The 115,343-nt window shown below is 45.5% G+C and carries 99 protein-coding genes and 1 pseudogene; 28 read left to right on the forward strand and 72 right to left on the reverse strand.

Annotation, left to right across the window (positions count from 1 at the left end; all coding sequences use genetic code 11):
• Positions 1-1,605 precede the first annotated feature (1,605 nt).
• Positions 1,606-4,605, reverse strand: coding sequence for a TMAO reductase system sensor histidine kinase/response regulator TorS (torS, locus tag DVO77_RS09950; protein ID WP_119978246.1), 3,000 nt, complete (start codon positions 4,603-4,605; stop codon positions 1,606-1,608).
• 97 nt (positions 4,606-4,702) lie between these two features.
• On the opposite strand from torS, the gene torT reads away from it, so the two are divergent.
• Complete coding sequence (torT, locus tag DVO77_RS09955; protein WP_119978376.1) at positions 4,703-5,794, forward strand: TMAO reductase system periplasmic protein TorT; 1,092 nt, start codon at positions 4,703-4,705, stop codon at positions 5,792-5,794.
• Here the strand turns inward: torT and torR are convergent.
• The gene (torR, locus tag DVO77_RS09960) at positions 5,791-6,501 is read right to left on the reverse strand and encodes a two-component system response regulator TorR (protein ID WP_110458217.1); all 711 of its coding nucleotides are present in this window, start codon (positions 6,499-6,501) and stop codon (positions 5,791-5,793) included. The genes torT and torR overlap by 4 nt on opposite strands.
• A 331-nt stretch (positions 6,502-6,832) precedes the next feature.
• On the opposite strand from torR, the gene DVO77_RS09965 reads away from it, so the two are divergent.
• On the forward strand, positions 6,833-7,201 hold the full coding sequence (locus DVO77_RS09965; RefSeq protein ID WP_119978247.1) for a PilZ domain-containing protein: 369 nt from the start codon (positions 6,833-6,835) through the stop codon (positions 7,199-7,201).
• Positions 7,202-7,443: 242 nt separating this feature from the next.
• Positions 7,444-7,929, forward strand: a complete 486-nt coding sequence (locus DVO77_RS09970) for a mechanosensitive ion channel family protein (protein ID WP_110458219.1) — start codon at positions 7,444-7,446, stop codon at positions 7,927-7,929.
• A 259-nt stretch (positions 7,930-8,188) separates the two neighbouring features.
• On the opposite strand, the gene radA is transcribed toward DVO77_RS09970, so the two are convergent.
• A complete protein-coding gene (radA, locus tag DVO77_RS09975; RefSeq protein ID WP_110458220.1) occupies positions 8,189-9,562 on the reverse strand; it encodes a DNA repair protein RadA in 1,374 nt (457 codons plus the stop codon).
• 205 nt (positions 9,563-9,767) lie between these two features.
• On the opposite strand from radA, the gene DVO77_RS09980 reads away from it, so the two are divergent.
• Positions 9,768-12,170: a PilZ domain-containing protein gene (locus DVO77_RS09980; protein WP_119978248.1), complete on the forward strand. Its 2,403-nt coding sequence runs from the start codon at positions 9,768-9,770 to the stop codon at positions 12,168-12,170.
• Between the two features lie 23 nt (positions 12,171-12,193).
• Here DVO77_RS09980 and DVO77_RS09985 read toward each other — a convergent pair whose 3' ends face one another.
• Both DVO77_RS09985 and serB read right to left on the reverse strand, forming a co-directional pair.
• Positions 12,194-13,114, reverse strand: coding sequence for an alpha/beta fold hydrolase (locus DVO77_RS09985; RefSeq protein WP_119978249.1), 921 nt, complete (start codon positions 13,112-13,114; stop codon positions 12,194-12,196).
• A 274-nt stretch (positions 13,115-13,388) separates the two neighbouring features.
• Positions 13,389-14,378, reverse strand: a complete 990-nt coding sequence (gene serB / locus DVO77_RS09990) for a phosphoserine phosphatase SerB (protein ID WP_119978250.1) — start codon at positions 14,376-14,378, stop codon at positions 13,389-13,391.
• A gap of 42 nt (positions 14,379-14,420) precedes the next feature.
• Between serB and DVO77_RS09995 the strand changes: the two genes are divergently transcribed.
• Complete coding sequence (locus DVO77_RS09995; protein ID WP_239473313.1) at positions 14,421-15,212, forward strand: YtjB family periplasmic protein; 792 nt, start codon at positions 14,421-14,423, stop codon at positions 15,210-15,212.
• 173 nt (positions 15,213-15,385) lie between these two features.
• Here the strand turns inward: DVO77_RS09995 and deoD are convergent, their stop codons facing one another.
• The 9 genes from deoD to DVO77_RS10040 all read right to left on the reverse strand — a co-directional run bounded on the left by deoD (position 15,386) and on the right by DVO77_RS10040 (position 26,548).
• Complete coding sequence (gene deoD / locus DVO77_RS10000) at positions 15,386-16,096, reverse strand: purine-nucleoside phosphorylase (protein ID WP_110458224.1); 711 nt, start codon at positions 16,094-16,096, stop codon at positions 15,386-15,388.
• 95 nt (positions 16,097-16,191) lie between these two features.
• The gene (locus tag DVO77_RS10005; RefSeq protein ID WP_119978251.1) at positions 16,192-17,409 is read right to left on the reverse strand and encodes a phosphopentomutase; all 1,218 of its coding nucleotides are present in this window, start codon (positions 17,407-17,409) and stop codon (positions 16,192-16,194) included.
• 11 nt (positions 17,410-17,420) lie between these two features.
• Positions 17,421-18,752 carry a thymidine phosphorylase gene (gene deoA / locus DVO77_RS10010; RefSeq protein ID WP_110458226.1) on the reverse strand — a complete coding sequence of 444 codons (1,332 nt, stop codon included), beginning with the start codon at positions 18,750-18,752 and terminating at the stop codon, positions 17,421-17,423.
• Positions 18,753-18,929: 177 nt separating this feature from the next.
• Positions 18,930-19,703: a deoxyribose-phosphate aldolase gene (deoC, locus tag DVO77_RS10015; protein WP_110458227.1), complete on the reverse strand. Its 774-nt coding sequence runs from the start codon at positions 19,701-19,703 to the stop codon at positions 18,930-18,932.
• 458 nt (positions 19,704-20,161) lie between these two features.
• Positions 20,162-21,022: a nucleoside-specific channel-forming Tsx family protein gene (locus DVO77_RS10020; RefSeq protein WP_119978252.1), complete on the reverse strand. Its 861-nt coding sequence runs from the start codon at positions 21,020-21,022 to the stop codon at positions 20,162-20,164.
• Positions 21,023-21,399: 377 nt separating this feature from the next.
• Positions 21,400-22,659 (reverse strand): NupC/NupG family nucleoside CNT transporter, encoded by a 1,260-nt coding sequence (locus tag DVO77_RS10025; protein ID WP_119978253.1) that lies wholly within the window; start codon positions 22,657-22,659, stop codon positions 21,400-21,402.
• 178 nt (positions 22,660-22,837) lie between these two features.
• Entirely contained in the window at positions 22,838-23,659 is an 822-nt protein-coding gene (locus tag DVO77_RS10030) for a TatD family hydrolase (RefSeq protein ID WP_119978254.1), read from the reverse strand.
• Positions 23,660-24,057: 398 nt separating this feature from the next.
• Positions 24,058-25,644 (reverse strand): peptide chain release factor 3, encoded by a 1,587-nt coding sequence (gene prfC / locus DVO77_RS10035; RefSeq protein ID WP_119978255.1) that lies wholly within the window; start codon positions 25,642-25,644, stop codon positions 24,058-24,060.
• A 256-nt stretch (positions 25,645-25,900) separates the two neighbouring features.
• Positions 25,901-26,548 carry a LexA family protein gene (locus DVO77_RS10040; RefSeq protein WP_000854920.1) on the reverse strand — a complete coding sequence of 216 codons (648 nt, stop codon included), beginning with the start codon at positions 26,546-26,548 and terminating at the stop codon, positions 25,901-25,903.
• A 117-nt stretch (positions 26,549-26,665) separates the two neighbouring features.
• Between DVO77_RS10040 and DVO77_RS10045 the strand changes: the two genes are divergently transcribed.
• Genes DVO77_RS10045 through eexR form a run of 7 tightly spaced genes read left to right on the forward strand, consistent with a single transcriptional unit; the run spans position 26,666 to position 30,338 of the window.
• Entirely contained in the window at positions 26,666-26,917 is a 252-nt protein-coding gene (locus DVO77_RS10045; protein WP_000451746.1) for a helix-turn-helix domain-containing protein, read from the forward strand.
• Between the two features lie 55 nt (positions 26,918-26,972).
• Positions 26,973-27,842 (forward strand): hypothetical protein, encoded by an 870-nt coding sequence (locus tag DVO77_RS10050; RefSeq protein ID WP_119978256.1) that lies wholly within the window; start codon positions 26,973-26,975, stop codon positions 27,840-27,842.
• Positions 27,829-28,491 (forward strand): DUF6475 domain-containing protein, encoded by a 663-nt coding sequence (locus DVO77_RS10055; protein WP_119978257.1) that lies wholly within the window; start codon positions 27,829-27,831, stop codon positions 28,489-28,491. The genes DVO77_RS10050 and DVO77_RS10055 overlap by 14 nt, the downstream gene beginning before the upstream one ends.
• Positions 28,478-29,026, forward strand: coding sequence for a lytic transglycosylase domain-containing protein (locus tag DVO77_RS10060; protein WP_119978258.1), 549 nt, complete (start codon positions 28,478-28,480; stop codon positions 29,024-29,026). The genes DVO77_RS10055 and DVO77_RS10060 overlap by 14 nt, the downstream gene beginning before the upstream one ends.
• A complete protein-coding gene (locus DVO77_RS10065; RefSeq protein WP_000210563.1) occupies positions 29,023-29,322 on the forward strand; it encodes a flagellar transcriptional regulator FlhD in 300 nt (99 codons plus the stop codon). The genes DVO77_RS10060 and DVO77_RS10065 overlap by 4 nt, the downstream gene beginning before the upstream one ends.
• Entirely contained in the window at positions 29,319-29,852 is a 534-nt protein-coding gene (locus DVO77_RS10070) for a FlhC family transcriptional regulator (protein WP_000566755.1), read from the forward strand. The genes DVO77_RS10065 and DVO77_RS10070 overlap by 4 nt, the downstream gene beginning before the upstream one ends.
• Positions 29,853-29,906: 54 nt before the next feature.
• Positions 29,907-30,338: an entry exclusion protein EexR gene (gene eexR / locus DVO77_RS10075; RefSeq protein WP_119978259.1), complete on the forward strand. Its 432-nt coding sequence runs from the start codon at positions 29,907-29,909 to the stop codon at positions 30,336-30,338.
• 30 nt (positions 30,339-30,368) lie between these two features.
• Here the strand turns inward: eexR and DVO77_RS10080 are convergent, their stop codons facing one another.
• From DVO77_RS10080 to DVO77_RS10090, 3 genes are read right to left on the reverse strand one after another with little or no spacing between them, the layout of a single operon-like run.
• On the reverse strand, positions 30,369-33,938 hold the full coding sequence (locus DVO77_RS10080) for a conjugal transfer protein TraG N-terminal domain-containing protein (protein WP_119978260.1): 3,570 nt from the start codon (positions 33,936-33,938) through the stop codon (positions 30,369-30,371).
• A 3-nt stretch (positions 33,939-33,941) separates the two neighbouring features.
• Positions 33,942-35,330 carry a conjugal transfer protein TraH gene (locus DVO77_RS10085; RefSeq protein WP_119978261.1) on the reverse strand — a complete coding sequence of 463 codons (1,389 nt, stop codon included), beginning with the start codon at positions 35,328-35,330 and terminating at the stop codon, positions 33,942-33,944.
• Between the two features lie 2 nt (positions 35,331-35,332).
• On the reverse strand, positions 35,333-36,277 hold the full coding sequence (locus DVO77_RS10090) for a thioredoxin family protein (protein ID WP_067206255.1): 945 nt from the start codon (positions 36,275-36,277) through the stop codon (positions 35,333-35,335).
• A 733-nt stretch (positions 36,278-37,010) separates the two neighbouring features.
• Here DVO77_RS10090 and DVO77_RS10095 point away from each other — a divergent pair.
• On the forward strand, positions 37,011-40,817 hold the full coding sequence (locus tag DVO77_RS10095) for a response regulator (RefSeq protein ID WP_119978262.1): 3,807 nt from the start codon (positions 37,011-37,013) through the stop codon (positions 40,815-40,817).
• Positions 40,818-40,822: 5 nt separating this feature from the next.
• Positions 40,823-41,752, forward strand: a complete 930-nt coding sequence (locus tag DVO77_RS10100; RefSeq protein ID WP_119978263.1) for a diguanylate cyclase — start codon at positions 40,823-40,825, stop codon at positions 41,750-41,752.
• Positions 41,753-42,014: 262 nt separating this feature from the next.
• Here DVO77_RS10100 and DVO77_RS10105 read toward each other — a convergent pair whose 3' ends face one another.
• The 14 genes from DVO77_RS10105 to DVO77_RS10165 form a co-directional block, all read right to left on the reverse strand.
• On the reverse strand, positions 42,015-42,722 hold the full coding sequence (locus tag DVO77_RS10105; RefSeq protein ID WP_119978264.1) for a hypothetical protein: 708 nt from the start codon (positions 42,720-42,722) through the stop codon (positions 42,015-42,017).
• A gap of 89 nt (positions 42,723-42,811) precedes the next feature.
• On the reverse strand, positions 42,812-43,885 hold the full coding sequence (locus DVO77_RS10110) for a DUF7146 domain-containing protein (protein WP_119978265.1): 1,074 nt from the start codon (positions 43,883-43,885) through the stop codon (positions 42,812-42,814).
• A gap of 91 nt (positions 43,886-43,976) precedes the next feature.
• Positions 43,977-44,318, reverse strand: a complete 342-nt coding sequence (locus tag DVO77_RS10115; RefSeq protein ID WP_001014427.1) for a hypothetical protein — start codon at positions 44,316-44,318, stop codon at positions 43,977-43,979.
• On the reverse strand, positions 44,318-44,815 hold the full coding sequence (gene radC / locus DVO77_RS10120) for a RadC family protein (protein WP_119978266.1): 498 nt from the start codon (positions 44,813-44,815) through the stop codon (positions 44,318-44,320). Before radC ends, DVO77_RS10115 begins: the two co-directional genes overlap by 1 nt.
• Positions 44,816-44,898: 83 nt before the next feature.
• Positions 44,899-46,554 carry a VWA domain-containing protein gene (locus tag DVO77_RS10125; RefSeq protein WP_119978267.1) on the reverse strand — a complete coding sequence of 552 codons (1,656 nt, stop codon included), beginning with the start codon at positions 46,552-46,554 and terminating at the stop codon, positions 44,899-44,901.
• A 69-nt stretch (positions 46,555-46,623) separates the two neighbouring features.
• Entirely contained in the window at positions 46,624-47,064 is a 441-nt protein-coding gene (locus DVO77_RS10130) for a hypothetical protein (protein ID WP_024015929.1), read from the reverse strand.
• A 61-nt stretch (positions 47,065-47,125) separates the two neighbouring features.
• A complete protein-coding gene (locus DVO77_RS10135) occupies positions 47,126-48,079 on the reverse strand; it encodes a DUF3150 domain-containing protein (RefSeq protein ID WP_119978268.1) in 954 nt (317 codons plus the stop codon).
• 98 nt (positions 48,080-48,177) lie between these two features.
• Complete coding sequence (locus DVO77_RS10140) at positions 48,178-48,942, reverse strand: hypothetical protein (RefSeq protein ID WP_428842893.1); 765 nt, start codon at positions 48,940-48,942, stop codon at positions 48,178-48,180.
• A gap of 2 nt (positions 48,943-48,944) precedes the next feature.
• Positions 48,945-49,904 (reverse strand): AAA family ATPase, encoded by a 960-nt coding sequence (locus DVO77_RS10145; protein ID WP_055464781.1) that lies wholly within the window; start codon positions 49,902-49,904, stop codon positions 48,945-48,947.
• 209 nt (positions 49,905-50,113) lie between these two features.
• On the reverse strand, positions 50,114-51,130 hold the full coding sequence (locus tag DVO77_RS10150; RefSeq protein ID WP_067206279.1) for a YqaJ viral recombinase family nuclease: 1,017 nt from the start codon (positions 51,128-51,130) through the stop codon (positions 50,114-50,116).
• Between the two features lie 60 nt (positions 51,131-51,190).
• Positions 51,191-51,334 (reverse strand): hypothetical protein, encoded by a 144-nt coding sequence (locus DVO77_RS19025; protein ID WP_162924177.1) that lies wholly within the window; start codon positions 51,332-51,334, stop codon positions 51,191-51,193.
• Between the two features lie 82 nt (positions 51,335-51,416).
• Positions 51,417-52,235 carry a phage recombination protein Bet gene (bet, locus tag DVO77_RS10155; RefSeq protein WP_119978270.1) on the reverse strand — a complete coding sequence of 273 codons (819 nt, stop codon included), beginning with the start codon at positions 52,233-52,235 and terminating at the stop codon, positions 51,417-51,419.
• Positions 52,236-52,314: 79 nt separating this feature from the next.
• On the reverse strand, positions 52,315-52,734 hold the full coding sequence (locus DVO77_RS10160) for a single-stranded DNA-binding protein (RefSeq protein WP_045611047.1): 420 nt from the start codon (positions 52,732-52,734) through the stop codon (positions 52,315-52,317).
• A 15-nt stretch (positions 52,735-52,749) separates the two neighbouring features.
• The gene (locus DVO77_RS10165; RefSeq protein WP_119978271.1) at positions 52,750-53,076 is read right to left on the reverse strand and encodes a plasmid-related protein; all 327 of its coding nucleotides are present in this window, start codon (positions 53,074-53,076) and stop codon (positions 52,750-52,752) included.
• Positions 53,077-53,443: 367 nt separating this feature from the next.
• On the opposite strand from DVO77_RS10165, the gene DVO77_RS10170 reads away from it, so the two are divergent.
• The gene (locus DVO77_RS10170; RefSeq protein ID WP_119978272.1) at positions 53,444-54,046 is read left to right on the forward strand and encodes a hypothetical protein; all 603 of its coding nucleotides are present in this window, start codon (positions 53,444-53,446) and stop codon (positions 54,044-54,046) included.
• 240 nt (positions 54,047-54,286) lie between these two features.
• On the opposite strand, the gene DVO77_RS10175 is transcribed toward DVO77_RS10170, so the two are convergent.
• Positions 54,287-55,084 (reverse strand): AraC family transcriptional regulator, encoded by a 798-nt coding sequence (locus DVO77_RS10175; protein WP_119978273.1) that lies wholly within the window; start codon positions 55,082-55,084, stop codon positions 54,287-54,289.
• Positions 55,085-55,207: 123 nt separating this feature from the next.
• Here DVO77_RS10175 and DVO77_RS10180 point away from each other — a divergent pair, with 123 nt between their 5' ends.
• Positions 55,208-55,987, forward strand: coding sequence for an SLC13 family permease (locus DVO77_RS10180; RefSeq protein ID WP_119978274.1), 780 nt, complete (start codon positions 55,208-55,210; stop codon positions 55,985-55,987).
• A gap of 259 nt (positions 55,988-56,246) precedes the next feature.
• On the opposite strand, the pseudogene DVO77_RS10185 reads toward DVO77_RS10180, so the two are convergent.
• Positions 56,247-57,280: pseudogene (locus DVO77_RS10185) on the reverse strand (IS110 family RNA-guided transposase).
• 114 nt (positions 57,281-57,394) lie between these two features.
• Between DVO77_RS10185 and DVO77_RS19265 the strand changes: the two are divergent.
• Entirely contained in the window at positions 57,395-57,601 is a 207-nt protein-coding gene (locus tag DVO77_RS19265; RefSeq protein WP_249038151.1) for a hypothetical protein, read from the forward strand.
• Between the two features lie 500 nt (positions 57,602-58,101).
• Here DVO77_RS19265 and DVO77_RS10195 read toward each other — a convergent pair whose 3' ends face one another.
• A complete protein-coding gene (locus DVO77_RS10195; protein WP_119978275.1) occupies positions 58,102-58,575 on the reverse strand; it encodes a Dps family protein in 474 nt (157 codons plus the stop codon).
• A gap of 212 nt (positions 58,576-58,787) precedes the next feature.
• On the opposite strand from DVO77_RS10195, the gene DVO77_RS10200 reads away from it, so the two are divergent.
• The 5 genes from DVO77_RS10200 (at position 58,788) to tnpA (ending at position 62,962) form a co-directional block, all read left to right on the forward strand.
• Positions 58,788-59,768, forward strand: a complete 981-nt coding sequence (locus DVO77_RS10200; protein WP_119978276.1) for an SLAC1 anion channel family protein — start codon at positions 58,788-58,790, stop codon at positions 59,766-59,768.
• Between the two features lie 31 nt (positions 59,769-59,799).
• Positions 59,800-60,141, forward strand: a complete 342-nt coding sequence (locus DVO77_RS10205) for a carboxymuconolactone decarboxylase family protein (RefSeq protein ID WP_119978277.1) — start codon at positions 59,800-59,802, stop codon at positions 60,139-60,141.
• A gap of 263 nt (positions 60,142-60,404) precedes the next feature.
• Entirely contained in the window at positions 60,405-61,862 is a 1,458-nt protein-coding gene (locus DVO77_RS10210) for a catalase (RefSeq protein ID WP_119978278.1), read from the forward strand.
• An 18-nt stretch (positions 61,863-61,880) separates the two neighbouring features.
• Positions 61,881-62,429, forward strand: a complete 549-nt coding sequence (locus DVO77_RS10215) for an ankyrin repeat domain-containing protein (protein ID WP_162924178.1) — start codon at positions 61,881-61,883, stop codon at positions 62,427-62,429.
• A gap of 323 nt (positions 62,430-62,752) precedes the next feature.
• Positions 62,753-62,962 (forward strand): IS66 family insertion sequence element accessory protein TnpA, encoded by a 210-nt coding sequence (gene tnpA / locus DVO77_RS19420; protein WP_428842889.1) that lies wholly within the window; start codon positions 62,753-62,755, stop codon positions 62,960-62,962.
• 85 nt (positions 62,963-63,047) lie between these two features.
• Here tnpA and DVO77_RS10225 read toward each other — a convergent pair whose 3' ends face one another.
• The 21 genes from DVO77_RS10225 to traL form a co-directional block, all read right to left on the reverse strand.
• Positions 63,048-63,710, reverse strand: a complete 663-nt coding sequence (locus DVO77_RS10225) for a uracil-DNA glycosylase family protein (RefSeq protein ID WP_119978280.1) — start codon at positions 63,708-63,710, stop codon at positions 63,048-63,050.
• Between the two features lie 30 nt (positions 63,711-63,740).
• The gene (locus DVO77_RS10230) at positions 63,741-64,073 is read right to left on the reverse strand and encodes a hypothetical protein (RefSeq protein ID WP_119978377.1); all 333 of its coding nucleotides are present in this window, start codon (positions 64,071-64,073) and stop codon (positions 63,741-63,743) included.
• 230 nt (positions 64,074-64,303) lie between these two features.
• Complete coding sequence (traN, locus tag DVO77_RS10235) at positions 64,304-67,996, reverse strand: conjugal transfer protein TraN (protein WP_119978281.1); 3,693 nt, start codon at positions 67,994-67,996, stop codon at positions 64,304-64,306.
• Positions 67,997-67,998: 2 nt separating this feature from the next.
• Positions 67,999-68,979 (reverse strand): TraU family protein, encoded by a 981-nt coding sequence (locus DVO77_RS10240; protein WP_428842890.1) that lies wholly within the window; start codon positions 68,977-68,979, stop codon positions 67,999-68,001.
• Positions 68,980-69,010: 31 nt separating this feature from the next.
• Positions 69,011-70,024 (reverse strand): TrbC family F-type conjugative pilus assembly protein, encoded by a 1,014-nt coding sequence (locus tag DVO77_RS10245; RefSeq protein WP_428842891.1) that lies wholly within the window; start codon positions 70,022-70,024, stop codon positions 69,011-69,013.
• Between the two features lie 121 nt (positions 70,025-70,145).
• A complete protein-coding gene (locus tag DVO77_RS10250) occupies positions 70,146-70,658 on the reverse strand; it encodes a S26 family signal peptidase (RefSeq protein ID WP_209052597.1) in 513 nt (170 codons plus the stop codon).
• Complete coding sequence (locus DVO77_RS10255) at positions 70,642-70,989, reverse strand: hypothetical protein (RefSeq protein WP_001044650.1); 348 nt, start codon at positions 70,987-70,989, stop codon at positions 70,642-70,644. Before DVO77_RS10255 ends, DVO77_RS10250 begins: the two co-directional genes overlap by 17 nt.
• Positions 70,982-73,381: a type IV secretion system protein TraC gene (gene traC, locus DVO77_RS10260; protein WP_119978284.1), complete on the reverse strand. Its 2,400-nt coding sequence runs from the start codon at positions 73,379-73,381 to the stop codon at positions 70,982-70,984. The genes DVO77_RS10255 and traC overlap by 8 nt, the downstream gene beginning before the upstream one ends.
• Positions 73,381-74,073, reverse strand: a complete 693-nt coding sequence (locus DVO77_RS10265; protein WP_119978285.1) for a DsbC family protein — start codon at positions 74,071-74,073, stop codon at positions 73,381-73,383. The genes traC and DVO77_RS10265 overlap by 1 nt, the downstream gene beginning before the upstream one ends.
• A gap of 144 nt (positions 74,074-74,217) precedes the next feature.
• Entirely contained in the window at positions 74,218-75,663 is a 1,446-nt protein-coding gene (locus DVO77_RS10270; protein WP_119978286.1) for a sigma-54-dependent transcriptional regulator, read from the reverse strand.
• A 2-nt stretch (positions 75,664-75,665) separates the two neighbouring features.
• Positions 75,666-77,198, reverse strand: a complete 1,533-nt coding sequence (locus tag DVO77_RS10275; RefSeq protein ID WP_119978287.1) for a phospholipase D-like domain-containing protein — start codon at positions 77,196-77,198, stop codon at positions 75,666-75,668.
• Between the two features lie 12 nt (positions 77,199-77,210).
• Complete coding sequence (locus DVO77_RS10280; protein ID WP_119978288.1) at positions 77,211-78,320, reverse strand: hypothetical protein; 1,110 nt, start codon at positions 78,318-78,320, stop codon at positions 77,211-77,213.
• On the reverse strand, positions 78,317-81,046 hold the full coding sequence (locus DVO77_RS10285; protein WP_119978289.1) for a DEAD/DEAH box helicase family protein: 2,730 nt from the start codon (positions 81,044-81,046) through the stop codon (positions 78,317-78,319). Before DVO77_RS10285 ends, DVO77_RS10280 begins: the two co-directional genes overlap by 4 nt.
• Positions 81,047-81,625: 579 nt before the next feature.
• The gene (locus tag DVO77_RS10290; RefSeq protein WP_119978290.1) at positions 81,626-82,564 is read right to left on the reverse strand and encodes a nucleotidyl transferase AbiEii/AbiGii toxin family protein; all 939 of its coding nucleotides are present in this window, start codon (positions 82,562-82,564) and stop codon (positions 81,626-81,628) included.
• On the reverse strand, positions 82,557-83,348 hold the full coding sequence (locus DVO77_RS10295) for a type IV toxin-antitoxin system AbiEi family antitoxin (protein ID WP_028870246.1): 792 nt from the start codon (positions 83,346-83,348) through the stop codon (positions 82,557-82,559). The genes DVO77_RS10290 and DVO77_RS10295 overlap by 8 nt, the downstream gene beginning before the upstream one ends.
• A gap of 220 nt (positions 83,349-83,568) precedes the next feature.
• Positions 83,569-83,955 carry a TraA family conjugative transfer protein gene (gene traA, locus DVO77_RS10300; protein ID WP_000180225.1) on the reverse strand — a complete coding sequence of 129 codons (387 nt, stop codon included), beginning with the start codon at positions 83,953-83,955 and terminating at the stop codon, positions 83,569-83,571.
• Positions 83,952-84,524: a TraV family lipoprotein gene (locus tag DVO77_RS10305; RefSeq protein ID WP_162924179.1), complete on the reverse strand. Its 573-nt coding sequence runs from the start codon at positions 84,522-84,524 to the stop codon at positions 83,952-83,954. The genes traA and DVO77_RS10305 overlap by 4 nt, the downstream gene beginning before the upstream one ends.
• Positions 84,525-84,598: 74 nt before the next feature.
• The gene (locus DVO77_RS10310; protein WP_119978292.1) at positions 84,599-85,888 is read right to left on the reverse strand and encodes a TraB/VirB10 family protein; all 1,290 of its coding nucleotides are present in this window, start codon (positions 85,886-85,888) and stop codon (positions 84,599-84,601) included.
• A 2-nt stretch (positions 85,889-85,890) separates the two neighbouring features.
• The gene (locus DVO77_RS10315) at positions 85,891-86,787 is read right to left on the reverse strand and encodes a TraK domain-containing protein (protein WP_119978379.1); all 897 of its coding nucleotides are present in this window, start codon (positions 86,785-86,787) and stop codon (positions 85,891-85,893) included.
• A complete protein-coding gene (locus tag DVO77_RS10320; protein ID WP_119978293.1) occupies positions 86,771-87,397 on the reverse strand; it encodes a TraE/TraK family type IV conjugative transfer system protein in 627 nt (208 codons plus the stop codon). The genes DVO77_RS10315 and DVO77_RS10320 overlap by 17 nt, the downstream gene beginning before the upstream one ends.
• Positions 87,394-87,675, reverse strand: coding sequence for a type IV conjugative transfer system protein TraL (gene traL / locus DVO77_RS10325; RefSeq protein ID WP_119978294.1), 282 nt, complete (start codon positions 87,673-87,675; stop codon positions 87,394-87,396). The genes DVO77_RS10320 and traL overlap by 4 nt, the downstream gene beginning before the upstream one ends.
• 288 nt (positions 87,676-87,963) lie before the next feature.
• Here traL and DVO77_RS10335 point away from each other — a divergent pair, with 288 nt between their 5' ends.
• Positions 87,964-88,551, forward strand: a complete 588-nt coding sequence (locus DVO77_RS10335) for a plasmid-related protein (protein WP_119978296.1) — start codon at positions 87,964-87,966, stop codon at positions 88,549-88,551.
• 26 nt (positions 88,552-88,577) lie between these two features.
• On the opposite strand, the gene DVO77_RS10340 is transcribed toward DVO77_RS10335, so the two are convergent.
• The 16 genes from DVO77_RS10340 to DVO77_RS10415 all read right to left on the reverse strand — a co-directional run bounded on the left by DVO77_RS10340 (position 88,578) and on the right by DVO77_RS10415 (position 108,776).
• Positions 88,578-89,213 (reverse strand): IncC plasmid conjugative DNA transfer DtrJ family protein, encoded by a 636-nt coding sequence (locus DVO77_RS10340; protein WP_119978297.1) that lies wholly within the window; start codon positions 89,211-89,213, stop codon positions 88,578-88,580.
• Positions 89,200-89,760 carry a conjugative transfer protein gene (locus DVO77_RS10345; RefSeq protein WP_119978298.1) on the reverse strand — a complete coding sequence of 187 codons (561 nt, stop codon included), beginning with the start codon at positions 89,758-89,760 and terminating at the stop codon, positions 89,200-89,202. The genes DVO77_RS10340 and DVO77_RS10345 overlap by 14 nt, the downstream gene beginning before the upstream one ends.
• 9 nt (positions 89,761-89,769) lie before the next feature.
• Positions 89,770-91,590, reverse strand: a complete 1,821-nt coding sequence (traD, locus tag DVO77_RS10350; protein ID WP_065767335.1) for a conjugative transfer system coupling protein TraD — start codon at positions 91,588-91,590, stop codon at positions 89,770-89,772.
• A 48-nt stretch (positions 91,591-91,638) separates the two neighbouring features.
• On the reverse strand, positions 91,639-93,789 hold the full coding sequence (gene mobH / locus DVO77_RS10355) for a MobH family relaxase (protein WP_119978299.1): 2,151 nt from the start codon (positions 93,787-93,789) through the stop codon (positions 91,639-91,641).
• A 116-nt stretch (positions 93,790-93,905) separates the two neighbouring features.
• The gene (locus DVO77_RS10360) at positions 93,906-94,619 is read right to left on the reverse strand and encodes a hypothetical protein (protein ID WP_119978300.1); all 714 of its coding nucleotides are present in this window, start codon (positions 94,617-94,619) and stop codon (positions 93,906-93,908) included.
• The gene (locus DVO77_RS10365; RefSeq protein ID WP_119978301.1) at positions 94,620-95,810 is read right to left on the reverse strand and encodes a nucleotidyltransferase domain-containing protein; all 1,191 of its coding nucleotides are present in this window, start codon (positions 95,808-95,810) and stop codon (positions 94,620-94,622) included.
• Positions 95,803-96,957 carry an SAVED domain-containing protein gene (locus tag DVO77_RS10370; RefSeq protein WP_119978302.1) on the reverse strand — a complete coding sequence of 385 codons (1,155 nt, stop codon included), beginning with the start codon at positions 96,955-96,957 and terminating at the stop codon, positions 95,803-95,805. Before DVO77_RS10370 ends, DVO77_RS10365 begins: the two co-directional genes overlap by 8 nt.
• A gap of 9 nt (positions 96,958-96,966) precedes the next feature.
• Entirely contained in the window at positions 96,967-97,335 is a 369-nt protein-coding gene (locus DVO77_RS10375; RefSeq protein WP_011788464.1) for a metal-dependent hydrolase, read from the reverse strand.
• Positions 97,336-97,640: 305 nt separating this feature from the next.
• A complete protein-coding gene (locus DVO77_RS10380; protein WP_119978303.1) occupies positions 97,641-98,192 on the reverse strand; it encodes a MarR family transcriptional regulator in 552 nt (183 codons plus the stop codon).
• A 22-nt stretch (positions 98,193-98,214) separates the two neighbouring features.
• Positions 98,215-99,300: an ATP-binding protein gene (locus DVO77_RS10385; RefSeq protein ID WP_119978304.1), complete on the reverse strand. Its 1,086-nt coding sequence runs from the start codon at positions 99,298-99,300 to the stop codon at positions 98,215-98,217.
• A 195-nt stretch (positions 99,301-99,495) separates the two neighbouring features.
• Positions 99,496-102,726 carry a DEAD/DEAH box helicase family protein gene (locus DVO77_RS10390; RefSeq protein WP_119978305.1) on the reverse strand — a complete coding sequence of 1,077 codons (3,231 nt, stop codon included), beginning with the start codon at positions 102,724-102,726 and terminating at the stop codon, positions 99,496-99,498.
• On the reverse strand, positions 102,723-104,024 hold the full coding sequence (locus DVO77_RS10395; protein WP_119978306.1) for a restriction endonuclease subunit S: 1,302 nt from the start codon (positions 104,022-104,024) through the stop codon (positions 102,723-102,725). Before DVO77_RS10395 ends, DVO77_RS10390 begins: the two co-directional genes overlap by 4 nt.
• On the reverse strand, positions 104,021-106,099 hold the full coding sequence (locus DVO77_RS10400) for an HsdM family class I SAM-dependent methyltransferase (RefSeq protein WP_119978307.1): 2,079 nt from the start codon (positions 106,097-106,099) through the stop codon (positions 104,021-104,023). The genes DVO77_RS10395 and DVO77_RS10400 overlap by 4 nt, the downstream gene beginning before the upstream one ends.
• Before the next feature lie 8 nt (positions 106,100-106,107).
• Positions 106,108-107,040 carry a WYL domain-containing protein gene (locus DVO77_RS10405; protein ID WP_119978308.1) on the reverse strand — a complete coding sequence of 311 codons (933 nt, stop codon included), beginning with the start codon at positions 107,038-107,040 and terminating at the stop codon, positions 106,108-106,110.
• Between the two features lie 317 nt (positions 107,041-107,357).
• Positions 107,358-107,657, reverse strand: coding sequence for a hypothetical protein (locus tag DVO77_RS10410; RefSeq protein WP_007105025.1), 300 nt, complete (start codon positions 107,655-107,657; stop codon positions 107,358-107,360).
• A gap of 213 nt (positions 107,658-107,870) precedes the next feature.
• Positions 107,871-108,776 carry a 3'-5' exonuclease gene (locus DVO77_RS10415; protein ID WP_119978309.1) on the reverse strand — a complete coding sequence of 302 codons (906 nt, stop codon included), beginning with the start codon at positions 108,774-108,776 and terminating at the stop codon, positions 107,871-107,873.
• Between the two features lie 640 nt (positions 108,777-109,416).
• Here DVO77_RS10415 and umuD point away from each other — a divergent pair.
• Both umuD and umuC read left to right on the forward strand, forming a co-directional pair.
• Positions 109,417-109,866 carry a translesion error-prone DNA polymerase V autoproteolytic subunit gene (umuD, locus tag DVO77_RS10420; RefSeq protein WP_108479629.1) on the forward strand — a complete coding sequence of 150 codons (450 nt, stop codon included), beginning with the start codon at positions 109,417-109,419 and terminating at the stop codon, positions 109,864-109,866.
• 7 nt (positions 109,867-109,873) lie between these two features.
• A complete protein-coding gene (gene umuC, locus DVO77_RS10425; protein ID WP_119978310.1) occupies positions 109,874-111,142 on the forward strand; it encodes a translesion error-prone DNA polymerase V subunit UmuC in 1,269 nt (422 codons plus the stop codon).
• 10 nt (positions 111,143-111,152) lie between these two features.
• Here the strand turns inward: umuC and mobI are convergent, their stop codons facing one another.
• Positions 111,153-111,578, reverse strand: coding sequence for a conjugative transfer protein MobI(A/C) (gene mobI / locus DVO77_RS10430; protein WP_428842892.1), 426 nt, complete (start codon positions 111,576-111,578; stop codon positions 111,153-111,155).
• A 482-nt stretch (positions 111,579-112,060) separates the two neighbouring features.
• Between mobI and DVO77_RS10435 the strand changes: the two genes are divergently transcribed.
• Genes DVO77_RS10435 through DVO77_RS10445 form a run of 3 tightly spaced genes read left to right on the forward strand, consistent with a single transcriptional unit; the run spans position 112,061 to position 114,550 of the window.
• The gene (locus tag DVO77_RS10435) at positions 112,061-113,035 is read left to right on the forward strand and encodes a ParM/StbA family protein (RefSeq protein WP_025441391.1); all 975 of its coding nucleotides are present in this window, start codon (positions 112,061-112,063) and stop codon (positions 113,033-113,035) included.
• A gap of 2 nt (positions 113,036-113,037) precedes the next feature.
• Positions 113,038-113,307 carry a hypothetical protein gene (locus DVO77_RS10440; RefSeq protein ID WP_119978312.1) on the forward strand — a complete coding sequence of 90 codons (270 nt, stop codon included), beginning with the start codon at positions 113,038-113,040 and terminating at the stop codon, positions 113,305-113,307.
• Position 113,308: 1 nt separating this feature from the next.
• On the forward strand, positions 113,309-114,550 hold the full coding sequence (locus DVO77_RS10445; protein ID WP_028870222.1) for a tyrosine-type recombinase/integrase: 1,242 nt from the start codon (positions 113,309-113,311) through the stop codon (positions 114,548-114,550).
• The last annotated feature ends 793 nt before the right edge of the window (positions 114,551-115,343 follow it).

A 115,343-nucleotide genomic window follows, 5' to 3' on the forward strand; every position in this document is an offset into this window, starting at 1 on the left:
CAGGATAACCTCCTGCTTTCTTGTAAGTCTCTTCGTCAAAATATCACTTGTAAGTGTTTGTTGTAAATATGTTATTTAACAAAAAATACAGGTTAAACATGACAATTTAACAGATAAAAAAGATGCATAGGTGTTTACGAGGTCTGCATAGCACTTTTATATATATTACAAACTATTGATAATAATGAGTTAATGTTTAAAAGCTAGTATTATCGATGCGCCAATCAAACGATTTATGCATCTTTTTCATAGTAATTATCTTAACTTGAACTGTATATGATCCAGTTTTTTGATCGGTAGTGGATTACATCATGCGGGTGTAGCGATAAAAATTTCTAGGCCAGAAAATCTGCTCGTTACTGAACCCCGACAACGTGTTAACTCACTTTGGGGCAAAAGTACGTTAGCCTTTAATTCTGAGTTCACACCAAATACGGCTAAATCGAAGAGGCGATAGATATAAGTGTAAGCGCGGTTTTGGCCTTCGAAATCATGGATGATTTCGCAGAGCCCACACGGACGTGCTTGCGGTGAGCCAAAAGCGCGCTTGCACATAAGCTCACCGCAGGTGATAGATTGCCATGAAGGTTCACCTTCAAACACCCGTTCCAAAAAAGACTCCGCCAATCATTACCCAAACAAAGTAAAAAATGCCATACCTTCACTTCAAGGCCACCAAACTTTGGGGCAAAAGCTTCTTAGCCTTTAACTCACTAGTCGTATCAAATGAAGTCCAATCGAAGAAGCGTTAGAGATAGGTGTAAGCGCGGTTTTGGCCCTTGGCGGCATGGCCAAAAATGTTCCTTACATTTTTTGGCATTCCCTCCATCCATGGAGGTCAGATGCCGCCGTGGAGCGTATAGGGATATATTCACAGCGAGCCAAAAGAGCGCTTGCACCTAAAGCCTGCGGCAGGCTATTAATTGCCATTAAGGTGTGGCCTTCAAACACACTTAACAAATCAGATACGGCCAAATGCTACTAAAGTTAATCCCAAAAATGCCAAGCCTTCATTCCAAGGCCAGCACACTTTGGGGCAAAACTGTTAGCTTTCTACTCGCCACTCACACCAAATGCAGTCAAATCGAAGAGAGAAAATAACCCGGTGTAGATACAGCTGCGGACGTTGATGACAAGGATGCCATCGTCGAGCCTCCAAGGATGGCTCACAACGATATCCCTATCTAAAAGCCAGTTCGACAAAATATATCCATATACAAAAGCCAGTTCGACATCCTTGTCTCTCGTTCACGAGTATATGGCTGTCGCCAAGCTCACCCTGTCTCTCGTTCGTGGGCTCGAAGCTACGCTTCACTCACCGTGGAGCAGAAGTATCTACACATAAGCCTGCTGCAAGCAATTAACTACTTTGAAGATAAGATTTCAAACACACTTTCCAAAAAGATTTAGCCGAACGCTACTAAAGCTAATCCAAAAAATGCTAAAGATTCATTCCAAAATCTGCACACTTTGGGGCAGAAACGAGTTATACCTGAATGTCCGCTCGTGATCAGGAGCGAGCAAATCTAACACCCTACGACTATTAGATTTGATCGCGCTCGGCTGAGGAGTTTTGTCTGATGAAGTTCGAACCTATTCAGTTAATTACACCTCTTTATCTAACTCAGTAGTCATGGCTGCCAACGAGGCTGACCATAAGGCTTCGAGTTGTTGATACTGCTCACGACTCAAGGCTGCTCCAGCTGCCAGTTGCGTTTCGAGCCATTGACACTGCTTCATCAAGGCTAACATCCCCATACTCGCGCTACTGCCTTTTAACCCATGCAGCCATTTAGCAGCATCTTCGGGTAACGCGCTTAAACGAGCTAGCTGCTCGCGGCTCGAGGTTTGAAACAAGTTAAACATCTCGACTAGAGTGGCTTTGCCTATATATTGCCTATCTTCATCTAACTGGCGCTGATCGAGTAACTGGTAAGACAGTGTTGCATCTCTTGCTATTGCCATATTAGCTGTGTGTTCACCTGCTTGCTTGACTGGCTCATCTGGCGTTGTAGGGGCATCTTTGGCTGCAACCACACCGATCCAACTCATCAATGCTTGCATATTTAGCGGTTTGGCCAATACCACATCGAAACCGGCTTGCTGATAACTGACAACGTCCTCGCGTTGCAGCTGGGCGGTAAATGCCGCAAACTTAATCGGTGAGACTTTTCCCTCTCCCATCGGTTTTAATTGCCTAAGTAGCTCAAATCCCGACCCATCACCCAATTGAATATCGAGCATGATCGCATCGAATCCTCGTTCGTCAGCATAATAACAATTAAGCGCTTGTGCGCAGCTGGTCGCCAGCACGGCTTCATGCCCCAAATGAGCTAAAAAGCCTTGTGCTACCATGGCATTAACCTTGTTATCTTCAACCACTAGCACCCGTTGCTTCGATACTGTGTTGATGATTTCGCCACTGGCTTCTATCACCGCATTACAGGGAATTAACGGCACACTAAAACCAAACACACTGCCTTGCCCCTGCTCACTTTGCACCCATATGGTGTTGTGCTCACTCGCGGCATCTTCGCTTGCCTCTTGATTCATCACATCCACCAGCTCTTTACTGATGGCTAAGCCCAGCCCTGTGCCGCGCGAGCGACCTTGATTGGGCAAGTCACCATACACCTTAAACAGCTGCGCCTTATCCTCGTCACTGATACCAACTCCGGTATCGGCCACCTCAAAGTAGAGTCGCTGATCTTGTGCATATACTCGCAGGGTTATCCCGCCCTTGGGAGTAAACTTTATCGCATTACCCAATAAGTTGAGCAACACTTGGCGTAATTTAGGTCCATCAAGCAACACCCAGTCGGGCACATTGTCACTGACGAGCCTGAGCGATAAACCTGACAATCCGGCACCTGCTAACATAATGGCCACGATGTCGTCGAGCAGCGCGGGCAAGGCGACTGGGCGAGGCTCATTATTAAATTGTCCCTGCTCCAAACGTGAAAAATCTAAAATATCATTTAACACCGTTTGCAGCAGCGTGCCGCTGTATTGCGACAAGGCCAACATCTGTTTCTGCGCTGTGGGCAACGGCGATTGTCCCAGCAGGGTTAAAGTGCCTAATAACCCATTGAGCGGAGTGCGAATTTCATGACTCATCGTGGCTAAGAATAACGATTTAGCTTTACTGGCCTCCTCGGCAATAACCCTTGCCGCGCTGTGCCCCTTAGCCTCGGCGTCGAGCTGACGATTAGCCTCGGCAAGCTGTTGGGTTCTAGCTTGAATGGTTTTTTCCAGCGAGGCTTTATGCTGGATAAGCTCAGCTTGTAAATTCTGATTATGCCGCGTCTTTTGCTTAAACACTTCGATAGCCGATGCCATGGCGGTAAGCTCATCATCACCGTGTGGGTCTAATGCCACAGAGGTGTCACCGCGACTGAGGCGTGATAGCGCATGGGTCGCCTCATTTAAACGCAGTGCAATACCACGATAGATCACTCGATAGACCACTAGCAGCATTAAGATCAGCATCAATAGCCCCGTGCCCCATAATCCGGCTTTAGCCCAAAACAGTTGTTGTAAAAACTGCTGCCGCGCCTCGGTGGCTTTGGCTTGTTGCGCTTGCATGGCCTCATCTACCGAGCGATTTAACAGTGCCAGTTTTTCGGTTAAATTGAGTAGCTGCCGATTTTGCTGCGTTAATACCTGACCATAGCTTTGCTGCAACGCGAGCCCTTGGCTCACGCCGCGTAAAATGGCTAACTCTCTATCTAACTCGATGGCGCGTTCAGGATCACGTATCAAGCCCTTTAACAGCTCCAACGGCATCATATTTATTTGAGTCAATGACAACACCTGCGCCGAATCGGCCAATGTAGTAGGATCAACTTGATACACTTTACGCGTTGTGGGTACTAGATTGGACATGCTATTCAGCACTTTATTTAAACCTAGTTGCTGCTCGGGCGACTGCAGTAACTGCCCCACTAGAGCGATATGATGCACTAACGCTAAGGCACGGTTAAGTCGTTCTTGAATATCGAGATCATGCTCTATGATGGTGTCGAGCAGATGAGCCGTTTGTAACTCTCCAACAACTTGTGGATAGGCCAAGCTTAATTTAGCCAGTACGGCTGAGTCTACAATAGCCAGCTCTGCCTCGAGTAACTCAATGGCACGGCTGGCGGCGTCTGTTAATGCTTGTCCCTGCTCACTTAGTTTTTGAGCCAAAGTTAAACGCTCACCCACATGACGGCCTAATTGCGATAAATCACGTAAAATGTCGCCCGCGGCAAGCTCTAAACGGCGATCGTCTTCGACATTTAACGTTTTTAAACGTGCAATAGCTCCCAGTAAGTTACTGCCTTCTAATGATAATTTTCGACCTAAAAATGCTCGCTGCGCCTCCTCCTCAACCTGCTTTAGCCCTTGAGCATTATCCAGTAAGGCATTGGAGGACTGCATTAATTGCCGCGCAGCCTCGGAGGCTGGCAATGCCTCTTCATAGAGATATTGGTCTGCCTCTTTAACCCAATAAAGCGACACATTGCCTAGGGTGACGAGCAATAACAACAGCAGGCCTAGCAGACTAAACGCTACCATTAAACGGCCAACTAAGCTTTTACTTGATAACGATAACGCGCTCACTACACTCCTCAAACTGTTACACTACAATGAAGCAAGTTAAACTAAGATGCAGTTCCATGAGCTTACCCTTCTACTCTCTATCGATGAGCATCACTCTATGAGCCGCCTAAAAACGCCCTTACTCTACCTCATACTGACCTTGCCATGGTTAAGTTACCCAGCAACTGCAGACAATCATAGACCATGGATACTTGAGCAACGCAGCCCTTATAATGCCAAAGTGCAACAGACAAGCATTTTTGAACATACCGCTCTATTATCGTCTAAAAAACCTTGGCGCGTCTGCGTGTTAGTACCGCATCTTAAAGATGCCTATTGGATAGGCATCGATTATGGACTCGTCACCCAAGCCACACAACTGGGAATTGAACTCGAATTATTTGAAGCTGGCAGTTATTACGATAAAGACCGCCAACTGGCGCAGCTTGAACACTGTATGCAACAAGCTTTCGACGCTGTGTTACTTGGCAGTGTCGATCCGCTATTGCTGCGAGGCTACCAAGGACAGGTCAATAAGCCGATTATTGCGCTCGTCAATCGCCTTGACAGTGAACTGGTAACCACTCGCATTGGGGTCAACTGGTATCAAATGGGCTGGATTGGCGGCGACTATATCCGCCAATTGCTGACCAAGACTGCATCGAAGGATAATATTCGTTTGGCATTGCTCACAGGCCCCGAAAAAGTGGGCGGCACCACTTGGGTTGAACAAGGTGCCATTGATGCGTTAGCCAATAGCCCAGTTATCATCTCATCGAATCGTCATGCCGATAATAATCGCAACCTATATCGAGACCAACTGCATCATTTACTTAAAGATCATGTACCGGACTATATTCTAGGCAGCGCAGTTGCCATTGAAGCAGCAATAGGTGCATTGCAACATCAGCAACTGGACACCAAGGTCACTCTCGTCAGCAGTTATTTGTCGCCCGCTGTCCTTAGGGGGCTTTACCGACAAAAAGTGGCTTTTAGCGCCGATGATCAGGTGGTATTACAAGGCAAACTGGCCATAGATATTGTGGTGCGTGAACTTCAGGGCGCCGCTGCATTTGGTGATATTGGCCCAAAAATTATCGGCTTACACCAAGAGGTGCCCTCAGCCCATCAGTTGAGTAACAGCCTGGCCCCTGCCGATTTTTATCCCATCTATCGGGTCACCGCGTCTAATAAGGGGACCGACAACTAGTTGTCGACTTTGGCTGCAAACAGATATCCCTCACCATGCACGGTTACAAACAGCTCTGGATGCAGTTTATTGCGCAGGCGGCGAATAATGACATCTATGGTTCTGTCATTAACATCTTGATTTCGATGACTGGTCTGCTGCATCAAGCGCTCCCGAGACAGCACTTGCTGAGGGTGTAACGAAAATGCCGCCAACAACTCAAATTCGGCTTTGGTTAACTTAATACTCTCATCACCGCACTTTAATTTACGGCTATTAAGCTCTAGGATATACCCCTCGAACTCAATCACATCATCTTTACACTCTAGCTGGGCAATGGTTTCTTGCTGCGCTTTTTTTACCAATGACATACGCCAAAGCAGGTTTTTAACGCGCACCAGTAGTTCACGTAACTCAAAGGGTTTCGTTACATAATCATCGGCGCCCATTTCGAGACCGATGATCTTGTCAATGGCTTCATCACGCCCAGTCACTAAGATGATCCCTACATCGGAGCGACTTCTGAGCTCACGCGCTAAACTCAAGCCATCGACCCCGGGAAGGTTAATGTCTAACATCACTAAATCGACATGTTGACGAGAAAACTGCTGCCACATCTGTTCGCCATCTTCGGCTTCTATCACCCGATAGCCCTCTTTCTCAAAATAGCCCTTTAACCGAGCACGAATAACCGCCTCGTCATCCACCACCAGCACTGTATTAATCATAAGAGAATGAGCCATTACCCGCCCTGAATCGGTTATTTGCCTGAGAATAACGTCATTATTCACAATTTTTCATATTTGCCTACAAGCATATAAGTAATATTGTGAATCTGCGAGTTTAAATAACAACCTGTAACTTAAAACCCCTATTTAACATGGCTTAAGCTCACAAAGTAGCCACTTACCCAGTAATCACCACTAGCCACACGGCGATACCTCATGATTAAATAAAAATCATCAATGTAAAACAAGATTTTTACAGGTAGAGCATGTTAGCTTATGCTTACTCAATAGTGTACGCCCCCTACAGCGCTTAGGCTGTTAAGGATAGATAATGAATGAACGGCGCCAATTTTCGCGGATCTTATATGATGCGAAAGCGACACTCACTCAGGGACCAAACACCTGGCCAACCACAATCCATGATCTCAGCCTTAATGGCGCTCTTGTAGAGCAACCCGACGGATTATCGCTAAACGACCACCCCCTGCAATTAAGCTTTACCTTGGGCGACTCAGATGTTGTGGTATCGATGGAAACTCAATTGAGCCATCGACAAGATGATCTGCTGGGCTTGTCTTGCCTCTATATCGACCTTGATAGCATCAGTCACTTAAGGCGCATGTTAGAACTTAATTTAGGGGATGCGGAGCTACTCAACCGTGAGCTTAAACTGTTTGTAAAAGTGCACGAGCAAACTTAAATCCTCTGCAGTAGCCCAAGGTAAATGGCTTAGGCCAGTAGATCGATACAACAACGAAAGCAATCGCTCCATAATTAAAGTGATAATTGATTGAGAGCCATAACGCGCCTTAGCAAGGCGCTATTGAGTGATAATACAAGATTAAAAATTACTTTAGTGTTTTGCTTAAGCCATTTACACTGCGCATTAGGGTTGTTTCGCCAGCATTAGCTGGCATTATTTTAATAAAATGAGCAGATTAAATGAGCCAACAGATCATCCTCGCTATCATGGTTTTTGCCGCGTTTTTTATCTTAAGTGTGGTTATTGATAAGCTACTCAAAAAAGTCGAGACTCGGTTCGATTCGACTGCGTCTGAATCATTTCGATTAATCTCTAACTCGCAAAAAGCCATGTTACTTTTTATTGGTAGCATATTAGCCCTGTCAAAGATGGGCTTTGATGTAGGCGCATTAGTGGCAGGCTTAGGATTAACTGGCTTTGCGCTTGGCTTCGCCTTAAAAGATGCGATATCAAACTTAGTCGCCGGGATAATGATAGTACTTTATAAACCCATAAGAATGGGCAATACCATTGAAGTAACGGGCTCTAAAGGTACAGTGATTGACTTGAACTTACGTTATATCACGATCAAAGGAGATGGGGTGACTCACTTAATTCCTAATTCGCTGATTTTAAGTAATAAGTTGTCGATTATTGAGCCACAAGCCACCAGCGAATCTGAATAGCGTCCTTGAATAGCCATAGCCAAATGAGGCCTGAGGTGACGATTGATAACTGACCAACATCGGAGTCATGGCATCAGCTTGAAGCCCCCTTGCGAGCTCAGCCCTATGACTGGGCTCAGTTTCTGCTTAGGTTAAGATTCGCTTATCCAGTAACTGCGCGTCACTTTGATGTCACGCGCAGTTACTTAAGCGATTCGCCCCATATCTTTGCCTACACAATCTGCGAGTCAATTGCTATAACCGGTGACTCGATAAACCACTAGTGAATCAACTCGAGTAGCTCATGAATCGTTTTTATGGGGTGGATCTTAGCTCCTAAGCCTTCCATCGATTTATGGTAATTTCGAAACGGGATATAGATCTCAGTAAACCCATGTTGCACCGCCTCTTTCACCCGCGGTACACCACTGTCTATGGGGCGCACATCACCATTGAGGCTAAGCTCACCCATGATGCAGGTAGTTCTGGGCACCACAAAATCATTTAAGCTACTCAGCAATGCCGCAACCAGCGCCAAATCGATACAGGTTTCTGACTCATCGATTTTTAATCCGCCAACAAGATTAAAATAGGTGTCATGAAAAATCTTAGTGCGGGTATGTTTACGCAATATGCCAGTAAGCATCTTAATGCGGTTCATATTCAAACCGACACACACCCGCTGCGGGAACTCCCCTTCCGTTTCAGTTGTTAAACATTGTATTTCTAACAACAAGTTACGATTACCCTTGCGAATACAGGTGATGGCTGCGCCCGGCGAGTCGGTCGTGGAGCCCGACAGAAAGATTTCGCTGGGATTATCCACGCTTATCATGCCGCGCTCGGTCATCTTAAAAATACCCACGGTATCGACATCACCAAAACGGTTTTTATTGGCTCTGAGGGTACGCACTTGGCCATCATTGCACTCTAAATGGGTAAGGCAATCGACAATGTGGATCAGGGTTTGCGGCCCTGCGGTTTCATTATTTTTATTCACATGCGCCACTAAAAACATGGTGACGTTATTTTGCTTACAATATTGCGTCAGCGCCTGAGCACTACTTTTGACTTGCGAAGGCGAGCCTGGACTGCCATTGGCTAAGTCGGTCACCACCGCCTGAATCGAGTCGATCACCGCAAACTTAACTTGCTTTGCCTCAAGCTCGGCAATAATCGCCTCGACACTGGTTTCCGCCATCAGGTAGAGGTTATCTTCATTGCAGTTTAACTTGAGACGATTAACCCGGTTTTTAAACTGCGATAGCGACTCCTCTGCGGTGCAGTAGAGTGACGGCATGATCTGCGACATGCGTGACACCAGATCGGACAATATGGTGGTTTTACCCGCCCCAGGATCGCCAGAAATAATATTCACTGAACCTGTGGTTAAACCGCCACATAACACCCGGTCAAGTTCTCCAATACCCGTGAGCATTTTTTTGGCTTCAAACTCCTCCACTTCACTGAGTTTTTTCGAGCCACCGCCCACCGCACCAGCGTAACCCGATACCGATGTTTTAGCCGATTTACTTGGGGCTAATCGCACCTCAGTAATGGTATTCCACTCATGACAGGCACTACATTGTCCCTGCCAACGCGGAAAATCTTGACCACACTCGTTACATACATACGCTGTTTTATTCTTAGCCATAATCAATTCTAATGCCGTATTTCGATATAAATCGGTCGCACTGGCCGACCATAATGCCTTACACTGTTTCGATAATAATAATCATCAGTGTTCGCGCCCAAAAAAATTTGTTTTAATAAACAAAAGGCTATTAAGTTTTCCCACTTGCTGCCGACACAACATTAGCCGTCACTGAATCATTTCGCACCTTAAAAAGATACCGCCGATGAGTTTTGAGCAACACAACGCATTGATTGAACAGCTAAAACCTTTACTCATGGAAACTAATTTCGATGAGCTGTTCGATAATTTGACCGCGCAAGAGTCGAACTCTACGCGTTTCTTGCTCAAGATGGAACTCAAACGGCTCTCCTCATTATGCACTCGTATCATAGATTTAAGAGACAAGTCAGAGCTACCCTGCGAGACTTTTACCTGCGGCGAACAGAGCCACTTCATCGATACTCCAGCCAAAAACAGTTTTATCGAAGCCCTCGCTCTATATCAAGGCCATTATACCCTTGGTGTCTATGAGCAAGTGATGAGTGCCCATAAACTAAGATGCCAAAAATCCCGCAATAATAGAATCGAAAAACAAGTTGTCCCCCCCCCTTATCTCGCCTCAGGCACGGTATTAGGCAGCTATTTTAGCCGCAGCGAAGAGCGCATGAACTACTCCATTCGCATCGGCGTCATTCAAGCACCGTTAAGCGAGATCCGTGGTATTACCGTCGATTTATCAGTGGGTGGCGCCCGGGTACGCTTGCCGCTAGAACATGGGCTCAATACCGACAAACCAATACGAGTCAAACTGTTAGAGCTTAGTGACGAGTACTATTTTCAAGACTTACAACAAGGGGTCGACTACCAAGTGGTCGATATTGAGAGCAATCACGAATACAGTTGGTTACGCCTTAAGCGCATTGGTGGTAGCGATGCGTTATCCGACATGTTAGGCAAACTGATCCACAGTTATAAGTTTCGCTACAAGGTCGATATTAACGATATTTTAGTGGCGGCCAGTGGCTTGGGGTTTGAACGTCACTACTTACCACATCTGCCGCACCTGCCCTTATATGTCGAGCAAATCGATGGTCAATATGTGGTAACTCATAAGTTACTTAGTCGTGATAATCAGCGTTTACAACACTTCTTTATCGATGAAAAAGAGGTTAGCCAGCTGTCCGGCATGCTCACGCCATCACGGCTCAATGCCTTGATTAAGCACCCAGATAATGAAACGCACGCACTATTTTTTTGCTTTACCTTTCAGACTCAAGGCAATATCTTTTTTTACTCAGCCACTTTAGCTGAGCTGCTAGAACAGGATCTGCTGGGACTGTTTATCCACTTTGGTGCCAGTAAATCCAGTTGGAGCATCTTTAAGCTTGTCAGTCACCAAGTCGATCATCAAACCTCTTATAAATCGAGCATTTTGCCTGGTGATAGTAGCCATTATTCAGCGCTCACAGAGGCACAGCTTAAGCGTTTTACCCATGTGTTACAGCTAATCGATTTGACTAATGAAGAGATGCTAGAGCGTTACCGTCAGTGGCAACCTCAAGGACGAGAGGTCAATGAACTCAAACCTTTTGGTCAACAAAAAATCAACGAAAGCCAAATTAAGCTCTTGTCACTCCAGTTTACCGAAAGGCGTAATGAAGCCAGGTTCTCGTTTAAAACTCAGGTGAACATTAGCCAAGGCAAGCAGTCGGTCCCCGGTTTTACCTTAGACATCTCGGGCAAAGGCCTACAGGTTAACCTAGATGACCCAGCCGACTTTGACAGCAGCGAACCCTTACTATTGAGCTTTCCCAAATTGCAACCTTTAGCGGGTACAACCAAGTTATCGCAATTGCCATACCGATTAATCCGCACCCGTAAAAACGGCGTTACCATACATTTAGCCGCCATGATAGGTCACACTCAACATGTCGGCGTCGCCTTTTTAAACCGATTAATCGAAACCAATCGCGATAAACTAAAAAAATTAACTGAAGCCAATGGTGACATGAAAGAGTTGTCAGATGGATTAAAAAACTTACTCATGCGCGATCTTGTGTCTGTACCTTACTTTATCGAAAAAAATCCCAAGTCGGCGACATTAAGCGTATTAGGTGTAAGTAAGCATGCTAATGAAATCGCTGATTTATTTGCCGCTACCGCACAGCAATCGCTGCAATATAATCTGGCCAGCGTACTGGATAACGGACGTCTTAAACGTGACTTTATCGACCCTATACGTCAGCTGAAGCCCCAAGATGGACTCAACTTTTTTGAAGTCTTCCTACAGGTTTCAAGGCAATCTCAGGGACGCATAAAGCTAAAATGCATTACCCCACAAGAGATTGGCAATGAAGCTGCGCAAATTCATTTTATTCGCCAAAGTCAACACTTAGGTAAATTTATGGCATTGCGGGTTTATCGCGGCGCGACAGCAAAACCGGATCTGAGTTACATTAAGCGCGAGTTAGAACACATAAGCCTACACGCGCATCACAAAGCCACGCAGCTAGAACAATTGATGTGGCGGATCATAGGTGTTGGGGAATTTCTCGATATTACAGCCGAGGTACTATTACGCTACCCTAGCCCCTATCATGAACTTACCCAGCCGATTAAACATTAATGGCTCAACACCCCCTAGTAAGTTCACTTATCGGCACCATTTGCACATAGATACCAATTGAGCACCAGTGGAAAGTGATCGTCACAGGCATCTTTATGGGTGAGCATTTCAGCGTGGCCATAATCATGGCGATAGCCGTTGGCTTTAGATAACAAGGTATAGTCAACATCATGGCAGTGACACTCGGCGAGCATCCGCTGTACATCAGCGGGATTACCCAGTACCGCATCGCCTAAACCGGCAATAAACCAAGCTTTGGGCCAACCTTCACTAGACCCTAACTGCTTAGCCGCCTCTGCATAATTAAAACCATCATCATGATCTATCCAATCGCCTCGCACCCAATCGATACTTTGCGCGAGTGATGCTTTGCTCTCGTTGTCCATCCCCATGCGCCAACGGTCGGCAGCCAGATACCCATGACCTTTCGCAATGGCAGGTGCAAGGGTATTCCACGCCACATCGACCATCAACCACTTCTTAAACGAGCGCACTTTGATGGCACGTTTACTGCCAAAAGTGAGTAATGAGGCCACACTGTGCTGAAAAAAATCGAAACGAGCAATCGCACTGGCCATCAAGACTCCGCCCCATGAATGACCGCACCAATGCACTTTGCCAGCATGTGGGTGCTGAGACAAAATATAGTGCTGCACTAACGGCAACTGCTCGCGGATCACCTCACCTTGGCCATGGTTGGCGCCCGCGGCGAGCTTGGGCGTACTTAAGCCTCTGCCTAAGGTATCCAGTACATACACCACGAACCCTGCCTGAGCTAAATAACAGCCTAAACCTTTGCCGCTATCGCTATAAAACACCCGCCCATTAGACATGGCACCATGGAGCATCAATATTGGCGGTTGACTCATATCGGCATCGGGTAATTTAAGCTGCTTAAGGTGTAACTGACCTTGACGATAGGGAATATAAAGCGATTGCTGCATCAGTTTCAAAATGGCATCAACTAAAAATGAATTTTAACTAAGCTACTGACAAATATGAGCTAAAACAAGCAAATTAACTTAAACCGCACAGCTGGATCGCGCTAAGTAAACACTTGTTTAAAAAAATTAACTTATAGATCAGGCAATAAATCTCTGATTAAAACGGTGAGCTTGCAATAAATAATATGAGCGCTAAATAACAAGCTCAGCGCTTATCGGCACGTTGGGGAAAGAATAGGGACGATACTCAGTCGCAGCGTCCCCACCTTATTTATTATTGCTCGCTAAGATCGAGCAACATATAAGGTAAAACACGTAAATCTAAATGCGCTATAGCCGCATCGGCAGCAAGACGTAATTTGGGCTTGGCATGAAATGCGATACCAAAGTCGGCCATTTGCACCATAGGGATATCATTAGCACCGTCACCAATGGCGCAGCGCTGACCCGCTTTTATGCCCCACTGCGTTGCGCAGCGTGCTACGGTATCGGCCTTAAATTGTGCATCTACCACAGTGCCACGCACCTCACCTTTAAGGGTACCCGCTTCGATCACCAGCTCATTAGCATAGGCTGCATCTAACCCGAGCAAGTCTTTAAGGTGGCCGACAAATGGGGTAAATCCCCCCGAGGCTAATACCAAACGCCATTGGCACACTTGTAACAGGGTTATCATGGCTTCAAGACCCGGCATCAGAGGTAGCGTGGCACATAGCTTATCTATGATGCCCGCATCGGCACCGGCGAGCTGGCTCACACGAGCGCGTAAGCTTTGCTCAAAATCAAGCTCACCCTGCATGGCTCGCTCTGTGACTACAGCCACCGCCTCGCCGACACCGGCCATTTTCGCCAGCTCATCGATACATTCTATCTCAATGGCGGTGGAGTCCATGTCCATGACCAATAAACCGGGGAGATCTAATCTGACTGGCTGTTTGGGCATCTCAATCACCTCGAGTTTAGGTAAGGCGGATAAGAGAGCACGCTGCATTTCGGTTAAAGGCGAATTTAAACACAGCTCAACACACCAAAGTCCTAACGGACGTTGGATAGTCGCCATGCTCACCAACGAAGGCAGCGACATAAGGCTATCGGTGAGTGACGCCTCAAGGTCGACAACCTCATAAACCAAACGAACTCGCAAAGTCCTCTCTGGCGCCTCGGCCTCCGTATGGCGAACAAACGGCTTACCTTGGTATTCAAACTGGTCACAGGCCTGTTCATATAGCCACGAAAACAGTGAAGTTTGGTGCTGACTTTCCATTGGTGTTGCATCTCCGGCTATCGGGTTTAACCATAATCAATTATGATTAATCAAACCCTTATCATCTTCAGGTACAAAGTGTTTTTTCTTAAAGGACTCAAAAAAACCCAGCGGCTATCGCGATTACTGCAAATTGGCATTGCGCTAGTGCTTATGGTGGGCCTATTTCAATTATGGGAAACAAGCCTACTACAAGGTCAGCAGCTTCTAAAGTCCCAAACGCAAAAGATGGCACGATTACTAGTGCAACAGACCGCTTATGGTGCTGGACCTGCTTTGCAATTGCAAAATGATGAACAACTTCAGTGGCTAACCAGTGCATTAGTACTGGATCCTAAAGTCATGTCTGCCGCTATTTATAGTGAACAAGGCCAACGGCTCTCATTTGCGCAAAGCGTGACTAAGCAAGATTTAGATCCTGACTCCGAAGAGTTAAAGGCCCTATTAGCCGACTATCCGCCTTATGTTGAGGCGGTACTCCAAGGAGATAAAAATTTGGGCTATGTAGAGGTGCGTTTGGTGCCGGAACTGTTTTTTAACGAAATTAAAGAGGCGCATCAGCTCAATATGGAGCAACAACAGATGATGCTGATCATCGCCGGGCTGATTGGCATGTTGTTATCACGGGCATTATCGTTTAAGCGAGCCCACTTCGATCGTTTGAAGAGCAAAAGTAGGCTCGGAAAAAAATTGGCGGTAGCCCTCTCGGCAGACAGGAAAGCGAGCCCCAACGCGGCTCAATCTGACACGGCACCACAAGCAGAGTCTGAACTTGAACCAACTAAGAAGTCCACACCAGATAACGCTAAAACACAGGCAAACAAATCTGATTAACGTCACCTAAATCAGACATCAGGTTAACGCTAACTCTCAGGCTCACCTACATAGCTTGCTGCAAGGCGCTTAAAGTCCGATATCAGCTCACCGATAACGCAGTTAGTTTAATATGGGCAACAAAAAAACGGGCACTAGGGCCCGTTTTAATCGATTAAAAGTGGTTGAGCCAATTACAGAGTAATTGCAGCTTCCAATGTCATTTCAATCATTTCGTTGAAGGTAGTTTGACGCTCTTCTGACGTAGTTTTCTCACCGGTACGGATATGATCTGATACGGTGACAACGCATAAGGCTTTAGCACCAAACTCTTTCGCGACGCCATATAGACCAGCCGCTTCCATTTCGACACCTAGTACGTCCATTTTTTCCATTACGTCAAACATTTCTGGATCTGGCGTATAGAACAAATCGGCAGAGAATACGTTACCTACGCGGTACTTAGTACCACGAGCGTCGGCAGCTTTAACTACAGCGCTTAGTAGGCTGTAATCACAAATTGCAGCGAAGTCTTGGTTTTTGAAACGCAGACGGTTAGTTTGCGAGTCAGTACAAGCACCCATACCGATGATCACATCGCGCACTTTAACGTCGGTGCTTACCGCACCACAGGTACCAACACGGATTAGGTTTTTAACACCATAATCTTTAATTAATTCAGTTGCATAGATTGAGCATGAAGGAATACCCATGCCAGAACCCATAACTGAAATGCGTACGCCTTTGTAAGTACCCGTGAAACCTAGCATGTTACGCACGTCAGTGACTTGCTCAACGTTCTCAAGGAAAGTTTCAGCAATGTATTTAGCACGTAGTGGATCGCCTGGGAATAACACGGTATCTGCAAATGCACCGTCTACTGCATTAATATGTGGTGTAGCCATCTATTTAACCCCTATTTTTTTAGACTTAAGTCTTTCTAGTACTGGCGGAAAATCAGCTCCGCCAAATCAATAATTCTAGACCATTTACAGGTAGATTAACCTACAAATGATGTGCCATATTCCATCGGTTCAAGCTCAAAGTAGCTTGCGATACTCTGGCCAATATCGGCAAAACTGTTACGCAGCCCAAGCGAGCCTGCGGTTAACCCGGCGCCATAGGCTAATACCGGTACACGCTCACGGGTGTGATCGCTACCAGGCCAAGTAGGGTCACAACCGTGATCGGCAGTCAGCAGTAATAAATCATCGTCATCTAGCAGTGCCAATATTTCAGGTAAGCGGCTGTCAAAATACTCCAGTGCACGAGCATAGCCAGCGATATCGCGGCGATGACCGTAATGAGAGTCAAAATCAACAAAGTTGGTAAAAACTAGAGTACGGTCACCTGCCAGCTTAACTTGATCAAGTGTCGCATCGAATAGGGCTTCTAAGCCAGTCGCTTTCACTTTTTGGGTAATGCCACAGTGAGCATAAATATCGGCAATCTTACCAACACTGACCACTTCGCCGCCAGATTCTTTCAATTTATCCAGTACGGTTTTTGCTGGCGGTTCAACCGCGTAATCACGACGATTGCCAGTACGAGCGAAATCACTAGGGCCAGTGCCAACAAAGGGACGCGCAATAACGCGGCCAATGTTATATGGCTCTAGTTCTTCGCGGGCAATAATGCACAGCTCATACAGTTTCTCGAGACCAAAGGACTCTTCATGGCAGGCAATTTGGAATACCGAGTCGGCTGAGGTGTAAAAAATTGGCATACCTGAACGCATATGCTCTTCACCCAGCTCTTCTAAAATCGCGGTGCCAGAGGCGTGACAATTACCTAAATAATCGCTCAGACCCGCTCTTGCCAAAATCTTATCAGTCAGCTCTTTCGGAAAAGAGTTGGTTAGATCGCTGAAGTAACCCCACTCATAAAGCACTGGCACGCCCGCCATTTCCCAATGGCCGCTGGGAGTATCTTTACCCGAACTTAATTCATCGGCATGGCCATAAGCCCCAATGATCTCAACGTCATCGCTGAACCCCTGTGGCATCTTGCCCGTGCTCTCTTTAGCCGCTAGCGCTAACCCCAATTTAGCAAGGTTAGGCAACTTTAATGGCCCTTGGCGACCATCGTTGGCTTTACCTTCGGCGCACGCTTTAGCGATATTACCAAAGGTGTCTGAGCCTAAGTCACCAAACGCTTGTGCATCTGATGCTGCACCGACGCCGAATGAGTCAAGCATCATAATTACTGTTCTTTTCATCGTTTACTCTCCTAGAGATCAGATTGACGAATGTAACGATAGATCTCTGGTGTTTTTTCTGGCGCGGTATCGCCAATATGAATCGCATTTTGTACGGCCTGCGCTGCGGCATCAAATGCATCTTCCGATTGTGCATGGATCATGGCTATGGGTTTATCGGCGGTGATTTCATCACCTAATGCACAGACTTGGGTTAACCCGACACTGTAATCGAGTTTATCACCAGGTTTACGCCGTCCACCACCTAAGGTCACCACAGCTAAACCCAGTTCGCGAGTGTCCATTGCCGTAGCAAATCCGCTACGGTTAGCATACACAGGACGAATAATGGCTGAGTGTGGCAGATAGTTGGCGTAGTTTTCGATAAAGTCACTCGGACCACCAAGACCCGAAATCATCCGGCCAAAGATTTCGGCGGCTTTACCGTTATCAAGGACGCGATTAAGCATGTCACGCGCTTGGGCTTCGTTGGCCGCTAGGCCACCCAGTTGCAACATCTCGGCGCACAGCCCCATAGTGACAGCATATAAACGGGGATTACGATACGCGCCCGTTAAGAAGTCCACCGCCTCTTTCACCTCAACGGCATTACCCGCACAGGACGCCAAAACTTGGTTCATGTCGGTCAATAATGCAGTGGTCTTTGTCCCTGCGCCATTGGCAACAGCTGTGATAGAACGTGCTAATGCTTCAGATGCTTCGTAGGTCGGCATGAAAGCGCCGCTGCCCACTTTGACATCCATCGCGAGTGCATCAAGGCTGCAGGCCAGTTTTTTCGACAAGATAGAAGCGGTAATAAGCGAGATAGATTCAACCGTGGCGGTATTATCCCTGATAGAATAGAAGCGCTTATCGGCAGGGACTAGGTCACCCGTTTGACCAATAATGGCAACGCCGACGTCTTTAACCACCTGCCGAAACAGCTGACTGTCGGGTTCAGTTTGGTAACCCGGAATAGCATCAAACTTATCTAGCGTACCACCAGTATGGCCAAGCCCTCGGCCAGATATCATAGGCACATAACCGCCACACGCAGCGGCCATGGGGCCAAGCATGAGGCTTATCACATCACCCACACCACCGGTACTGTGTTTGTCAATAATCGGACCATTTAGCCCTAAACTATCCCAATTAAGCACGGTACCAGAGTCACGCATCGCCGTGGTGAGCGCAATACGCTCATCCATATTCATGTCATTAAAATAAACCGCCATGCCTAGGGCCGCGATCTGCCCCTCTGACACACTATTATCAGTGATCCCTTTAACGAAGAACTGAATCTCTGCGGTGGTTAATGCTTCGCCATTACGTTTTTTACGAATAATTTCTTGTGCTAAAAACATGGTGCTGCCTCCAAGTTTGCCGCTAATGCTATGTAATAACGACAAGCTCTTTTATAAGACGCCATGCCAGTCTACGGATAAGGTAAAACACTGGCTGAAATGGCGTCTTCAATTAGATTTAGATCACACTTAATTTAAACGCTAACTCACTAAACTGATTAAGCCTTAGCTTAAGTATTAGTAGCCTTGCGGCCCTTTAGGAGCGTCGGCTAACTCTAAAGTATGCAGCAAGTTAGTAAGTAGGCTCGATGCACCAAAGCGGAACGTTGCAGGGCTGACCCAATCATCACCGAGTATGCGTGCAGCAAGGCCTAAGAACTCGGCGGCGGCAGCTGCATCACGAACACCACCGGCAGGCTTAAAGCCCACTTTAGGATTCTTTTCGCTGATCACTGTCATCATGATTTCAGCCGCTTCTAAGGTAGCATTTACTGCAACTTTACCTGTTGAGGTCTTGATAAAGTCAGCGCCAGCATCGATAGAGAGTTCTGAAGCACGGCGAATTAATGCTGGATCTTGTAACACACCCGATTCGATAATGACTTTTAGTAAGACATCATCACCGCACTCTTCTTTACAGGCTTTAACAAGTTCAAAACCTATGGTTTCATTGCCTTCCATTAACGCACGGTAAGGGAACACAACATCCACTTCATCGGCGCCATAAGCCACTGCCGCGCGGGTTTCGAGTACGGCAATAGCAATGTCATCGTTGCCATGAGGGAAATTAGTCACTGTGGCGATTTTAATCTCTTCACAGCCCATATCATTGAGGGTTTTGCGCGCAATAGGAATGAAGCGAGGATAGATACAAATGGCGGCGGTATTGCCTGCAGGGGTCTGCGCTTTATGACAAAGCTCGATCACTTTTTGATCGGTATCGTCGTCATTTAACGTGGTCAAGTCCATTAATTGAATGGCTTGTTGTGCTGCTTTTTTTAAATCGCTCATAATAGCTCTCCGAGACGTAATTTATTAATTGAAAATAATAAAAAGAGATCGACGTATGACAGCGCCTAAGAGTTGGCAATTGTGATTATTGTTATGGCCGGGCCTTCAGCGTTGGCATAAAACAAGCCAATCCCCATTACAGGAATATGGCATATGTTTTACACATTCAGGAGTTCATTGCCCCACACTATGTTGCGAGCCATCCTGAAACAAGGTAACGACTTGAATCCTTGAAGACCGGGAAGGGGAACGAATTATTATCACTGTAGAGTAGTGTTCCTGCCTTTCCGCGAAAAATCCATTTTAGCGCGTAAAACGACTAACCTTTATCTAAACAAGCTCTATCAATATAGTTCATGCTTAAGTAAAAATTAACCTATCTCGTGAGATGAAGCTCCATTTGGAAGATAATAATTTGGAGCCGCCAACGCGGCTCCAAATACTTACTTATTCTATTCTTAGAACTTGTAAGTTGCGCTGAGGTAGTGACCCCAACCTGTTGATTCTAGGCCAAATGTTCCGTTATCTTTAAGTAAATAAACATCTTTAAAGCCTTTTAGACCATAACCAAGCGCGTAGCGCTCAGAGTGCCAGTATAGGCCGAAGAACACATTACCACCGCTAGAAGTAAATGTTGTGTTTACGTACTTACCAGCGTCATCATAAGCTTTAACTTCATCAGCACCAAATTGGTAATCAACATAACCTTGGAATGACAGGAAGCTCTTGTTTTCGAAGAAGTAGAAAGGCTTGAACCAGTTAGCAGAGAACTGATAACCATTCCAATCTTTGGTATTGAAGTCATAAGTGGCATACAGGTTCATGCCAGTTTTGCCCAACCATGGCACCATTACGTCAGCACCAACACCCCAGAATGACATGTTAGTATCGCCACTTCCGTCTTGAGCGATTCCACCACCGCCCCAGTTAAATAGGGTTGAGAAGTATACTTCTTGGATAGGGCCAGCAGAAAGGTCTAACCCAGTGATAGCATCGATAGAGAAACGTGGAGCAAACTTCATGAACATTTTGCTCGCGCCGTTTACTTTGTCACCTGAACTGCTGTTAGTTAGGTTGAATACATCAACGTAACCATAAAGATCAACTACACCAGAACGTCCACCAAATTCCATCTCTAGGTAGTTATGTTCAGCATCAGCACCTGGTGCAATTGGATGCTCATCGATTGCATACATCGCATTGAACTGCATCCACTTGTAATCGCTACCGTGTAGGTCTGAGCGATCAGCTGCAAACGCTGTACCTGACATCGCAGCTACCGCTGTAGCAGCTAAAGCTAAAGTTTTAACGTTTTTCATCATCAACCCCATTATTTTATGGTTTTACTGCTCTTAAAGAGTCAGTGCTTCTTTTTGTTTCGCGCCGCATTTTACCCAAACGGTACTAAATAACAATACAATTAACGTAAAAATGCGAACACAATTTTCTAACATAAAAACAAACTGCAATGATTGGTCAACGCTTGTAAATATTGACCCTATTTACAAGCTGACTTACCTGAGTTCGTTGGTCTAGCACCCTCATAAATCTGTAGCTACAGACACATGATTAGCTAGTACAGTGTTAATTAATAACGCTGTTTTGCTTGTTGTGAAAAATGGTGTAGTTAACTTTGACTCTGCCCTGCTGGGCAGAGTCATCATTCAGGGGCATCCCCCAAGAAATTACCTGAGACTTATAACGCTAGGAATAGACCCGCAAGCGTCGCACTCATCAAGTTTGCTAATGAACCTGCAATCACCGCACGGAAACCTAGCTTAGCAAGGTCGTGACGACGGCTTGGCGCCATTGAACCTAGACCACCAAGTAAAATAGCGATTGAAGATAAGTTAGCGAAGCCACACAGTGCGAACGAGATGATAGCTTTAGTTCTATCCGTCATCACAGCATTCGTTGCTTCAACTAATAGACCGCCATCAGCCACATCTTTCAGATATGGAGCAAAATTGAGGTAAGCAACGAATTCGTTAACCACAATCTTTTGACCGATGAAAGAACCGGCAACTAAAGCCTCGTTCCAAGGTACACCGATAAGGAATGCAAGTGGCATAAACACATAGCCTAAAATTAGCTCTAGAGTGATACCCTCTAAACCAAACAGACCCGTTACACCACCAATGATGCCGTTAAGCATGGCAATCAGCCCCACGAAAGCAAGTAGCATAGCCCCCACGTTTAATGCTAAATGCATACCCGATGAAGCACCTGCAGCAGCAGCATCTAATACGTTAGCTGGCTTATCAGGATCGTCTGGAAGCTCATCCATTTCATTAACCGTTTTCTCGGTTTCTGGATGCATCAGCTTAGCCATTAATAGGCCACCTGGAGCTGCCATGAAAGATGCAGCAACAAGGTACTGGATAGGTACACCCATCTGCGCGTAACCGGCTAAGACCGAACCCGCGATTGAGGCTAAACCACCGACCATGATGGCAAACAGCTCAGATTGCGTCATTGTCGCGATAAACGGACGAACCACAAGTGGCGCTTCAGTTTGACCAACGAAGATATTGGCTGTCGCAGACATAGATTCAGTACGGCTAGTACCCAAGGCTTTTTGTAGCGCACCACCGATAATACGGATGATCCACTGCATGATGCCAAGGTAGTAAAGTACGGCGATAAGTGAAGAGAAGAATACGATAACCGGTAGCACGTTAACCGCGAAGATGAAACCAACTTTGAAGTTAGCTAAATCGCCGAAAAGGAAGCTGATACCGTCTTGTGCGTAACTAATAACGCTTGATACGCCATCAGAGACTGTTTGAAGAATATCTTTACCGACTGGAACATATAACACGAAACCTGCGAAAAACGCCTGAATAGCCAGCGCGCCAAACACAGTGCGGAAGTTAATAGCTTTTTTGTTATTTGATAACAAAAAACCTATTGCAAGTAGGGTGACCACCCCTACCAAGCTCATTAAAATATCCATTAACCATCACCCTATTGTTAATAATTTTTAATTATGTTGTTAACCAACCTTTTTTCAACATCAGATTATACCCGAGCGATTGGCTAAAATCGTCGTTTTGATCAAGTTTTTGAAGTTTTATTTCAATACGTTAGACCATAAATTTGATGCGCCCCACATCTGTTTTTTAAAAATCAAATTAGAGGTCAAAGAGTTGCAGGGTATTTCGAAACACTTGTTCTGAAACTAGAACGCGAGATTTTTTCTGCAACATTGCAATTTCTGCGATCAATAAATGCAACATTAAGTTAGATTCGCTGATATTATCGTCAACATCTGGTTTTTCCTGCTGTAAAGCAAGAGCCAGATCGGTCTCAACCACTAAAGATGCTAAGGGCAGATTGACAATGGACTCTCGTAGCTTTTTGGCCGTTTTGTTTAATAGTAGATGGCCGATCCCCAGCTTCATACCACAATCGAGATACTGCTGCGCCAATTGAGTACTGCCATAAAAGCCATGGATCACTCCCGCTTTGTTTAATGGATAACGCTTAAGTAAATGCAATACTTCATTATGAGCTTTGACACTGTGAATTATTACTGGCAAGTCAAAACGCTGCGCCAAACTTAACTGCGCCTCGAAACAGTGAATTTGCATATCCCACGTGTCACGATATCCACCATCGAGGCCACATTCACCAATCGCCACTAAGCGTTTGTCTTGCTTGTTTTTTATCAGTAATTGTTCAAGTTGAACTATGTCACTAGGCCATTGCTCATCGCAATACCAAGGATGAATGCCTAAGGCATAACTGCAATCATATTGCTTCGCTACGGCGCGTTGCTTAGCCCAATGGGCAGCAGATACTCCGGGGATCACTGCATGCACTAAACCCAGTCGCTGCATGTGCAACATTAATATGTCACGCTTTGCATCAAACAAATCAAAATCTAGGTGGATATGGCTGTCAATAACGGGCATCACTGGTGCCTTAGCGTTAAAAGTAATACGACTGACCATACGAGCCCCCCCTTCTAATGGCTGTCATGCGATGAACACTTGGCTGATGATTCAATGTCATCAAACATCAGCTTGGATGAAGTGACACCTTGTACTTGAGCTTTCTGCGCCGAACGCGCGTTATTAAACCCTGCTCAGCCAGTATGGCACGCACAACATCGCTGGCTATTTTCGGTAAATCCCATGCGATCGCACCAAGCAATGTAGGTTTGCCACCATGTACATTTCATTTAACGGCTCTCGCAACGAGCATGCTTACAAAATGAGCATGCTTACAATAAGGGGGTTAAATGACACGACTAAAACCACTCTATTTTAGACACAAAAAAAGCAGACGGATCTGCTTTTTTTATCTGCAATGCTGAGCGTAATGCTATAGAGACAAGCTTGATTAAATCTTAGTTTTCGCGTGTTTTGGCAAACTCAATATCTGGATAACGCTCCATCGACAAGTTGAGATTAACCATAGTCGGTGCGATATAGGTTAAGTTATCGCCACCATCGAGTGCTAAGTTATTACTGCACTTGCGCTTAAAGTCATCCAGCTTTTTGTGATCGTCACAATAAACCCAGCGAGCCGTTGCTACGCTGATCGCTTCGTAAATAGCTTCCACTTTGTATTCACTTTTTAAGCGCTGTACAACCACCTCAAACTGCAGCACACCGACAGCGCCGACGATTAAATCGTTAGTGTCTAAGGGTCTAAACACCTGTACGGCCCCCTCTTCTGACAGCTGCACTAAGCCTTTTAGCAGTTGCTTTTGTTTTAATGGATCTTTTAAACGAATTCGGCGGAACATTTCTGGGGCAAAATTAGGGATACCGGTATAGCGAAATTTATCACCTTGAGTAAAGGTATCACCGATTCGAATCGTACCGTGGTTATGCAAGCCTATGATGTCGCCAGGATAAGCCGCCTCGGCGCGATTACGATCTCCTGCCATAAAGGTCAAAGCATCACTGACATTAACATCTTTACCTATACGCACATGGTGCATCTTCATGCCTTGCTCGTAACGTCCAGTACAGATACGCATAAAGGCCACACGGTCACGATGTTTAGGGTCCATGTTGGCTTGAATCTTAAACACAAAACCACTGAACTTTGGCTCTTCAGGCTCCATGACTCTGACATCGGTTTCGCGCGCTTGTGGACGCGGTGCCCATTGCACGATACCGTCAAGAATATGGTCAACACCAAAGTTACCCAATGCGGTACCAAAGAAAACCGGAGTCAGTTCACCTTTTAGAAAAGCATCTAAATCAAACTCATTAGAGGCGCCTAAAACGAGCTCCATCTCATCACGGATCTCTTGCGCATAGCTGCCAATGGCTTGGTCTAGCTCAGGATTATTTAACCCTTTAATGATCTGTGAATCTTGAATCGTATGTCCCATACCATTTTGATACAGGATCACCTCATCACGCAACAGGTGATAGACCCCTTTAAACTCTTTACCTGCGCCAATGGGCCAAGTGATCGGGGCGCAAGCAATATTGAGTACATCTTCGACTTCGTCCATCAACTCAATCGGATCTCGAATATCACGGTCGAGCTTGTTCATGAAGGTGACAATCGGCGTGTCACGTAGACGCGTCACTTCCATTAATTTGATGGTACGTTGCTCAACACCTTTAGCCGAATCGATCACCATCAAACAAGAGTCAACGGCGGTCAATGTACGGTAAGTATCTTCCGAAAAGTCTTCGTGACCTGGGGTATCAAGCAGGTTAACCAAGGCGTCACGATAAGGAAATTGCATCACAGAGGTGGTAATGGAAATACCACGATCTTTTTCCATTTCCATCCAGTCTGATTTAGCATGCTGGCCTGATTTTTTGCCTTTTACCGTACCGGCTTTTTGCAAAGCGTTGCCGAACAGCAATACCTTTTCAGTAATGGTAGTCTTACCGGCATCGGGGTGAGAGATGATAGCAAAGGTCCTTCGCTTATTGATTTCATTGAGAAAATCTTGGTTTGCCATGTATAAATTCTTTTAGTTTGTACACGGATTTGTACACACTTTTGGAAGTACTCTCTTTTCAGTTCTTCGCTTGTCAAATCCGTCGTGTTAATCGTAATTGGCCGCTATTTTCGCTGATCTTGACTTTATAAACAATCAATGGTTATCTAATCGGTTACCATTTACTCTCAGCGTGCGCCAATGCTCAGTTGTAGCTGTTTGCAATCGTTGCTTCTTCAGCTCATGAACAACTGTGGCTAAACCACAAATTCCATCGCTACCAAAAATCGATGATAGCTTGTCGTACTACACCGATGATGGTGCAGTTGCCGTTGATCGGTATTGCAGGGTATTGCGGGTTCAAAGGTTTTAGATACTTCTGTTCACCATCAATAACCAACTGCTTAAAGGTTGCTTCTTTCGAATCATCCAAACGCGCAACAACCAATGAACCTGAAGAGTAAGGTAACTCAGGATCAACAACGATCACTGCCCCCTCAGGTATGGATTTTTTTCCGCTTGGATTTTCCATACTGTCGCCTTTTACGCGAAGTGCGAAACAACCCTCATGTGCTTTCCCAGTGACTTCACGCCACTCCTCAGCATCTTCATGGGCAAATCCCTCCGCTATTTCAGTCCAATCACCGGCCTGAACCCAGTTAATGAGAGGAATTCTTCCCTTAATATCAGGCCCGACTTCTACATTACCGACCCCCAAGCCAATCTCGCCATCACCTGTGGCGAGCCAATGAGCATTCACGCGAAGCGCCTCCGCGATCTGCATGGTGTAACGAGACCTAGCCGATTTACCAGAGCAAATCTGGCTGATCGACTGCTGTTTGATACCAATGCGACGAGCCAACTCAGACTGAGTCACCCCAGTAAGCTGCAAGGCATGGTTTAGTCGTTCGGATAAAGTTTTCATAAGCCCGTATTCTACAAATAAAACTGTAGCCTTTCAACAATTTTAACTGTTGACTTATCTACAGTTTAAACTGTAACATTCAATCTTGTAACAGTTTTTATTGTAACAGGAGACGGTATGGAAGTGTTCAACACGACACAAAAACATCTCCGCCGTGCCATTGACTTGGTCGGCGGGCAATCAGCATTAGCGCGAGCCATCAACTCAAAACAGCAAAACGTCTGGTTTTGGTTGAATAAATCAGGGCGTGTTCCCGCTGAATTCGTTTTACCCATCGAACAAGCTACGCAAGGACAGGTAACCCGATCTCAGTTAAGACCGGACATCTACCCCGAATGCCCAAGCGAGCTGAAAGCCAGTAACCAGTAGGATTAAGGGCAAGTAATGGTCAGCATTTTACGTAAACACAGAAGCGAGTACCTCCATGCGTGATTATGGCAAGGTCTATACCCGCTTTTGGCTAAAGCAAAACGTTTTGTCCTGGAGTGACTCTGCGAAGTTGCTAGGACTGTATTTGCTTACATGCCCACATTGTAATTTGCTTGGCTGCTTTCGACTGCCGATTGGTTACGTTGCTTCTGACTTGAACTGGGATGAGCAACAGGTTGCCAAGGCGTTAAGTGAGTTAGAACAAGATCAGTTCCTGATTCGTTGCGAGGGATCTGGTTGGACTTTGATTCGAAGCTTTCTGAAGCACAACCCAATCGAAAACCCAAACCAAGGTAAGGCAGCCTTTCGGTTGCTTAAAGATGTACCTGCCGACTTCGTTGGTATGGCATCGCTTTTGAAATCTCTTGCCGCTTTTCAAGCTCGGCTTCCAGAAGAATTTTCATCATTGTTTATGCCTGATGGCAACCCGGTAAGGGACTCTCAACGGTCGGATGACTCTGAGGGAAGCAATAAACCAACAGTTAAAACTGTTGACCAGATACAGTTTGAAGACTTCTGGGATGTACAAATACGCAAAGAAAAAAAAGCGAAAGCCAAAGAAGAATGGCTACGCATGGGCCTCAATGAAGACCATGAACTCGCCTTGGAAGTGCTAACACGCTGGAAAGAGCAACGAGACAACCGATTGCAGTATCAAGACCGGACTAAGACCCCTATGCCACATAACTGGCTTTTAAACCGGCAATGGGAAGACGAGTACGTTCGCATTAATGAAGTACAGCAATCATCGACGAGCCTAAAGGGCAGCAATCACCAATTGAATATTGAAGAAAGCAATCGCCGCATTGCTGAAAGCTGGGCCGGACCAGGTATTCGGGAGGTTCGTTCAAGTGCAGGAGGTTGATAAACGCGAGTTTGCTGAAGTTTGGGGAGCAGCTTGGGCCATGTATGGCAAAAGCGTATCACCGCAATTGCTATCCATCGCATTTGAAGCCCTTCGTGCTTACAGCATTGAAGAAGTGCGAATCGGTCTGACTCGGCATATTCAATCCCCGGATACTGGGCAATTTTTTCCAAAGCCCGCTGACGTCATCAAGCATATCGATGGCAACTCTGGCTCAAGAGCCATGGTTGCTTGGAACAAAGTTGACAAGGCTGTTCGTCAGGTTGGCGCTTGGACATCCGTGATGTTTGACGATGCGTTTATTCACCGCGTTATTTCAGACATGGGGGGATGGGTTGAACTCTGCAAGGTTGACGACAGGGAATACCCCTTTAAGCAAAAAGAGTTTTTAGCACGCTACCAGGCTTACTTGCTCCGGGACGAAGTGGGTGAATACCCAAGGCTATTACAGGGTATTGCAGACCATCAGAACCAGCAAAAAGGATTTGATATGCAAGCGCCGGTTGCCGTGGGCGACTGGTCAAAAGCGGCACAAGTTTATACGAGAGGCATCGCCGACTTTAGCGCAGTGCCTTTAAAAAGAATAAGCCCGAAAGCCATTCAAGCGCTTCTCGGAAATGAATTAGAGGACAAAAATGAAAACGATTAAAGCAAAAACGATTGCCCTAGCGATAGCCATGTCCGCAAGCACTTCAGTCTATGCGTTTCCGGGCTATCAGTGGGAAAAAGCAGCACAAAGCGTTGGTATTGATCCAGTCATGCTCTACGCCGTTGCCTTGGCTGAGTCTGCCTCACATCGCGGTCTCAACATGACCAGTCCATGGCCATACGCAATTCGCAATGGTTCAAATGCAACTTACGCCAAATCTCAGACAGAAGCGAAGCAACTGTTAAACCAAGCACTGCAAGAGAGTGAAAAATACCAGCTCGATATTGGCCTTATGCAAATCAATTTGCATTGGCATGGGCATCGAGTGAGCTCAGCAGCTGAACTGCTAGACCCCATCACCAACCTTACTGTCGGCTCCAGTATTTTGGCCGAAGCAATCAAGTCTTCACCAAACGATTTAGAGCTTGGCATAGGCCGCTATCACAGTTGGAACGAAGAGCGTGCACGCTGGTATGGACAAAGAGTGCTTTCTATTTATCGCAATATTTTACATGAACTGGAGGTCCGTCAATGACAACCAATCAACAAGACTTCTATCAATTAAATTTGGCGTACCTACACGCAGCACGAGAATTAGCGCGAATTGATCCGCAAGAGGCTGTCTTGCGCTTTGGACTTACACGCGATGTGGTTGATGCACTGATTAATGCTGGTGTTGACGACCTGCAACGAGTGGCGACCTCATCATTCATGCTGTTTCAACCAAGGGGAAACCAGAGCCAACTGATTGAGATGGTGAAGAGCAAAGGCACAGGTATCCCAAGAATCGCTTATTTATTATCAACCTTAAACAACAAGGGGGATGCATGATTGATAACCTGTCCAAAAGTGAGCTGTTTACCCGAGCCTCGCTGCTTATTAAATACGGATTTCGAACAACCATTATCGCGCTCGATACAGGTTTGCCAATCCACATTATCAGAAGGCTCCACAAAGAAGTGACTGGCAAGTCACCTTGTCCTGGTCAATTGCCAGAATCTGATGCCATCGTTAAAAGTAGAAGAGCCTTGGTTGAAGGCTCCCTGCTGATGGCGCTTTATGTCAATATTGGTGGTGACAATGTCTACAAGCAATTAAATATTGATGCTTTGATGAAGGCTTACGATGCGTACTTGGTTGCAAGAAAAGAAGCAGATCTTCCAGCTGAGATCCCCTGGAAAAAACTAACCATCAATGAAGGTTGGGTTCTAGCTCGTGATTTAAGATCACAGCTTGCATCCTTACACCGGTGTCGATGCGGTAGTCTGTATTTGACGGTATCTCAACAGCGCATTCAGCTTAAATGTCCTGTGTGCGAAATTATGGCCGAGCAAACCACTAGAGCACTTTTTGAGAACTAACATGCTGATACATGATTTGATTGTGCACCGCCCGTGCACTTTGAGAGTACTAAGATGACAAACTTACTTAAATCTTTACCAGCACGCTGCTGGGTTATATCACTGGGGCTTTTTCTGGCGACTTTGGCTGCGGCTCATTTTTTTCCATCAGAAATATTAACGTCATCTGCCAAGTTAGCGGCTCTGCCATTTCTGTTCTGCACCGTCGTTTTTCTCAGCTACTTGGGATTCAAAGCGACCTGCAACCCCATCGGCCTTATAGCCATCACCACTATGTTTTTAGCAATCGCATATTGGCAAGCGAGTTGGACAATTTTCTGTGTCGGCTTAGCTTTCTTAGGCTTAAGCGGTCTAATCCGTTTGTTTCAAAGGCAACTGAAAGATACCGGTCGAGAACTAAGCCTGAGCGAAAAAAAATATTGGTACTGGGTAAACGAATTTGCAGATGGTCGCTCATCTATTCTCCCCAAAAAACCAAAAAAGTAGCCAGCCTATCACGCTGGCTACCTTCTATTTCTAGTTCCTTCCTGATGCCTGGTTATAGGCCCTAATATCAATCAAGTTGTTCTGAGCATAATCTCCCGCAAGGGATGCATTTGAGATCACCGCTATCTGCTTATCCACAAATGCTTTATCTTCTTCAGACACACTGTCAGAGATGTAAGCGCCACTCTCATCCTTTTGACGATACTCATTTAGCATTTGCTCCCTTAGGCCAAGCATTTCAGGCGACCAACTCGATGAGTCTTCAGAGTTGAATACGCGCCCCGCCAAACCTTCATTGAAAGCTTGAGCGAAAACTTGACTTTGAATCGGGGTCAATCCCATTCTCTGCCCTTCGCTGTATGCTTCCTGTTTAAAATCATCAGCATACTGCTCTAGAAACTCACCATATCGATTGTTAACTGCCGCACCGAATGCCCCCGCCAACATGGCTTCAGACTTAGTGCCCCAGTTTACTTCGGAGGCATACTGCGTACTCGATCCACTGTATGCATCATTAAACGCCGTCAATGGGTTTTCCAAAGAGGTTCCTGCATCAACGGCGGCTTTTAAGCCATCCCAGGTTGATTTGCTGGCCACAGTAGCGTTGTGCAAGAAACCTCGTGAGCCAGGATCTTCAAGCGCTTGTTCTTTGTAACTCTCATAGTCTTCGCCAAAGTGATTCAAGGTATGCAGAGCTGCATCAGTATGCTTGCCACTGAAATCACCAATAGCACTGGCGCTGTTGAAGAACATTTCAGCACCAGAAACTCCGCTATCATCAGCCATAATGCGTGATCGCCACTGAGATCCAGCTTCACTGTTTAGTTCAGATTGATAGGTACTTGTGTCAGTAGCTACGGCCTGCTGAGCTTGCTGCTGATGCGCATTCAACTGTCCATCTATACCAGACAGATTGGTTTGGTAAGCCGATTGAGCTGCGTTGAACTGAGTTTGAACTGTTGCTGCATCCTCGTAGCCGCCCAATACACCCGATTCAACTTGGCTTTGAGTACCACCAAAAGTAGGTGCAGTTGATGACAAGCCTTCATTTGAGCGCGGCTGAATTGATCGTAAATCGGCTCCGGTAGCCATGGCCATAACAGTCATTGCTGCTTGATAATCATTGTCCCGTTCAGCGGGCGTTGAAGAATTGCTATAGGTTAAAGACTCCATAGCTGCGGCCACATACGCCTGATTATCATCAGGTAACAAGCGCTGATACATTGGAAGGTTTTCACGTAATCGGTTACCGGCTTCAACATGCTGGTTCATATAGCGACCTAAATAATCCATGACTTCAGGATTATCCGCCGCTAATCGGGTTAACGTCGCACCATCAGTATTTCTTTGTCCTGATAGACTGTAGCTGGCCTGATCAAGCTCACTAAAGCGGTTTGATGCCGTGACAACGTCTTGTGCTGAACTCTGAAGAGACTGATAGTCTTGGTTAGACAAGGACATCTCAACGCCAGAACGTCTTGAATCTGAAAGGTCCTTAACCATTGCATCGCGATACTCAGCACGTCGTGAATCACTTGATGCCAAGCTTTGCATCTCCCCTGTGAGCGTATTTGCGGTCGTAGATCGAGAACTGCCTTCTGATGACTCAACTTGGCCACTAAAGTTACCACCTAAATCCAAGCCTGCTCGTAACCGTGATATTTTTGGTACACGAGATGAGTCAGGCTTATCGACTCCTGGTAAGTTGCCCTGTGGGGAGTCATTCCCCCCTGTACCAAGTAATCTTCCCAAGAACCCTTTATCTGCTACTTCTTTATCATCGGTATTTGTAATGGTTCCATCGCCACCGACCCTTAAGCCTCCCGATAACGCGCCAGATACCAAGCCACGTACAGCATCTTTTTTATCGTCTCCAAAACCATACCGAGTTTGCAGGTCATCAGTAACCTGATTAACAACGGCGCTAGATGCGGAGTTAGATGAGCCGATCTGACGTCCAACCGAAGACAGGTTGTCGTAACTTAGCTTTTCACCAAAAGTTCGACTCATAGTATTCCCAACCTGACGACTAAAGGCTTGGGTTGCCTGAGTCATGGATTCTTTTGCAGAGCCGACCATTGAACCCACTGCGTTTCCGACAGAGAAACTGCTTAGTAGGTTTGACGCGCCGGTCATAGCAGAACCAGTGAGGGCTGAATTTTGGAACATTGACTGTGATTGCATTACCGGGGCATTTTTCGCGACATCTGGACTTGCCATCTTTTCATCAATGGCATCACCGTTTTGAAGACGTCCAGCCAAGTGGGTTGCAGTTATTGCTGAGCCATACACGAGCATGAGCGAAATCGCCGGAACACTCGACGCCAACATGCCGCCAGTAGCTATCCAGGTTTGCAGCACTGAATCCATCTGCATCATCCCAGCAAAAGATGGCACTTCTGTACCTGCAAAGGCATCAAGAGCCGACATTTTCCCTGCAACGGTTAAATGAATATACAGGTTAATGATGGCCATGACAGGCATCCAAAGTTGAATCCAAAGCAGGATTAACAAGTACTTCCCAGCCATTCGCATCCCGATTTGGCCAAGGGCTATCACAAAGGCCATCAAAGGGGTGATGGCGTAAATGAAACCCTCAAAAAACGTCATCATCGGACGAACAATACTTTGGAACAGAGTCTGCTCCGCCGCCCATTGCGTATTGCGCTGCTCAATCGCTTGGTTAACCATAACGGCTGCGGTGAAAGCTTGATCATCCATATACTTGCCCGTCACGCTTTGCTCATAAATAGGCAAAAGCACTGACGCGGTCATGTACTCTTGGGTGTTAACCGAAGCCAAACCAAGGTTATTCAGTGCATTTCGGATCACGTCATTAGTGTCAGTGGCTGACGAAGTTCCCAATGAGGCTGACAGAACCTGTTTAAGCCTTGGAATGAAGGTTGATTCTGTCATGAGTTTCAGCTGGCTATAGGCATCGGTGCAGTCAAGATCGCTACTGCTACCACTGAGCATGATGCGCGTGCCATAAATGCGCGAATCAAACCTAATCGCAGTCATCGGGTTAGGATCACTCAGCACCTGATCGAGGTTCTTTTGGCCAATGTCGATACCAATCAAGGTGCACTCTTTGATGTAGTTAAACCACGATTGCTCGATGTCCGAGCCGCCGACACGATTTGCATCACCCAACCCCGAGCGATCCATCACCTGTTTTCTCACTTTAATCAGTGACTGTAAACTGGATGCAAAGCCGTATTCCGTCATGGCGGGAGTTGAGAACGCCGTTTCAAACAATCGCGTGATTTGAAAGCCGACAGTCGAAATCGTACTGCCTGCGGCAGCAACACCGATGGGCACATTATCAACCACTCGAACTTGTCCCGTGTACGCATCCTCAATGCTCACTCGGGTACTGGGTCCAAACATGGTTGCAAAGACTAGCCATGAGACTAAAACGTGTTGAAAGTTAATCCCACGACCGCCTTGCATTAAGGCCTGAACAGAGACCATCAATACCCCAATGAGCAAGCCAATCCGAACCATTGAAGTAAAATCGCCTGTACCAGTGATCATCGCGACAGCGTTCAGGACCTGCTCTAAAAAAGCCGAATCCCCGATGGAATAGATTTCCCACATGACCTATTCCCCCAGCGCCGTAGATTTAACGGTGTAATAACGCTGTTTGCGAATGGTCTGAATCACCTGGTTAAAATGCGCCAGCAATTCTTGCTCTGAGCCGTATCTTCGCTGCAACGCAGCGTACTCCTCATTGATTTGGCGACGTGCACGTTCAAGGTCTTCGGTTAACAACTTCGCATAGGCATGATCTTCCACACCAGATGTGCTTCTAGCTGCGTTGAGCATGTCTTCAACCAATGCCCGGGCCATCTCAACTGCAATAAATGGTGCTGCTCGTGAAGCAAAAGACCTAGCGGCCCCTTCATTTAATGCAGAAAGTGTTCGAATCATGCCGCCAATGCTCGCGGGAGCCGAGGTCATAAAAGCCTTTTCGGTGGTGCTAGCAGCCCCTGTATTTCGAGCAAATTTAAAAATAATGCCGTTACTAGAACCTGTACCAAGAAGTAAATTTTCTACTTGGGTTGATAACCCGGTCAGGGTCACGTTAGTGATTGTCGGATTTAGACAGCCGTCTTGTGTCACTGTGTCACATCGGTACATAGCGACGTTACCGCCATGAATTAGATGCTCAATAGTCACTTTATTGCCATTCAGTCTGGTCAGTTTTGGGGCTTTACCTTGACCATCAGCCGCATTCGCTAAATCACCAACGATGATCGAGCCCGTCACGGACATAACCGCTTCAAGAAAACGGTCATCCCCCGATGCAAACCAGCTTGATGCCGAGTGACGTTTCAGTGCTCGCCAGACCAAGTTACCTTTGATCGTTTTGTTCACATCAGATGCCGCGACACTTGAAGCATTCTCATAAGGGTTCTTACCGTTGGACTCACTCCAACTGGTAAAAACGTCTCCAGCCCCTTTGAGAGAGCTCAACATGCTGGCTTCTGTTTGCCCCTTCTTACCAAAAGCAGCCAGAGTATCGTTCACGACTCCCTGAGCCATTTGACAGGAATTGCCAAAATATTCGTTCAACTGCTGGATTTTCTTTTGCAGTGTCTCCATGTGCTGGGAGCATTTCTCACACATAGCACTGAGCGCCAATTGGAATGCGTACCCCTTGGCGTTTGCAGCGACAGAGCGAAGTAATTGAACAAACTGATCCGCGTTAACAAATGACAAACTTCCAGCGAACATATCAATGCCGCCACAACCGGCTTGGAATGACGGAGGCACCATAGAGACGAGGTTCTCGTTCATGATCCTGTTACGAACAACAACACTTCCGCCAGATATAACGCCACGCCGCTGACTCTCGAATACACCAGGCGCAGTGCTGTTGGTCATTGAACCAAATAACTGATTCATCTCCTGTTGCAAGCTTGCTTGGCTCATAGACGAAAAACCAATCGCAAAGGCGATTAGCGATACTCGTAATACTTTTTTCATCGTTATAACCCTCCTTGTGCACGCAGATAGCGAACAAGGAACTCAGGATCCTGCAATATCTTCTCGTTAAGCTCTTGGGCTGACATCGCGAGTGACACGCCGGGCTGAACAGGTCTAGTGGCATAGTAAGTTTGATCGTCAATCCAACCGGCTTGATGGGCTGCAAGAATGATTCGATTATTGAGCTCATCAAGGCTCATTGCGCCTTGGCCAATCGGAGTGATGACATTAGGCGGATCAACTAAGAACACGGCAGGGACAGTCGTAACGGACAAGGATTGTGCTTGTCCTGAATCGACTTTGTAATTGGGAAACTCTCCACCCGGTAAAGGCATGCCATCGACAGCAATAGCAAACACCTCGAAACCGTAGTTCAAAGCCATGGATTCGATGATAGGCGCTTGAGCGTGGCAGTAAGGGCAATCCGAACGATAGAAGAAGAACAAGCCAGCCCGTTTTGCTACTTCACCTAAAGCTACATCGCGTTGAGCGCCAGCTTCTCGATCCATCCGATTGGCAGCATAGGTCGCCAAGGGTCTGCGACTGATTTCATCCAAAACAGGATCGCCCATGACCACCTGCTGACTAACATCAGCAAACTGTGAACCCTTATCCATCATGACGCGCTGAAGATACAGATAAGCCCTGACGTTCTCATTCGTCGGCTCATCAATTGCCTTGTCCATGAACGATTGCATATGCTCTCGGAACCATGCGGCACTGAAGGGCTTTAGTTCGCTCTGACTGGACTCCACGACACCAGTTTCCGGCTCTATCAGCTCATCAGGCTGCTCAGGTTCAGGAATAACCTGATACCAAAACCAGCCTTCCTGACCACGCTGATAGAATGGTCCATCACTGGCATGGGCGGGCAAGATGAATAGCAAGAAAATAATGATTGGGATGGTCACCCATAGGATGAACCAAGGGAACAAGGGGGTTCTCATTGTCAGCTCCAGAAAATTTCATAGAGCTAACATGCTAATGATCCCGGTAAGAGCGATTGGCCAGATAGATGAATGAATCGTGTGTTTTTCTGACTAGCTGTTGTGACCAGTAACAACAGCTAATTTTAACGAGCCAAATTTATGATTGGACCGCTTTGAGCGAAAAGCAGAAATTTCTCTCCGCATCATAGTACTCATGCGAAAGTATGCTTTGCTTGATAGAGCGGACATTAACGCCTGAAGTTGGACGGACTTGTAACCGCAAAATGGCATGTGTCTCAACCACAGTGTCCAGCATCCATTCGTCGAGTTGATTGTCACTCGGATCGTGCTTCTCAGTAAGGCAAGCTAACTTTTTACTACAACAATCATCTTCAAAGCGATCTGCTTCTATTGATTTCCGTAGATCACGCAATTAAGTTGGATTGACAATGTTAGGGGGCGCTAATTTGTCCTTGCTCTGTAGATTAAATATGACTATTCATATCGACATAAGCTCAATGCAACTTGAAAGTTTTGCTTTTTGAGCTTAGAGTGATATTTTTAATAAGTTTCTAATTTACTGGTTGGCTCAACTTGTTTTAAAAACACGGCGCGCTGGTGCGACTGTTTCATAATGAGCGAGTCCTACAGGCAAATCAGTTGCTGGATTGTTTCTGAATTTGATTTTGGTTTTCCATCTAAATTATCGGCCCTACCCTTTTTATATCAATCGGAACCTCCTGAGCATTAAATGAAGTCACTTATCTCTGTTCCCAAATTTTCATTACGCAGTTGGTTAATGTCATTATGGCTACCGTTAGGGTTATTAGTTATTGGCTACTTTGTGGCAACATCCATGGTAGATCAGCAACAACAAACCCAAGCAAAGCGAATTAGTGATGCGGTTACTGCCAGATTAGATCTGATTGCAGAAGGGGTTCGGGAAAAAGTCACGCTATATCAGTACGGTTTACGTGGCACTCGTGGTGCTGTGATGTCACGCACGCCAGAGAGTTTTAATTATCATGATATGCAAACCTATGCACAAGTGCGAGACTATAAAAGTGAGTTTCCTGGCGCTCGTGGTTTTGGTTTAATCATCAAAGTTGAACCAAACCAGACTGCGGCATTTTTAGACCACATGGCTGCAGAGCGGCCAGACTACAACTTCAAATTCAGGCAGCTAACGCCACACCAAGATAGCCTTTTTGTGATCACCTATATTGAACCTAAGCAAAACAATCGTGAGGCCGTGGGGCTTGATATTGGCTCCGAAGCAATGCGCCGCAAAGCGGCATTAGATGCGGCGATAAATAATGATGTCAGGTTAACGGCACCCATTACCTTGGTACAAGCAAATGAGCAAATTCAGCAAGGTTTTTTAATATTAATGCCAGTATATAAAACTGTCATCGTGCCAGAAGGCCGTCAGCAACGGCTTGATCATTTATTTGGCTGGAGTTACGCCCCAATCCTGATTAACGAAGTCCTTAATTCAGTTGCAGGTCTGGAAAACGATGTCTTTCTGCAAATCAGTGACATTACCGAACAAACGCCAATCGAGTTCTTCAGCCAAGAAGTGAAAGACACTTACGACGCTGCTCTACAACATAAATTAAATCTCTCTGTATTTGGCCGCCAATGGCAGCTGTCGCTTACGCCAACCAATCGCTTTATTAATGAACTGCAACTGCGCTCTGGCACCAGCTTATTTTTTGAAGTAATGGCAGTCAGTACCATCCTGGCCTTTGGCGTGTATCTACTGCAACTTATGTTAATGCGCAGAAGTCAGTTAATCCGTCATAAGCAGGAGCTGGCAAGTATTGCAGAGCAAACTTTACTAAAAGTGAATGCTGAGCTTGAACAGCAGGTCGCACTGCGAACGGCGGAGATTTCACGTGTTAATATCTTGCAGCGCAGTATTCTTAGCAGCGCGGGCTACGCCATTATCGCTACCGATGAAGAAGGCATTATTACGGCCTTTAATCCAGCAGCAGAAAAACTCTTAGGCTATCGCGCAGAGGAGGTCCTTTTCCAACAAACCCCGTCTATTTTTCATCTGCCCGCAGAAGTGGAGCACCATGCCGCTAAGCTGACCACTGAGCTCGGTAGCAACATCGCGGTCGGTTTTGAAACCCTTGTAGCGAAAGCGCGTCTGGGGCAAACGGATAATGCGCGCTGGACCTACCTGACAAAAACCGGTGAACAGGTGCAAGTAAAACTAAATGTCAGTGCACTAAAAGATGAGCAAGGTCAGCTAGCAGGCTTTCTTGGTATCGCGTTTGATTTAACTAAACAACTTAAATACGAAGCGGAACTGGCACAAGCAAAAGAACAAGCTGAGTCTGCTAATAAAGCAAAATCTGAGTTTTTGGCAAATATGAGCCACGAAATCCGCACGCCGATGAATGGAGTTCTGGGATTATTACAATTGGTAGCCAACAGCACGCTGGATCAACGCCAGGCCGACTATATAGAAAAAGCCTATAGTGCAGCTAAGTCTTTGCTTACCTTGTTAAATGATATTCTGGATTTCTCAAAAATTGAAGCCGGTAAGTTGGAGCTAGACCCGCATCCATTTAGTTTGACGGATTTGCTGCAGGATATCGGCCTTGTTTTTTCATCTAGTGCAGAGCAAAAAGGATTGGAAGTGCTATACGATGTCACAGCGGATGTGCCTGAGCATTTGTTAGGTGATAGTTTCCGTATTAAACAAGTCCTGATAAATCTGGTTGGCAATGCCATAAAATTTACTGATAAGGGTGAAATACTCATCTCAATTAGGTCTCAATCACTGCCAGAGGGCGAGATTAACTTGTCTTTCAGTATTAAAGATACTGGGATCGGTATCACGCTGGAGCAACAGAACGCTCTTTTTTCCGGTTTTCAACAAGCAGATTCTTCAATAAGTCGTCGCTATGGCGGGACAGGTTTAGGTTTAGCCATCAGTAAGCGCTTGGTGAATTTGATGGGTGGTGAAATCGGCGTAGAGAGTGAATTTGGTTGTGGAAGTACCTTTAGCTTTAACGTCGTCGTACGCAATGCGGAGAAGAGGGCGATCCAAAACTCTCAAACGTTTACTCGTAGTAATGAAAAGTTGAGCGTGTTGATTGTCGATGACAACGACAGTGCGCGAATAATTTTACAAGGTATTGCGGTCTCGTTGGGATGGCAGGCAAAGATTGCGTCCGATGCGCAAGAGGCGTCACTATTAGTCAAGCAAGCCCACCGCGATAGTACTCGCTATGATGTCGTTTTCGTAGACTGGCGTATGCCGGGTAAAGATGGCCTAACCTTCGCTCGCGAGCTACGGGAATTGCATAGTAGCGTGGTTTCACTGATTGTAATGATTACCGCTCATGGAAAAGAACTGCTCGATGAGCAAAATAACGATTATGAGCGCTATCTGGATGGATTTTTAATTAAACCTGTTACAAAAAATATGATGTTACAGGCAGTAAAGAGTGTTGTTTTTGGCGATCTCGACCTGTCGCTCCCGACCTCCCCCCTCCCGCACGAGCTGCTATTGCAGGGAATATCCTTACTGCTGGTAGAAGATAATTTGACGAACCAGCTGGTTGCCAGTGAGTTACTGCAGCAACTAGGGGCGACCATCAAAATTGCTAGCAGCGGTGAGGAAGCGTTAGAGATGCTGGAAAGTACGGCAGAGCACTTTGATATGGTACTGATGGACATACAAATGCCGGGAATGGATGGCTATCAAACCACTCGTGAGATTAGAAAGCTACCTAGACATCAGTTGCTGCCGATTATTGCTATTACAGCGCACGCCATGTCTGATGATATAGCCGCTTGCCTGGCAGCAGGTATGCAAGACCACATCGCAAAACCTTTTGATCTTAACGAGTTGACGACCAAAATTCTCAGCCATCATAAAGCAGAAAAAGCACCTCACGTCAAACAAGTTAATAAATCAAACCTGAATTTTGATCAGGCAGCGTTAGCGTTCTGCCAGCAGCATCATATTGAACTCGAAGCTGCTGTTCAGCGCCTTGGTTATTCCCTGACGATTTATGTCAATGTATTAAAGCAATTTGAGCAGGACCTTAGGCAAGCATTACAACAACTAGAGGATAAAACACTTACCCGTCGTAATGCACGATTGTTGTTTCATAGTTTAAAAGGTGCTGCAGGCACACTTGGCTTTAGCAATCTGGCAAAGCTTACTGCCCGCTTGGAAGATGAGCTGCGTGAGCACAGTGATGACGGTTATCAGGTAGATAACAACGTTCTGGATATACTGAAGTTAACTCTTAACACCGCTACAGACTTGGTGAAATTATTACAAGTGGAACAGCAAATAGCTACCGCACAAGCCCCTGTTAGCCGGACGGAACAGGCAGCTCAGTTAATGACGCTAAAGCAACATCTCAATCTTGCCAACATGGCAGCGTTGCCACTTTATCAGCAATTGGCACCGTCACTGCAGGCTCAAACACCTGAACTAAATAAAGAGCTTGAAGAGGCTCTAGTCAACTTGACTTTTGAGCAAGCAGTCGTGATAGTTGATAAAATGTTAAGTCAATTCAAAGAGTAGTTTATATGTCAGCTGACACTATACCAAATGTGGCTATCAGCCAATTCCCTGCAACCATTTTAGTTGTCGATGATCAACCTATTAATATTCAGATTGTCTTTCAGGTTTTAGGCAACGAGTACAATATTCTGATGGCCACAAGCGGCAAACAGGCAATAAAAGTTTGCCACGACAGTCGGCCTGATCTCATTTTGTTAGATGTAGTAATGCCTGAGCAGGATGGATTAGAAACATGCAGGCAATTAAAAGCCGATAAACAACTGGCAGATATCCCGGTCATATTCGTCACAGGCTTGCAGTATCAAACGGATGAAGATGCCTGCTGGGATGCAGGTGGCGTCGATTTTATTCAAAAGCCATTTAATACAAATACATTACGTAACCGGGTAAAGGCTCACTTAGCCCTGAAAAGACAAGCTGACTTACTGCGTTCTCTCGCTTATCTGGATGGGTTAACCGGTATTTATAACCGCCGCTATTTTGATAACGTTTTATCAATCCAACTTGCCCAACATAGACGTAAACTGAGTCCTCTTGCAGTATTGATGATTGATATCGACTACTTTAAGAAATATAACGATACGTTTGGCCACTTAGCAGGAGATGATGCTTTACGTAAAGTGGCCAGTGCCCTAAAGCATAGCGTGCGACAGGCTGACATGGTCGCCCGCTATGGAGGTGAAGAATTTGTAGTGTTGCTAGCCGATACCGATATAAATGGCGCAGTAACCGTGGCAAAAAAGATGCTGCATCATGTATTGGAATTAGATATCGCACACCCCCAAACTCCCGCCACCAAACTGAGCATCAGTGTTGGCATTGCCGTCGCCGATGAAGCGAAAGGCTACGATAGTAATATTATAGAACTGGCAGACCAGCAGCTGTATTTAAGTAAACAACGTGGTCGTAATACCTATTCGGTTGTACTAGCGTGAGGTCTGGCAAACCTATTACCAAAAAATTACTATCTATGAGTGATTAATTTTAAACTCTGTTGTTACCATGATTTTTACAGCATAATATTGAAACCGGCCAAGATAATTTACACCGAATACTGGGACCATAACCCGCTGCGCTGCTCATCGCCCTTACACTAAAGTTCTGCTAACGACTAATAGCGGACTTTAATACCTGCACATTGTAATATCCGCTTCTGGCACATAAGTAATATTCATAAAGTGCGAATACTACATTAGCTTACTTTACTGCAAAAACCGTAACCAATGTCTTCATTGAGTCACCCGTAATCATAACAAAGTACATCTTGCTCTCCACGTGCTGCCAGAATTCGGCCTCTTGTGCATATTTTTTTGCTTTTTTAGTAGCGACGCTTTCTGGTAACTCGGCTTTAGTTAGCGCAGAACATAACAGCTTTGTGCACAAAGCCTTCCAAGGATGCTTAGGTACACCGTCTGAAAGCCGTTCTACGAATCTTTCAAGCGCATGACGAGTCACCACGACAGGTCCAATGTTCGGAACGTTGATGACCTCATCGATTTCTCTCACTGTAGCATTATCGACGCTGTATTCTTCGAAGGAATGTGAAAGCCAATCGTCCCGCTTCTCTACCGAGATCTGTGCTTCTTGGTAACGGGTGAGCAAGAACCTGGTCAGGCTGTAAAGTGAATGCTGAGTTGAGCGTTGTTTCTGTAACTTTTTGATAGCTCCTTTACTGACTCGGATTTGAAGCCCATTACCGCCTCGGTTACTCCCCATCACCTCTTTCACTGACAGTAGGTGATGAATAGCATAAAGCTCAGCTGCAATTGGCTTTTGCTGCTCAGGTAGCTTGTCGTATTGCTCACCTAAATCGACCTTTAGCTCACCACCTCTTCGAAGGCCGGTCTTCCAGTAAACCGTAAACTCACCATCAATCTGCTTTGTTAACAGGGTTAATACCATCATGTTTGTTTCTCCTATTGGTTATCTATTTTTCATTCTCCATGTTTTTTCAAATATGCAAGGCGCAAAAAAAGGGGCCGAAGCCCCTTGGATCAGATATGAACTTTAGGAAAGCCCATGACACCGTAAACATTCAGCACATCATTCCAATCCCAACTTTTCACGCCAAGTGACGTTGGTATCGGAGGGATCAACACTTGTGTCAGAATGCCTTTTTGCCAGGCTTTTTTCTTGAGTTCATTCGCTGCCTTCAGGCCGGTCTCAGAGAGATCGTGATCTGCCCAGATGTACAGCATTTTCACATTACTTGGTGGTTCAAACCTAGCCAGTAGCGTTGCATTCACAACCGACCAACATGTTTGCCCCGTTGCTCTGGTTACCGCTAGGGCCGTTTCTATACCTTCAGAAACACCTAGTACTTCACCAGGCTCACCTATAGGAATGGCACCACCAGTGATTGTTCTGTAACTTGGTATGGGCATCATCTTTTTAGGCTTTTCAACCGGCGCTTTGAATCCATCTTCACTTAGGTAGATCCGATGGAACGTGGCCGAACGCCCTTGCTGCGTAACGATTTTACCTAGCAGCGCTGGGTAGCTATCGATAAACAGACCATCTTCATCATGGTAAGGCAAGTTTGGATGAAACCTCAGCACCGAATCCCATTCAGGACGAAGCCGGGTAACAATGCCACGACGATGCAAGTAGTTCCAAACTGGTTGCGCACGAGTATCTGCAAGAGATAGCGTTTCTCCCCAGGTTTGATTCAAGCGATGGATAATCGCTTTGTCCTCGTCCTGCTTTCTAGCCTTCCAATCAACAGCGTTACGCGTTATTGCCCGAGAAGGTGCTTGTATTTGTCCGGGTTGAATACCAAGAACTTGGCCAATTGCTTCAATAGACTGAGCAAAGTTCCACCCATTAATCCAAGACAACAGTTCAAAGCCATCATGAAAGATACCGCAGGTATTACAAACGCCACCACCGGTATATTCAGCATCTTTGAACAGCCTAAAGCCATCACGACCGCCATGAACAGGACAAGCCACATGACGGCCTTTTCGAGCAATAGCGGCATCAAGTTCTGGCACCAATGCCGCTAATACTTGAAGCCATTGGCCATTAAGATATGGCCTTACTGTTTCAATTTGTAAAGGTAACGCCATATAACCTCCTTAAGTAAAAAGCCGACTCCTACCACTGGTGGTAAAAGTCAGCTTGGGTCCTGCATTAAGCCGTTTGGTTAATGCAGGAACGTTAGTCAAGCTGGATACCATGTCGTCTTAATAGCCACATGATGGAATCACGAAGCACATCAGGATCGACAACCGCAGCCATCGCGCAAACACGAAAGCAAAATGGCGCTAATTCGTCATTTTTAATCCACGACAACACATCCTTTCGCAACCGAGTACTGACACGGCCATCTAGCAATACTCGGATCGCATCCAATAGAATGCCTTCGCGTAACTGCCAGATTTCCGTGTCAGACCAAGTGACTGGGGCATCATCAAACTCAAATAGAAATTCGAGCTGTGATGATGTGTGTTGATGGGACTGCTTTTGTGATGTAGGAGAATGGGCAATGCGCCCATTCATTAAAGATAACCGCGTTCGGCAAGCGAAACGCAGCCCTCGGATGCGACCACAACATGGTCAAGCGTTCGAATATCAACAAGTGACAAGGCGTCACGGAGTCGATGAGTGATGCGTTTATCAGCTTCACTGGGCTCAGGATCACCCGATGGATGGTTATGAACCAGTATCACTGCTGCCGCATTAAGCTCTAGCGCACGCTTTGTTACTTCCATTGGATACACGCTCGCCGCATCTAAAGTGCCTTTGAACAGCTCTTCAAATCGAATAACGCGATGCTTTGTATCAAGAAACAGCACGCCAAAGACTTCGTGCTCATACTCGTGCATCAGTGTTTGCAGGTATGAGAACGCCGACGATGGCTGTTCAATTTTGCGACCTTTACTCAATCGACCACGAGCAAGCTTGAGCGCCATATCTAATATATCCGCTTCGGTCACCTGCTCAGGAACGATGTAAGTACCGGCTTCTTCGCCAGCTAAGAACTTTCTGTTTTTCATAGGAGTCTCCAAAAAAAAGCGGAGACGAACCCATGCCCTGACGGAGACGGAATCGTCCCCGCAGGGTGGTAAAATTGATGTGGTTACTGAATTAACAGTTTTTGTGTTACTTCGAATAACTCACGCTTCAGATCTTTGACGTCGTTAATCACGATGCTTTGAGGAAAGAATTTCTCAACACTGCGTGTTTGAATCCCTATTCCCAGCAGCTCAAAGCCACTTCGTCTGCACCGGTCAACAATGTCATGCGTGGCAGCCCAATCATCTGGGTCACCATCCGTTAGCACTATCATTAGCTTTCGCTTCTGTTTTTGCGCTAACAAACTGTTTGCCGCAAACCACATCGCTTGTGCCATAGGCGTACAACCTCGTGGTTTTTGGTCAAAACAGGCGGCCCGATGTCGAACCGATTGCTTGGGCAATAACGCGATAGAAACTTCCTGATGAATACCAGGAAAATAACTGACCGCAGGTACAACACCCGGTATGCCTTCCAGTGCCATGGCCAAAGCCAAAGCGGCTTCATTGGCAACATGAAAGTACTTTCGATTACCTTCGCCAATGGGTTTACCCATTGAACCCGATATATCGACCAGCAAGTGCACAGCAGCATTAGGCGCAATGCGAGGTTGCCTTTGAATAAACAATCTCGACTCACCGGCTTGTGAAGCGGCAAGACGATGGGTTGCAACTCGAAGACCGTGCCTTTTGGCATGATTCCGATTGTCCTGACTGGACTGAACCATGCCCCTAAGTCGGGCTCGAATTTGAGCCGACTCAGACGCCGATAAGGTCAAGATGGCCTCATCACCCAACATAGCTTGCTCTGCTTGGGGCAAACTGAGAGGTGTGACGCCCTGATGTCCTTCAGCTTGTTCCGACAACACTTCTGCCACTTGGGCAAAGGTATCGGGTTCAAACTGAGCGGCACTGGCCTCTAAGGCTTGTCGCAAATTGTCAGCTTGATCAGAGTTATCAGAATCACTCGTTTCAGCAGCATCCCCTGTTGCAGACGAACCTGTTTCCGGGGTTTGACTGTCACTACTGCTATTGCTGTCATTACTCGCATCTTGTCCAATGTCATCACCGCCATCAGCATCCGACTCATCCTGTGGTGGACGAGATTCGTCTTCCAACATGGCAACGATGGCATCGACAAGTTTCAGCACTTCACCTGTAGATGCCAGGCTAGGCACTGCTGTCAGCATGGCGCTTAACCGGCTCATCGCTGCGGCAGGAAAGAGTTGTCTCACTCTTTCATCAACAGCTTGATACAAAGGCGTCAGCGCTTTCTGGCCCAGAAAATGGCATCTCAAGCGAAACAACAACCAGGCTTGCAAGTTAGATGCAGGCTCAGGCTGTTCAGGTACACACATTTGCTGTGTGTCCACCATGTACTCAATCACTTGCGAAATACTGCGCCGGGTTCCGGGGTAATCCTTTGCCAATTCGTTTTCAATGCGCACATCCTCAATAATATTGAGAAGTGCCTTACGGATCGGCTTAGACGACGCCTTCTTCACCATGTCAAAATTGGTATGCCGAATATGCGCCGCTTCATGAGCCAGATAACCCCAAGCTATCTGTTGATAGTGTGGGTCGTCTGGGTTTGCTGTTGGGATCACAATCCGCTCACCATCGGTAAATGCATCTTGTCCTTGAATAAGCACCTTCACACCAAACTTTTCGCCATAAGCGGCGGCAACGATTGGCAGTGCGTTTTTTAATGGATGATTCATGGGAGTCTCCTAATCATTAGGGGGAATACTCCCTCAGCGGGAGCGTTTCCCCGCTGGGAATGTAAGTGTTTAAACCTGTGCTTTTAGCTTATCCAGGTCGTATTTTTGACCTAACCAAGCAACCAATTGAGCTGGACTCTCGTGCTGCTCAAATGACGTTTTAAGCTGGTCTAAACTCAGGATGTCATCCAATGTCAGACCGTACTGGTCTTGTAACTGAGTAGACACCTCGTGTTGATATTGCAGCCAGGCCCGCTCAAAAGCGGTTTGCTGCAATGCCATGTTTGGAACAAATACCATGGCCGTTACCCAAGCTCCTTGTGCGTCCGCATCTGCGATCAAAACAGGGTTCTTGGGGATCACGACACTATGTGTTGAGTACGACCGTTGTACTAACGTTCGACAACACGCCACTTCTGGTATCGATTCACTTTCAACAGCATCAGTTACACCACGAAAATGTGCTTCAAACTGGTTCAGTTGGCTGGGGTTATGGATGGTTGATTGCATAATTTCCTCTTACATAGTTCAGAGGACATGCGCCCTTCAGGGCAACATGCCCTCAAGGACGTTAGAAATAAAACGAGTTTGGTACAGTCGAACCAAGGTTTGGTCTGACGGTTGGTTGGGTTATTGCACACAAGTTATCTGCCTGAGCAGATACTGGCTGTGCGGGTTTAGGTTCAGGTTTGGGCATCAGTTGTCTGATATCCAATTGACCTTCACCGTGCATTCTCATCTTGTCTGGATCAGACAAAATTAAAATGGTCGCCATCAGTTCGTGATAGAGATTGTCTGTCACAGGGCCGGTCTTCGGCAGACGAACAAATAAATTGTCCATCGCTTCAACCATCGGCTGAACTCGATGATCCAGGAATGACAAACCATCCAACTTGTCTCTTAACCGTTTGAGAGGATTAAGGGCTCGCTGGCTGATTTGATTCTTACCTGCAACGGAACGCTCAAACAGTTCGTTGGCATCACGGGCCACCTCCCTAAAGAGGGTGTGTCCCATGCCATTGACCTTGTCATCTAAGCCACCAGCTTGGTCAGCTGGTTGCATTCGATAGATGGCATAATCGAACTGAAGCCGTTGTTCCACGTCTTCGATGGGTGATAATGCACGTCGGATTGCATCTGCAAATTCCGGGTGTTTTGCAACCCAGTCAAACGTCACCTGATCATAGTTGTCCAAGAACAACTGCTTGCACTGCGCAAATTCCTGACCGATCCGGTCAAGCTCTGGAACAATCTGATCAATTCGGTCTTCAGGGACGGCATAGCCACCTAAAAACCGCACACCGACTTGCTCACACAAGCGCTGCGCTTCTTTCTTAAGCCGTTCAAAGTTCGCCAATGCCTCAGGGTCGCAAATTTTTTTACTCCCTAAGCTGGCAACATCCTTCGGTGGAAGTTGGCTGCCATTGGCTAATCTGAAATCTTCAGGCCTTAGTTTTTTTCTACCGCTCCAGATGGAACAGTCGATGTGACAAATCAAAAGTTTGTCGAGGGTTTGAATACTCATAGTGCATCCTCATGCAAGATGGGGACGCACCACTCCCAACAGGAGCAATGGCCCCCGCTTGGGTGGTAGTAGTTGACGCGCTAATGGCAATACCACTATCAGAAATAGTAATTTTGCGAATCAGGCGACGATTGGTTGAGATCGATTTTCGCAGGCATTAAATCCAGTGCTTCAGCTATCGGGCGGACCCGCTCTAAATCACTGCCTAGCAACCGCAATACATCTTTTTCCAACTTCAGTTGGTCAGATACTTCTATCCCTTCAGGACTCGCTACTGTGAGCGAACACAGTGGTGGTAATTGACGCTTAAAGGCGAGTAACAGCAACAATGGCCACGGGCCATCATCAGTGTTAACAATGCCAGCGCCTTCACCTGACACCATGCTAATTTGATTGGTACTAGGTAATCCTCTTTTGCAAAACCCTAATGACCATTCTCCAATCCTGACCTGGTTATCATCAATAACAGCCAAGCCATAGGCTTCAAGCAGCTTTGCCATATCGAACAACGCTTTTTGTGCCAGCGTGATTTGGCCATTGACGTCCTTGCGAGTACGAAACTCCCAACTGACGTTATTGGCACACGCGACGCTATCTAGCGCATTTGAGAGTTCAAATGGCCGCCCTTGATGATCAATGCCGACTTGTCCAACCAATCGATAACCCTTGTTGATTTTCTCATTGATTCGTCGGTCTGCTTCAGCCTTAGGATCAGTCGAATCAATCAATCGCTGCTGCGACAATTGACCGGCTTTTCCAAACCGAACTTCAATCTCCTGGTTATCTGATCCAACATAAATGGCCCATTCTTTGGCTGTCCCATCAGAATGACTGTAACGGTAAAGAGCAAAGCACTTTTCCATCATCAATCCTCCCAGTGATCACCGAATACATCAGCAGCAATACGGTGAATGGCTTCTCGTTGCTCCAACTCAGCACGAGCCGTCAAAGACCGAACCAGTGCATACTCCACTGCGTTAGGAGCACCTTTAAAAGCAAGTGTTAACTTTGCCCAGCGCACCAAGGTCCGAGTGGACATGGTGATACTAAGCTCCGCACCGCCATCCGCGCCCCCAATAAAAAGACGACGAATGTCACCAGCCACCTTCACCATTTTTTGGCGAAAGACTTCTGGCAAGCCCGGCGCAACGTTCTCCAGAATGGCTTCCTCTACAGAAGGCTCTGCATAGGTCGCTTCGATGATTCTAAAGCGATCAAGAAAAGCCAAATTCTGTTGAAGCACACCTTGATACAAGCCCGTCTGGTCACCGCTGCCCGCACTATTGCCGGTTGCGATAAAACGAAACTTGTTATGTGGCATGATGATCTCACCGCCATTTTGTGCGATGACCAACGGGGCACCTTCCAAAATGTCATTGAGCCCAGCCAGTTCAGCAGGCTCAGCAAGATCCATTTCATTAATGATCAGCAAATGGCCATGCTTGACAGCCAGTGCCAGCGGTCCATACACAAAGGTCATGTTGCCATTAACCAGCGTGTGGTGACCGATAAGATCGGACAACTCCAATCGACCGTGCGCAGTAATTTGCTGAACAGGCCAATTCAATCGAGAAGCAACTTGGCAAATTAGCGAGGTCTTACCGCATCCCGTGGGGCCTGTAATATACAAACCGTCACCGTCTGGGTGAGACAAAAACGCCAATACGTCACGTAAGTCTTCTTTTCTAAAAACATACTCGTCCTTGCGAACGGGAATGTTTGGATGGGTAGTGTCGGCACTAAACCCTTCCAGAACGAAAGCATCAGGAGCCGGGACATTAAACGCTTGATTCACTTGAACCAAAAATGGGGATTGTTCTGTCATGGTAAACCTCATTAGTTTTAACGAGGCCCCATGCCCCAACAGGGAATGAAGTCCCCGTCGGGTGGTGTGTTGATTGTGGTATGGCTGTGTATGTAAGAGTTCAGCTCGCTCTATCATTCGTACCCAGCATTGGCTACGAGTGAAACTGCTTTCTGATGCACTCGATGTAAGCGCATGAGAAAGGAGCCGAAATCGGCTCCAAGTGAACGTTAAAAGTAAAATGAGCTCGGCGAGTCACCTGGCAGAACCAAGTTATCTTGCTCAAGACTGATTTTGATTGGTGTTTCAACGGGCTGCTCTGGCTTATTGGTGCTAATGCGCAACCGCTCTTGTGGCGCTTTTCGGTAAGCGGCTAAAACCTGTTCATCCAGCTCGCCTAACTTATCGGTGGCCAATTGCTTATAGTCCACCGTGCCCGCCATCATGTAGCGGCTGAGTTTGACCCCAGCATAGTCGGCATGAGCGTAGTTACCCATCATGGCGACCAATTTTGACTGGGCGTCTCGCATTTCCTCTTTCAAAGATTTAATGTGATTTTCCAGTCGGACCACTTCGGCATGTGCTGAGCAATACTGTCGAGACAGCGATGTCCAACGGTATTGGGCTTCACCCTTGGGAACAAAACAATCTTGCTCAGGGCATTTTGACGGTTCTTTTTTGGTCTGTACTAACTCCCAAAACTGAAGCGCTGTTTCTTGCAACTCAGTTAAGAAAGCCGCGTCTCGTTGTATTTCAAACTCAATCAGTTGATCCTCAAAATAGAATACCAACCAACCACGCGTGCTATTGGCGACCAGTATTTGATGCTGAACTTGCACCCAATACAACTGGTACGCCTCGCTTTGTTCTCGGTGAGCTTGCACATCCTCAAAAACTGACTGGCAAGGACATTTCAGTTCAACGGGTTCGCCCGCATCGTTGATGCCATCAAAGCTAGCTCGAAAGATTGCGTTATGATCGGCTTCTGCACATAACGGCAGAAGAAAGTCATTATGCGCATTCTCAAATGCTCGCCTTGCTTGAGGCTCCAACCGAATACCGCGAAGCACATTAGGATTATTCGACAGGTCTTCCGGTAATACGAATCCAGTTTTTTCTGCCCATAATCGCCAAGGTGTTTTGTAGGGTGAGCGCCCCATAATTATTGGGGCTTCAGATGCCGTAACCCCTGCAATGCGCCACTGGTGCCATGCAGGAGTACGTTGTGATAGGTCGATAACCTTCATATTGTCTCCTTTGAGGGGAGACTCCCCCGAAGGAGAGAATTCCCCTTCAGGGTTAAGTGGTTACTTTGCAGCTTGTACTAACGCTGTTTGGTGCTGAACAACACTCGCTTGAACCGAATCAATTGCCGCTTTACCAGCTTGAATCGTACCTACGACAAGGGCAACAACCAATACCAAGCGAAAAAGTGAGGCTGATTTAGTCATGGAAGATCTCCAAAAAAAAGACGAGACCTTCCCCCTGACGGGAGAATAATCCCGCCAGGGTTAGTAAAATGAATGCGTGGCGCTAAGAAGCTAAAGGCTGTGTGAGCGCTTTGGCTGCTTGTTGCTGTGCATTAAATATTTCTTGTTTCGCAAACGTCAGCTCAACACCTTGAAAATGTTCATTGGCATATTCCAATGCACTATTCCATGCGTTTGAAGCTTCCGCCCGCTCGATAAGCTTGTAAACAAGCCCTCGGGTACGATCATCAACTTGCTCGGGTGGAACCACAGATGGCTCAACAACTTGTGTTGCTTGGCCTTCGATAATTCGCTCCGCTTCGTCTTGATCGAAAATTCCCACAAAGCCAAACGCAATGCGGGAACACTGGATCATGGATTTATGCCTTAGCATTCGCTTAGTGTGCGTCTGCCATGGACCATCCACACGGTAAGGGCCATTTTTGCCGTTACCTTCAAAAGGCGGTCGATAGACTTCATCCAGGTACTCAGTGATTTTGACTGGGTGCGAACGGTCGCGCCGATAGATAATGCATTCCATCCATTCCGGGCATTCTTTCGCGCCATCCAGGGAGACTTTGTTTTCTGAAGTCTTAAACTCCATGCCATCAAACTGGTCGTGTTGATTGATGATGCGAGACCATCCATCGACACCTACCACTGGAATAATTCCAGCTTGTTTATCAGGGAACGCAAAAATCTCTTTGGTGAAAGGGTTCAAGCCGTACTGATCTGCAACCACCAAGAGCGCCATCATCTGCTCATTGGTCGGTGCACTACCGTCACGTTGCTTGAATGCTGTTGCTTTTAGGGTATCGAACAACTTGTTTGGATCGACACTAAAGCGCTCAGCAAAGCGTTGGATTAGCTTTGGTTTTTCCATTGTGGACTCCGACAATCAAAGTGGGAGTCTGACCCTGACGGGAAAGTACTCCCGGCTGGGTTAAAGCGTTTTTGCTCGGTTAAAAATCTGGTTCAGGATACGTTTGTGCCCAATTAGTTTGGGAACCCGCATCATCCGCCACTGATGGCTCAGATGCTTTGTTCACACTATCAAGAAGCAGAAACTCGTCCGCGTCCACTTCGGTCAATCGATGCTTAATGCCATCTTTCTCCCATGAGCGCGTGCGCTGAGGCCCTTGAACAAAAAGCTTCGCTCCTTTTTGGATCAAATCTTTTGCTCTTAGCCCTAACTTAAATCCACCACGATCTCGAAAAACAACCCGATGCCATTCCGTATGCTCTTTGAGCTCATTGGATTGACGGTCGCGCCATTTCTCAGAAGTGGCTAGTGAAATACTGGTCACTAAATCACCTGATGGATAGGCTCGCGTCTCTGGCTCAGAGCCAACGTAGCCTATGAGTGTTACTTGGTTTTTCATGATGTTTTCCTCGTCTTAGTTGAACTCTGTGCACACAGTCACTTCTACCCGGCTGGGCAAAGAAGACTGACGGCGCAGATAGGTTGGTATTTCGAGTAAAGCCATGTCGTACTGATGTGGCTCTTTGTAAAACGCAGATGTCAAACGGGGCATACCAGGAGCTTTAGGCACTGCCATTGGACGACGTTTTGGTGTTGGTGTGAGCAATCGCTTGATTTGAGTAAGTACAAATCGAAACGGGCGCACGCTTTGACGAGCAAGCAATCGCAAAAGCGACCAGCTCAGTTTTGCAAGCAACATAATGCCTGCGATTTGGATGATAAATCCGAAAATATATTCCATTGGTGACTCCTTATGTTGGTTTTGAAGGAGTCACCCCCAACTGGGGAAAACTCCCCCAGTTGGGTGGTGAAAAGGCGAACCGTAAGGAACGCATGGTTGAGCATGTAAAAACATGCAGGCTATTTGTTTAAGGAGGCTAGCTACCTCTTAGTACCACTGAGAATACTCAGCGGCGGGCTTCCTTTGAGCTCATGCTCTCAGGCGCAGATATCACTAAAACAGATCAGCAATATTTGATAGTCAGTGTAACCGTCTTATCCAGACAGGATAGTCAGAAAGATGCTCAATTCTTCCATCTAGCTGAAAGGCCATTACCTCACAGAGGATTAGGCTAGGGACTGATTATTGTCATATCAGGAGCAAACTTATGGCCCAAGCAAAACCTAATTACTCTAAACCCATCTTTGAACAATCATTCACAATTAATAGCTTACAGGCGCAACGTGTCGTTGACCGTGTTTTTAGACGGACGGTCAGTGCGCTTTACGGAATCGATGTCATCCTGCGCATCATTGGCGATGAGAACGAAATTGATGAAGTGGAACAGATCATTAGCCAGTTGATCGAGGATTGCGCTAAAGCGGTAGACAGCGAACAAGCTCGTTTGGACAAACTGATGGAGTCCAACGGCATCGATGAAGTACCTGACTACACCGACCCGATTACCTTCAACGCCAAAATCAGCTCGCCTCAGGTTGGCCAGTTTGTTGGCTTAGTTCGCAAACTCGATGCGTTGATGATCTCAATGGACACCCTCTGGTTATCTAGCGTGCTTAGCAACAAGCAACGTGTTGATGGCAACTACGCATGGCAACAGCGCACTATCAAACTGGCTCGACGCATTATTGATATCGAAATTCGAGCACGAAAATCAGCCCAAGCTAAGGGGAAAGAAGTAGAAGTTGAACAAGCGGTGCCTTCAACCGATGACGATATCACTGAAGAGGAAACAGATAACCCCACCAACTAGCCAACTAGGCTCACATCAACCAGCCCCTCTTGAAGGGGCTCTTCAAAATTTGGTGTTGTGGACTTTGTAACACAGTTTTGGACAAAACCTTGCTAGAGTTTGTACTTAAATTAGCAAATCACAAATTACTACAGATAATGGAAAAAATAATTGTATAGATTTTATATTGCAGCCGACGAATAAACGAGGTCCTATTCCTATAGTCGTTGAAAATCAACTCAGGATTTCGTAATAAAATAATTACCTTTGAGCATATTCCAGAGGTGTACAACCAAACAATTTTTTAAAAGAAGAGATAAAACTGCTCACACTTCTATAACCCAGATCATGCGCAACCAAGGTTGTGTTATACCCCTGAGAAATCTTGTCCAGTGAATTCATCAAACGAAAGCGGCTACGCCATTGACGGAATGTTAGCCCCGTTTCGGCTTTAAACAACCTTTCGATAGTACGGACACTTGCCCCTACCTGAGTGGCTAACGGCTCAAGCAACAGTGATTGCTCTGGCTTATTAACAATAAGACTGATCAAACGTTGCAGGCGAGGATCATGTCCTGATGGAATATAAAGCTCGAGTGCTTCCAAGGATTCAAGTTCATCAAGAGCAACCAAGCCTAAGTTATGTGCTCTTTCTTTTGTAAGAGAACCAGCACTTTCTGTAAGCCTGAGTATGACTTCTCGCATTAATGAGCTCATCTTCAACATGACGACTTTCTCAGAGTTCTGACGAACACAAAACGAGGGGTCAACGTATAGATTACGGGTTTGCGTAGCAGTTTCATTACTCACCTGATGGTAATGACCTCCAGGAATCCATACGGCATGAGTTGATGGAACGACCCACACCGCTTTTTCACTGGTTACACGTAATACGCCCTTAGCTCCCCAAAGAAGTTGTCCTCTGGGATGAGTATGCGGCTCGATAGCAGACTCAGCAACCATACTGCGACTGTGCGTAAGCACGGGTTGAGCAGGATCTAAGACAAAAGCAACATCGCTGGGCAATAACATTGTCGTGTTAGGAATATGTTTTGACATCCTGCCTCGTGAAAACGTATCAAATAAAAGGTATTTTAGAAATAACTCTACAATATATCTAGAGCCTGTTGAGCTTTTAGGTCAACGAAGCCTAATAATTATAAAGCTCAGGAGAAAACACATATGGTCAGCCGGCTAAATGTAAAGTCATTCGCTGTAATTATCGCTTTGACATTTGCATTTGTTATTAGCATTTATCCGCTTCCAGCTCAGTCCGAGATATTTTCTCGAAGTGCCGCTGTTGTGTTGGTGACACTTATCTTTTGGAGCTCAGGATTTGTACCGCCTTTTCTGGCAAGTTTGATCTTCTTTGCTTTAGTAACGATATTGGGTCTGATTTCACCATCGATAGTATTCGCGGGTTTTGGTTCTACCGCTGTATGGCTCATCATTTCTGGGTTTATCATTGGCACAGCAATTTCCAAATCTGGACTAAGTCAAAAGCTTGCGACACTGATTTCCCCCTATTTAACGGTCAGTTATCCACGTCTTATCACAGGTTTGGTATTCAGTGCCATGGCTCTGGGGTTTATCATGCCCTCTTCAGTAGGTAGGGCTGTGGTATTAATTCCTATTGGTATGGCATTAGCTGACACCATTGGACTGAAAAAAGGCAGTAATGGCCGAATTGGCATTGCTACTGCCCTTGCAATTTCGTGCAATATGCCCAGTTTTGCAGTGTTACCTGCCAATATTCCCAACATGATTTTAGCTGGCTCCAGTGAAAACCTTTTTAATATTACCTTTGGCTACACTGAATACCTACTGCTTCACTTTCCCATATTAGGTATCGTTAAATCTTTGGTCGTCATTTGGCTAGTACTGCGTATTTTCCCTGACAAAATTTCAGCCCCATCAGCCAATAAAGACATATATGGACGCCCCGTGTTTTGCAACTCTTGATTGAAGATCGGTTCGCTGACATATATCCGGCGTCTTTAAGTAGGGCGATCCATTAATGCGCCCTGCGCCATGATGAGATCCGAACCCGGCCGCCTATACACCCACACGGCATAGAAATACCTTGTCTTATTCTCAGGCTCTTGCCGGGACGGATAACCGTTTTTCCATCAAGGTTTGCAAACTCTAGGGTGACGTTTATACCTCTTTTTTCTGCCTAATCAGTTAATTAAACAGTTCTGTTACTCTTTTTTTTCTATATTCATGCCGTTTTAAAGGCCCGGCTTAACTGAAACTCTTGATCTCCGCTTATGATCCGCCAGGCGATCCTGCCGAGCTTATTTGCCAGTGCCACAATCGCCTTAACTTTTCCTCGTCGGGCAACCAGTCCGTTAAGCCAACGTCCCATAGCATCTTGACGCTTAGCCGCGAACCGTAGCACTGCTCTGGCACCATGAATCAACAGTGTTCGCAGTTCTCTGTTGCCGTTTTTGGTCATGCCCATCAATGTAGACTTCCCTCCGCTACTGTGCTGGCGGGGAACCAAACCGCACCACGCAGAAAATTGCCGCCCATTGGTAAACTGTTCACCCGTTCCCAGTTCGCTGAGTACACTGGCGGTGACAATGGGACCAAAGCCGGGAATTTTTAGCAAAGCTTGGTAGCGAGGATGATGCTTTGCCAAGCGTGTTAACTCATCAGTTAACGAGTCGATATCACGGGAGATTATCTTAATGTCATCATACAGCCCTTGCAGCAGGCTGCGTATTACCGTTGATAAGCCGTTATCGGCATCTTCCAATGCGGCGGGCAGCTGCTCCTGCAGTGTTTTTAATCCTTTTGGAAAAATAACGCCGTATTCTGACGCTAAGGCGCGAACCTGATTTACCGTTGCTGTACGACGCACAATCAAGGTACTGCGTACAGTGCGAAGCGCCTTGATATCCCGCTGCTCCCGCGTCTTGATTGGCACAGCATGGATATTGGGACGAAAAGCAGCTTCGCAGATAGCCAGCGCATCATTAGCATCATTTTTTGTCTACGCGCCATCGGTTTAACATGCTGAGCCGGAAGCAGTTTGACCTGATATCCCATATTTTGAATGGTTTCCCCCCAATAATTGGATGAAAGACAAGCTTCCATTGCAATCAGCGTATTGGGAGGGAATTGACGAACTTCATGCAGCAGTTTATCTCTGGAGACTTTTCTGTTTTTAATGACAGAGTTATCGTCACCAAGCACACATATTTGAAAAACATTTTTTGCTAAATCAATGCCAACAACTTTAATATTCATGATGGACGCTCCTTTGTTAACTAAGGCTTTGTACCTTTAGTTTGGCGCATTTGACGCCGTAAGAGGGGCGTCCATCACATCACCAGTAACGAAAGTTTCGTTTCCGATCAAAAGATGCAGAAGAAAGTGGGTATTTTGCTCGCTATCACGTTGTTATTCTGGATAACGGATACTATTCACGGCATTAATCCGGCCTGGGTAGGTTTAGTAACAGCAATTATTCTCCTGCTCCCTAAATGGGGAGTTGTCGAGCCAAAAGCATTTAATAGCTCCGTTGATTTTGCCACAGTGATTTTCGTTGCTGGTGCTTTAGGACTGTGAGCGCTGGTTAATGAATCAGGAATTGGCTCGGCATTAGGGCAGCTATTCGGACATATACTTCCAGCAGACCAAAACAGCTCATTCCTGAGTTTCATGGCACTGTCTATCATTTCAACTCTCACAGGATTAGTAGCAACAATCCCTGGTGTACCGACGGTATTAACACCTATGGCCGGAGATTTCGCTCAAATAACCGGGTTCTCTCTACTCGCCGTAATAATGACTCAGGTCATTGGCTTTTCGACCGTAATTTTCCCATATCAAGTGGGCCCACTAGTCGTCGCAATGCAATTATCAAAAGAGCCTCTCTCTAAGCTATTAAAAATTACCCTACCGTTGACGGCTATTACTGTTGTCGTGTTGATGCCTTTAGATTTTCTATGGTGGCAACTACTAGGCTGGGTTAGCTAATAGCTGACTGACACTAATACCTGACACCATCAAAAAGTTAAAAAAATGGGGTTAACTGACAGTTAACCCCAATAAGTAATGAATTGTTTTTATGCGACCAACATCGCTCTTAACATCCATGCCGTTTTTTCATGCACGCGCATTCGGTCTGAAATCAGGGCCGCAGAAGATTCATCATCAGCATCCTGAGCCGTTTTTAATATCTCACGACAAGTTCTGATCACTTGTTCATGACTTTGCGTCAAAATTTTTACCATCTCTATTGCTGGCGGGATATCTTCCACTTCTTCAATAGAGCTTAATGACGCTAACGATTTATAAGTGCCTGGAGCAACAATATTCAGTGAACGAATACGTTCCGCGACATCATCGACAGCTGTTGCAAGCTCTGTGTAATGCTCTTCAAACATCAAATGGAGATCGCGAAACTGTCGTCCAGTTACGTTCCAGTGAAAATTGTGAGTTTGCAGATAAAGGGTGTAAGAGTCTGCCAGCAAACGTTTCAAGCCTTCAGCAATAGCAATGCGATCAGATTCATTAATTCCTATATTGATAGTATCCATAGTGACTCCTTGATTGATTAAAAACATTCAGCATATAAGTATAGAAAATTCTATAGCTGCTATAACAACCACTCTATAACAGTTCATTTTGCTAAAAAACCATTTGTCGTGTTAAGAATACATCTTGTCATATTAGCAACTAAAAGCGTCAGCCAGAAAGAGATATATTAAAGTCAATTAATATTCAAAACTACCAGCTGAAAAGGCTTGATATGAAGCACTTATCTATAAACCACTCATCCTCTGTAAAGGTAGAAAGCCGATTAGTACATTTCCCTATTTCAATGTTCTCTATCGTTATGGGTCTGAGTGGATTTGCAATCGCATGGCAAAAAGCTTTGGGGACGTCATTTCCTGTGGTTACAACATTCACCAGTGCTTTGGCAAGTATCGTTATGCTGCTGATGAGCAGCCTTTATCTACTAAAACTCTTTCGCTATCCAAATGCAGTGATTGCAGAAACAAAGCATCCAATTAAGATTAATTTCTTTGCTGCTTTCTCAATCAGCCTATTACTCCTTTCCGTCGTTTGGCATAAGTTTGAATCGCTTTCCTATGGTTTATGGGGTATTGGAGCGATCGTTCAGCTATCGTTAACTTTACTGGTTATGCATAGCTGGATACACCACGATCACTATCGGCTAGAGCACGCCAACCCGAGTTGGTTTATTCCGGTTGTTGGTAACATTATTGCTCCAATCACCGGTGCTAAGCTGGGATATATCGAGGTAAGCTGGTTCTTTTTCAGCGTTGGTATTGTTTTTTGGATGGTGCTATTAACCATCATTACCAACCGTTTGATTTTTCATGAAGCTCTGCCAACACGTTTTAAACCTATGCTGTTTATCTTGTTAGCGCCACCATCCATTGGCTTTGTGTCCTACAGCTCACTCGTGCCAGAACTGACTGATTTATCCAGAATACTTGCTTCTGTTGCACTATTCACCGCTATTTTGCTGGTGCTCAATATCAATCAATTTCGAAAAGGTGGGTTTTATCTTTCATCCTGGGCTTTTTCATTTCCGGTAGCAGCCTTTAACGTAGCCTTATTTAGATATGCCGAGTTAACGCAATCATCAACGTGTTTATATATTGGTAAAGCGCTATTAGGGGGCCTAACCCTACTTATTCTCTGGCTTTCGTTTAATACACTTAAAGCCATAAGAGCCGGCGAAATATGCAAGCCAGAGTAAATAAATTTGAATATACAACTGAGGTAACGTTATGAGTAAAAATTATACAGACATTAATCAGCTACAGCGCAAGTTAGGTTCCGCTTTTCGAAAAGAGAGCCCTGATACACTCAACGCTTTTTTAAGCCTTCACAAAGCTGCTTTCGCTCCCGGAGCAATGGAAACTAAGTATAAAGAGCTAATTGCCGTCGCTATTGCTATCAATGTCCGTTGTGATGGCTGTATTGGCTCCCACGTTGAAGCAGCAGTAAAAGCTGGGGCTTCCAGAGAAGAGCTGATTGAAACGATTAACGTTGCCATTTTAATGGGTGGCGGTCCTGCTGTGATTTATGGGACACAAGCGTTGGCTGCCGTGGATGAGTTTTGTGAATAATTAAAACTATGTATGTACCACCGAATTACATCAACTAGAGGCGTCAATAAGCGTTTACTACAGAAAATCGAGCCAATAATAGACTGTGGATATCGGGTTGATTGAGGGCGAGTGATTGGAAAAATAGTTTACATATATCTAAGCTGTTAACACATGGTTTCATACTAGAGTAAACGCCCTAATCAAAGTCGCAAAAATATCAATAATTATTGTTAGCTTCAGAGATTAAGTTTTCACACTGTAAGCAAATAAAAGGGACTGTAATGAAAGATAAAAATAAACTTACTACAACGAGCGGATGCCCCGTTCCCGACAACCAAAACGTACAAACAGCTGGCCCTAGAGGGCCAATGCTTCTACAAGATTTTTGGTTTTTAGAAAAACTCGCCCATTTTGATCGCGAAGTTATTCCTGAAAGAAGAATGCACGCAAAAGGCTCTGGTGCCTATGGGACATTTACTGTCACCCACGATATTACTCAGTACACTAAAGCCAATATCTTTTCATCTGTAGGTAAAAAAACGGATGTTTTTGTTCGCCTATCGACAGTAGCAGGTGAACGCGGAGCAGCTGATGCAGAAAGAGACATTAGAGGATTCGCGATAAAATTTTATACTGATGAAGGAAACTGGGATCTTGTGGGTAACAATACTCCAGTCTTTTTTCTAAGAGATCCAATCAAGTTTCCCGATTTGAATCACGCAGTGAAACGCGATCCGAGAACCAATATGAGGTGTGCCAATACCAACTGGGATTTTTGGACGCTTTTACCTGAAGCACTTCATCAGGTCACGGTTGTAATGAGTGATAGAGGGATCCCAAAAAGTTATCGCCATATGCATGGTTTTGGTAGTCATACGTTTAGCTTTATCAATGATAAAAATGAACGTTGTTGGGTTAAGTTCCACCTTAAATCCCAACAAGGAATAGAAAACCTAACGGATCAAGAAGCCGAAGAAATTGTTGGTAAAAATCGAGAGAGTCATCAACAAGATCTTTATGAATCCATTGAAAATGGAGACTTCCCTCGTTGGGATATGAAAGTTCAGATAATGACTGAAGAAGAAGCAAAATCCTATCCTATTCATCCTTTTGATCTAACTAAGGTTTGGCCACATAATGACTTTCCTTTAATTGATGTTGGTGTTCTTGAGCTGAACCGAAACCCAGACAATTATTTTGCCGAAGTAGAGCAAGCGGCATTCAACCCTGCCAATATTGTACCTGGCATCGGCTTTTCACCAGACAAGATGTTACAAGGTCGATTGTTTTCATACGGAGATACACAGCGTTATAGATTAGGCGTCAATCATGCTCATATCCCGGTTAATCAACCGAAATGCCCGGTGAATTCTTTCCATAGAGATGGTGCAATGCGGGTAGATGGTAACTACGGAAGCACAAAAGCCTACGAACCAAATAGCCTTGGTTTATGGCAAGAACAACTCGACACTAAAGAGCCTGAATTAGCAATTCAAGGTGGTGCCTATAGTTATGATTTTCGTGAAGATGACGATGACTATTTTAGTCAACCAAGGGCGTTGTTTAATTTAATGACGCCAGAACAAAAGACGGTGCTGTTTGAAAATACTGCTCGAAGCATCAGCTCTGCGTCTTTGGAAGTTCAGTATAGACATATAAGAAACTGTCACCAAGCAGACCCTGCTTATGCCCAAGGGGTTGCAGATGCTCTAAAGCTAAAAATTTCTGACATCATTTAATATTGAAGGCTTTTATCAGTGACTGTATTCATTGATAAAAGCCCCTTTTTTGGGGGAATTATGAGTAAATGGGACGATTATAAAAAAACCTACCGCGTTGATACTACGCTGATTGATTGTGCACGTTCAGGTGATTTTTATAGTTTGGTTAATCTATTATCCCACACCCCGGATATAAACATTAATGAAACAAACTCAAGTGGGTATTCTGCCTTGATGCTGGCAGTCTACAATAATGAAAAAGATTGCTGCGAAGCATTATTAAGATGTGGCGCTGATGTTAACTCAGCGGATAATGTAGGTAATACCGTGCTCATGGCCAGTGCCTACAAGGGCAATTTAGAAATTTTCAAATTGCTATTAGCATTTGGTTCAAATCCACAGCTAACCAACAAAACCAATATGACAGCGCGTGATTGGGCTTTAATGTTTAATCGAAAAAACATTATTGATTACTTAAATAAAACCTATCCGGCGAAAGCTGACTCCAAGTTTAAGAGCATCGTTAAATTCATAGCTCTGAGTTCAATGATGGTAATGAAGCGGTTGTCATCAATTAATCAGTAAAACTAAATCAATAAGTTACGATCTGATCGGCTACATAGATTAATTGTTGTAACCTCATGCCTAAACCTCGTTACAAAAATAACTACCCGAAAGCTGTACTCCCCCCCTTGTCAAGGCAATTCTGTATTCAACTAGGTTTGGTAAATTCTCCTAATAGTGACACTTCTCGATAATAAATTTAACATTTAGCTTACCTAGGGCTAAATGTTGTCAGAAATGCCTATTTTTACATAAGATAAATTGTAAGCGCCCCACAAAGCACACATTCAATTAGCCAGGCACCAGACTTATGATCTTATCTTCACTAATAAGGAGATAAGATCATGGCTCACCGACGACGCAGCGATCAGGAATGGCTGGAAATATTTCAGCAATACGAAGACAGCCCTCTTAACCAAAGAGAGTTCTGCCGACAGAATCAACTCAGCCCTTCAACTTTCTTTTCAAAGCGACGGTCGCTGAAGCTAACCAGAGAAAACCAGCAATGCAGTTTTGTCCGAGCGGAGGTAGTTGAACAGACCACTCGCTATTAGGCTCCCATCACACAGCCCCCTCTCGAAGGGGCTTTTTCAAGATACGAAGCAAGGCTAGCGCTGCATATAACTATTCAAACATTGGCTATACATGATTTTTGTAAGCGTGGTAGTTATCGAGTACTTGATGATAAAGCATAGCCGACTTTTTTCTTGCAGCAGGATGGAAGGCATTGATGAAGACAACATCCTCATTAACATGCACTCGTTCGCTAACTTTGTTAAGCTCAGGGAAGACGTAACGTTTAACTTGATTATATGTGCCGCAAAGCACAACAATGTCAGGGTTAATCAACTCAATTTGCCTTCTAACAAAAGGGGCAAATTCTTTCGCATGGGCGTCAAACGATTTTTGGTCGGTTCGCGCACTTCCCGATGTTTTCCTTATGTTTATGTATGCAATACTCTTAACGGCAATTTTTTCATTTAATTTAGCATCTCTCAGTGACGGCACAGCCCCATCATATTTTTGAAGTCCGTAAGCCCAACGCCCCACCCGACGAAGAACCTTTCCTCGCCACCATCCACTTGCCTTCACTTCAATAGCTCTATTAATAGCGTTGACAATATTTTGCTTTGCTTCATTTGTTTCCTTTAAAACAAACAAAACTTTTTTACCACAACTATCCCAGTCCTCAGTTGAAATCACTCCATCGTAGTTGAAATACCAATCCTTCGGGAATGCCTCCTCCCATGCAACCATCAACTTATCAAGACAGTCTATTTCTGAAACATTTTTATCATCCATAGGAAAACTCAGGCAGGTTCTTATGAAACATCATTTGGATAGCTGGGTAGTTCCATTAGGTAGCCATTCAATATTTAAAGTGCCACCACCGAAACGTACAATCCCTTCCTTTTTCGGAAGCTCGTTACATTGACCTCGGTATTCTATGAAATTATCCAGAAGTTCAAGCAAGTGTAGTTTGAAGCCTGATTCGGTGACCTGATCAAAAATGTCATCTTCAAGAGTCCAAGATGTTCCGCTTAGGCGGTCTTCGTCATCTTCCGCACAAAACACTACCTCACCCGACACCTTCACAATGTCAGGGTGTTGTTTTGAAAGCATAGCCAAGCGAGTAGCTTCAAAGTTTTGATCGAAATTAGGCATTATTAATTTTCCTTTTATCATAAATTTGATATGTGCCAGACTATCAGCTTTTCCTTTTTGCAGCAGCCTCCTAAGGCTGAAAATAGTAAAAAATCAGAGCAAATTGCGCACACGCTGAACAGAAAGTATAAAAGGTACAAAGTGCCAAATTGGTTATCTTAAGGCGCATTATGCTCATTAAAGTAACCAATATGGAACATTATTGGCGCAGCTTTTTTATAAGGACGAGCTCAATTATTCCCCGAAATTTCTTCCGTCGCCTCCTGACGCAGTTTCTGTGCATCCATTCCGTTTAGCCGTTCAATGGCTCTATCTGCGGCACTTTGACGGTTTCCATCAACATTTAGCGTACTTCCTGAGCCAGTGAGTCTTTCCAAATCCAGTGACGGTATTTCGGGTAGGTTACCTGTTATCGATAAGATACCTATCCATTCATCCAGATTGACTTGGCTCCAATCTACATGGTTTAACTGACTCGCGGTCAAACCTTCACAGTTTGGTGATTTCGCACTGCCCCAACCAAGGCCCAATTGAGGACGTACTTGTTCTTGAATGATCCGTGAAAGTGGCGAAGTAAAGCAGCAATATGACTGCCGTTTTTCAACACAGGCACCTAAGAACTTAGACTTGCAGTAAGAGCCTACATAGTGGCAACTCTTCAATACCCGCTTGGCATTCATTTCAAACTCACTCTGCTCACATTTCCAGATAAGCTGAATGAGGATCATGGTGACTGAATAAATCATGTAGGCCGTCATAACCGTACTCAGAACCGCGCCCGCAGCGCCACCCAATGCAAAGTTGCCACCCGAAACAACACCATCGGCTCCAACCGCGCCACCAACGTTGCTAAACAGTGCCGATTGCGCTCCAGAACCAAAGGTAGAGCCTACCCATTCAGCCGTTTTGTTGGTCAACACCTGCATGAAGCCAGTCGCAGCTTGCTCCGCTCCCGCGCCAGCAGCCGTTGATGGCCCAGCTCCCATGAGAGAGTCCCATGCTGACACAAAAGGCTCTTTGACCGCACTCCAAGTGCTCGTGATTGGCTCCCTGAGCGTATTCCAAGAACCATAGATTGCCGAAGACGGATTCATGGCCATGACTGCCGTATCAAGCTTGTTAACCGCCACTATCATCGTAATGTAGTCCGATAACGACACGCCACTTGGCTTTTCACAGCAATCCACTATGCCGCCAACGGCTTTTTTGCACTGGCCAGCATTACCTTTAAAAACCGTACACTCAACGTTATCTTGGCCATCAGCTCCCGTACATGACATATCATTGGTCATAAACTGCGCAGCATTGAGCATCGCAGCGGCCTCTGCAAAGTTAGCCTGCTTGATTGACTCTGGCTCTAAACAATCTGTGCCCATACAGCGAACTGGGCCCTCACAGTTGTATTGAGTTTCCATTCGTGCATTTTGCACTTCAACGCTTTGTCCGCAGTCATACACCAAACTTTGGATATAACAGAAGCCTTCATGACCAGCCCCGCCTTCAGTGCATTCGGTTCTGACGTACTGGCAGGCTGGGTTTTGCTCTAGCGCGGCACACGTATTGGTGGTCGTGTTTTGTCCGTTATTGACGATGGTTTGTGTATTACCATTGGCATCTACCCAGCTATCTGAGCTGCCCATGTTGAACTCTGGATGAGCAGTCGAAGCATTGTAGGTCGCTCTTGCCCTCCAGCATGAGAGCCCCAGTCCATCAGAACTGCCGCGACTGGTTAAATGAGCAGGAGACGAAACTACCGCCGGATAAAGGCTTCCAAGATTGGCCAACTCGCCACTACCAACCGTTAACTCGTCGATTCGTTTTGTCCCTGTATCCAAACACTGCCACTGAACCGCAGTAAACTGATCCGTTTGCATCAAGCATTGGTCTATGCCCGGATCACTTGATTGATGAACAACGTCTTGCTCTAAGTATTTGCCGGAGAAGGCCAATGACGCTCTCAGTTTCGCAGGAGCCAAACACTTCTGAACTTCTCGGCTGCAAGTATCGAAATCGACTTTGTTCCAGCCGGACTCACATTTGGAACGCGTGTCTTCCTGCGGTTCATGCCACGAAATAATCGACCCATTAACGACCTTGCACAATGAGCCAACCAAGGTTCCTTTTGGACAGGTCATTTCAGGGTATTTAATGGACGGTTTCGTCTCAGTCACCGTCTCCTTATTGCCCGTCAATGAAAGTGTCGTTTTCCAGCCATTTGCCTTGGACGGCGACTCGGTGATTTTTATCTCAGTATTTTGATTATCAAACACTCTCAGCGTCGCGTTTCCAGTTTGCATAGTGCTGCTGTGCTGTGGAACAAAGCTGAGCGTTTCAGAGCTAAAGCAACCGCGCTCAATGGACCAGCTTTGTTGATGGGTTTCAGCGGATACACGTCGTTCTAACTGACACTGAGTAAGCGTGCTGATCTTCTCGCACACCTGGTAATCCGGTACATGCTTGGTTTCAGTAAATGGCGTAATCGTCTGAGTAGGCTCACAGGCCTCAAAACTACTCGGCATAAGATTGGATACCACGCACTTTGGATCGCTGGTTTGCAATCCACAGTCATAGGTATCGGTAAAACGAATGCATTCACCTTTATCATTGGTCTCGGCACATTCTGACGACATGAATCCACAGGAAGGATTCGCTTCAAGCACTCGGCAGGCCTGATTTTCAATTCCCTTATAGCTTTCATCATCCACACTAACTTGTACACGCCGACACAAAGGCGATATGCCAGCCACTAGGCTTGGGGCAAAATAGGATTCACAAACTGAAACACCATTGACCACCGTACATCCGTTGGTTGATGACGGCTGATCCGTACATTGAATGCTGTAGTCTGAAAACTTAGCCGGGATATCCGCTGCTTGTTCGATACAGGACTGTGGTGACCAACTATCATTCATCACCACCTTGGTTGGATCAAAGCGAACCTTGATGCGTGCATAGCCCTCACCACTACCCGTTACCGATACGCGAATTTTTATTGGCACTTCTAAACCGGGCTCTACCGCTTTTATCTTGGCGGTGAGGTCAGTATTAGGATTGCGTTCCCAACTGGTACTAAGCTCGCAGCGACCTGCCGTTTCTGGTGGAAAGTTATTATTCGGCCCAGACCAAACTTTCTGATCACCAAGCCACACTTGCATGTAGTCATCCCATTTGGCGTACTCAAGAACGGCTGAGGTAATCGCATCGGGGTTCACGACTTTGAGTGTGATGGCCTGCTCGAACACTTTACAACGGCCACTCCAGTAGTTGTCACCAATTCGTCCTATCCAAACTTCAAGACATCCCTCACCACAAGAGCGAAGGTTCATTGGTCCTGAAACATGCTCAATAATGCCTGCCGTGTAATCGTGAGTAATAGTGCAGCTGTTAACCGCTGTATTGAGCCTGTCGCATTGCTGGTAATTTGGGCTACCTTCACCTTGAGACTCACAGCCTGGGAAGCTTTGGGTTAATAGATTGGGGTCAGTTTGAACTGCATCAGTTAATGCCCAAAGCGGATCATTGACCATATCTGGCCGCGACCTGTCTTTGATTTGCTGTAGCGAACGAAATGCTTCACCCGTAGCGCCACTTTCGGATGCCATGCTCTCTTGGCGCTGCGTCCCCAATTGATTCATGCTGGTATCAGAGCCATAAACGCCCGTTAAGACATCCAATGAGCCCTGATCCATACCAGGGAAAAGCTCTTGCAAGTTAATCGTCTCATTACCACTGCCAGTCGGCACCGACAATGTATTGCCATTGAATGCGGGCATCGTCCAGTTTTGCAGTAATTGCTTACCTTCTTGCTGTCCGCTTAGGCCGGATTGGCGCTGCACATCAGCGGCCACACCATGTAAGGGCAAGCACGCCATAGTGATTGATAAAATACCCGCTAAAACTCGGGTAAAAAGTGTTGGTTTCATAGTTAACCTCCCGAGTTACAGCAGTCTTGCCAGCGCCATAAAATATAGAGCGCATCTTCACCGGCACCTGGGATTGTTCGCCACTCTCCCCATTTCATGGTGCTTTCACCGATGACATGCGCATTTTCAGTTTCTGGTACAGGGAAGAACATACTCATCTTGTATTGGGATTTCGGCAGCATGGGGTCGATAACAGGCCGGCATAGCGCACTGTTCCCCATTGTTCGCCTAGCAAGACCACGCCTGTGTTGAGCCGCGATTGCACGCGCCGCTAAATGGCTGGTGTTTTCTGCTAATGAGCCGAAGGCTAAGGTGTGGCCAGATAAGGGATAGAGATGGCCCCAACTGCCAGCACACCAAAACAACTGATCGATGGGTTTACCAAGCGTTGATGAAGCAGCGTCAGCGGTACAAGCAGATATAGCCAATGGATTGGCAACGGCAGCCGCTTCAGGCTGAGTAAAAAAGGCCAGTTCATCGTTCAGCCATGTTGGGTCCAATTCCGACAAATACATCAAGTCAAAGTCCATGTAACCATCGGCATTGCAATTGCCATCCATGAACAAATCGAGCATGACCAAAAGCGGAAAGGCGTAATAATGGTAATGGTAGAAAGCGAGATCACCGGTGTCATATTCACCCTCGCCATGACCACCTTGCAGTCGTCTATCACCTAACGGTAAACGAATCCCTCCCAGGGAAGGCGAACAACCTGGCGTTCTGACCAGTTCAATCAAACGCGCAGGCTCCCACATGCTGGTAACAATACCTGGCCTTGGCACACCTAAGTTGTCTTCACATAAGCAAAATGACTTGTTTGATGCGCCGCTTGGGACACTGCCAGAGCCAAGAGGAAGACCGGCAACCCGGATAGGAAAAATGCATGACCAGCAAACATCCGTCAGCAACTTGCCGGACAATAACCCCGCGTCTGGGCAGGTCAATTCGGCTTTTGCAGGAATAGATGCGCTTAGGACAAACATGACAACGAGAGTCCGCAACAGACGATACGTATTATTGAGCTTTTTCATGAACAAGCTCCTTTGCTGGAATTTCTTCTATTTCAAACGCGAGTCCCTTTGCTTGAACAAACGATGGGGTGACTTGCAGATCAAAGCGCTGCTTTAGCGAGACATTGAGAAGGTAAACAGGACTGTCCAATGTCTTTTCGAGCGCATTGAGGCGATTCCAGCCTTGCGCACGGTCGAGCTGCGTGGTGATAAGCGTAATGCGGCGCAGTGTCCTATCTTGCGTCTCAAGCCAATGCGCAACTGCGTCTACTTCTTCAGCGTCCGACGCATTAAACACCACGAGCTGCTGAGTAAATGGCAAGGCTTTGAGCGGGTTAATACGCGTTCCTGCTGGGATCAATGTTCGGCCATTGGCATCCAATAGTGGCCGCTGCAAGACGATGGTTGGATCAACCGTTCTTATCCGATACTGCGTGGCTTTGGGTAAGTCAGTAAATGTTTGGCGAGACCAGAAACGCTCAATGGCTTTTTTCTTTAATGCGCCCAGATCAATCGACTGTAAACGCTGCATCGCTACTTGCATCAAATCCGGTTCTAAAATCGAATGAATAGGACCGCGTTGACCCAATGAACCGGTATTGCCTGTTTCAATTTGACGCTGCAACCAGTCCTTGCTGTAAACCCCTAGTGCACTTGCAGTCACCTTGTCATCTTCTATGCGGAAAATGGCAGGCACGCTAGTCACCCGCCAGTGCACAAAGGCTCTCGGATCTATTCGAACCTGAGGAACAGGATCAAGCCCCGTCATCAGGGTATGCCAATCACGGATAGCCGCCCCCAAGGTCTTTCCTTCAGGAATTCCCCGAAACAACACAATAGCGCCGGTAGCACTGGCCTCTTTAAATAGCTGCTTCAGTGAGGAATCCCCCAGTGAAGACGACGCAAATATCAACCATTCATCGTTGTGTTTGAGCGACGCAGGTTGTTCAATCGGTGAAAAAGGCTCGATAAATTCAGATGAACCATCCACAGCACTTTGTAAAATGCTGCGGCTCATTTCGACGATCTTTTTGTCCTCGTCAGACAACGGATAAGGCTCTTGTGCCCAGGACACTTGAACCCAAGCCAATGGAGCAACCAACAAAAATACGTGACATAGTCTTTGCATCATCTACCTCCTACCAAAGCGGCCAAGCGCGACCGACAATCTGCTCGTGCCTAACGGCATTCCAATAGCGGGAGTCGAAACTCGTTGCAGCCTCGCCGGAAAACCAATATTCGTTTTCTTGCAGCGTCAATGAGCGGCTAAATTCTGTTTCAGCCACACCAAGACGCTGGGCTAATGCCATGCCGGTTGAGACTTCAGCACCGTTCACCAGCACATGCTCAGGCGTCACATTGACTTCATCCCCAGGCATCCCTGTTAGGCGTTTCAACATACGAGTACCGTCGTTATATAACGGAGCGAGTCCTTTTGAGTGGAAGGCATACAAACCATCCTTAACGGGCTCTTTATTCCATAGGTCAATCAGATACACCGTGGTATCAGGCAGGCAGCGCTCTTGCTGGGTATCAATACCTATTCGGTAGCGCATCATGGCGTAGGTGCCTACCAAGGCCATGATTAACGCAAGAATGGTCAAACGGATGAGATATGGCCGCCAAGGCATTCTTTTACGGAGTATCTGCATGAGACACCTCCTTTGATCCTACTGGCACGAATACAGAATCATCTGCACCCACCACCGCTTGGGCATCCAGCACGATAAAACCGGCTGCTTTTAACTTTTCAATTTGCTGATTGGTCTGAAGCAACCTGGATTCGATGTCTTGTTCGCTGGCATTGGGGCCCAGTGACAACACCGCCTCCCCAAAATCGACGACTGCAATGGGCGTACTTAACGCCAACTGGCTGTGGATGGGTTCGAGTGTTTTCATTAAGAGCCAGCTGGTCATTAAACCGCTACCAGCAATAGACAAAGTAATAGAGGCCATAAATGGCCAAAGCGTGGTCTTATTCATAGCCTCGCTCCTTCAACAACTGAGAGATGGCATCAGCAACAGAAAGGCCTTTGCGCGTTAACTGTTTAATCGCGTTTACATCTTCTGCACGGGACGAGTACAACAGCTTGTGAAACGGATCGACAATGAGGCGGCCAATCCCGGTGCCCATTTCGGTAATAAAGAAAATTTCGGAATAGACACCCGTGACGGTATGAACCGTTTTTAGGTACTCATAACCGCCTTCACCTAGTGGCAAGCGGCCTTCTTTTTTGAGCGCGTTGATGGTTTCAGCTTTTTGACCAAGCAGGTACATATTGGCCGAGTTTTCAGCGATGGCTTTACCTGTAGGGCTGTCATACAAATCGTTGACCGACTGCGTTACCGTTACAGCACTGCCGCCATATTTTCGAAATCGACGGTAACCCGTCTCGATGAACTTACCGACATCACCTTGAGTCAGCAGATCCCAGGCTTCGTCAATGAACACAATCTTGCGACGATCACGCTCACCTAAGTACATCTCTTGTTGGATTTGGTAGATAAGCTGAAGCAACACCACTTGTTGCAGGTGCTTGCGTCCCTTGAGCTCTTCTAACTCCAGAACGGTGAAACGGTTTTTGAAGCGAATATTGTTGTGGCCATTAAAGAAACGGCCATATTCGCCCTGTGTCGTAAACGGATAGAGCTGCTCACCCACGTCCTGCACACGTCGGTCTTCATGATTTTTTAAAGCCTCTGCCACATCATCAACCAACATGGCACGACCTTTTTTCTCCCACAGTTCACGGGTCTGACGCTTTAGGTTGGCCATCTGAAAATCAGTTAATGACTGCGTAGGCGCGGCCATTGCGGCCAATAATCCAACCAGTACATCCGCTTCTTCGTCATAGTCCTCAACGATTTCAAACGGGTTTAAGCAAATGCCACTATCCCGCCCGAACTGTAAGAACTCTCCGTCATAAACTTCACACAGCTTTTCATAAGAGCGGCCAACATCAATCACCCAGCATTGCCCGCCTTCAGATAAGTAGGAGGAGATGATTTCGTTCACCAGGAAAGACTTGCCCGCCCCCGATTGCGCCGCGATGCAACAGTTGTAATTACTGCCCGAGTCATAAAGGGACACACTCATGATCTGACCATTACGGGAAACAAAGTTAATCACCGGCGTGCCAGTGCCTTTCCAATCCGCAAACAAAGGCAACAGAGGGATGACATGCCGTGTCGCCATGGTCTTGAATCGAAACAAGTCGTTCATCGCCTGGCGGTCAGCACCAAATGGCAAGGCATTCAGGAAAATGGGCAAACAGAAGTACTTGTCTTCCATCAGCTCAAATCCGAGTTCTTTGAAATAGGTTCGAGCATTTGAAACAGAACTGATGGACGCTTCTTCCGTTGGTGAAAACAGCGTTAAGGTCATATTTGCCCGAATAGGACGATCACCTTCCTGCAAGGCTTCAAAAAGAACATCAAACCCCTTTTTCTTGGCTGCAAGCACCGGCACAAACTTGAGCATCGGGCCATAGGCCTGATTGACCGCCCATTGACGCTTCGTCTCTAAACGAGATCGCATGGCCTCGGCTGAAGGAAAGTGAATGGTGACATTCAGCAAAAAGCTGCCGCGTAAACCTCGACTGCCCGTCATCATATCGCCCGCAAAACTTGCGGCATGACCAAACCAGATCCGCTCAGGCAGGCGCTTAAATGATAAGGTTTTGACTCGGTAATCGCCCAGCATCAGACCTTGGCTATCCACCTTGATAGCTCGGTCATAATCCAACACTTGCTCTCGAAGTGGTTTATCAGCCTCACTGCGGACTGGTGATGGATTACGCCAGGAAGCATCTTTTCCCCAGTTAAGCTGCGCACTTAATGCTGCGAGCCAATTTCGGTCAGTCATCTCATTAACTCGAAAACCAACTGTTGCCAGCGCCTGCGAGAAAGAAGCCCGAAGCGCGGATGCTCGACTTAATTCACGCTCAGTCGGTATAGGACTTTCCAAAGGCAATTTGCAGGTGACGATCAGTTGAAAGTTGCGTACCTGAGTCTGGGTCGATTCTTCTATCGGTTGAACCGTGCCGCCATCGAGGAAATCCGCACGTTTGCGTATCGACGCCCTAAGCAATGGATCGGATTGACGATGCCGTAAGCCCATCATGCGCTGAAGGTCGGTTTGAATATCAGGCGAGGCGTACAGGCCAAATTGCAGCAAAGTGTCTTTTGGCCAGTCGTTGTTGAGTAGAACATTAACCCTGTCTGCAACAGACTCATCACCACCCGGCAATGGGTCACATAGAAAACCAAAGCCAACACTTTGGTCTTCCATGAAAAACAGTTGCTCATCGTCTGAATAGGCCAATACTGGCAATAGCTCTGAAGCGCGTTGCCCTGAATACAGAGAGGCTTTCATTAACGCCCCTCCAACCAAGCAGAAAGATCATAAGGACGGCCTCGGCTGATGCGACCATCATTGGCGACGATGAAAGGCACACCTTGAATGCCCAGGATTTGAGCCGTCACCAAGGTACGCTGCATTGGCTCTAAGTTGCAGGCATTATCCTGCTCTAAGTTACTAATTCGACCATTGAGCAATGCATCGGTGGCCGCTTTTTTGTCACGCGCACAGCCAAGCTGGCGAACCTGACGCTCTGAATCAGGACCAAGCACTGGCACAGGGAGTATTTGGAAGGTGTATTCTTTGGTTAACGGTAAAGCTTGTTTCAAAAGCTCATGGCAGTGCGGGCATCGTGGGTCAACAAAGACCACCACTTTCTTTTTGCCTTCGCCCAGCGTCAGTGGGTTCAAATCATCCATTTTTAAGCCAAGACGACTTAAGTCCAGCGTGTTCCCCGCTTCACGAATTTCTTCAAGGCTGGTAAGCGGCTTTTTGGACCAGGCATCATAGAGCGTGCCATCAATGACGAACCGGCCACTGTCTGACATGAAAACAATACGGCCATTGCTTTCGACCGCTTTCATACCCGTGACAGGTAAAGAAACCATGCCGTCAATTTTGCCAACGGGCGACACTTCAGACACAGGTTCAGCTTGAACCAAAGGAGACAGCGCAAGCGCCAGAATGATTGGAGATAGTTTTCGCATGAGGAGTCCTCGTTAATGTATATCGAGGCTCCAGTCTATGCAGTTGTCCTATGTGGACTCGGTTAGATAGATTGAAGAATTTGTCGTCTTGCTAAGCAGCACCAACACCAAATCTTAATGAAAACAATCACACACTAAAATAACTCAATTGTCTCTCATATACTTTTGCAAAGTTTTTTGATCTACCTTCAATGCTTCTGCGGCTTTAACCCATGTACCAAATTGCTTTTTGGCAGCTGTTGCAAATTCCTTATGAAACGCTTTCATTAACTCATCCTTAGTTGTCTTGGATAAATCACCAAATGCAAACCTTGTGTCAGGACTATCCTCCTGGATAACAGGCTCGCCCAACGCAGCTAATGAGCTAGAGATTGCCGACTCTGTAGTTTGGGAGCTCAAAAAAGCACAAGACATGTATGCCAGCTTTTTTAGGTCACGTAAGTTACCTGGTAAATATGCCGAGTTAAAAAACTGGATTAATTCATTTGACACCGGAGCTTCCGCAGGCAGATTGGGGTTAACATTAACTTCCTGCCAGATTCTTTGCCAATCCGACAGAATATCTTCTCTGCATGCACGAAGTGGAGGTATTGTTATTGTGAGCATGGATACACGATCAAAGAAATCAGCATCGAGTATCGTTGCCAAGTGCTCAAGTGATTTATTACTCGCACAAACTAGCTCGAAGTCAGATGCTTCCTCAGTGTCACTTCCAACAGGGCGAAAACTGTGATGGTTATCTTGAAGCACTCGAACCAGCTTTCGCTGAACCGAAGTTGGTAAATCTTGAATCTCATCCAAAAACAAAACTTTTCCATTTGCTTCTTTCAAAAGTCCATTGCGATCCTTTTCCGCCCCAGTGAAGGCACCTTTTACGTGGCCAAACAACATACTATCAACCACTTGAGAATCTAGTCCTCCACATGCAAGCGTAACAACCTGCTTTTGCTTTACCTTACCGACAACGGTTTCAATTAGCCTCGTTTTCCCTGTACCACGTTCACCCAGTACAAGTAACGGAGCTTTGGGAACACAAGAGAACTGCTTTAACGTTTGTAATGCATCCTGCCTTGCTTTTGATTTAGGGTCTAAATCGTAAAGGGCGTAACCGCCCTCTGAACTTGAAATAGCAGAGATCTCTGCCAAATACGTATTTACACTGAAATCAACTTTGGCAATGCTGGTTCTTTTGGTATCGGGGTTATATTGTGATGACCAGAGGATTGTTTCGCGTGGAAAATGCCCCCGAGCATGAAGAATCAACCAAACCGCATGCATCGCCGGAGTTCCCGGCGATACATTGATATGAAGATTCTGTTCAAGCTTTAGCTCTGGAATAATCTCGGACTCTATTGCGTGATAAATTTCGTTATGATCAGCTGGGTTCTCGATAGCTACAGTTCGAAAGGTAATCTGTATATCGCCAAATTCATGCTCTTTGTACAGACTGTTATCCCCAGCTGACTGAGTAAGAACAATTACTTTGCCAACATAAACTTTACGATTCTTAAGCCGCTTTAACGCTTCGTCTAATACCTCAACCCCAGCTCTTTTTGAGTGCCAACAAAGCAGTGTGTTTTTGTTATCCAAAATTACGCCTCCAATACAATTCGGGCGTTTGGCAATTCACTTTGCTTCAGCCTTTTTGCCATGGCAAGTTCGTATTCTTGACGAACTGTAATAGCTAACTGTTTTTTTGTCAGTCGAACAACCTTTGGCTCATAACTCTCTCTAGGCGATCCTGAATCCTGCTTCTTAGAAGTTTCATCCTTAGCCGTTAAAGGTTTGAAATACTCTGGACTGGCGTTAGTGATAACTGGCGGCTCTATACGCCATTTATACTCAATCTTGTGCGATGTTTTTTCCCGCCAGTTTGCATTGGGTATTTTTGGGTGCTTATCCATATCAGACAAACAATCTGCTTTTATAGGTGATAACTCAACAATGTCTACTTCGCTGACTGAGTACCTCTTGAATGTATTATTTTCCCAAGCTTCAAAACCACCAGAAATCATCCCTAGACTCATGTCGATGCTCAATTCATTGTGGCTATTAGTTAAAAACATATCTAAGCAGTTCATCAGCTCTTTTACCTGAATACCGGTGAGTTTTACGCCTAACTCAAAGCCTTGATCCATACCATGCTCTTGAAAATTGGCCGACATCACCATGCCATGCATTCCATCTACTACAATCGCTTTGGCATGTAGCCATTTAAAACACATCACCGATGCACCAGCCTGTTTCATAGCCAACAACGCTGGCATGGCTGCGGGTCTTTGGCGAGATAGAATGGTGACTTTTAGCCCCGACTTCGCACGTTCACATATTGCTTTTACAAGCTGATGGTCCTCTTGCCATCCAAAACTCGATATGATGAGTTCATTTTCCGCTTGATTGATCAACGCTAATGCGTGTTCCCTAATTCGAGCGTCTTCACTCGAAGTGACCAGTATTTCAGTTAATTCCCTTGGGTATCTGACATTGCCTGGCGACTTATATGCTGAGAATTCACCACGGCTTGTCATATGGTGCTGCGCACTCTCGAAGATTGCCCAACGGAACACATTCACGATCTCAGCTATTTGATGGCGTGAAAGCGCGACCCCCAGCTCTTCATTTCGTAAAAGTGCTTCTTCTGTAAGGTTTGCCGTTAAAAGCAACCCTTTAGCATTACCAGTTTCATGTAATGCGTCTATAACAACGGCTTTTGCGTGGAAATGCGGCGCAGATGCAAAGTGAACATGTCCAGACAATTTGTTTAACATTTCCTTATGCTGCACAAGACACTTCTTACCAAAGTCATCGTCAGGCACATCGCCATCAAGACGAGTCTCACATGCCAATAGTATGTACACACGAACTTTGCGCTTTGCAGCTTTTAGGACAGCAGATTCGACATTCTCATCAGCAAGTAAAAACGTACTAAGAATAACCGAGTGCTCAGCATTATCGATTAATTCGACAACTCTTGATTGCAGCTCATTGCAGAACAAAGAGCTATTAATAGGTTGCGGATCAGATACCTGTTTAGGTAAAACAGGCAAAAGCACAGGGGGCAACTTGGTATTTGATTGATCAACAATCTTAGTTTCTGTTTTAGTAAACTTTTCAATTAGATTCATCACTATTATTCCTTATAGGTTCCAATCATGGGCTGCAATGACATGCCAGGTATGCTGATTTTGCTGGTCTTCTTCAATCCAAAACTGATTTGCCAGCTCTGCTCTATCAGGTAGTGTGAAATTCCAACCTTTAAAAGGTTCGAGTGCTTTTTCTCTCCAAACTTGGTACTTGTTATTGGTGGCATACATATTAATATTTTTCTCTAATCTCCATTCAGCCCACTTTTTAGCATCCAATTCAGTCAATGCTGATATTGATATATTGTGTAACTTCATCGCATCAAACGAGCCCAACTTGTGAACAGATGGTTTGTTTACTCTTACCGAGCGCTTCATATTGATTCGCTCAGATTCAGTTGTATTTTCGAAAACCACTGACAAGATTTCCGTTTGCTCATCCCATTGTTCAAGCAAGCCCTCACTATGCAGAAGTACTTTAAAAACTTGCTGACGACTGATTGGTTCAACCCGATGTGAAAATATAAGATCCTTTCCGCGCTTCACATCGACATTGCCATCAGTCACATTCCACTCGATGTAAAACGGTTTTCCTTGAGGTGAGATGCGCTCACCTTTGAGTTCAATTTTGTCAACGCGTACTTCCGAGCCTCCACCTATTGGTTCAACCTTCAGGCCACGAACGTCTTTGACTAGTTGAGGAACCTCAACGAGTCGCTTTGCTCTTTCATTTAGCTCGTTTCTGTTTTTTCCCAGTCCGATTGACGCTGCACTAGGCTCTGTGTGCGCTTCAATAGTAAGAAGAGGATGAGGCAATAAAGGCTCATGACAAACGCAAAGGCTCCAACACCCATCTTCTGGCACTAGGATTTGATCTTTCTCAAGAGCAATCAGTCCTGATTCAGTGAGCCTGTATTGGTCTCTACTAGACTCAGCAAGCCCATATAACTGACATATATTTAGTAATCTATCAGCAACGACACGACGTCCGATTTTGTCTCCAAATAAATGCTCGGAACACTCAGCTGAACTCGCATTCGGATAATCGTGAAGGAATTGCAGCACGCAGTTTATTTCTGGACGGCTATCTGCCAGCGCGATTTCACCCTGTATGAGCCAAGTTTCAGTTTTGATTTCTCGTTTTAGTATGATGTCATGGCTCATAGTGCCTCCTGTGATTCAGTCTTGATTGTTGTAGACCAGTAAGAATTGCTAGCAAAAGTACCTAACACACCCGATGCCTTTTGCATTGCAGAGCGGTTTCCGTACACAATGAGCTGATGCTTGGCCCTCGTAATTGCCACATTCAAGCGATTTGGGCTTTCGAGAAAACTCGTGGGATGGTTATTTGCGAAACTAAGCATGACAAAATCAGCCTCATGCCCCTGAAAACGGTCTACGGTACATATCTGAATATCAATATACGGTGAGGATTTTTCACCTCGATAGAAATGCCTTACTCCGTGATGATTTCCCGTCCACTTTCGTAAAGCTCGACGTATAGCTCGCTCTTGAGCCCGATAGAATGCCAAAACAGCAACTTCCCAAGGCTTTTGTTGGTTTTTCTCAACATTTGGGTTTGATTTTGCCCAAGAATCAAAGCGACTTAATTCTTTTAATATTTCTTCTACTTCAGCGGTGATTTCACCTTCTTTGCCTTTTCGACCTTTAACATCGTGCCATATACAACGATGTGAGCCGCTTCGGTATCCCCAGTCCCGCTTTTCAGCTTGGCCATCAGGACTTTGCAGTGCTTTTTCATGGTATATATGTACTCGGGAAAACTCGGCAATGTCTGGATGCATTCTGTGCTGGTAACTAAGCCGTATTTGTCGTTGTTCCAAAACACTGGCTGGAAGTCCATCAGACAGAGCGGTGCCTTGTTTCTGATACTCTGTTCGTTCAAATCCAACTTGTAGTGATTCAAGGATAGAAGGCAGTGCGATCCTACGTACCCTGTCTATTGCAGTGAACGTATCTTTTTCTGAGTCAAATGGTAGTAGCGCTTTGATATCTTCCTCTAACTTATTAACAGTTTTAGAACTTCCGTTAGATTCTGTATTTAGGCGCTGTTCGTACATACGAGCCAGTCGCCACGCTAACTGGGATTCCCAGCTATCGGACTCGGTCTTGATTTTTGTACGAGTTAATCTCGAATGCGCTGCAAGTCGCATTTCTAACTTTTCCGGTAACGCAGGCAGCCCCCTTATGGTCGTCAAATCCAGGGGTAGGTGATTAGCATTCTGAGCGATGAACGCTGACGAACCAAGGACTACTGATGCGTAAGGGAGATCTGTCTTCGGACCTTTAGATGATGCAACCAATACATTTTTGGACTTTGCTTGCTGATGATAAAATTCAATTGTCTTTTCATCGTCAGTGCAAACCAAGGATACTTCTCGTTTCTGAATATTGATTTGTCGAGCAGAGAAAACATCTGCGCATGCTTCTCGCTGATAACTATCCTGTAAACATGGCTGCAAATTTACTTCGGTAGCTTCATCATCAACATAAGGTGAAAGCTGTTTTGGGTCTCCCACCATGATCCAACGCTTGGCAAGTACCGCTGGCACCAAAAACTCTTGAAAAGTTGTTTTTGATGCTTCATCAATAATCATCACATCGAAGATTGGCGATGTTGATTGTTTATTTTTGATATCAGGATGCTGAAGCAAACCAATAGTTGTCCCGCAAACTAAATTCGCCGCTTCAAGAACAAGACGCTCAACAATATGTTTACCTTCACCGACCTTACTTTTAAGTAACTTCTGACTAACTGAAATGTGCGGTTGTTGCTGAAGATGTTTTAGCAATCTTGTGCGTTCAGTTTTAACAAACTCTTCCAATTGCCATGGCTTTGCCTTTTGAGAAACGCTTGATTTATCTCCAATCCGTACAGGTAACACCATGTCGCGATAAATATTTTCTTCAGACATCATTCGTTCAAGAGCATTGTCAACAGCAACGTGTGTTGATGCACAAAGTAAGATCCGCTTACCTCGCTTTATTAATTGAAGAATCAGTTCGCAAATGGCTGTAGTTTTGCCAGATCCAGGGGGGCCTTCAAGGAAGGCAAAGTCTGGTGTATTGAGTGCAATATTTACAAAATCACGCTGCTGAGATGTTCCCTCTCTTGCTCCATCGGTAAGAACGTAGTAGTCATCGTTAAATAAGTGCTCATCATAAGGAACATTCGGCCACTTAGCATGATCCTTACCTTCAAACAGCCTCAATAGCGGAAGATGGTGAATAGAAGGGGTGTCTTGTAAGCTTTGTAATGCATTAATCTGACACTTTAACTGGTATGTGTTTGGACGAATAACCAAATAGTCGTGGTCAGGTAAACGATCCAATAACAAGCTGTCATTCTCTACATTTCTGTCCAGGACTGAAATTGCGTTGGATTTATTGAATCCAACATTGCTTTGTGATTTACCCGTCAAATGCCAACCATAACCGTCTGGACACTCATACGACGACAGCCCATTGCCTAATTCACTCGCAATTTCGTCCGCGTGCTCCTCAGTTGCATAAGCCATTTTAGGTTTACCGTGACTTCTACAATTTGGGCATTCTCTAGCGGCACTACCCACGGCTTTCCATCTAGCGGGGCTTGCTTCGTATACCGTGTCGGTACTTTCATCTAAAAAGAGCTTTAAGTTCTTTTCGAAATCACCGCAGTTATCGGCAGGCTCAACTAATTGTATCCATACTCCACTTTGAGCATCGTCCAGCTTTTCCCAAGCTATCGCTTTAACAGCCTTCGTACTTTCTAGGTATTTTCGAGTGGTGTCTAAATACTTATAAAAGTCACCAAGACCACTCACTGCTTTACTAAGCAGGATGTCTGGCCTGTGAATTCCTAAGTTTGCGTATCTTAATAACGCCATGTTTCGTCCTTTGATCGAATAAGTTGTTCATCCTAAATATCAAGCATCGTGCCAACAACCTTCGATTCAAAGGCCTTATTAATTGCGCACCACCGAACAAATAAAGGTTTTTAAAGAAAGGTATTTTTCACACCCTTTGTGTAAATTTATAACCTATAAGTACCATTTTGTACATCACATAACTCTCATGAAGCCAAGACAATGAAAAGAACCCAAACAACTTTACTTTGACTACTTATAACTGAAACGCCGTCATGATAAACGGGTACGGGGTAGGATGACGCCCAAGCCGTCAGATATCTGGCCGCTTGGGCGTTTTTTATTGTTATCAGGTGCCCAGTAAAACGGCGCTGATTGCTGGAACTGTTGTGCTAATGACTTCTTGAGTGCTGGCAACGATAGGTAAGGTTGCAGACATAACACTTTTATCGCCTACAAGCGATGACAGAAGCGCCGTTGCTAGCCAAACGGTTTAGCTGAGCCCGTTTTTTTACACCTATGTGGACTCGGTTAGATAGATTGAAGAAATCGCAATCTAACTAGGGGGCTTATAGCTCGTTGAGGATTGTTATAAACGAATTACTCGGCGTTTGCGTTAACAAGCCAATCATCAAGCACTTGCTTTAATTTATCTAATTGCTCTTGATGTTTTGCTTGATTCTTTGCCAATTTGTTAATGTTCTGCAACTTCCAACGAATCGCTGGCAAGTCTGCTGCATTAGGATAGTAAAACAATGCCCAGTCAGGTTGCCCTCTTTTGAATGACATAAGGAAAGCATGATCCCTTTCTGTGAAATGTTTTTGCAGTTCAATTAACATCATGGGCCTAACAGAGGCTAAGTCTTCGCATTCAACTTTTTCAAAAGTCATTCCGTCAAATTCTGCCTGAAATTTCTCATTCAGAGGCTGCCAGTTTGGCGACATGACTTCATTAATAGGCCGAGGGTGACTTAATGTATAGGTTAAAAAACCCACCAAAATCTCTCTCGAAATCCCTTCACTGCCAAGTAACATACGGACATCAAATAAGTCGCGAGGATGTTGGCGATCCATTGCAGCACACAATTTCCCACCATACAGATCGGGAAGACTGACTACCTGAATCTCAGCATAACCAAACTCGTCTTCAACAGACTCTTGAACTGGCATTATCTCTGCACTATGCAATGTACCTCTGGCGACGGGCGACACTTCAATTTTAATTGTCGCAACCGGACTTGATACAACGATTCTCAGTTCATCAGCTTTATTATCCTGAAATGCCGCTCGGATATCTGGTTGAGTATTGATTCTGTCTGTAATGCGCTGCAATGCAGCCCTGACATTAACCAAAGCCTCATCTCTTGGTTCAAGTGGAAGATAAGCAAGATCAATATCTACAGATAACCGAGGAAAGTCTCTCACAAATAAATTAATGGCGGTGCCGCCTTTAAGTGCAAAAACCGTCTCTGTGGCTACCACAGGAAGCATTCTTATGAGCAAGGAAACCTGTTTGTAATATGGGCTGTCTTTATCCATTATGTTGTTCACCTTTTTTGACGCTTAATATCTCTGGCACTGTGATTTGATATCGCTCATCAAAACGTCCTTTTTCGACAACCTGCCGCTTTCCTGCACCTAATTTAATTCTTGTTTCATCTACGCGATTGACCCACTGGTGATCGTAGTATCGACCCAGAAATAGAAATATTCGGTTTGCCTGAACAGAGCTGCTTCGTTCAAGAATATCTTGTACTTTTCTAGGACTAAGATTGACTAAACCCTGAAATAATTCTGCGACATGCTCAAATGAAATCAGCTTTCCAATCGCGTCTACCACTTCATAGGCAGCAAGTTCTGCACAGCTGACAGTGAGTTCTTTCTCTTTGACCGTGATCCTTTTCAAATCTTTCTCGGGATTCACTTCAAGCTTATGGTTTCCACAGTAAAACCAATTCTGATAAGGGAATTCACGAAACCATTTCGGTAAGGACGACTTGTTTTTAACGCAAATCCAAACTTGCTCTTTGTTCAGCTGTAAATAGTGACTCAGTCCCTGGTGAGTTAAGCTGCTCAATCCAGCCAAATGAACTGAAACGCCCAATTGCACATCCAATGCTTGAATGGCATCAACCCAAGTTGGCTTTATATCGCCCTGCGCATTTGGACGATAGTACACACCAGAACTAAGCTTCTTTAGCCAACCGTTCTGCGCGTACTTTTGAGCCAACGAGTAGCTCACGCCGTTTTCAGTCAGCCATTGCTGAAGTACTAGCGCACCAGGAGAAGTATGAGCAACAAGCCAGTTTATTTTAGATGACATTTTAACACCCAAAGTATGAATATCACGAACAGTATAAACCATATAGTTTATTACGATAGGAATTTTAACACTTTAGGTATTAATATACCAAATACTGTAAACCAAGTTCGTTAATGTGGCGTCGCTGAAATGAAAAGGTCTACACAACATCACCAATAACCCGATGTTGTGTAGACCTAAGTTTGATTGCCTTAAGTGAACTGCCTACTGTGGTTCACATTCAGGTGCCCAGTAAAACGGCGCTGATTGCTGGAACTGTTGTGCCAATGACTTCTTGAGTGCTGGCAACAACAGGTAAAGTTGCAGACATAACACTTTCAACGACTGTTGGCGTATTGTAGAGACCCATACCGCCACCAATGCCCAAGGCAAAAGCCATCAAGCTTTGGCGAGCGATACCGCCCACAATACCCACCAGTACCATGGCTCCCGCTACGATCCGTCCCAAAGTACCTTGGGTCCAATCTTTTAGGGTATCCCACACATCAGTGAAAGCATCACCACCGGTGCCCGCAAATGAGGGCTCCGAAATCATTAACGCCATTAAACCAAGCGCACCAATGGTCATTAGGCGCTGAGTTTGAATGGTGCGAACTGCATTTGTCATTCGTTAGTTTCTCCGTAGATACTCAAGTTATCGCGCTTACCATCAGCTCCCGCTGAGGATGAATCGCTTTGAGTCTGAAGTGGACGTAGCACTGGCGAAACCGTTCGAGGTGCTGACACCCCAATATCCCACCGGCGCGGTTCAATTTCGGTAAACACGTAGCTGGATAAATTCAGATCTCCACGGTCATCCTCCCAAGGCGCAATCCAAATTCGCATCACCCTTGAAGGAATGCGAATAGGTGCAGATTGCTGCGTCTCAGGTAATGCTGGATGGCTCAGCAGTCCTGTCTCTAAATCAGATTGTGAATACCCAGAGGGAGAACCAATTCGAGCCGCCACAGCATCAATCGTCTTGGGTGCAGCGCCATTGCTGGTAAGCTCATAGACTTCACGAGCGGATAAACAGCGCACACCGTCAGGCATACCTGGGCATCCATATTCACTACTCCCAAGACCCAATGAACTACAGCCAGACAATAAGGTTGAGCCGACTGCCAATAAAAGTAATCCAGCTTTAGACCACTGTTTTGACTGGTGCTTTGGGTTTTTCTGCATTGATGTCGTCATGGTTAACTCTCCTCTGGATACACATCTTATTGTCTGAAACGGACTTCGATCGGTTAGCAACATGCAGGATTTTTTCATCTTTTTGCACCTCCCCCTTGCGAAGCGGCCAATGACAACGAGGCTCCACGAGTGACTATGACTTCAATTTTCCTTGCAGCGTCTACCTCTATGACTGGGAACATATTTTCAGCCATGTCCAAATAGAACTTGGCCACTCGATCCAATGCTTTACCGGTGCCTTTAATCGCAGCGCCTTGCAATGCTTCTTGGCTCATGACTTGCTGGTACAGCTGAGTATCACCGGCATTACCCGTCTGAATCGTCGGAACAGGATTTACATCAAATGCGCCAGCCAAGCCCTGAAGGAATCCGGCCATCATCGATTTGGCCACCAGCTGGCCTTGTTTCGACACCAATCGGCCACGAATACCGGCTTTGCCGTCTTCACCCACGGCATAAGAATCCAGTCGTGTTTCAATGACGCCACCATCTTCTCTCACACATGAAATGGTCTCGCCTCGCAAATAAGCACGCTCAGAGCTCAAATCACCGTAACCTGCGGCGATCAAGAAACACTCTTTGATATCCGCTCTAAATCGGTTGGGTAAAATGGCTTCCTTTTGAATCCTCAGCAATGCAGGAAAAGGCTCACGTCTTGCGGACTCATGAGTAGGGGCATCCAAACCTGTGATCAAAGTACCCGAGATGATGCTGCCTGCCGGTAGATACAAAGGCGGCGCTTCTTGCACAACAACCTCTGGTTCAGCAACCACTTCAGGCTCAATCATACGAATCGTGATTGGCGGCAATGGAACATCCCGTGCTCGTGTGCCTTGGCCATTGGCTGGCTGCTGATAGAGCGGATCAGGCAGCGGCGCATTGGCAAAATAGTCGTCTGGGTTAGACGGCAGTGGCTTTTCGTCTTTAGGCAATTCCATGGCAGATAAAGGCACTTCAAAACGGCTATTTGTGCCTTCAACTGCTGCATCACCTCCAGCGCGAACATCATCAAGTTCCGCTCGAAGGCGAGCCAACTCCGCATTGACCTCACTTGGTATAGAAGGCGAACCTGGGCTTAGCCGTCCTGAATCGACGTCACGACGCAAGCGCTCAACTTCACGACGTAACTGTTCATTGCGCTCACTGAGTAGTTTTACGTTCGCAGCCAAACTATCGACCCCAACATCACGAGTATTGGTATCCGTAAGAATGTGCCGGATCGTTTCCTGTCGGTTCCGACTGCTTGAGCCATCGTCAGGATTAGGTGAAAACACCATCACCATAAGGATGAGACAACCAGCAATACCAGCAACCGATAGGCCCCGCTTCATGTTCGGGCTCATTTGTTCCCATTGTGCTTTCATCGTTATTCACCTCCCACAAGAAGCGAAGGTCGCTGACTTTCCACCGCTTCTTCACGATGATTGCGAACAACCACATACAACTCAGTCTTTTCACTCGGCAACAAGATATTGCGAGGCCAGTAGGCGCTTGCCACTATATCTGGTGCATGACAAGCTATTTCACTGGCTTCTATCGGCTCATCGGCAAAGCTTTCAACCAGTCCTACATAGACGGTGAAGTAATGTCCCGTCACAATTTGCCCCTGCTTAAAACCAAACTTTAAGCCAGGCTGAAAACATTTCGGGCTTGTGTCAGCTTGGCCAGCTAAACGGATGTCATAGCCTTGTGGTAACTCATTTAGTGCAAGGCGTCTGAGTAAGTCACGTAGGTTATCGACGTATGGCTGAGCCGTTTCCCAAGTGGCGGCTTTTCGGTTCACGACGCCCTTAATAGGCCACTGCTGACCATCAATAGCTAAGGTGATTTCACGCGGTGGAATACGACGAGGTACTAAGGTGACAGATAACGCAGGCGCTTCCTGACCAGGCGGAGTGATGTAAAGTGAAACCGGTGATTCTTTGTCCGTGGCTACATATACAACATTCCCCTTGATTTGCGTCTGAGCATCACTGGTTGTTCTCACCTGAGGCGATTCAAACGGCGTCACAATTCGATTCAGATGACCAAGTGCTACAGGGATCAGTTCATTAACCCCCGGTGTCATCAGTAGCGTTGTTGGCGTATCCGCTGCAACCGAATTGCTTTGAACCGGTGGATTTGCAGTAGCAGACTGCTTCATCACACTGGCTGGCACAATCGGCAATTCCACGTCTGCATACGACGCTTGTGATAACAGAACGCCACTCAAGCTCATTGCGATTAAGCTTGGTGTCATCCATCGACTAATTTTGGTTCGCATCATTCACCCTCCGGTTTTGCTCTTGGGTCAACTTTTCACGAACTCGCTTCGTTCTAGCTTGCCCCTCATACGTATCCATCCAGCTAAGTTTTGGACGGTATTGCTCAATATTGATGTCAAACTCATAGGTGCGAGTTTGGCGCTGTTCATCTCCAGATGGTCCAGAGACCAAGGAATAACCGGTCACAAAGACATGGCCGGTTTCATACTCATACTCCACTTGTCTGGGTTGGAATTTGAGCGTGACTCGGTCTTCCCGGATTTGTCTTGCCTGAATCTCCAGTGCATCGACCACTTGCTGGTACACCGCTGGAGAAAGTAGCGGCTCAATAGCAACTCGGATAAAAGACACATTACCCGGCGTCACGTTGCCCATAAGCTCAGCCAGATAGAGTCCCCAAGACTCAAGGTAAGGCTGAGTGGCCTGGTTTCGTGACACTTCAGCCGTTTCAGACAAGGTTGGTGGTTGAATGGCCACCACGGTATTGCGAGAAAATGCCGCTACCGCAAGCAGCAAGTTAGATAGCACCAGCACCGCAATCAGGAACCGTTGCCATCGGTTCTCTAATTGCGTGCCTTGCCATGATTTTAAAAAAACGTCGAACTTCACGGCAGATAGCTCCTGATAAATGGGTTAGGGATCGTCTTGGCTTTGGTTGGCAACAGTCCGGCCCAGTAGATGGCGTGAAGAATAAAACCATCTGGGCGACCATCACGAAAACGCCGATAGAGCTTGGTTGTCACCAACCCCAACAGGCATAAAACCAAGGCATAACCGGTAAAAATGCCGATCACTAGCCCCAACAGAATGGGAGCCATCTCATCGGCACTCCAAAGCAGGAAGTGCGGCGGGTCATCGATATAGGATGGAATATTTACAGGTTCCATAGTCACTCCTCGTTGTTTGAATTGAGAAGTGAAGGATGCCTCGGGATTGGCAGCTTCAGTGGTCAGCTAGATGCCGAATTATTGAAGGTTTTGAGGGTTCTATTCAGACAATACTAACAATTGATCTTTTTGATGCGGTTGATATGATGGGGATATTGGTCGTGTCGAGACCAGCTGCCCACTTTAGCAAACCCGGACGGGACGACATGCATATCAAATTTATTTTTTGCTTAGGTTTTTTCTGCGACCTCGGCAGTGGGCACCGTATTCGCTAATAGGAGAAACTCAATGCAAATTACTAAAATCATTTCCTCTGCCTCGGTTGAACGTTTAAAGCAAAAAGCACGAAAGCTTAAACGTGAAAAATCCATTACACACACTCAAGCACTCGATGAAGTTGCAGTATCTGCTGGTTTTAATCATTGGCATCAAGTTGTGCAAGCTAATGACTTACTGAAACCATCAGAAGTGGCGTTATCTTCTGGATGTGTCATGGCTTTTGATGTCAAAGATGGTATGGACGTCGATACCAGTGATGGGGTATTTATTGAAGACCACTTATTGGAGATGCTCACTGAAAAGCAGCTGTTTGAAATTTATGCCAATTCCCCTGATGAGGACGACGAACAAAACAGGCCGCTAAAAGAAACGCTATCGGATTCAGAGCTTCATGAGTATTTTCGAGATGATTGCTCATTCATGTACTTTCGTCTTGCCGAGCCTCATGCAAACAAACCGTTAAAAGAAGTATTGGCTCTTATACGACAGTACTCTTTTTGGATGCCTCAATATATTTGGCTTCAAGGCCACCTTATTGATACTTATCATTTGCCAACGGAAGACGAGAATGGCAATACCGTAGGCGTAAGGTTTTAGCTCTACAAGATGAGGCCTAACTGGCCTCATATCTTCTTCTGCAAGTGGCTTAACGCCAACCCCGCCATCAATGCCAAGCCGATGATCATCGACGGTAGAACCACCGGTGGAATAGCCAGCGGGGCGAACAATCCCATAAACAGCAAGATGATGCCTGAGCCCAAGATGATCATGCTGTAGCGGTGAATGATAGGGCTCGAAAAATCAAAGGTTGTTTTCTTAATCTTCCAGGTCATCAAACCGTCCCACAACGCCGGTAACATGAGAATAAGCGCAAAGGGCAACCAGACCATCAGCAAAGCAAATCGAGTGAACACTTGGTACAACACATCAAAAAATGCCTGAATACGGTCTTCTACCCAGACAAACCAAAAGCCTCCCATGTTCTCCATCCCTTTAGAACGAAGTCGCTGTTCTTCAGTGGGGATTAGAAAATCTCGCACAGATTGCTCCATCTGCGTATCCACAACCCATGATTGATACCAGCCATGGCTAGTTTGACCAATCCAATAGCTTGTTTGTGCGCCCAATTGATTTTGGATCATCTGCTTCTCTTTACTAATGACCCGGCCAGTCCAATCACCAGGCACTAACACGCCAATGGAAATAATCTCTAGCATCAGCGCCAGGCAAAGTAGCCAAACCGACTTATGCTTGCTCATGCCAAACATCCTCTTCTACTCGCGCCAGCATGGCTGCAACGGTTGGCGTCATAATCCGGGCTTTAATCACTTGTTGAAGCCGTTTTGTCGTCGTATGACCACTGACATAACGCACGTCGATGCGTCCTTCAGCCAAATACGCCATCCGATTTGGACGATTACGAATCCAGGAGTGGAAATACACACCATCCACGGCAGCCCACTCGAAATGGTCAGGATCACGCAGGCGAATCCCCGTTAAAGCACTGGCGGCAGTCCAGGTAAGTGCCTCAATGAAATGCCAAAGGCGTACACTGTCATCATCACAACTGACTTCTTCATAACTGCCCAAACCATTACACAGACACAAATCAAAGATGGAATGGCCATCTAACGTAAACGCATCCGTTAAGTAGTCCGCCAAGCAATACACCGAGGCCAAAGCATGAGGCCAGTCGGTTTCAAGCAGTCTTAAGGTTTCCTTGAACTGGGGATTATGTTGCTGCCACTGAGCGATCATTTCTTTACTGGTAAGTGTTGTCATTTTCAGACAGACAGAATGATGCATACAGACTCCTTATGCTGCCTGTGTAGAGCTGGTTAAAATAGGAATGCGACCTTTGATCACGCGGCCACCTGAAAGCTTGGCGATGTACTCTAGGTTGGGGAGCTGGCCTAATAACTGCGGTGGAAACATATCGCCTTCTTCCTCCATCAAGCGTTCGCCATGATTGCCGGTAAACAAGGCGGGGCTGTCCGAGTTGGACGACATACCTTGAGTTTGCATGATGTACTGCAACCGAGTCTTAGGAAGATTGTCGGTAATGTACTGCTGCGTTTCGGCATCCATCACCCTAAGAGCTATCAGGTTGTTGATGTTACCTAACACCTGGCGAGCCTTAGCTTCACTGCCTGTACGAGCTGCAAAGTCAGCAAAGGTCTGAGTAGCAATCACACAACGCATTTTTGCGCCACGACCTTTGTTGAGCAGTTGAATGAAGGGATCGTTGACGACTTCAGCCGCCTCATCGATGAAGATATTTACGGGACGATTTTCAACACCATAGTTATAGCGGTCACCGGCCACGGCGGTAAGATCGGATAAAAGTAACGAACCAATGGCGCTGCCAACCATGGCGTCGGTCAATGAATCCAACCCGATATAGGCCACTTGGGCATTGTTGATAATACGGCCAGAATCCGTAATTAACCGGCTGTCATCCACGTCGTTTGCAATAGGTGATAACAGTGGACCAAGTTCACTTGATGTGAGCATATTGAGCACCGGCATCAGTGAAGCCACCATCTTGGAATAGTGGGTTCTGTCATGCTCAAACATGCTCAAAAGGCCTTCCAAATCGGTATTGGCGGCAACGGGCTGAATGCGTTCGTAGTAAAAAAGCAACATCGCCATGGCTTGTTTAGCCAAGGTATTGGCCTTTTCGGTAAAGCGCTTGATCTCCACACTAAAGTTCGGATACACCTGCTCACCCCATGCCGTGACGGCTTTTACTACCAAGCCTTCTGGGCCACCTTCCAAGAATCGTCTCAGTGTTTTCAGATCAGGACGTTGTGACGTAAGCAACAGACCTTGCACTATGTTATTCAGTGCCATTTGACCAAAGGCTTTAAATGGATCAGCACCGGTTTCGGATGGGATTAAGGCCGCAATTCGGCTAGCAATTTCAGTACCCCGGTTAAAGTTCCTCAGGGGATTAAGTCGTACTGAATGCTCTGGAAACCCCGGATGAAAATACACAAAGCGCTCAGGACTACCGGCGGCAATACAGGCTCGCTGTGCATTATCCTTAAGTTCTTTGTCTCCCTTGGGGTCAATAATAATCACGGCTTCATTGCGCAAAATGGCCTGAGTGATCATCGTATCAAAGCATCGTGTTTTTCCCGCACCGGTCGTACCGACAATTAAGGTGTGCCCCTCAGTGTGACCAACTGGCTGGTACACATCTTCTTCTTTGGGCTCAACACCATGAATCCAGGTCGAACCCATTTGTTTGCCGTGACCTTGGTTAAGCAAGGTTTGCTTATCCCGCTTTAAGATTTCATAAGCGCGTTGGGCATGACGTTGGTCCCACTCAAAGCCATACCCCAACCACAATTCATCAGGATGTTTTGCCATCACCTTTTGCAAATGCGACAGCGCCATAAAAGCCAATGGTTTGCCTTTTAGCCCCTTCTGCAACTTATAAAGACGGTAAGCCTCAGGCAGGCGATACAACGCCATGCCCGAGGAAATCCCTGTCATCCACCAAAATGGCTCAGGTGGTAGCTCAGTCAGCATTTCTGCGGCAATTGCCCCAGTTGCCCCAACCAGCCAGCCTGCTGCTGCCATGGCTTCATAGTTCGTGCGCCAGGGCATCTCATATGCGTTTTCTTTCATTCATGCTCCGCAAAATAACCGTTTGCAATCCACTTAATTTCAAATGGATTAACGTTTAGCGTGAGCGGTAAACAGAACCGTTTCCCCCTCATCAAACTGGCATTGGTCACTGGCCGAGATCCCCCGAAGCAGCTGTCCGGCTGGAATGCCATGCTCATTGGCGACTTGGCGTAAGGTTTGAATCGTGACGCGAATACCATCGGCACTATGATCCACGTCTGGGTAATCGCCATCGGTCAGTAAGATGGGCAAATCTTTCACAAAACTAACCATCTGTTGCCGCTGCGCGTGTTTGGGGTCTGTACTTGAGTTCGCATTGGCCGCAATCGGCTTTTGCTTACGCTCCGCTCTTGTGGCGGGCTCTTTTGCTTGGGCATTGGTTATATTAATTCGACTCGGACGCTGTGAAGCCTCTTTGTTCTGAATTGCTGTCACTGATTCTGCGTCTTGTTTGGAAAGGTCTATCAGTGCAGTTAGCCCTTTAGAAATCGATACCTTCAGCAGTAACCCTTGCTCCTGAACTCCATCATTTGTAGTCACAGTTCTGGCTTTACGCGTCGGGTTTGCCGGATCTAGTTCAAGCCAATCTAACCGACTGAGTTCAGCAAGCAGTTTTCGGGGTGCACACCAAGGTCTTACGGCATCGGGATAGCGGATCAGAAGCTGTTCACCAACCATAATCAACGCACTGCTGGCCTCTGGGAACCACGCCAAAGATTCAGGGAGATTCAATGCCTCTGCATCTTGCTGGTTTACGTTATTTGAGATGGCGCCATCATATGAATTGTTAGGCTTTTCGCATTCATCACCTGGGGCATTTTCAGTTGCCTGGGGGGTACTAACATCACTGGCATGACGAAGTTCATCATCTTTTTCGGACGGTTTTGTCGATGGCGACTCAGTCGAATTACTGAGTTCAATTGATGATGACGCTTCAGGTAAGTCTGGATGTTCACTGGAACGACTCTGAGGTTCTGCTTGTGTTTGCTGCGTTGCTTCCCACTCAGATTTGTTAAACAGTGTCACACCACTTGGTACATTCGAGCTGAACAATAAATCGGCCTCAGATATATGCAGCATGGGTAGCCAGATTGGCTTGCCGTCTTTGATCAGCACTTCAGGGGCAAAGCTTTCATATCGCTCATTTGAGGCGGATTTAGTGGCCAATCCTCGCTCAATGAGGATGTCCGCAAGGGTATCGGGATCTCTTGGAATGCCAGGTATCTTGTCTTTGGCCAACAGCTCAATGATTTCCTTAGCCGCGCTTTTCCAAACCAGGTAAAGATTGGTTGATTGATTCGATTTTCGTATCCAAACTCTGGCATCTCGCTGATTGACCAACCACTGGGAACTGGCAAGCAATCGCCTCATAGCATCAAGTAGATAGCGTTCGACTGGGACACCAAGGGCATTGTCGTCAACGGAAATTCGTTGAGCTTTCAGGTCTCGCTGTACACTGGTTTGGTCAGCTTCAATGACCAGTTTAGACAGGACATGCTCTGGATCGGTATTGCCAATTGCTTCCAGCATGGCTTGCAAAATTTCAGGGCCAGGTTGTGTTAACCAGGCGAGCAACTCAGGCGTCATCACCCGGTTTAAAACCAGAATTGAGAATTGCTCGTGCCGTTTGCACCGTCCGTCGCGCCAGCGAATGAAATAGCGTTCAATGCTGTTATTTGTGGTCCACTGGGATAAGGTTTCTAAAAAAGGGTTCCACTGATAGCGTCCATCTTCGTCTGTGATGGACAAGTCTGAAACAGGCTTACCAATATCATGGAACAAACCGCCAAGAGCCGCTGCAACACGCCACCTTGGCTCTAGCTCTTTTTTCTCAACCGGTGTGCCACTGGCAACAAAGATGATCCCTTCAGCAGCTTGTGCCGCCCAGAAAGCAACTTCCAACGAATGACGTAATAAACCACCAGCACCACTGTGATGATGATGCTCAGAAGCTGGCAACAAGTGAACATAGGACGCCAGATGATCAATGCAGGGTTGAATCAGCCTTTGAAAGTCACGCTGGTTAAAGCTAAGTACCTGGCGCAGTTTGGCAATTAGCTCGTCTTGTGTGGACTGCAAATCCTCAGGTGACGCAGCTGGCAACCCCTTCAGGAATGGCGGGTAGCGTGGGATTTCTGCATCCAGTTGAGATGACAGTTCTGGTAGTGCTTTGGCTTGAAAAAATAGGTTTTTGAACATAGTGAACCTCCGACACGATAGTGTGAAGGTTCAATCTGGCGTTGCCGGTTGATTAGACTCAAAAATCCGATATGTATTAACACATACGCCATAAAATGCTGAGGGAGCTTATTAAGCTAAGGCGTATTTCTACTTGGCCTTTTAGTTTTTTTCCCAACTCTCCTTTTGGGTTTTTCAATCGGTGTAAAAGCTTCTTGTAGGTGATCGCGAAACCATCGGCGGCGCTCAACTTGACGAAACTCGTTCAAGACAAACCGATAGTCACACGAGCCAAGACGATCACCACAACCACATGGACAAGGTAATTTATTTGCCTCACGCTTGCGCAAACCTAACGCTTTCAGTGCCCGTAGAACTGATGCTTTACCATTAACATTGAACAACTGAGAATAATCATCAATCAGGCCGTTCTCACCATGGTCCAGTTCGCCATAGGGAAAGTTGCCAAATTCAACCCTATGGGACACCGAATAAAGAAACCTGACAACAATCTTTTCGAAAAAGGTTGTCAATGACGAGTTGGTTTTCAAAATTGACTTAATTTTCAGGTCTGAGCCAAGACAAAATGATCCATCAGAGTAAGTATGGAAGTCCTGATTACGAGGAAAGTAACCAGCGGTATCAAACACCACTGGTAATGCCCTAGGATAATCACTTGGGCATACAATCCTTAGAGAAAATGTTCGCTCTATAAACCGACTTCCAGCTAGCTGTGCTTTTAACAGATACTCTCCCTGCAACTCAACCTTATCTGCATGGACATCTACTAATCTAATGTTCGGATAGGCCGAGAGAAAAGCCTCTAGGCCTACAGCCTTCCAGTGCTTCATCTATTGCTTAAACCATGGCTTTGGATCAGATGATTGAATTGCGAAAGTTGGTTTTGCCGTCACCGCAGGAATACCCAATAGACGTGCTACCAAACTTGAATCAAGCTTCAAATCCAAACCATTTTGCGCCGCATTTACTATTCGTTGCGTATCATCACTTGAGCAAAGAGCACTAAAATCAGCTCTAGCTTGATACAGCCATTTATAAAAGTTTTCTTGTAATCGGTATTGAGCAGATTTTTCGTCATACCACTTGTCTGCAAAATCTTCGGCTGGGTTGACTGGGTTCGGAATCATTGGCGCTTGTGCAGAAATATGGTCATCCATCTCGGAGAGCACCGTATTCAACGCTGAAGCCAAATCACTTTCACCTTTATACGATTTAGCCGCCAATGTAGTGATGATTACCGATATTGGCTTACTATCCTCATTGTTTTTAAACATAGTGTCACGATGACGCTTTAATAATTGGATAACCTGCTGTAAGGGTGTCTTCCATTGATAATATGGCAGACTATCTATACTGGCTTTAAATCGCATTTCACGTTCGTTTATTACTAACCGTGCCGTCTTCATGCGCGTTTCAAACCATCGAGCATATCCTTCAGGATTGCTGATACGCCAGTTTGCATTCACAACTGCATAAGTGAAATCTGTGTTGTCGGTAATCGAAACTGCAAGCTGAGACACGTTTTGAGCCAAGTTTTCATCAAACTTAGAGTTTTCGACCATCCGCTTTTTCAAAAGGCCTCTTCCTGTATCACTCTCTGGCACACACGGAACTATGTCCATGTGAAAGCTAAGCCCATCGGCATACTCTAAGCGCCAACAGCGTTTCTTCTCGGCTAGCTTTTCCTTAATTCCTCTGGCGTTTCGATAAAGCTCTAATTCATGACCCACTAGGTGCTTTAGTTGCTTTTGAGTGATAGACGTTTTATCCAGGCCACGCCGAAGATTGCACCCCATGTCTAGGTCATACTGTTCTTCTGAATCTGGCCTAATCGCCGTACCTAGACGAAAGGAACCTTGAGAAAACACGTGGGGATCAAAATTCACGCATGTTGACTCTGGGCGATGTAACCAATCACCTAGATCCTTATAGCGTTTTTCAGCCTTTTCATAAGCACTGTCTGGTAGCTCAATTTTTTCCAGAATTGTGTTTAGAACGTCGTTACTTTTAGTATTACTCATGTAGATCTCCTCGAAGCTCGACTGCCATTACGAATTGTTGTGTTTTTATGTCGTGGTCATAAATAAGCCATGGCATATCAGCCTTAGGCATTCTGGCCCGTCCTAATTCGACGGCACACGATACTGGCATCACAGGAAAAATTTGCAGTGGCGTGGCAGCCCCGTGTGTATTTTTGATTTCAACAATCAGCTTTCTTATGCACTTTCTGAACAAGGAGAGCTGCTGTTTTGACTGCATGAAATCATTATGAGGGTGCTTGATAGTCACTTCCCAAATCGATGTATCTGGCCCTATAACCCGAGTAATTCGCTCATGCGACACATGGTCACTCAAAGAAAGTACCAGGGCTGGCTTTCCCTCCATATTTTGAGGTCTGTTGATGATGTACTCAAAATCATCTGAACAGTCTTGCCAAAACCAGCCTTTAGGCTCTCGATGCAGCTGATAAGTCTCGACCTCAATTTTGTCGGTAAGCAAAGCGCCAAGTTTTATTAACAATGGTTGAGGAGCTAACGCGAACAATGAAAAATGCTTACAAGAATCCTCTTCGATGATCGATGAGATTTTACTTTGAAAACGTTTCGTTAAGTGTTGCGACTCTGCTTGCCAATATTGCTCAGAGTGATCTTTCAGCTCTGATACCATGGATAGGGTCACTGGCTTTTCAGTTGCCGGATACCAATTCGGAAACATTGCCTCAACACAACCGTGATAATTTATCGGTGATCTTTCAGTTCCAATATTGGCACCATATAAAACAACATTTGATTTGCGATCAGGAGCAATGCCTGTGAGTATTTCTATACGTTGCTCATGCTGCATTTTCCAACTAATCAAGAGATCGGCTGGATACCTGTCCTCGCTGCCTTTCTGATCAATTTTTTTGTGACAGTCATAGCACATCAACATGAGGTTGCTGACGTCATTCAAGCTGGTTGGCTTCGTTTTAAAGAGTCCCCAACCACGAGGCCCATTCTCAGAAAATGCGTAAATATGAGCATTTTGAGAGACATTGACCGATTCCTGGGTCACCGCTGATTTGTATAGCAACTTATTACACCCGCTAAACTGACAACGAGCAGCGGCACGAGCCCAAAGTTCTCGCTCAACTTTACGGTCTATGGGTCTTGTGACTTTAGCGACCATTCAAAACTCCTATAGTTTGCCAATTAACGGAAGTGAGCGCGGTGTTGTCGCATCACAGAGCAAATGGCTTACATAAGCACATCCGGCAATTAGTCCCAGCCCGCGAAGACACTTATCAATTGCCTCCTCCGGTTGCCACTCATACAAATGTTTGAGACCAACACCTAGTGCAGTTAACACCAATAGACTGTGGCAAAACTGGCGATGGTGAGGGTTACCCAAAGAGGGTTCCAAAATATCTGGAAGCTTGCCAAATAGAGAGCCAACCGTAATGGCAGTTACAGGATGGTGACTGACAGCTTGTTTTTTGTTGTCCGCCAAGGCAACGGTTAAACCAACCGCAGCCCCGACGACCAAATGGGTTTTACCATTAGCCAAACTATTTCTCCTTCCTGACACCTTTAAAAGGTGTTTTGTCGGATGTCTTTACATCCATGAATCGACCAGTATCAGCATCTCGCTTTACCCAATGTCCGCTTGGCGTCTGAGTCTGAGATCTACCTTTAACGGCACCGTTTCTGTGTCCGTCACCTGATGGGGGATTTGTAGCCATAAAGCCTCCTATTCTGCTTAACTTAATCACATTTATCAGATATTAATAAAAAAGATCCGAAGGATCTGATTAAAGAATAAACATTAATTCTGATTAACGCAAGCAGATTAACCAGAAAATCAAAAAAAAACTACAAAATTGATCGGTAGACAAATTCCAGTCCACCTGACTCTGCCACTTCTTTTTGACCTAACACAAGACCTGTCGCATGAAGCTTCTTCAATCGACCACTGGCATTCTGTGCTGAAATGTCAAAGTGCTTAGATACATGTGACGAAGTCACTGTCTTTTTTGCAATAACAAAATCTAGAAGCTCTTTGACAGTCGCACTAAGTTTCACACCGAGCACTTCGTAACCGCTATCGTTCTTGACTAGAAGAGGTTGATCCTTGGCTGTAGCGCCATAAGACCAATTGTCCAGAAGGTCACGACTCGGTACATTAGAAAGGTAAAAACCTTTTTCTCCTTTTAATGCTTTAGCCAACGAGATTATACTTTCACGAGGAAATGAAGCATCAGTGAATCGAATCCCTTCCAAGCTGATAGCAAAAATATCGCATGATGGGTGACCATCAACGATCTTTTTAATCTTCACATAGGCTTCACTACCTTCATCGTTACCAAAGGCATGGTCAGAACCTACGACTTCTGAAAGAAGAATTTTATGAGTTAACTGTTTCATCTGCTTAAGTTGACACTATTTATCAGAAATTGTCAACATAGAAGTCAAAACAGATATGGGTTCCTGTGATAGGGACCAACCCTCGATCTTCAGAAACATTGATGAGTTGACCCTTCGAGTATTCCAAAGCCAATGAGAAAGTTAGCTGCCTAATTACAATGATAACTTTCTCTTTGCTAGCGTGCTCTCGACTACTCTTAAAGCCTAGCCCCCGGCCTTTACCAAAGCGACTAACCTCACCAGATGTAAATGCTTTTTGAACAAGCGCAATGTCATTCTCAACAGTTTCCGCTGAAAACTGTGCGTACAACTTCGGATGTTCACTTTGTAATGTTGTTCTCAAGGTAGCGGCAATACCTAAACCAGAGTCGGATATGACTGTTTGAATATGCTTTGGTTTATTATACGGTCGATATACTTGCAGACCTGCTAGCCCCGGTATTTTGGATTCACTGTGGTCAGTAACGTTGCCTACAAGCTCTGAAAAAACAGTCTTAGCCGCTAAGAAATAGCTAGCTGAAGAATGCTCAACAAACCTGTCGCCCAAACGAATTACAAGCTCCTTGTTTTGGGTTGGCTGTGCAATTTCTCCTAGTTCGACCAAGGTATCGCTATTATCCCGATAAGTTTTAGCAGCTGACATCGCGGGCCTTTCAGGGAAACAAGTTACACTTTGATTAAGATAATCAAAGAAGCCATTTCTGCTAAAAAAACTGTGTGTATTAGGACATGCTGTAGTATCTATCACCACATCCTTCCCAATAGCAGTGAGCTGATTCGCGAGAGCAAGAAAACGGGCCAATGCTATCAGCAAAAACTTACAATCGATGCCGAATCTAAATGTTATCTTGTTTGCATCTTTTTGATACGCAAGCTTACCGATAGCACTCTCAAAGGCTTTCTCATCAATCCAACCTGTACCGAAATCAATTTCCACATGCTGAGCCCGTATCAAGCACCATTCATGATTTGAGTTTTTCACAAACGTATCCTGGTTTTTGTGAAGAAACGAGTTCACTTGAGACTTATCCAGCCCCAGCTCCTTGGCAATTTGACGTCCTTTCAGTCCTGGTGACTCATCTAATAACTCTGAGATTGCCTTCAGCAAACCATCACTCCTCTCTACCTAAATACCAACCATTCGCTGCATACTTGCTTGAAGTAGAGGTGTCATCAATTTATCAAATGTAACCACTTATTATCTCCTTTGTCGTTTATATGCTAGAAAAAGAGCACTATCTTTTTTATAGACGCCCAATTACCAAATTTGATCATGGCAAGCTCAACTAAATGAAGTAATAAATTAGTCTTGCTCTCTGAGCATCAGCTCAAAATCATCACAAAGTTTATCAACCAAATCTTCAGTCTCTTTAAAGAAATAGTCACCGACTTTGGAACGATAGAGCGCACGATACTTACGGTAAATTTTTGAAAAATCATCATAGATTTCATTTTCTGAAACATGCGACTTAATCTTAACGATCAATCGCTCACCTTCAGTAGAGCTGTTTACATAGTTGAAGAAGTCAGAAATTTTTGATTCGAATTCCAGAATGAGTGAGCCGATTTTCTCTTCCTGATCGTTGCGTGCAGCAATAATCGCTAAAATGTCATATTGCCCACCAGGTCCTGGAGGTGCTCCGGTTGCGACTTCTGTTGGTTTCTTTTTCTTCTTTTTAGGTTCTTCTGCAATTACTTCAACCATGCCTATTTGGTTGTCAAAATACACTTCAATAGGGTCTTTGACGTCATCGCTTCGATGAACCATGTTATATAGGGTGTTGAATTTACGCCAAAAAAATAGAAAGCTTGGTTCGCTATACTTGGCATCCAAGGCTATTACAAATTCAATGCGATTTAATATCGTAAAATATTGTGCTGCTTTAGCCTTGGTATCTGCTGTGCGCTGAGGGTTCGCTTCAATGTATTTTTTAAGACTGCTTTCAAAATCAAGATAGGATTCAGGCTGATCTCGTTTGACAGGGTCCCTATAAATTCCCATAAACACATTGAAAAACTTATCGTACGTATCAGACTTGTTGAGCTCAGCAAGGAGAATATCGAGAACCTTTTTATCTCCGAAAGGATCAAAGTCGCTGACAACAACATCAGAGAAATGCTCAAACGCATCTTTGATGTTCTGAACGTTTACATTGTTATAAGAGAAATCAACAATTTTACAATCGTTTTTATACTTGGCCGTTCTGTTAACACGTGAAATCGTTTGTATAGCGCTAATACCACGAATTTCTTTATCCAAAAACAGCGTATGCAGTTTTTTCTCGTCAAACCCTGTCTGAAGCTTGGCGACAACGATGATTAAGCCATTTTTCTTTAAGGCAAAGTTCTCCAATACTTTTTCTTCAGATAGGCCTTCATTCAAGCCCGTAGCACTTTGCTCGTCCTGATTGCTCGAATATACAATATGAATTGGAGCCTCTGCATACTTCTCATATTTAGGAAGCTTAACCAACTCGTTAAAATATTTAGTGACGGCTTCCTTGTAAGCGATGGCCGATTTAATGGAATACACGGCAAGCATGGCTTTACCAGTACCACGTATTTGGCGGTAAACATCTTTTACCAGAAGGTCGGCAACATACTTGGATATTGCGTCAATACGTTCTCGGTTCTCATACACCTGCTTTTTCTGAGCATCTTTAAACTCCTTCTCTGTGAAACCTTCGAGTGGATTTGAAGGCAAATCAAATAGCATTTTAGATGCCACAGGGACAATATTTTTAAGTGGATTGAGGATGAAGCCATCTTCTATCGCTTCTTTCATGGTAAAGCTATCAAATGGCCGCCACAGCTTTTCGCTTTCTGCATAGCCGCTAAATTCACCAAAACGTGCCAGCGTGTGATCATCCGGTGTAGCGGTGAAACCGACAATTAAGTTCTTCTTCGTCGCCTTTCCAGCATAGGCTTCGCCATCAAAAGGACTTTGCAATTCGTCGAAGATACTGACCATTTCTTCATGTTGATCACCACTATTAGAGCGATGTATCTCATCGATGAGAAAAACGATACGCATTTTGGCAAGCTTTGCTAAAACACTCGCATCCATCATCTCTTTAACTGCGCCGAACTTCTGTAAGTTAACAATCACAATTCGGCTATCAGAGGCTAAAGCATTTTGAAAGGTTTTCTTGTTCGTAGCTTCAACCACCAAACGCTTATCAATATTCATGTTAAGCATTAGTGAGTCTATCTGGCTACGCAGCTGCAATCGGTCAACGACTATCATGACCTTATCGTACACGTACTGCATATTGCCATTTTCGTCTGGACGCCGAAGGTCTTTTAGTTGTAGTGCCGACCAACCGATAATATTTGACTTACCAAAGCCTGCTGCATATTGCATTAATAACGAATAAACGTTTTTGTTATTCGAATAGGCTTTACGCTTTTGAAGGAGTTCAGCTTTTTTAGCCTCACTAACACCAACTAGTTGCTTCTCAAGGAGATTGTCAAAATAATTAGGGTCTTGCTCATGGTCTAAAAATTCATCAATCTTAGCCATGATTTTATCTGTACCAAACTTCTGTTTTGGCCTCGGCGAAATTAAGAATCCCGGCTCATTCTTAACCTCTTTAATGCCTTTTTTGACGTGCACGTCGCGTTCAATAAAGTTGTAGTATAGGATTTCTTTCTCAACCATGAACTTACTATAAAGAGCATTGAATAACTCTTTTAGCTTAGACTTTTTATCAGCATCAGGTTTAAGTAGAGGATATAGCTTAAATACGCTATGCGCCTTTTTTTCTATCTCTTCTCTGTCAAACTTGCCTTCACGACAAGTTGTGAGTATTTCATCGAAATAGTCTGCAATGGTGCGAATAACATAGGTTTCACCAATATCTGTTGTGGTGATATGTATAGCCTTTTCGAATATCTTTAAAAAGTCTTTGCGCAACGCAAGCTTTTCATTTTCACTCAACATATCATTACTATCGATATGTTGGTGATAGGCTTTAACCGCTTCAAAGTAGTCTTTTATTACCTTGCCACGCCCGTTTTTACTAGCGTTTTGGCTGGTATAGTTACTTTTCAGTTCGCTATAACCCAGATAGATACCATTTACAAAAAGCACGATATCAGGGCGGAATGAGAATATCTGCTCGCCCTGAAACTTAAACTTATAAGGCAGCTCCTGTACAACCGAAAATATATTCTGCTCAAATAACTTGTTGCCGTGAATGACACTATCACTTGGGTAGAACAGGTGCAGCTTTACGCCTTGCAGGGTAATCGACTTATTTGCATTAATAAACAAAGCCATATTACGGCTACTGCCGATGCGCTCTTGAATCAGCTCTATAAGCTCTTTAAGTAATAGGTTTTTGTCACCCTTATACTTTTTTAGCAGCGTATCATAAGCCTTTTTATTGAGATCAGTGTCGCTGATAAAAGCTTCTAAATCCTCCTCGATAACTAAAGAGTTGGTCACCGTGTTAGCCTTGACTTCATTGTAGCCAATATCATTGGTAAAAAAAGGTATTAAGAACTTGTCTTGTAAGTGTAATTCGTTCATTCCGCCACCTCATTAGAGCTTACTTCAGTGACTCTTATGCAACCCAAAATAGCATCATTTATAATTGCAATTTTTAACTCTTTAATACGTGCAATTTGTTCATCAAGGTTACCTTTAATGTTTTCAATATTCCCAACTTTATCCTTTAAATATCTGCCGATTTCAACTTGCTCGCTATATGGTGGCAATCCAACTTCTAGATTATCAAAATCTGACTTTAAAATGTGTTGCATTGTACTGCCGTGAGCAAATGTTTTTAATCTCTCAGAAGAGTACATGAGCATGTAATACATCCAGTAACGGTCAATATCATGCTTATGAGTTACTTTAAAAATATGTTGATTTAATAGCGCTTTAGGTCCTCTATATATAAACGGATAAATTAAAGTTGACCAAGAAAAAACTAAATCACCATTAGAAAGAATATTATCCCTTTTAATTTTCTTTGACTCCGGCGAGCAATACTCCTTTACTTCTGAAGAGTTTGTTAGCTGCTGTATTTTTATAATTGGCAAACCTTTGTCGCATATATCGTCTTTAAAAGCTCCTCCATTTGTACTGGAGGAAATATCTTTTACTCGACAAACTCTCCAACTTCTTGGTATTTCACCAATCCATTCGACATCGCTGCATTTCATTTCCCTATCATCTTTTAGCCCTCGTGAAATAGCGTACCTGATGACTGCGTTCTTTAGTTTTTCGTATGCTGCTATCTTGTTTTTTAAGATTTCTATTTTTCTATCCAAAAGCGATATTTTACTATCTATGTAATTACATATTTTTTTTTGTTCCAATAAGGTCGGGGATGGAACAGTGATAGAACCAAGCTTGTCAAAATATAGTCGCAAGCGCATATCCATAATGCCGCGTGAATTTTTACGAAATATTTTTTTTGCTGTTTCAGTCCTGAATAAATAAGAAAAGTATCTGGGATCGATATCTGATTTAACTTGTCTCAAAACATCATAGGCAGGGCTGGTAACACCATCATATTCAGACAACCCCACAGATCCCATCCATGCCAAAAGTTTGTTAACAACAATATCGTTCTTTCTGACAATCCAATATCCATCGGTCGAGCTGGCTTTGTTACCTCTGGCTTCCAAATCTTTACGTGGCTTGACCCCAATGCCTGCATATAGCGAAAGCAGCTCATAATCATTGTCTGCTGATGCAGCGTCTGTAACTAACCTAAAAAGATCTTTTACGCGCTTTTCTTGCCACTCACTAGGGATTGTGTCGGACCATTCGCCTTCGGCGTTTTTATACGAATCATAGGTTTCTGAATGCAACTTCATAGTGCGATAGCCTCATCCAGTTGTTTTAACTCTTCCTCTAGTGCTGCGATTTCTTTTAAAACATCTTCAACACTGTGTTGCGCCTCTGGCTTGAAGAAAACTTTGTTAAAACTAATTTCTACGCCAATTACATTTTCAAGATATTCAAACGGTTTACTGATGTATTTCGCCATAAAGGCTTCAATAGATTGCTGATTAAGCACAGAATCTTTGTTAAATGGAATAACTTCGTAGTCTTTTTGATAATCAGGAGTCAACTCAACAGTAATTTCAATTCGTTCCGGTAGTTTTTTTGTGGCTTTCTTGAGTGCAGCCTTAATGATAATTTTCCCGCATCCTAATGCTTGAGTAGTCCCTGTTTTACGATCTTCTTTGATTAGGGTTTCTTGCTCGTCATTGTAATAGTAGGTGCTTGAATTGGTCGTAACTTTAAGCGGCTGTTCTTTATAATTAAGGCCTGAAACAAATGGTTTGATATCTTGTTCAAAATACTCGAATAAAGAACTATAAGATTCTCTACTATATTCTGTAATAGAAAATTCTGTAAGCTCTCTCTCTCCGTCAGTTAAAGACGTAACCGCTAGCGGCTTGGAGGAAGCTCTCTTCATTTCGCCAGTTTTTTTATCTTCTTTCATTGGCAGCTGCGATTCAAAACTTAACCCGTTTTGATCTACATTGGTAAGCATGATCGCTTGTTTGTTGAAGTAGAAGTGTTCCTTTTCAAAGACCTTGGTAAATTCATTATCTTGATATTCAAGCAGTGCTTGTACTATCTCGGCTCTTTGCTCTTCGGCTACTTCGCGCTTCTTCGAACCTTTACTTTTCTTGAGTTCTGTCCACTTTTCACTGGCATTAATCAGCAATACTTTATCTTCAGATTTTGGATCTCTATTTTTGTTTAGCACCCAAAGGTAGGTGTGAATACCGGTGTTGAAAAACTCATCTGTTGGAAGCTGAATAACGGCCTCGACTAGTTTGCTCTCCAACATCCACTTTCGGATGTTACTTTCAGCCGAACCAGCATCGCCACTAAATAATGTAGAACCATTATGAACAACAACGCCTATACCATTGGCATCCAATTTTGATATTAAGTGCTGCATAAAGAGCAACTGACCATCAGAGATGGATGGCAAGAATTTGAAACGTTCGGTTTTGTCGTTTTGAATGTCTTTAGCGTAACCGGACCAACTTACACCATAGGGTGGGTTAGCAATAACCACGTCAAACTCTTCGTTGTCGAATTTATCATCGACCAAAGTGTTGCCGTGTTCGATTTTTGAATCTGGGCGAAAACGACTTTCGATCTTTGCTAGTGCATAGAGCGAGTCATTCCAATCTTGCCCATACGTTTGAGTTAGGCGTTTGAATTTTTTATTTATGCGATCTTCAACGCCAAATAGCATGTTGCCGCCACCGCAGGTGCAGTCATAGATTTTTAGTAGCTTGTCGGACTCTTCTATTTTCGAAGCGACAATATCACTGATAAGTGCAATTACATCATCAGGGGTGTACTGCTCCCCGGCGGTTTCTGCTGAGATGTCAGCCCATTTACGTTTGATATGCTCTTCTAGTGTGGTGATCTCAGAGTTATTAAAAGGCTTGAGGTCAATTTCAGCCCAAAGTTTGGTATAGCCAAGCAATACCTTTTTTGCTTTGAGTTTGGCTATTACGCCTCGTATATCGAGAAACTTTTCGCCTTCAACGGCATCTACGCCAAGCAGGTCTTTCGTTTCACCATCAAAGCCATGAAGGTAGGCATCGAAGTCGATATCAAAAGATTTGTCGTTTTTACAAATATCGGATAAAGATTGGTTTTTCTCAAAAATGAAGATGTTGTAGCCTTGGCCTTTATCTTTGATGAGATCATAGAGATCTTCTTGTTGAATCTCTTTAAATGCTTCTTCGCCTATTTCTGCCTTTAGTTCATCAAACATCCGTATAAGCCGGCTTTCAATCATCACAAGAGCAAAGAAAGGCATCATGAACGAAGGCCATTCTGATTCTTTAATACCACTACCACGTAGAAGGTCAGCAGTTGCCCAAATTTTTGATTCGTATTGTAAAATATTCATGTTCTTCCCTATGCTGTGACGCTATCGAAACCAGGCGCAATCGCAAGGTTACCGACACCGTATAAAGTTTGATAATTTTTTAGCCATAAATAGAATTCGGGTGTTTTTAGCAGAGCCTCTTTAGAGCAATCAACATTCCAAAGCCGAAGCAAATACCCAGCGGTTGCCGCTCTAATCTCAACCTTTAGAACGCCACCCGTCATACCATAGTCCAGCTCAATCGCTTCGCTATGTTCTATGCGTGGGTGCGGCACCAACTCCAGCTCTACAAAGCGATTCCATTGCCTGTCCTGAGTTTCGAGCTCCGTTTCAGACAACGTAGAGTCTTCAAGCACAACCGCTGCTTTAATTCGGGTCAGTACAAAGTCTCTGAATTCACCATGTTTGCGGTCAAAACCACGAACATGCCAACGCAGGCCATTGTCCACCAGCGTATGCGGTACAATTTCACGCGTGGTTTCACCGCTCGATAACGACACATAGGTGATGCTCAAGGCTTTGCCTTTGTGTATGGCCTCGGTGACTTTCGCTACTATCGATAAACTCGGCTTATTTAGGTGATAAGGCGCTTCACAAGCCAGAGGTGGTTTTACCTTTCCAGTGAAGCCATCACCGTACCCTTGGCTAATGGTCGCCAGTGTTCTCACAACGTCATAGTCGAACAAGGGCTCAAAAGCTTCACCACGCTTATGCAACTTGAGCTTTTGGTCATACTCAATGTTGCCTGGTGCAAGCTCTCGGTACATTGTGAAGTCTTTCGTTGCTTGTGCGGCCGCTATGCTGAAGCGATCGACTAAATCCGCCCGCACCGCTTCGCCCTTAAACAATAAGGTGAAATCGATGTGGGCAATGCGATCCCTGGTTGCTTGTGGCAACTGCGCTATCTGCGAAAGCCTATCTGGCTTCGCCACTACCGTTTGTTTCAGACCATCATTTGTCATGCGTCTTGTTTATCCAATTCAACCAGATTCTTAAAACTCTGTTTATAAAATACGGTCAGACATCGCTTAATCACATTGAACGGCATGGCACATGGCTGCTCTTTGTCCGCAATGACTAATCAATCTCTATTGGTTGAAGCTGAACAGATAGCCATAAAACACTGAATAGGCTTCAACCTAATTAATTTTATTAGGTGTCATCCTATCACAAATTATTTTGTAGGGAAGACTAAGCGGCAACTTTTTGATCTGGATTGCAATTGCCGCTCAGGTATGGGCGTGAAGGCCTTGTTTTGTGTCATTGCTGATAGCCGCTATCAATGAGCCACCCGAACCAGTGGCACCACGATGTTACCGCGATGAGATACCCCTTTGTCCGTCTCTGTAGACATCAGGACTCGTTGCTCACTCTCCCGAATGCGCCTGGCAACTTCTGCCTGGGCTGGTAGCAATGGCAGCATCCCTTCAGCAATCGCGTCCGGTGCAGACTCTTGGCCACAGGACATCAAATGCTTCCATGGATCTTTAAGAAAGCGCTCAAACGTGATGCCAAATTCAATGATGCGGGCAGAGACGAAGATTTCGCCCCAGTATTCAATGTAGGTGTCTTGGTACATGGAAAGATTCCTCTTGTTGGTTATATACCCTGCCTACTTGCAGCCGCAGCGGTGTTACCTGCATTCGCTCACCCCAATCACATAGAAGATCTATGCTCATGGGCATTCGCTCACTTGCCGCCTAGCTGCAACACCAAGTAGTTTGGGTATAACGTAAGTTCACTTTCCATTTTCCAGAGGTTTTCAAATATGCAAGGCTTACCTTGTAGAGAGCTACAAAGCTTTAAATCGATTACGGGCATCTTTGTAGTCATAGTGGGCATGTTCTGAGCCACGATGATACAAATCATCCAGGTAAGTTTGTTCCTGCGGCAACTCGTCTTCGCTGATTTCGCGCCACCAATGCTTGTTGGCACCTTTAACGCCGTCATGCCAACGGTAACCACGTTCTTTTAAATAGTCCTTTACGTCAAACGGCGCACCAAACGCACGAACTAACACAGTTCGCCTGTCTGCTTCAGACAACAAGTTTGCAACGGACTCGGGCAACAAATGGAACAACCAGGCCATCGCCAAACAATCGGTTGCGGCTCGGTGTCCTTCATAAAACCAACCTAAGCGAAGCAGCAGGTACTCAAGCTTTCGACTTTCAAAACCCAGCGCCTTCCAATCTATGCCACTGGCTGAACAGGCCCAAGATAGATGGCCTAATGCAGCAAACCGCTTTTCAAAGAAAGGACGATCAAACTGTGCATTGTGTGCAACCACCAGCGGATCATCGGATAACCAACTCGCTACCAGTGAATCATCAATGCGCTGGCCTCGCACCATGTCATCGGTAATACCGGTTAACTCTGTAATCAGCTCGGGGATTGGCTTGCCGGGATCTTCATACAAACTGATCACATCAACAATCGACACAATCCGCTTAGCCGAGGGACTGTAAAGCACCTTAACCATACCAAGCTCAATAATGGACTCGTCATCGGCAGACAGTCCGGTTGTCTCTGTATCGAGCAGCACCATTGGCTGTTCATCACCGACCACAGGATATAATTCAAGTGGCCAGGACTGCGGCTCACGCGTTAATGGAATACGCTCCAGCAATCTAAAATCTTCTGGTCTGTCTGGGATATCCGCGAGGCGCTCTAGCGGAAATGGCGCAGGGGCTCTTGTCATTGATGGTTCCTCTTCAATTCTATTGTTCGCTTTAGGTTATTTCACTGTGCCACAGGTTTTTCAAAATGCACCTTGAATACCTCTGCGTTTTTTTAATCTTTCTATTGGTTGAACCCATGTATGAAGGCTTTGGCTAAGCCTTTCAGAAAGCCTTAGCTAAACCGTTTAGGTAACCCTTACCGATACCCTTTACGTATGGCTTAGCCAATCCCTTTTCAAACGGTTGCAAAAGGCTTTAACTGAGTTCGACTGAGCATTTTAATGATGCTCCTGACTTCGCTTTAAGCCAGTAAATTCAATACGAAGCAGAATTTTACTAACTGTTTTTAAACCCTTTGCAAAGGGTTCAACAAGCCTTGTCTGACGGTTACTTGACCCATGCGTTAACCAGTAGCAGTAACAGGATCAGTAACAGAAACAAGAGCAGTAGGCAGAAGCAGTATTGTCCAAGCCTTGCAGGCTTTGACGAGGGCGATCGATCCCCCACATCAAGCTTTTCAACACAAAAAATAAATCACCGACAACACAACGTCTTACTCGAACAACTACAGTTTTACCTACAATTTTACTTGTAGAAATCAGCATAGCATTAGATACTGTATAAACAAACAGTATCAATTATGATTTTTCGAGGTTCGTCATGAGTGTCTCGCTGATAGGCCGTAGCGGCGCACTTGCCTTCATCAAAGCCAAGCGCCTTCGTATCCCATTGTTCATGGAACGTGTTTCTGCTGGTTTTCCCTCACCAGCGCAGGATTATGTTGAGCAAACGCTCGACCTTAACGAGCTGTGCATCAAGCGACCGGCTGCAACGTTCTTTGTGCGTGTTGAAGGTGATTCAATGATTGATGCCGGGATTCACCCAGATGATATTCTGGTGGTTGATCGCTCTGTCCAAGCAGAACACGGTGACATTGTCATCGCGGGAATCCATGGTGAACTCACGGTAAAGGAGCTTCAACTAAGACCGTGCGTCATGCTGATCCCAAGAAACCCGGCGTATGAGCCCATTCATATTCCTGAAGGGGCAGAGTTAGAGATATTTGGTGTGGTCACCAATGTGGTGCGAAACATGCGCCGCAAGTCGTGACTATCCCATGCCTGTATTTGCCTTGGTGGACTGCAACAATTTTTACGCCAGTTGTGAGAAGCTGTTTCGTCCTGATTTAAAAGATACGCCGGTTGTGGTGCTGTCCAATAACGACGGCTGCGTGGTTGCACGGTCGCGTGAAGCTAAGTTACTCGGTATTAAAATGGGCGTACCCGTCTTTCAAATCAAAGCTGAAATGCAGCGCAATGGTATTTTGGCATTCTCGTCTAACTATGCGCTGTATGCAGATTTAAGCAGTCGAGTGATGCGCACTTTGGAAGAGATGGCACCACGAGTAGAGGTTTACTCCATTGACGAAGCGTTTTTGGATTTAACCGGTATTGAGTCTGTCCTATCCCTTGTCGAGTTCGGACAACAAGTGCGAGAGCGCATAGGCCACTGGATTGGGATCACCGTTTGTGTAGGCATTGCACCGACTAAAACACTCGCCAAACTGGCCAACCATGCCGCCAAGAAATACCCTGCCACTCAAGGAGTTGTAGATCTAACTAATCCAGATCGGCAACGTCGATTGCTCGCATTAGTCCCGGTTGATGATGTTTGGGGCGTTGGTAGACGGCTTTCAACGCGATTAAATGCTCTGGGTATCACCACAGCCCTAGACCTCGCCAATGCCTCTCCTAGAGCCATCAGAGAACAGTTCTCGGTGGTTTTAGAGAGAACTGTCAGAGAGCTCAATGGTGAGTCGTGTATTGAACTTGAAGAGATCCCGCCAACTAAGAAACAAATCGTCTGTAGCCGTTCATTTGGCGTAAAAGTAACGCAATTTGAATTGTTACGTGAGGCCGTATGCGAATACGCAACCCGCGCCACTGAAAAGCTACGCAAAGAACAGCAGCAAGCCAAAGTGATGACCGTGTTCATACGAACCAGCCCCTTTAAGGACAACGAGCCGCAGTACAGCAACTCCGCATCGGGCGAGTTGTTGATACCCAGTTGTGATACGCGGGATTTTATTGAGCTGGCCAATCACTTACTCAAGCGGATTTGGAAGGATGGTTTTCGTTATGCCAAAGCGGGTGTCATGCTGTCTGACTTTTACGATCCTGGCATGTTTCAACCAGGACTATTCGATGACGTATCGACCCGCTCTAATAGCCAGCAGTTAATGTCTGTATTGGACACCATTAACCAAAGCGGTGCCGGAAAGGTTTTCTTTGCTGGACAAGGTACGAAGAAAGATTGGTCGATGAAGCGAGAGCATTTGTCTCCCGCCTACACAACACGCTGGGACCAGTTACCACGAGTGAAGTAGACCCGGTGATTTAATAGGCATTCACTCTGCGACGCAGCATGTTGAGCTTATCAACCTGGCGTCGAACATCACTGAAGAATTCTTCTTTCTCCATGGCCAGCGCTAGCTCCCATTCTTTGGCTAGACCTTGGCAGTCCAAAAATGCGTATCTCAGCTTCGTCTTTGAAATACGCAGCCCCTTGCTAAAGACCACGCGTTTGCCTCGTTGACCGTGAAAACTGTTGATGTACCACTCTATGCCAAAGCCATACTTAAAGTCTCTGATACGGACACCAAGCAGACCCCAGTCTTTAAAGGGCGCATTCTCGCGAACCTTGTAATGGGTAACCCAAAAGTCATCAACTTCAGCTCGTGCCAGCGCTTTTAGCCTGTCCGTTTCTTGCTGAAGTAAATCTGATACCTCTGCTTTCCATTGTTCATTGACGATTTCTACCAAACCAATTTCCCCATCCAATTAACCCCAAAAGCCAAAACCACTATCCGTTTGGCTTTTGGATCGAAACGCCAAACGTAAAACTGCGGTAACAATCACTGTTTGGCGTCTCGATATAAATCAACTCGCGCAATCCCATACCTGACAAGGGATACAGCCCGATTTCACTTAAAAACGCCTAAAAAGACGTATCACCATGAAGATACAAACCGTTTGGCAAGTTCAGGCCAAAATGCAAACGACGTTTGGCGTCTCGATTTTTTTAGCTCAGGCATCCGCCGCCAAACAGAGCCTATTCTCATACTTTTGCGAAAATGCAATAGGCAGATAGATGAAAGGATTTGTCACCTTTCTGCCCACCGCCAGTGCACCGAATCCTGATAATGACATTTGAGTGAACCGCCAGAGCACTTGGAAATGCCCAAGCGTGAACAGCGCGGTTGATTGAAAACCGTTAGAGCACTTTGCGTGCACAGGAGATAAGTATGTTTGTACTAGGCGTAGATATCGGTTACTCGAACCTGAAGCTGGCAATTGGCCAATCAGGCAGTGAACCGAAAACCATTATTTTGCCTGCGGGTGCCGGTCCTGCTGATCGTATGCCAGAGCGTATCGGTGGAGGCGATGATGACACTTGTTTGTATGTATCTGTCGATAATGAGCGTTGGGCCGCTGGTGTGCCTGCTGGACGCCTTCAAGGCTGGGAACGAGAGCTTCACCCGGAATATCCCACCACAAAAACCTATAAGGCGCTTTTTCATGCCGCCTTGTTAATGGCTGAAACAGAATCCATCGATTTGGTTGTCACTGGATTACCGGTTTCCCAGTTTCATGAACCACAACGTAAGTCTGACCTTGTGCAGCGTTTAAAAGGTGTCCATCAAGTGACGCCTAAGCGCAGCATCACCGTTCATGACGTCAAAGTGCTGCCGCAGCCTGCCGGTGCCTATATGGATCTGGTTCAAACAGGTGGAGATTTGGGCTTGATTGAAGAAGGTCGCGTCGTCGTTATAGACCCTGGCTTCTTTTCTGTTGACTGGGTTGCCCTTGAGGCCGGAGAAATTCGCTACAGCTCATCAGGAACCAGTCTTCAGGCAATGTCCGTGCTACTGGAAACGATTGATAAGCTGATTTCGGAAGATCATGGTGCCAAAGTGGGTATGGATCGACTTGAAAAAGCCATGAGAACCGGCGACTTGCAGGTGCTGCTATTTGGAGAAAAAGTCGATATTTCACCTTATCTGAATGCTGCCATGAAAAAGGTAGCGCCTGTTGCTCTTACAGCCATGCGCCAATCCATGCGTGACGAAAGCATCAATGCGGACTTGGTGTTGATCGCCGGAGGTGGTGCCTTGGCTTATAAGGAAGCGGCCAAAGAGATTTTTTCACGAAGCAAGATCATCGTGCCGGAACAGTCTGTTTTGGCGAACGTCCGAGGCTTCTGGTTTTATGGGGCCTGATCATGAGAGTTGTCGTCAACATTCCCCCAGGGAGCCACCCTGAACTGCTCAAAGAATTAGAAAAGACGCCGCCACGGGAACGCGCTGAGCGTCTGCGGATGCTGGCCACCTTTGGGTTAATTCACATGAGCCAACCCAATCTATCCACGGCATCTGTACCGGTGGATGGCCTTGCACCAGATGGTGAAGTGACTTCTATGAGTACAGCGCCAGAACCCAAAGCAGAATCACGTAAACAATCATTAAAATCAAAACTAGGGCTGGGCTTATAACATGGCGTTATCAGTTAGCTGGCTCGATGCCAGGTTAAATAAAGAAGCAAAAGAAACCGTAGTAAAAGCCGACCGAGATGGGCTAAGTGCTCGGGTATCGCCCAAGGGCAAAATTGTTTTTCAGTTTCGTTATCGGTTTGATGGCAAGCAACAGCGGGTAGACATTGGTACTTACCCACTTATGAAGCTTGCTGAAGCTAGGAATGAGCTGGATAGGTTAAGGGCGGTACTTGATCAGGGCAGAAACCCCAAGCTCTACCTACAGCAGGAACGGGCTAAGTATTCTGCTAATCAAAGCTTCGAATCGATTTTTCGAGACTGGATAGACTCTGCCGGTAAGCAAGGGCTAAAGGAGAAAACGTGGCACTACCAAAAACGCAGCAGTGAAATATATTTGCTGCCCCGACTTGGCAAGTACCCATTAACTGACATCAATGAATTGTCCTTGCGAAACTGTCTTCGTGAGGTTTCTGAATCGTCTCCGTCAAACACAGAGCGCCTAGTGTCTGTACTGCATAAGTTCTATGACTGGCTGATTGATGAACAGATCTTAGAAATTAACGCTGCTGCTGGGATCACAGCGAAGAAGGTTGGCGGTAAGAAAGGCAAACGAACTAGGGTGCTAAATGACAACGAGATCAGGATACTTTGGCGCTATTTGCATGAATCAAAAATCACTGAGAAGAATCGCATCTACATAAAATTGCTTCTGCTATTGGGCGGTCGCAAGGGCGAACTCATTCAAGCTGAAAAGCATCACTTTGATTTGCAATCTGCAATGTGGACAGTGCCTATAGAGATCCGTAAACAAGGAGAGAAAATTGGAGCGCCGATCATGCGGCCATTGATTAAACCTGCTATCGAGCTGATTGAGCTGGCGATGCAGATGAGCAAATCAACTTACTTGTTTCCCGCGAACGGACAAGAAGAGCTTGCCACAAATGGCTTTGATACCACTATTCCTAACAATGTGAAAATCTGGGCTCGCAGGTCGCTTGGTGTTGAGATGGAGCATTGGTCTATGCATGATCTTCGCAGAACGATGCGAACACGAATGTCGGCCATCACGACGCAAGAAGTTGCCGAGTTGATGATTGGCCACAGCAAAAAAGGGTTGGATGCTATCTACAACCAATATCAGTACCTGGATGAAATGCGTCATGCTTACGACGTTTGGTATCAACAGCTAGAGACCATCATCGAGCCGACAGGCTTTCCGTTCAACTGGCGTTTCGGACAGTAAAAGAAAGAGGCTCAGTCCTCTTTCTTCTCATACTCTTCCAAGTCTTCAATGTGCCACAGCTTATTTCGCGTATTTCGGTTGATACGAGGTTGCGGCAAGCTGCCATCTTTAATTCTTCGCCAGAGCGTCGTATAGCTAATGTGGTAACGAGCCATAACTTCGTAAGATGTTAGAAAAGGGGTTACCTGGTGCGCTACTGCTGTCATCTGCATTCTCCTGAAAATCAATGTAAAGCTATCATCGCCTGATTCATCACTTGTTGATGGTCAGAAAGATGCATGATTTGTTCAGAAGATCAGCCTTATCAAAACACAAATGTTGCTATTAGGTACTTTTCAGCTCAAACCTATGAATAACAAGGGCTACAAGGCGGTTTGTGTCATGAATAGCAATCAACACGCCTAACGAGAAAAATTTGTACACACTGTTTGTACACTCGCAACGATGACACACCAAAAACCACAATGACGAACCCTTTAAATTCATAAGCTTATAAACAAAAAACTAGAGATGATCGCAATTATTCCGCTTTTGTAATGTCGAAACCAAAGTACCAAAAGCAGGAGGTACTTTCTGCATCAAACCCAGTAACCACAAGGCCTACAGCCAGATTTGTGTCATGAAATTTTCGCCAAAGGCCTCTAAAACGGAATTTGTACTCAAGTTTGTACACACTTTCCGAGGTTACGCTTGAACATCATTGAAAAGCAAAGAAACGAGAAAAAGACAAAAAGCCTTTAAATTCAGTACGTAGAGATGTGATTGTGGTGTGCAATGAAAGGTGGTTTTAAGC

It is taken from the genome of Shewanella algidipiscicola (assembly GCF_003605125.1).
GTDB lineage: Bacteria > Pseudomonadota > Gammaproteobacteria > Enterobacterales > Shewanellaceae > Shewanella > Shewanella algidipiscicola.

Excerpts from the sequence above, each read along its gene's own strand:
- torT (WP_119978376.1), top strand. The coding sequence starts at position 4,703 with ATGAGCCGCCTAAAAACGCCCTTACTCTACCTCATACTGACCTTGCCA.
- torR (WP_110458217.1), bottom strand. The coding sequence starts at position 6,501 with ATGATTAATACAGTGCTGGTGGTGGATGACGAGGCGGTTATTCGTGCT.
- DVO77_RS09965 (WP_119978247.1), top strand. The coding sequence starts at position 6,833 with ATGAATGAACGGCGCCAATTTTCGCGGATCTTATATGATGCGAAAGCG.
- DVO77_RS09970 (WP_110458219.1), top strand. The coding sequence starts at position 7,444 with ATGAGCCAACAGATCATCCTCGCTATCATGGTTTTTGCCGCGTTTTTT.
- radA (WP_110458220.1), bottom strand. The coding sequence starts at position 9,562 with ATGGCTAAGAATAAAACAGCGTATGTATGTAACGAGTGTGGTCAAGAT.
- DVO77_RS09980 (WP_119978248.1), top strand. The coding sequence starts at position 9,768 with ATGAGTTTTGAGCAACACAACGCATTGATTGAACAGCTAAAACCTTTA.
- DVO77_RS09985 (WP_119978249.1), bottom strand. The coding sequence starts at position 13,114 with ATGCAGCAATCGCTTTATATTCCCTATCGTCAAGGTCAGTTACACCTT.
- serB (WP_119978250.1), bottom strand. The coding sequence starts at position 14,378 with ATGGAAAGTCAGCACCAAACTTCACTGTTTTCGTGGCTATATGAACAG.
- DVO77_RS09995 (WP_239473313.1), top strand. The coding sequence starts at position 14,421 with ATGATTAATCAAACCCTTATCATCTTCAGGTACAAAGTGTTTTTTCTT.
- deoD (WP_110458224.1), bottom strand. The coding sequence starts at position 16,096 with ATGGCTACACCACATATTAATGCAGTAGACGGTGCATTTGCAGATACC.
- DVO77_RS10005 (WP_119978251.1), bottom strand. The coding sequence starts at position 17,409 with ATGAAAAGAACAGTAATTATGATGCTTGACTCATTCGGCGTCGGTGCA.
- deoA (WP_110458226.1), bottom strand. The coding sequence starts at position 18,752 with ATGTTTTTAGCACAAGAAATTATTCGTAAAAAACGTAATGGCGAAGCA.
- deoC (WP_110458227.1), bottom strand. The coding sequence starts at position 19,703 with ATGAGCGATTTAAAAAAAGCAGCACAACAAGCCATTCAATTAATGGAC.
- DVO77_RS10020 (WP_119978252.1), bottom strand. The coding sequence starts at position 21,022 with ATGAAAAACGTTAAAACTTTAGCTTTAGCTGCTACAGCGGTAGCTGCG.
- DVO77_RS10025 (WP_119978253.1), bottom strand. The coding sequence starts at position 22,659 with ATGGATATTTTAATGAGCTTGGTAGGGGTGGTCACCCTACTTGCAATA.
- DVO77_RS10030 (WP_119978254.1), bottom strand. The coding sequence starts at position 23,659 with ATGGTCAGTCGTATTACTTTTAACGCTAAGGCACCAGTGATGCCCGTT.
- prfC (WP_119978255.1), bottom strand. The coding sequence starts at position 25,644 with ATGGCAAACCAAGATTTTCTCAATGAAATCAATAAGCGAAGGACCTTT.
- DVO77_RS10040 (WP_000854920.1), bottom strand. The coding sequence starts at position 26,548 with ATGAAAACTTTATCCGAACGACTAAACCATGCCTTGCAGCTTACTGGG.
- DVO77_RS10045 (WP_000451746.1), top strand. The coding sequence starts at position 26,666 with ATGGAAGTGTTCAACACGACACAAAAACATCTCCGCCGTGCCATTGAC.
- DVO77_RS10050 (WP_119978256.1), top strand. The coding sequence starts at position 26,973 with ATGCGTGATTATGGCAAGGTCTATACCCGCTTTTGGCTAAAGCAAAAC.
- DVO77_RS10060 (WP_119978258.1), top strand. The coding sequence starts at position 28,478 with ATGAAAACGATTAAAGCAAAAACGATTGCCCTAGCGATAGCCATGTCC.
- DVO77_RS10065 (WP_000210563.1), top strand. The coding sequence starts at position 29,023 with ATGACAACCAATCAACAAGACTTCTATCAATTAAATTTGGCGTACCTA.
- DVO77_RS10070 (WP_000566755.1), top strand. The coding sequence starts at position 29,319 with ATGATTGATAACCTGTCCAAAAGTGAGCTGTTTACCCGAGCCTCGCTG.
- eexR (WP_119978259.1), top strand. The coding sequence starts at position 29,907 with ATGACAAACTTACTTAAATCTTTACCAGCACGCTGCTGGGTTATATCA.
- DVO77_RS10080 (WP_119978260.1), bottom strand. The coding sequence starts at position 33,938 with ATGTGGGAAATCTATTCCATCGGGGATTCGGCTTTTTTAGAGCAGGTC.
- DVO77_RS10085 (WP_119978261.1), bottom strand. The coding sequence starts at position 35,330 with ATGAAAAAAGTATTACGAGTATCGCTAATCGCCTTTGCGATTGGTTTT.
- DVO77_RS10090 (WP_067206255.1), bottom strand. The coding sequence starts at position 36,277 with ATGAGAACCCCCTTGTTCCCTTGGTTCATCCTATGGGTGACCATCCCA.
- DVO77_RS10095 (WP_119978262.1), top strand. The coding sequence starts at position 37,011 with ATGAAGTCACTTATCTCTGTTCCCAAATTTTCATTACGCAGTTGGTTA.
- DVO77_RS10100 (WP_119978263.1), top strand. The coding sequence starts at position 40,823 with ATGTCAGCTGACACTATACCAAATGTGGCTATCAGCCAATTCCCTGCA.
- DVO77_RS10105 (WP_119978264.1), bottom strand. The coding sequence starts at position 42,722 with ATGATGGTATTAACCCTGTTAACAAAGCAGATTGATGGTGAGTTTACG.
- DVO77_RS10110 (WP_119978265.1), bottom strand. The coding sequence starts at position 43,885 with ATGGCGTTACCTTTACAAATTGAAACAGTAAGGCCATATCTTAATGGC.
- DVO77_RS10115 (WP_001014427.1), bottom strand. The coding sequence starts at position 44,318 with ATGAATGGGCGCATTGCCCATTCTCCTACATCACAAAAGCAGTCCCAT.
- radC (WP_119978266.1), bottom strand. The coding sequence starts at position 44,815 with ATGAAAAACAGAAAGTTCTTAGCTGGCGAAGAAGCCGGTACTTACATC.
- DVO77_RS10125 (WP_119978267.1), bottom strand. The coding sequence starts at position 46,554 with ATGAATCATCCATTAAAAAACGCACTGCCAATCGTTGCCGCCGCTTAT.
- DVO77_RS10130 (WP_024015929.1), bottom strand. The coding sequence starts at position 47,064 with ATGCAATCAACCATCCATAACCCCAGCCAACTGAACCAGTTTGAAGCA.
- DVO77_RS10135 (WP_119978268.1), bottom strand. The coding sequence starts at position 48,079 with ATGAGTATTCAAACCCTCGACAAACTTTTGATTTGTCACATCGACTGT.
- DVO77_RS10140 (WP_428842893.1), bottom strand. The coding sequence starts at position 48,942 with ATGGAAAAGTGCTTTGCTCTTTACCGTTACAGTCATTCTGATGGGACA.
- DVO77_RS10145 (WP_055464781.1), bottom strand. The coding sequence starts at position 49,904 with ATGACAGAACAATCCCCATTTTTGGTTCAAGTGAATCAAGCGTTTAAT.
- DVO77_RS10150 (WP_067206279.1), bottom strand. The coding sequence starts at position 51,130 with ATGAAGGTTATCGACCTATCACAACGTACTCCTGCATGGCACCAGTGG.
- DVO77_RS19025 (WP_162924177.1), bottom strand. The coding sequence starts at position 51,334 with ATGACTAAATCAGCCTCACTTTTTCGCTTGGTATTGGTTGTTGCCCTT.
- bet (WP_119978270.1), bottom strand. The coding sequence starts at position 52,235 with ATGGAAAAACCAAAGCTAATCCAACGCTTTGCTGAGCGCTTTAGTGTC.
- DVO77_RS10160 (WP_045611047.1), bottom strand. The coding sequence starts at position 52,734 with ATGAAAAACCAAGTAACACTCATAGGCTACGTTGGCTCTGAGCCAGAG.
- DVO77_RS10165 (WP_119978271.1), bottom strand. The coding sequence starts at position 53,076 with ATGGAATATATTTTCGGATTTATCATCCAAATCGCAGGCATTATGTTG.
- DVO77_RS10170 (WP_119978272.1), top strand. The coding sequence starts at position 53,444 with ATGGCCCAAGCAAAACCTAATTACTCTAAACCCATCTTTGAACAATCA.
- DVO77_RS10175 (WP_119978273.1), bottom strand. The coding sequence starts at position 55,084 with ATGTCAAAACATATTCCTAACACGACAATGTTATTGCCCAGCGATGTT.
- DVO77_RS10180 (WP_119978274.1), top strand. The coding sequence starts at position 55,208 with ATGGTCAGCCGGCTAAATGTAAAGTCATTCGCTGTAATTATCGCTTTG.
- DVO77_RS19265 (WP_249038151.1), top strand. The coding sequence starts at position 57,395 with ATGCAGAAGAAAGTGGGTATTTTGCTCGCTATCACGTTGTTATTCTGG.
- DVO77_RS10195 (WP_119978275.1), bottom strand. The coding sequence starts at position 58,575 with ATGGATACTATCAATATAGGAATTAATGAATCTGATCGCATTGCTATT.
- DVO77_RS10200 (WP_119978276.1), top strand. The coding sequence starts at position 58,788 with ATGAAGCACTTATCTATAAACCACTCATCCTCTGTAAAGGTAGAAAGC.
- DVO77_RS10205 (WP_119978277.1), top strand. The coding sequence starts at position 59,800 with ATGAGTAAAAATTATACAGACATTAATCAGCTACAGCGCAAGTTAGGT.
- DVO77_RS10210 (WP_119978278.1), top strand. The coding sequence starts at position 60,405 with ATGAAAGATAAAAATAAACTTACTACAACGAGCGGATGCCCCGTTCCC.
- tnpA (WP_428842889.1), top strand. The coding sequence starts at position 62,753 with ATGGCTCACCGACGACGCAGCGATCAGGAATGGCTGGAAATATTTCAG.
- DVO77_RS10225 (WP_119978280.1), bottom strand. The coding sequence starts at position 63,710 with ATGGATGATAAAAATGTTTCAGAAATAGACTGTCTTGATAAGTTGATG.
- DVO77_RS10230 (WP_119978377.1), bottom strand. The coding sequence starts at position 64,073 with ATGCCTAATTTCGATCAAAACTTTGAAGCTACTCGCTTGGCTATGCTT.
- traN (WP_119978281.1), bottom strand. The coding sequence starts at position 67,996 with ATGAAACCAACACTTTTTACCCGAGTTTTAGCGGGTATTTTATCAATC.
- DVO77_RS10240 (WP_428842890.1), bottom strand. The coding sequence starts at position 68,979 with ATGTTTGTCCTAAGCGCATCTATTCCTGCAAAAGCCGAATTGACCTGC.
- DVO77_RS10245 (WP_428842891.1), bottom strand. The coding sequence starts at position 70,024 with ATGAGCCGCAGCATTTTACAAAGTGCTGTGGATGGTTCATCTGAATTT.
- DVO77_RS10250 (WP_209052597.1), bottom strand. The coding sequence starts at position 70,658 with ATGCAGATACTCCGTAAAAGAATGCCTTGGCGGCCATATCTCATCCGT.
- DVO77_RS10255 (WP_001044650.1), bottom strand. The coding sequence starts at position 70,989 with ATGAATAAGACCACGCTTTGGCCATTTATGGCCTCTATTACTTTGTCT.
- traC (WP_119978284.1), bottom strand. The coding sequence starts at position 73,381 with ATGAAAGCCTCTCTGTATTCAGGGCAACGCGCTTCAGAGCTATTGCCA.
- DVO77_RS10265 (WP_119978285.1), bottom strand. The coding sequence starts at position 74,073 with ATGCGAAAACTATCTCCAATCATTCTGGCGCTTGCGCTGTCTCCTTTG.
- DVO77_RS10275 (WP_119978287.1), bottom strand. The coding sequence starts at position 77,198 with ATGAATCTAATTGAAAAGTTTACTAAAACAGAAACTAAGATTGTTGAT.
- DVO77_RS10280 (WP_119978288.1), bottom strand. The coding sequence starts at position 78,320 with ATGAGCCATGACATCATACTAAAACGAGAAATCAAAACTGAAACTTGG.
- DVO77_RS10285 (WP_119978289.1), bottom strand. The coding sequence starts at position 81,046 with ATGGCGTTATTAAGATACGCAAACTTAGGAATTCACAGGCCAGACATC.
- DVO77_RS10290 (WP_119978290.1), bottom strand. The coding sequence starts at position 82,564 with ATGGATAAAGACAGCCCATATTACAAACAGGTTTCCTTGCTCATAAGA.
- DVO77_RS10295 (WP_028870246.1), bottom strand. The coding sequence starts at position 83,348 with ATGTCATCTAAAATAAACTGGCTTGTTGCTCATACTTCTCCTGGTGCG.
- traA (WP_000180225.1), bottom strand. The coding sequence starts at position 83,955 with ATGACAAATGCAGTTCGCACCATTCAAACTCAGCGCCTAATGACCATT.
- DVO77_RS10305 (WP_162924179.1), bottom strand. The coding sequence starts at position 84,524 with ATGACGACATCAATGCAGAAAAACCCAAAGCACCAGTCAAAACAGTGG.
- DVO77_RS10310 (WP_119978292.1), bottom strand. The coding sequence starts at position 85,888 with ATGAAAGCACAATGGGAACAAATGAGCCCGAACATGAAGCGGGGCCTA.
- DVO77_RS10315 (WP_119978379.1), bottom strand. The coding sequence starts at position 86,787 with ATGCGAACCAAAATTAGTCGATGGATGACACCAAGCTTAATCGCAATG.
- traL (WP_119978294.1), bottom strand. The coding sequence starts at position 87,675 with ATGGAACCTGTAAATATTCCATCCTATATCGATGACCCGCCGCACTTC.
- DVO77_RS10335 (WP_119978296.1), top strand. The coding sequence starts at position 87,964 with ATGCAAATTACTAAAATCATTTCCTCTGCCTCGGTTGAACGTTTAAAG.
- DVO77_RS10340 (WP_119978297.1), bottom strand. The coding sequence starts at position 89,213 with ATGAGCAAGCATAAGTCGGTTTGGCTACTTTGCCTGGCGCTGATGCTA.
- DVO77_RS10345 (WP_119978298.1), bottom strand. The coding sequence starts at position 89,760 with ATGCATCATTCTGTCTGTCTGAAAATGACAACACTTACCAGTAAAGAA.
- traD (WP_065767335.1), bottom strand. The coding sequence starts at position 91,590 with ATGAAAGAAAACGCATATGAGATGCCCTGGCGCACGAACTATGAAGCC.
- mobH (WP_119978299.1), bottom strand. The coding sequence starts at position 93,789 with ATGTTCAAAAACCTATTTTTTCAAGCCAAAGCACTACCAGAACTGTCA.
- DVO77_RS10360 (WP_119978300.1), bottom strand. The coding sequence starts at position 94,619 with ATGAAGCACTGGAAGGCTGTAGGCCTAGAGGCTTTTCTCTCGGCCTAT.
- DVO77_RS10365 (WP_119978301.1), bottom strand. The coding sequence starts at position 95,810 with ATGAGTAATACTAAAAGTAACGACGTTCTAAACACAATTCTGGAAAAA.
- DVO77_RS10370 (WP_119978302.1), bottom strand. The coding sequence starts at position 96,957 with ATGGTCGCTAAAGTCACAAGACCCATAGACCGTAAAGTTGAGCGAGAA.
- DVO77_RS10380 (WP_119978303.1), bottom strand. The coding sequence starts at position 98,192 with ATGAAACAGTTAACTCATAAAATTCTTCTTTCAGAAGTCGTAGGTTCT.
- DVO77_RS10390 (WP_119978305.1), bottom strand. The coding sequence starts at position 102,726 with ATGAACGAATTACACTTACAAGACAAGTTCTTAATACCTTTTTTTACC.
- DVO77_RS10395 (WP_119978306.1), bottom strand. The coding sequence starts at position 104,024 with ATGAAGTTGCATTCAGAAACCTATGATTCGTATAAAAACGCCGAAGGC.
- DVO77_RS10400 (WP_119978307.1), bottom strand. The coding sequence starts at position 106,099 with ATGAATATTTTACAATACGAATCAAAAATTTGGGCAACTGCTGACCTT.
- DVO77_RS10405 (WP_119978308.1), bottom strand. The coding sequence starts at position 107,040 with ATGACAAATGATGGTCTGAAACAAACGGTAGTGGCGAAGCCAGATAGG.
- DVO77_RS10410 (WP_007105025.1), bottom strand. The coding sequence starts at position 107,657 with ATGTACCAAGACACCTACATTGAATACTGGGGCGAAATCTTCGTCTCT.
- DVO77_RS10415 (WP_119978309.1), bottom strand. The coding sequence starts at position 108,776 with ATGACAAGAGCCCCTGCGCCATTTCCGCTAGAGCGCCTCGCGGATATC.
- umuD (WP_108479629.1), top strand. The coding sequence starts at position 109,417 with ATGAGTGTCTCGCTGATAGGCCGTAGCGGCGCACTTGCCTTCATCAAA.
- umuC (WP_119978310.1), top strand. The coding sequence starts at position 109,874 with ATGCCTGTATTTGCCTTGGTGGACTGCAACAATTTTTACGCCAGTTGT.
- DVO77_RS10435 (WP_025441391.1), top strand. The coding sequence starts at position 112,061 with ATGTTTGTACTAGGCGTAGATATCGGTTACTCGAACCTGAAGCTGGCA.
- DVO77_RS10440 (WP_119978312.1), top strand. The coding sequence starts at position 113,038 with ATGAGAGTTGTCGTCAACATTCCCCCAGGGAGCCACCCTGAACTGCTC.
- DVO77_RS10445 (WP_028870222.1), top strand. The coding sequence starts at position 113,309 with ATGGCGTTATCAGTTAGCTGGCTCGATGCCAGGTTAAATAAAGAAGCA.